Annotated in this window: 112 protein-coding genes and 3 pseudogenes (2 of these 115 cut by a window edge); 73 read left to right on the top strand and 42 right to left on the bottom strand. The window is 67.3% G+C overall.

What is annotated here, in order from left to right:
* Positions 1–64: the 3' portion of an ArsC family reductase gene (locus tag GON01_RS12515; protein ID WP_157027714.1), read on the top strand. 287 nt of this gene lie to the left of the window's left edge; the window shows 64 of its 351 coding nt (coding positions 288–351); the start codon falls outside the window, past its left edge; the stop codon is at positions 62–64.
* Here the strand turns inward: GON01_RS12515 and GON01_RS12510 are convergent.
* From GON01_RS12510 to GON01_RS12505, 3 genes and pseudogenes are all read right to left on the bottom strand, one after another.
* Positions 27–539 carry a YbaK/EbsC family protein gene (locus GON01_RS12510; protein ID WP_157027713.1) on the bottom strand — a complete coding sequence of 171 codons (513 nt, stop codon included), beginning with the start codon at positions 537–539 and terminating at the stop codon, positions 27–29. The genes GON01_RS12515 and GON01_RS12510 overlap by 38 nt on opposite strands.
* 72 nt (positions 540–611) lie before the next feature.
* A pseudogene (locus GON01_RS17440) lies at positions 612–722 on the bottom strand (PEPxxWA-CTERM sorting domain-containing protein); the annotation flags it as partial.
* A 75-nt stretch (positions 723–797) separates the two neighbouring features.
* Positions 798–1,814: pseudogene (locus GON01_RS12505) on the bottom strand (NF038122 family metalloprotease); the annotation flags it as partial.
* Between the two features lie 208 nt (positions 1,815–2,022).
* Here GON01_RS12505 and GON01_RS12500 point away from each other — a divergent pair.
* Positions 2,023–3,471 carry a tetratricopeptide repeat-containing sulfotransferase family protein gene (locus GON01_RS12500; protein WP_157027712.1) on the top strand — a complete coding sequence of 483 codons (1,449 nt, stop codon included), beginning with the start codon at positions 2,023–2,025 and terminating at the stop codon, positions 3,469–3,471.
* On the opposite strand, the gene GON01_RS12495 is transcribed toward GON01_RS12500, so the two are convergent.
* From GON01_RS12495 to GON01_RS12475, 5 genes are all read right to left on the bottom strand, one after another.
* Complete coding sequence (locus GON01_RS12495) at positions 3,459–4,421, bottom strand: PEPxxWA-CTERM sorting domain-containing protein (RefSeq protein WP_157027711.1); 963 nt, start codon at positions 4,419–4,421, stop codon at positions 3,459–3,461. The two genes, GON01_RS12500 and GON01_RS12495, sit on opposite strands and share 13 nt — an antisense overlap.
* Before the next feature lie 177 nt (positions 4,422–4,598).
* Positions 4,599–7,004: a TonB-dependent receptor gene (locus GON01_RS12490; protein ID WP_157027710.1), complete on the bottom strand. Its 2,406-nt coding sequence runs from the start codon at positions 7,002–7,004 to the stop codon at positions 4,599–4,601.
* 185 nt (positions 7,005–7,189) lie between these two features.
* Complete coding sequence (locus GON01_RS12485; RefSeq protein WP_157027709.1) at positions 7,190–7,774, bottom strand: PEPxxWA-CTERM sorting domain-containing protein; 585 nt, start codon at positions 7,772–7,774, stop codon at positions 7,190–7,192.
* Between the two features lie 125 nt (positions 7,775–7,899).
* Complete coding sequence (locus GON01_RS12480) at positions 7,900–8,112, bottom strand: hypothetical protein (RefSeq protein WP_232328844.1); 213 nt, start codon at positions 8,110–8,112, stop codon at positions 7,900–7,902.
* Positions 8,093–8,656 (bottom strand): hypothetical protein, encoded by a 564-nt coding sequence (locus GON01_RS12475; RefSeq protein WP_157027707.1) that lies wholly within the window; start codon positions 8,654–8,656, stop codon positions 8,093–8,095. The genes GON01_RS12480 and GON01_RS12475 overlap by 20 nt, the downstream gene beginning before the upstream one ends.
* 120 nt (positions 8,657–8,776) lie before the next feature.
* Between GON01_RS12475 and GON01_RS12470 the strand changes: the two genes are divergently transcribed.
* A complete protein-coding gene (locus tag GON01_RS12470) occupies positions 8,777–9,121 on the top strand; it encodes a GIY-YIG nuclease family protein (RefSeq protein WP_157027706.1) in 345 nt (114 codons plus the stop codon).
* Positions 9,122–9,427: 306 nt separating this feature from the next.
* Here the strand turns inward: GON01_RS12470 and GON01_RS12465 are convergent, their stop codons facing one another.
* The 5 genes from GON01_RS12465 to uvrA all read right to left on the bottom strand — a co-directional run bounded on the left by GON01_RS12465 (position 9,428) and on the right by uvrA (position 14,643).
* Complete coding sequence (locus tag GON01_RS12465; RefSeq protein ID WP_157027705.1) at positions 9,428–10,072, bottom strand: MAE_28990/MAE_18760 family HEPN-like nuclease; 645 nt, start codon at positions 10,070–10,072, stop codon at positions 9,428–9,430.
* Positions 10,065–11,198, bottom strand: a complete 1,134-nt coding sequence (locus tag GON01_RS12460) for a DUF262 domain-containing protein (protein WP_198159853.1) — start codon at positions 11,196–11,198, stop codon at positions 10,065–10,067. Before GON01_RS12460 ends, GON01_RS12465 begins: the two co-directional genes overlap by 8 nt.
* A 121-nt stretch (positions 11,199–11,319) precedes the next feature.
* Positions 11,320–11,451 (bottom strand): hypothetical protein, encoded by a 132-nt coding sequence (locus tag GON01_RS17220; RefSeq protein WP_258558397.1) that lies wholly within the window; start codon positions 11,449–11,451, stop codon positions 11,320–11,322.
* On the bottom strand, positions 11,442–11,594 hold the full coding sequence (locus GON01_RS12455; RefSeq protein ID WP_157027703.1) for a hypothetical protein: 153 nt from the start codon (positions 11,592–11,594) through the stop codon (positions 11,442–11,444). Before GON01_RS12455 ends, GON01_RS17220 begins: the two co-directional genes overlap by 10 nt.
* A 10-nt stretch (positions 11,595–11,604) precedes the next feature.
* On the bottom strand, positions 11,605–14,643 hold the full coding sequence (gene uvrA / locus GON01_RS12450) for an excinuclease ABC subunit UvrA (RefSeq protein ID WP_157027702.1): 3,039 nt from the start codon (positions 14,641–14,643) through the stop codon (positions 11,605–11,607).
* Positions 14,644–14,819: 176 nt separating this feature from the next.
* On the opposite strand from uvrA, the gene GON01_RS12445 reads away from it, so the two are divergent.
* From GON01_RS12445 to GON01_RS12415, 7 genes are all read left to right on the top strand, one after another.
* Positions 14,820–16,409: an outer membrane protein assembly factor BamB family protein gene (locus GON01_RS12445; protein WP_232328826.1), complete on the top strand. Its 1,590-nt coding sequence runs from the start codon at positions 14,820–14,822 to the stop codon at positions 16,407–16,409.
* Between the two features lie 274 nt (positions 16,410–16,683).
* Positions 16,684–20,064: a class I SAM-dependent DNA methyltransferase gene (locus tag GON01_RS12440; protein ID WP_181599953.1), complete on the top strand. Its 3,381-nt coding sequence runs from the start codon at positions 16,684–16,686 to the stop codon at positions 20,062–20,064.
* 78 nt (positions 20,065–20,142) lie between these two features.
* On the top strand, positions 20,143–21,912 hold the full coding sequence (locus GON01_RS12435; RefSeq protein WP_157027701.1) for a hypothetical protein: 1,770 nt from the start codon (positions 20,143–20,145) through the stop codon (positions 21,910–21,912).
* A 44-nt stretch (positions 21,913–21,956) separates the two neighbouring features.
* Positions 21,957–22,427, top strand: coding sequence for a GFA family protein (locus GON01_RS12430; protein WP_157027700.1), 471 nt, complete (start codon positions 21,957–21,959; stop codon positions 22,425–22,427).
* Entirely contained in the window at positions 22,427–22,741 is a 315-nt protein-coding gene (locus GON01_RS12425; protein ID WP_157027699.1) for an antibiotic biosynthesis monooxygenase family protein, read from the top strand. The genes GON01_RS12430 and GON01_RS12425 overlap by 1 nt, the downstream gene beginning before the upstream one ends.
* Before the next feature lie 229 nt (positions 22,742–22,970).
* Positions 22,971–23,828 (top strand): alpha/beta hydrolase, encoded by an 858-nt coding sequence (locus GON01_RS12420; protein WP_181599952.1) that lies wholly within the window; start codon positions 22,971–22,973, stop codon positions 23,826–23,828.
* A gap of 42 nt (positions 23,829–23,870) precedes the next feature.
* Positions 23,871–24,230 carry a hypothetical protein gene (locus GON01_RS12415; RefSeq protein ID WP_181599951.1) on the top strand — a complete coding sequence of 120 codons (360 nt, stop codon included), beginning with the start codon at positions 23,871–23,873 and terminating at the stop codon, positions 24,228–24,230.
* Here GON01_RS12415 and GON01_RS12410 read toward each other — a convergent pair.
* On the bottom strand, positions 24,227–24,556 hold the full coding sequence (locus tag GON01_RS12410; RefSeq protein ID WP_157027696.1) for an ArsR/SmtB family transcription factor: 330 nt from the start codon (positions 24,554–24,556) through the stop codon (positions 24,227–24,229). The genes GON01_RS12415 and GON01_RS12410 overlap by 4 nt on opposite strands.
* A gap of 47 nt (positions 24,557–24,603) precedes the next feature.
* On the opposite strand from GON01_RS12410, the gene GON01_RS12405 reads away from it, so the two are divergent.
* On the top strand, positions 24,604–25,056 hold the full coding sequence (locus tag GON01_RS12405) for an SRPBCC family protein (protein ID WP_157027695.1): 453 nt from the start codon (positions 24,604–24,606) through the stop codon (positions 25,054–25,056).
* 55 nt (positions 25,057–25,111) lie between these two features.
* On the opposite strand, the gene GON01_RS12400 is transcribed toward GON01_RS12405, so the two are convergent.
* Entirely contained in the window at positions 25,112–26,401 is a 1,290-nt protein-coding gene (locus GON01_RS12400) for a homoserine dehydrogenase (RefSeq protein WP_157027694.1), read from the bottom strand.
* 25 nt (positions 26,402–26,426) lie between these two features.
* Between GON01_RS12400 and GON01_RS12395 the strand changes: the two genes are divergently transcribed.
* The 5 genes from GON01_RS12395 (at position 26,427) to rlmN (ending at position 30,362) form a co-directional block, all read left to right on the top strand.
* Positions 26,427–27,224, top strand: a complete 798-nt coding sequence (locus GON01_RS12395) for a nucleotidyltransferase family protein (protein ID WP_181599950.1) — start codon at positions 26,427–26,429, stop codon at positions 27,222–27,224.
* Positions 27,221–27,859, top strand: a complete 639-nt coding sequence (locus GON01_RS12390; protein WP_232328825.1) for a histidine phosphatase family protein — start codon at positions 27,221–27,223, stop codon at positions 27,857–27,859. The genes GON01_RS12395 and GON01_RS12390 overlap by 4 nt, the downstream gene beginning before the upstream one ends.
* The gene (locus GON01_RS12385; RefSeq protein WP_157027693.1) at positions 27,859–28,323 is read left to right on the top strand and encodes a hypothetical protein; all 465 of its coding nucleotides are present in this window, start codon (positions 27,859–27,861) and stop codon (positions 28,321–28,323) included. The genes GON01_RS12390 and GON01_RS12385 overlap by 1 nt, the downstream gene beginning before the upstream one ends.
* A gap of 130 nt (positions 28,324–28,453) precedes the next feature.
* Positions 28,454–29,170, top strand: coding sequence for an NYN domain-containing protein (locus tag GON01_RS12380; RefSeq protein WP_157027692.1), 717 nt, complete (start codon positions 28,454–28,456; stop codon positions 29,168–29,170).
* 7 nt (positions 29,171–29,177) lie between these two features.
* Entirely contained in the window at positions 29,178–30,362 is a 1,185-nt protein-coding gene (gene rlmN, locus GON01_RS12375) for a 23S rRNA (adenine(2503)-C(2))-methyltransferase RlmN (RefSeq protein WP_157027691.1), read from the top strand.
* Between the two features lie 4 nt (positions 30,363–30,366).
* Here rlmN and GON01_RS17215 read toward each other — a convergent pair whose 3' ends face one another.
* Positions 30,367–30,495 carry a hypothetical protein gene (locus GON01_RS17215; RefSeq protein ID WP_258558396.1) on the bottom strand — a complete coding sequence of 43 codons (129 nt, stop codon included), beginning with the start codon at positions 30,493–30,495 and terminating at the stop codon, positions 30,367–30,369.
* On the bottom strand, positions 30,492–30,707 hold the full coding sequence (locus tag GON01_RS12370) for a hypothetical protein (protein ID WP_157027690.1): 216 nt from the start codon (positions 30,705–30,707) through the stop codon (positions 30,492–30,494). The genes GON01_RS17215 and GON01_RS12370 overlap by 4 nt, the downstream gene beginning before the upstream one ends.
* A 151-nt stretch (positions 30,708–30,858) precedes the next feature.
* Here GON01_RS12370 and mdh point away from each other — a divergent pair, with 151 nt between their 5' ends.
* From mdh to GON01_RS12320, 10 genes are all read left to right on the top strand, one after another.
* Positions 30,859–31,824 (top strand): malate dehydrogenase, encoded by a 966-nt coding sequence (mdh, locus tag GON01_RS12365; RefSeq protein WP_157027689.1) that lies wholly within the window; start codon positions 30,859–30,861, stop codon positions 31,822–31,824.
* The gene (locus GON01_RS12360; RefSeq protein WP_157027688.1) at positions 31,824–32,456 is read left to right on the top strand and encodes a hypothetical protein; all 633 of its coding nucleotides are present in this window, start codon (positions 31,824–31,826) and stop codon (positions 32,454–32,456) included. The genes mdh and GON01_RS12360 overlap by 1 nt, the downstream gene beginning before the upstream one ends.
* Positions 32,456–33,340 (top strand): succinate--CoA ligase subunit alpha, encoded by an 885-nt coding sequence (gene sucD / locus GON01_RS12355; protein WP_157027687.1) that lies wholly within the window; start codon positions 32,456–32,458, stop codon positions 33,338–33,340. Before GON01_RS12360 ends, sucD begins: the two co-directional genes overlap by 1 nt.
* A 177-nt stretch (positions 33,341–33,517) precedes the next feature.
* Complete coding sequence (locus GON01_RS12350; protein WP_157027686.1) at positions 33,518–36,481, top strand: 2-oxoglutarate dehydrogenase E1 component; 2,964 nt, start codon at positions 33,518–33,520, stop codon at positions 36,479–36,481.
* 11 nt (positions 36,482–36,492) lie between these two features.
* Positions 36,493–37,725: a 2-oxoglutarate dehydrogenase complex dihydrolipoyllysine-residue succinyltransferase gene (odhB, locus tag GON01_RS12345; RefSeq protein WP_157027685.1), complete on the top strand. Its 1,233-nt coding sequence runs from the start codon at positions 36,493–36,495 to the stop codon at positions 37,723–37,725.
* Between the two features lie 4 nt (positions 37,726–37,729).
* The gene (locus tag GON01_RS12340; RefSeq protein WP_232328824.1) at positions 37,730–37,969 is read left to right on the top strand and encodes a DUF433 domain-containing protein; all 240 of its coding nucleotides are present in this window, start codon (positions 37,730–37,732) and stop codon (positions 37,967–37,969) included.
* 3 nt (positions 37,970–37,972) lie between these two features.
* Positions 37,973–38,341 (top strand): DUF5615 family PIN-like protein, encoded by a 369-nt coding sequence (locus tag GON01_RS12335; protein ID WP_157027684.1) that lies wholly within the window; start codon positions 37,973–37,975, stop codon positions 38,339–38,341.
* Positions 38,334–39,731: a dihydrolipoyl dehydrogenase gene (lpdA, locus tag GON01_RS12330; protein WP_157027683.1), complete on the top strand. Its 1,398-nt coding sequence runs from the start codon at positions 38,334–38,336 to the stop codon at positions 39,729–39,731. The genes GON01_RS12335 and lpdA overlap by 8 nt, the downstream gene beginning before the upstream one ends.
* A gap of 198 nt (positions 39,732–39,929) precedes the next feature.
* Positions 39,930–40,565 (top strand): hypothetical protein, encoded by a 636-nt coding sequence (locus GON01_RS12325; protein WP_157027682.1) that lies wholly within the window; start codon positions 39,930–39,932, stop codon positions 40,563–40,565.
* Positions 40,566–40,652: 87 nt separating this feature from the next.
* On the top strand, positions 40,653–41,282 hold the full coding sequence (locus GON01_RS12320; protein ID WP_408640923.1) for a trimeric intracellular cation channel family protein: 630 nt from the start codon (positions 40,653–40,655) through the stop codon (positions 41,280–41,282).
* 4 nt (positions 41,283–41,286) lie between these two features.
* Here the strand turns inward: GON01_RS12320 and GON01_RS12315 are convergent, their stop codons facing one another.
* The 3 genes from GON01_RS12315 to sppA form a co-directional block, all read right to left on the bottom strand.
* The gene (locus tag GON01_RS12315) at positions 41,287–41,439 is read right to left on the bottom strand and encodes a hypothetical protein (RefSeq protein ID WP_157027680.1); all 153 of its coding nucleotides are present in this window, start codon (positions 41,437–41,439) and stop codon (positions 41,287–41,289) included.
* Between the two features lie 106 nt (positions 41,440–41,545).
* A complete protein-coding gene (locus GON01_RS12310; protein WP_157027679.1) occupies positions 41,546–42,097 on the bottom strand; it encodes an arsinothricin resistance N-acetyltransferase ArsN1 family B in 552 nt (183 codons plus the stop codon).
* On the bottom strand, positions 42,094–43,941 hold the full coding sequence (gene sppA, locus GON01_RS12305; RefSeq protein ID WP_157027678.1) for a signal peptide peptidase SppA: 1,848 nt from the start codon (positions 43,939–43,941) through the stop codon (positions 42,094–42,096). Before sppA ends, GON01_RS12310 begins: the two co-directional genes overlap by 4 nt.
* Before the next feature lie 198 nt (positions 43,942–44,139).
* Here sppA and groES point away from each other — a divergent pair, with 198 nt between their 5' ends.
* Together groES and groL are read left to right on the top strand one after the other, a co-directional pair.
* Positions 44,140–44,427 (top strand): co-chaperone GroES, encoded by a 288-nt coding sequence (groES, locus tag GON01_RS12300; RefSeq protein WP_157027677.1) that lies wholly within the window; start codon positions 44,140–44,142, stop codon positions 44,425–44,427.
* 95 nt (positions 44,428–44,522) lie between these two features.
* Positions 44,523–46,166, top strand: coding sequence for a chaperonin GroEL (gene groL / locus GON01_RS12295; RefSeq protein WP_157027676.1), 1,644 nt, complete (start codon positions 44,523–44,525; stop codon positions 46,164–46,166).
* A 290-nt stretch (positions 46,167–46,456) separates the two neighbouring features.
* On the opposite strand, the gene GON01_RS12290 is transcribed toward groL, so the two are convergent.
* From GON01_RS12290 to GON01_RS17025, 3 genes are all read right to left on the bottom strand, one after another.
* A complete protein-coding gene (locus GON01_RS12290; RefSeq protein WP_157027675.1) occupies positions 46,457–46,807 on the bottom strand; it encodes an endonuclease domain-containing protein in 351 nt (116 codons plus the stop codon).
* A 321-nt stretch (positions 46,808–47,128) separates the two neighbouring features.
* Positions 47,129–47,893 carry a DNA methyltransferase gene (locus GON01_RS17030; protein WP_309503212.1) on the bottom strand — a complete coding sequence of 255 codons (765 nt, stop codon included), beginning with the start codon at positions 47,891–47,893 and terminating at the stop codon, positions 47,129–47,131.
* A 194-nt stretch (positions 47,894–48,087) separates the two neighbouring features.
* Positions 48,088–48,783 carry a DNA methyltransferase gene (locus tag GON01_RS17025; protein WP_181599948.1) on the bottom strand — a complete coding sequence of 232 codons (696 nt, stop codon included), beginning with the start codon at positions 48,781–48,783 and terminating at the stop codon, positions 48,088–48,090.
* 721 nt (positions 48,784–49,504) lie between these two features.
* Here GON01_RS17025 and der point away from each other — a divergent pair.
* The gene (gene der / locus GON01_RS12275) at positions 49,505–50,863 is read left to right on the top strand and encodes a ribosome biogenesis GTPase Der (RefSeq protein ID WP_157027673.1); all 1,359 of its coding nucleotides are present in this window, start codon (positions 49,505–49,507) and stop codon (positions 50,861–50,863) included.
* A 42-nt stretch (positions 50,864–50,905) separates the two neighbouring features.
* Complete coding sequence (locus GON01_RS12270) at positions 50,906–51,334, top strand: Hpt domain-containing protein (protein ID WP_157027672.1); 429 nt, start codon at positions 50,906–50,908, stop codon at positions 51,332–51,334.
* Positions 51,335–51,337: 3 nt separating this feature from the next.
* Here the strand turns inward: GON01_RS12270 and bfr are convergent, their stop codons facing one another.
* From bfr to GON01_RS12250, 4 genes are read right to left on the bottom strand one after another with little or no spacing between them, the layout of a single operon-like run.
* The gene (gene bfr, locus GON01_RS12265; protein ID WP_157027671.1) at positions 51,338–51,817 is read right to left on the bottom strand and encodes a bacterioferritin; all 480 of its coding nucleotides are present in this window, start codon (positions 51,815–51,817) and stop codon (positions 51,338–51,340) included.
* A 24-nt stretch (positions 51,818–51,841) separates the two neighbouring features.
* Positions 51,842–52,012 (bottom strand): (2Fe-2S)-binding protein, encoded by a 171-nt coding sequence (locus GON01_RS12260; RefSeq protein WP_157027670.1) that lies wholly within the window; start codon positions 52,010–52,012, stop codon positions 51,842–51,844.
* 43 nt (positions 52,013–52,055) lie between these two features.
* Positions 52,056–54,278: a phosphoribosylformylglycinamidine synthase subunit PurL gene (purL, locus tag GON01_RS12255; protein WP_157027669.1), complete on the bottom strand. Its 2,223-nt coding sequence runs from the start codon at positions 54,276–54,278 to the stop codon at positions 52,056–52,058.
* A gap of 45 nt (positions 54,279–54,323) precedes the next feature.
* A complete protein-coding gene (locus GON01_RS12250) occupies positions 54,324–55,982 on the bottom strand; it encodes a serine hydrolase domain-containing protein (protein ID WP_157027668.1) in 1,659 nt (552 codons plus the stop codon).
* Between the two features lie 123 nt (positions 55,983–56,105).
* Here GON01_RS12250 and GON01_RS12245 point away from each other — a divergent pair, with 123 nt between their 5' ends.
* Positions 56,106–56,564 carry a VOC family protein gene (locus tag GON01_RS12245; protein ID WP_157027667.1) on the top strand — a complete coding sequence of 153 codons (459 nt, stop codon included), beginning with the start codon at positions 56,106–56,108 and terminating at the stop codon, positions 56,562–56,564.
* On the opposite strand, the gene GON01_RS12240 is transcribed toward GON01_RS12245, so the two are convergent.
* A complete protein-coding gene (locus GON01_RS12240) occupies positions 56,565–58,688 on the bottom strand; it encodes a putative bifunctional diguanylate cyclase/phosphodiesterase (protein ID WP_157027666.1) in 2,124 nt (707 codons plus the stop codon). It abuts the gene before it with no gap.
* A gap of 104 nt (positions 58,689–58,792) precedes the next feature.
* Here GON01_RS12240 and GON01_RS12235 point away from each other — a divergent pair, with 104 nt between their 5' ends.
* Together GON01_RS12235 and GON01_RS12230 are read left to right on the top strand one after the other, a co-directional pair.
* Entirely contained in the window at positions 58,793–59,449 is a 657-nt protein-coding gene (locus tag GON01_RS12235; protein WP_198159852.1) for a helix-turn-helix transcriptional regulator, read from the top strand.
* A 27-nt stretch (positions 59,450–59,476) separates the two neighbouring features.
* Complete coding sequence (locus tag GON01_RS12230) at positions 59,477–60,295, top strand: acyl-homoserine-lactone synthase (protein ID WP_157027664.1); 819 nt, start codon at positions 59,477–59,479, stop codon at positions 60,293–60,295.
* Positions 60,296–60,351: 56 nt separating this feature from the next.
* On the opposite strand, the gene GON01_RS12225 is transcribed toward GON01_RS12230, so the two are convergent.
* The 5 genes from GON01_RS12225 to GON01_RS12205 all read right to left on the bottom strand — a co-directional run bounded on the left by GON01_RS12225 (position 60,352) and on the right by GON01_RS12205 (position 63,377).
* Positions 60,352–60,732 carry a hypothetical protein gene (locus tag GON01_RS12225; protein WP_157027663.1) on the bottom strand — a complete coding sequence of 127 codons (381 nt, stop codon included), beginning with the start codon at positions 60,730–60,732 and terminating at the stop codon, positions 60,352–60,354.
* An 83-nt stretch (positions 60,733–60,815) separates the two neighbouring features.
* Positions 60,816–62,204 (bottom strand): Y-family DNA polymerase, encoded by a 1,389-nt coding sequence (locus tag GON01_RS12220; RefSeq protein WP_157027662.1) that lies wholly within the window; start codon positions 62,202–62,204, stop codon positions 60,816–60,818.
* Positions 62,205–62,245: 41 nt separating this feature from the next.
* Complete coding sequence (locus GON01_RS12215) at positions 62,246–62,731, bottom strand: DNA-deoxyinosine glycosylase (RefSeq protein ID WP_157027661.1); 486 nt, start codon at positions 62,729–62,731, stop codon at positions 62,246–62,248.
* On the bottom strand, positions 62,728–63,114 hold the full coding sequence (locus GON01_RS12210; protein WP_157027660.1) for a type II toxin-antitoxin system VapC family toxin: 387 nt from the start codon (positions 63,112–63,114) through the stop codon (positions 62,728–62,730). Before GON01_RS12210 ends, GON01_RS12215 begins: the two co-directional genes overlap by 4 nt.
* Positions 63,111–63,377: a type II toxin-antitoxin system VapB family antitoxin gene (locus GON01_RS12205; protein WP_157027659.1), complete on the bottom strand. Its 267-nt coding sequence runs from the start codon at positions 63,375–63,377 to the stop codon at positions 63,111–63,113. The genes GON01_RS12210 and GON01_RS12205 overlap by 4 nt, the downstream gene beginning before the upstream one ends.
* Before the next feature lie 92 nt (positions 63,378–63,469).
* Here GON01_RS12205 and GON01_RS12200 point away from each other — a divergent pair, with 92 nt between their 5' ends.
* A complete protein-coding gene (locus GON01_RS12200; protein WP_157027658.1) occupies positions 63,470–64,507 on the top strand; it encodes a DUF3667 domain-containing protein in 1,038 nt (345 codons plus the stop codon).
* Positions 64,508–64,611: 104 nt separating this feature from the next.
* The gene (locus GON01_RS12195) at positions 64,612–65,676 is read left to right on the top strand and encodes a M23 family metallopeptidase (RefSeq protein ID WP_157027657.1); all 1,065 of its coding nucleotides are present in this window, start codon (positions 64,612–64,614) and stop codon (positions 65,674–65,676) included.
* 35 nt (positions 65,677–65,711) lie between these two features.
* Here GON01_RS12195 and GON01_RS12190 read toward each other — a convergent pair whose 3' ends face one another.
* A complete protein-coding gene (locus GON01_RS12190) occupies positions 65,712–66,026 on the bottom strand; it encodes a hypothetical protein (RefSeq protein WP_157027656.1) in 315 nt (104 codons plus the stop codon).
* A gap of 122 nt (positions 66,027–66,148) precedes the next feature.
* Here GON01_RS12190 and GON01_RS12185 point away from each other — a divergent pair, with 122 nt between their 5' ends.
* From GON01_RS12185 to GON01_RS12015, 35 genes and pseudogenes are all read left to right on the top strand, one after another.
* Entirely contained in the window at positions 66,149–67,129 is a 981-nt protein-coding gene (locus GON01_RS12185) for a cysteine synthase A (RefSeq protein ID WP_157027655.1), read from the top strand.
* A gap of 62 nt (positions 67,130–67,191) precedes the next feature.
* Positions 67,192–67,461, top strand: coding sequence for a hypothetical protein (locus GON01_RS12180; RefSeq protein WP_157027654.1), 270 nt, complete (start codon positions 67,192–67,194; stop codon positions 67,459–67,461).
* 286 nt (positions 67,462–67,747) lie between these two features.
* Positions 67,748–68,218, top strand: coding sequence for a division/cell wall cluster transcriptional repressor MraZ (locus GON01_RS12175; protein ID WP_157027653.1), 471 nt, complete (start codon positions 67,748–67,750; stop codon positions 68,216–68,218).
* The gene (rsmH, locus tag GON01_RS12170; protein WP_157027652.1) at positions 68,215–69,144 is read left to right on the top strand and encodes a 16S rRNA (cytosine(1402)-N(4))-methyltransferase RsmH; all 930 of its coding nucleotides are present in this window, start codon (positions 68,215–68,217) and stop codon (positions 69,142–69,144) included. The genes GON01_RS12175 and rsmH overlap by 4 nt, the downstream gene beginning before the upstream one ends.
* Positions 69,141–69,755, top strand: a complete 615-nt coding sequence (locus GON01_RS12165) for a hypothetical protein (RefSeq protein WP_157027651.1) — start codon at positions 69,141–69,143, stop codon at positions 69,753–69,755. Before rsmH ends, GON01_RS12165 begins: the two co-directional genes overlap by 4 nt.
* Positions 69,755–71,443: a peptidoglycan D,D-transpeptidase FtsI family protein gene (locus GON01_RS12160; RefSeq protein WP_157027650.1), complete on the top strand. Its 1,689-nt coding sequence runs from the start codon at positions 69,755–69,757 to the stop codon at positions 71,441–71,443. The genes GON01_RS12165 and GON01_RS12160 overlap by 1 nt, the downstream gene beginning before the upstream one ends.
* A 3-nt stretch (positions 71,444–71,446) precedes the next feature.
* Positions 71,447–72,865: a UDP-N-acetylmuramoyl-L-alanyl-D-glutamate--2,6-diaminopimelate ligase gene (locus GON01_RS12155; RefSeq protein ID WP_157027649.1), complete on the top strand. Its 1,419-nt coding sequence runs from the start codon at positions 71,447–71,449 to the stop codon at positions 72,863–72,865.
* Positions 72,866–72,965: 100 nt separating this feature from the next.
* Positions 72,966–74,360, top strand: coding sequence for a UDP-N-acetylmuramoyl-tripeptide--D-alanyl-D-alanine ligase (locus GON01_RS12150; protein ID WP_157027648.1), 1,395 nt, complete (start codon positions 72,966–72,968; stop codon positions 74,358–74,360).
* Positions 74,360–75,430, top strand: coding sequence for a phospho-N-acetylmuramoyl-pentapeptide-transferase (mraY, locus tag GON01_RS12145; protein ID WP_157027647.1), 1,071 nt, complete (start codon positions 74,360–74,362; stop codon positions 75,428–75,430). Before GON01_RS12150 ends, mraY begins: the two co-directional genes overlap by 1 nt.
* The gene (gene murD / locus GON01_RS12140) at positions 75,427–76,962 is read left to right on the top strand and encodes a UDP-N-acetylmuramoyl-L-alanine--D-glutamate ligase (protein WP_157027646.1); all 1,536 of its coding nucleotides are present in this window, start codon (positions 75,427–75,429) and stop codon (positions 76,960–76,962) included. The genes mraY and murD overlap by 4 nt, the downstream gene beginning before the upstream one ends.
* Positions 76,959–78,158 carry an FtsW/RodA/SpoVE family cell cycle protein gene (locus GON01_RS12135; RefSeq protein WP_157027645.1) on the top strand — a complete coding sequence of 400 codons (1,200 nt, stop codon included), beginning with the start codon at positions 76,959–76,961 and terminating at the stop codon, positions 78,156–78,158. Before murD ends, GON01_RS12135 begins: the two co-directional genes overlap by 4 nt.
* Positions 78,155–79,240, top strand: coding sequence for an undecaprenyldiphospho-muramoylpentapeptide beta-N-acetylglucosaminyltransferase (gene murG, locus GON01_RS12130; RefSeq protein WP_157027644.1), 1,086 nt, complete (start codon positions 78,155–78,157; stop codon positions 79,238–79,240). The genes GON01_RS12135 and murG overlap by 4 nt, the downstream gene beginning before the upstream one ends.
* Positions 79,241–79,582: 342 nt before the next feature.
* A complete protein-coding gene (gene murC / locus GON01_RS12125; protein ID WP_157027643.1) occupies positions 79,583–80,989 on the top strand; it encodes a UDP-N-acetylmuramate--L-alanine ligase in 1,407 nt (468 codons plus the stop codon).
* Complete coding sequence (gene murB, locus GON01_RS12120; protein ID WP_157027759.1) at positions 80,989–81,900, top strand: UDP-N-acetylmuramate dehydrogenase; 912 nt, start codon at positions 80,989–80,991, stop codon at positions 81,898–81,900. The genes murC and murB overlap by 1 nt, the downstream gene beginning before the upstream one ends.
* Before the next feature lie 184 nt (positions 81,901–82,084).
* Entirely contained in the window at positions 82,085–83,008 is a 924-nt protein-coding gene (locus GON01_RS12115; protein ID WP_309503206.1) for a D-alanine--D-alanine ligase, read from the top strand.
* The gene (locus GON01_RS12110) at positions 83,001–83,960 is read left to right on the top strand and encodes a cell division protein FtsQ/DivIB (RefSeq protein WP_157027642.1); all 960 of its coding nucleotides are present in this window, start codon (positions 83,001–83,003) and stop codon (positions 83,958–83,960) included. The genes GON01_RS12115 and GON01_RS12110 overlap by 8 nt, the downstream gene beginning before the upstream one ends.
* Complete coding sequence (ftsA, locus tag GON01_RS12105) at positions 83,957–85,237, top strand: cell division protein FtsA (protein ID WP_157027641.1); 1,281 nt, start codon at positions 83,957–83,959, stop codon at positions 85,235–85,237. Before GON01_RS12110 ends, ftsA begins: the two co-directional genes overlap by 4 nt.
* A gap of 110 nt (positions 85,238–85,347) precedes the next feature.
* A complete protein-coding gene (ftsZ, locus tag GON01_RS12100; RefSeq protein WP_157027640.1) occupies positions 85,348–86,811 on the top strand; it encodes a cell division protein FtsZ in 1,464 nt (487 codons plus the stop codon).
* A gap of 183 nt (positions 86,812–86,994) precedes the next feature.
* Positions 86,995–88,554, top strand: a complete 1,560-nt coding sequence (locus GON01_RS12095; protein WP_157027639.1) for an SPOR domain-containing protein — start codon at positions 86,995–86,997, stop codon at positions 88,552–88,554.
* Positions 88,551–89,717, top strand: coding sequence for a deoxyguanosinetriphosphate triphosphohydrolase (locus GON01_RS12090; protein WP_157027638.1), 1,167 nt, complete (start codon positions 88,551–88,553; stop codon positions 89,715–89,717). The genes GON01_RS12095 and GON01_RS12090 overlap by 4 nt, the downstream gene beginning before the upstream one ends.
* A 59-nt stretch (positions 89,718–89,776) precedes the next feature.
* On the top strand, positions 89,777–91,507 hold the full coding sequence (gene argS / locus GON01_RS12085; RefSeq protein WP_157027637.1) for an arginine--tRNA ligase: 1,731 nt from the start codon (positions 89,777–89,779) through the stop codon (positions 91,505–91,507).
* Entirely contained in the window at positions 91,507–92,226 is a 720-nt protein-coding gene (locus tag GON01_RS12080) for an SPOR domain-containing protein (protein WP_157027636.1), read from the top strand. The genes argS and GON01_RS12080 overlap by 1 nt, the downstream gene beginning before the upstream one ends.
* A 162-nt stretch (positions 92,227–92,388) precedes the next feature.
* The gene (gene nagZ / locus GON01_RS12075) at positions 92,389–93,393 is read left to right on the top strand and encodes a beta-N-acetylhexosaminidase (protein WP_157027635.1); all 1,005 of its coding nucleotides are present in this window, start codon (positions 92,389–92,391) and stop codon (positions 93,391–93,393) included.
* Positions 93,394–93,552: 159 nt separating this feature from the next.
* Positions 93,553–94,281: a segregation and condensation protein A gene (locus GON01_RS12070; RefSeq protein ID WP_157027634.1), complete on the top strand. Its 729-nt coding sequence runs from the start codon at positions 93,553–93,555 to the stop codon at positions 94,279–94,281.
* A gap of 138 nt (positions 94,282–94,419) precedes the next feature.
* Positions 94,420–95,019, top strand: a complete 600-nt coding sequence (gene scpB / locus GON01_RS12065; protein WP_157027633.1) for an SMC-Scp complex subunit ScpB — start codon at positions 94,420–94,422, stop codon at positions 95,017–95,019.
* Between the two features lie 64 nt (positions 95,020–95,083).
* Positions 95,084–95,320 carry a twin-arginine translocase TatA/TatE family subunit gene (locus GON01_RS12060; protein WP_157027632.1) on the top strand — a complete coding sequence of 79 codons (237 nt, stop codon included), beginning with the start codon at positions 95,084–95,086 and terminating at the stop codon, positions 95,318–95,320.
* Between the two features lie 238 nt (positions 95,321–95,558).
* Positions 95,559–95,900 carry a preprotein translocase subunit YajC gene (yajC, locus tag GON01_RS12055; RefSeq protein WP_157027631.1) on the top strand — a complete coding sequence of 114 codons (342 nt, stop codon included), beginning with the start codon at positions 95,559–95,561 and terminating at the stop codon, positions 95,898–95,900.
* 9 nt (positions 95,901–95,909) lie between these two features.
* Positions 95,910–97,499, top strand: a complete 1,590-nt coding sequence (gene secD / locus GON01_RS12050; protein ID WP_157027630.1) for a protein translocase subunit SecD — start codon at positions 95,910–95,912, stop codon at positions 97,497–97,499.
* The gene (gene secF / locus GON01_RS12045) at positions 97,499–98,458 is read left to right on the top strand and encodes a protein translocase subunit SecF (RefSeq protein ID WP_157027629.1); all 960 of its coding nucleotides are present in this window, start codon (positions 97,499–97,501) and stop codon (positions 98,456–98,458) included. The genes secD and secF overlap by 1 nt, the downstream gene beginning before the upstream one ends.
* Positions 98,455–98,832, top strand: coding sequence for an Mth938-like domain-containing protein (locus GON01_RS12040; protein ID WP_309503200.1), 378 nt, complete (start codon positions 98,455–98,457; stop codon positions 98,830–98,832). Before secF ends, GON01_RS12040 begins: the two co-directional genes overlap by 4 nt.
* Before the next feature lie 12 nt (positions 98,833–98,844).
* Entirely contained in the window at positions 98,845–99,633 is a 789-nt protein-coding gene (locus GON01_RS12035) for an outer membrane protein assembly factor BamD (RefSeq protein ID WP_157027628.1), read from the top strand.
* A gap of 126 nt (positions 99,634–99,759) precedes the next feature.
* A complete protein-coding gene (recN, locus tag GON01_RS12030; RefSeq protein ID WP_157027627.1) occupies positions 99,760–101,415 on the top strand; it encodes a DNA repair protein RecN in 1,656 nt (551 codons plus the stop codon).
* Between the two features lie 123 nt (positions 101,416–101,538).
* A complete protein-coding gene (ligA, locus tag GON01_RS12025) occupies positions 101,539–103,620 on the top strand; it encodes an NAD-dependent DNA ligase LigA (RefSeq protein WP_157027626.1) in 2,082 nt (693 codons plus the stop codon).
* A 307-nt stretch (positions 103,621–103,927) separates the two neighbouring features.
* A pseudogene (locus tag GON01_RS17435) lies at positions 103,928–104,032 on the top strand (PEPxxWA-CTERM sorting domain-containing protein); the annotation flags it as partial.
* A gap of 129 nt (positions 104,033–104,161) precedes the next feature.
* On the top strand, positions 104,162–104,773 hold the full coding sequence (locus GON01_RS12015) for a CHRD domain-containing protein (RefSeq protein WP_309503198.1): 612 nt from the start codon (positions 104,162–104,164) through the stop codon (positions 104,771–104,773).
* Here the strand turns inward: GON01_RS12015 and GON01_RS12010 are convergent.
* From GON01_RS12010 to GON01_RS11995, 4 genes are all read right to left on the bottom strand, one after another.
* Entirely contained in the window at positions 104,745–105,371 is a 627-nt protein-coding gene (locus GON01_RS12010) for a TIGR02117 family protein (RefSeq protein ID WP_232328822.1), read from the bottom strand. The two genes, GON01_RS12015 and GON01_RS12010, sit on opposite strands and share 29 nt — an antisense overlap.
* Before the next feature lie 13 nt (positions 105,372–105,384).
* Positions 105,385–106,317, bottom strand: coding sequence for a 50S ribosomal protein L11 methyltransferase (locus GON01_RS12005; RefSeq protein ID WP_157027624.1), 933 nt, complete (start codon positions 106,315–106,317; stop codon positions 105,385–105,387).
* A complete protein-coding gene (locus GON01_RS12000; RefSeq protein ID WP_157027623.1) occupies positions 106,307–106,987 on the bottom strand; it encodes an SDR family NAD(P)-dependent oxidoreductase in 681 nt (226 codons plus the stop codon). The genes GON01_RS12005 and GON01_RS12000 overlap by 11 nt, the downstream gene beginning before the upstream one ends.
* A gap of 128 nt (positions 106,988–107,115) precedes the next feature.
* Entirely contained in the window at positions 107,116–108,477 is a 1,362-nt protein-coding gene (locus GON01_RS11995; protein ID WP_309503195.1) for a methyl-accepting chemotaxis protein, read from the bottom strand.
* A 153-nt stretch (positions 108,478–108,630) separates the two neighbouring features.
* Between GON01_RS11995 and sdhC the strand changes: the two genes are divergently transcribed.
* The 3 genes from sdhC to sdhA are packed head-to-tail and all read left to right on the top strand — an operon-like array spanning position 108,631 to position 111,223.
* Positions 108,631–109,047 carry a succinate dehydrogenase, cytochrome b556 subunit gene (gene sdhC / locus GON01_RS11990; RefSeq protein WP_157027622.1) on the top strand — a complete coding sequence of 139 codons (417 nt, stop codon included), beginning with the start codon at positions 108,631–108,633 and terminating at the stop codon, positions 109,045–109,047.
* Positions 109,047–109,433, top strand: coding sequence for a succinate dehydrogenase, hydrophobic membrane anchor protein (gene sdhD / locus GON01_RS11985; RefSeq protein WP_157027621.1), 387 nt, complete (start codon positions 109,047–109,049; stop codon positions 109,431–109,433). Before sdhC ends, sdhD begins: the two co-directional genes overlap by 1 nt.
* Entirely contained in the window at positions 109,433–111,223 is a 1,791-nt protein-coding gene (gene sdhA / locus GON01_RS11980; RefSeq protein WP_157027620.1) for a succinate dehydrogenase flavoprotein subunit, read from the top strand. The genes sdhD and sdhA overlap by 1 nt, the downstream gene beginning before the upstream one ends.
* 59 nt (positions 111,224–111,282) lie before the next feature.
* On the opposite strand, the gene GON01_RS11975 is transcribed toward sdhA, so the two are convergent.
* The 4 genes in view from GON01_RS11975 to GON01_RS11960 are tightly spaced (at most 29 nt apart) and all read right to left on the bottom strand, a layout consistent with a single transcriptional unit that may run on beyond the window.
* The gene (locus tag GON01_RS11975; protein ID WP_157027619.1) at positions 111,283–111,576 is read right to left on the bottom strand and encodes a type II toxin-antitoxin system RelE family toxin; all 294 of its coding nucleotides are present in this window, start codon (positions 111,574–111,576) and stop codon (positions 111,283–111,285) included.
* Positions 111,563–111,811 (bottom strand): type II toxin-antitoxin system Phd/YefM family antitoxin, encoded by a 249-nt coding sequence (locus tag GON01_RS11970; protein ID WP_157027618.1) that lies wholly within the window; start codon positions 111,809–111,811, stop codon positions 111,563–111,565. The genes GON01_RS11975 and GON01_RS11970 overlap by 14 nt, the downstream gene beginning before the upstream one ends.
* Positions 111,812–111,840: 29 nt before the next feature.
* A complete protein-coding gene (dcd, locus tag GON01_RS11965; protein ID WP_157027617.1) occupies positions 111,841–112,395 on the bottom strand; it encodes a dCTP deaminase in 555 nt (184 codons plus the stop codon).
* Positions 112,364–112,493, bottom strand: partial view of an AraC family transcriptional regulator gene (locus GON01_RS11960; RefSeq protein ID WP_157027616.1) — the 3' portion only. 812 nt of this gene lie beyond the right edge of the window; only the last 130 of its 942 coding nucleotides appear in the window; its start codon lies off the right edge, out of view; the stop codon is at positions 112,364–112,366. Before GON01_RS11960 ends, dcd begins: the two co-directional genes overlap by 32 nt.

Below are 112,493 nucleotides of genomic sequence, written 5' to 3'. Positions count from 1 at the left end.
TTTGGGCGATCGGCGGCTGGTCGGCTTCAGGGAAGCGGAGTGGGCGGAGGCGCTGCCGGCGTAGCCGCATCGGCGGCGCGCCGGCTGCACACGTCGACCCATTCCGCGCCGATCAGCGTGGCGAGCCGGTCCGGCGCCACCTCGACCGAGCTGGTCAGCGAGCCGGCGGCGGGGAAGACGGCCGGATAGGGCTTGAGCGACAGGTCGCAATAGATCGGCAGCGGGGTGGCGAGGCCGAACGGGCAGACGCCCCCGACCTGGTGGCCGGTCACGGCGAGCGTCTCGTCCGGCGGCAGCATGCGCGGGCGGGCGCCGAACGCCGCCTTGGCCTTGGCATTGTCGAGCCGCACGTCGCCGGCGGCGAGCAACAGCACGATGCGATCGCCGAAGCGGAGCGCCAGCGTCTTGGCGATCCGCGCTTCCTCCACGCCCAGGGCCGCGGCCGCCTCGCGCACCGTCGCGGTGCTGACGCCGTGATCGATCAGGCGGAGATCGGGGGCGTGTTCGGCGAGCCAGGCCTGGGCGGATTCGAAAGACATGCGGTCGCCATACACAAAAAATCGCCGCCGGTCGGGTGACCGGCGGCGACTTTCCTGGTTCTGGACCGACGCTTAGGCGTAGGTGACCGCGGTCGTCCGCGCGCGGCGGCGCATCGCGCCACCGAGCAGGCCGAAGCCCGCGATCATCAGTGCCCAGCTGGTCGGCTCCGGCACGCCCAGCGCCTGCGCGTAGATCTGCGCGGTGGTGCGCTGATAGCCGAGGTTGTTCAGCACGTCGAAGTTCAGGTTCCAGCCCATCGCGTCGTACGCCGCGAGGTCCAGGCCCTTCACCACGCCCATCTCGCCGTAGCAGAAGGTCGGGTCGAGAATGCCGAGCTGGTTGTAGCCGCTGCAGCCGCCCTTGTTGCTCGGCGTGTCCTTGAAGTGCGACGCCTGACGGCCGTCGCCATTATAGGCACCGGTCGAGAACAGCGCGTTGCCATTGACCTGGGTCAGGCCGCCATCGATCGAGAAATAGCTGGCGGTGCCGACGCTCAGGTCGCGGGTCGGGCCGCTGCCCGGCGCGACGTTGTTCGGATCATTGCTGAACCGGAACATGTCCAGTGCCGAGAAGATCGACGTGTCGTTCAGGTCGTAGCCGAGAGTGCCGGCGCCCGGGCCGCTCGGATAACCATAGGCATCCAGCAGGTCGACGCCCGAGACGAAGCCCAGCGCGTGGCCGATTTCATGGATGGCGACGCCGATGAAATCCATGTGGCCCGACTGGATGCCGTCCAGCGGATTGAAGTCGAAGTTGAAATTGGTGCTGAACGTGACGTTGCCGTCGCGCTGGTTCGACGGGCCGGTATAGATGCCGACCGCCTTCTGCACCGACGTGTTCAGGTACAGGACCTTGCTGCTCGTCGTCGCGCCATCGTTATAGAACTGGATCGCGGTGTCGTTGTTGCCGTCAGGACGCGCACCGTTGGTGACGAAGCTGGCGCCGCCATCGGCGTTCAACGTCGGCAGCACCGCCGTCTGGTCCAGCGTGTAGCCGCTGCGGGTCGCGATCACGCCGTTCTTCCAGGCCGCCACGGTCGTGTCCGAACGGGTGCTGCCGGTCGAGCCGATCACGTTCGGCGCCAGCGGAGCGAACCTTACGCCGAGATTGATCGTCGCGTTGTTGCTGAGCACCGAGGCCCAATAGCCGGCCGCGATCTTGAAGCCCTGCTCCGCCGGAGACCCGGTCACCCCACCGAGGTCGATCAGGTTGATCGTGGCGGCACTGGCACCGGACGCAGCCAGCGTGGCTGCGGCGATGCCGCAGAAAAGCATACCCTTTTTCATTGTTAACCCCTTCCCCTACACCCGGAAGAAAGCCCGGGCTGAGCATTGAGGATTGCAGGGGCGCGCGACCAGGGTCAACATGCTTAATCAGATATTTACGGTTAACGCGGCGATTGTTCCGTAATCGGACAGAATCGTGCGGGGCGCCGCGCCGGCGCTGGCCCGATGCGGCCGCAATCCGCTAGTGAAGAGGGCCATGAGCACCCCCTGGACGACCCATATCGAAAGCCTGAGGCAGGCACTCGCGGCCAAGGACCGCGCCGCCGCGAACGCCGCCGTCGCCTCGCTGCTCGACGCGAACGCGCCGCTTGGCCAGCAATGGCGGCAGATCGCCGAGCTTATGCGGGTCAGCGGCGAGCTCACGCTGGCGCTGCGGGCGATCGACGCCTTCGTGGCCGCCGCCAAAGGCGTGCCGGCGGCGCGCTATTCGAAAGTGGTGCTGCTGACCCAGGCCGGGCGGCTGCGGGAAGCGCATGAGCTGGCGGAGACGCTGCCCGCCGACATTCCGGACCCCGCCGGGCGCGCCTATCTGCTCGGCAACACCGCGCTGACGCTGGGGCGGGTCGAGGATGCGCGCGAATATCTGCTGACCGCGGTCAAGCACCGGCCCGGCTGGGGCCCGGCCTGGCTGACGCTGTCGTCAAGCGGGTCGCTGAAGGACAATCCGATCGGCGAGCGGATGCTGGCAGATCGCGCCGCCGCCGAGCGCCAGCCGGAGGGCGACCTTGCCCGCTATTGGTATGCGGTCGGCAAGCTCCACGCCGATCGCGGCGAACATGACGACGCGTTCGGCGCCTTCGCCAGGGGCGCCGGGCTGCTGCGCAGGCTGACGCCCTATAGCCGGCAGGGCAATGAGAGCAACGCGCAGGCGGCGATGACCGGCTTTGCGCCCGGCTTCATCGAGCGGCTGAACGGGCAGCAGCGCATCGGCACCGGCCGTCCGATCTTCGTGACCGGGCTGCCGCGGTCGGGCACGACCCTGGTCGAGCAGATCCTCGCCAGCCACTCGGCGGTCGCCGACGGCGCCGAGCTCAATCTGCTGCAGCACATGGCCGTGGCCGCGGGCGGCATCTCCGGCGAGGCGATCGAGGGGCATCTGGCTGCAGGCGGGTCGGTCGAGAAGCTCGGCAGCCTCTACCTCCACCTGATGGCGGAGCGGTTCGGACGCGACGGGCGGATCGTCGACAAGACGGTCGACGCGAGCCGCTTCCTGGGCCTTGCCGCATCGGTGCTGCCGGACGCGCCGCTGATCTGGATGCGCCGCGACCCGCTCGATTCGGCCTGGTCGTGCTTCCGCACCTTCTTCATCCACGGCGTCGCCTGGAGCTACGACCTGACCGACATCGCCCATCATTTCCGGCTGGAGGACCAGCTGGTCGCCTTCTGGCAGGAGCGACTGGGCGAGCGGCTGCTGGTCGTGTCCTATCCGGCGCTGGTTGACGCGCCGGAGGAGTGGACGAGCCGCATCCTGAGGCATTGCGGGCTGGCGGAAGAGGCGGGCGTCTATGCGCACCACAAGACCGAGCGGGCGGTCGCGACCGCCAGCTCGCTGCAGGTCCGCCGCCCGATCAACCGCGACGGGCTGAACGTCGCGGCGCCCTATGCGAAGCACCTGCAGCCGTTCGTCGACGCCTATTTCGGCTGAGCCGCCAGGCCCGGCTTCGCCGCCCGCTGCTTCCTGATCGCCGCGCCGGCCAGCGCGAAGCCGGTCAGCATCAGCGCCCATTCCGCCGGCTCCGGGATCGGCGGGGGTGGCGGAGGTGGCGGCGGCGGTGGTGGTGGCGGCGGAGGCGGAGGAGGCGGTGGTGGCGGCGGGGCCGCGCCGCCCGGGGTGAACAGGCCGACCGTCAACAGGTTGAAGTTGGACGCGACCGCGACGTTGTTGCCCTTGCCGGTGGTCGCGACATCGGTGTCGAAGACGTCGAACAGCAGCCGGAATTGATAGTCATGGCCGCTCTGCAGCGTGCCGGCGGGCAGGAACACGCTGGTCGCCGACGGGTCGAGGGCGCCGGACGTGAAGTCGAACATATTGTCGGTCAGGTCGAAGATGTTGAAGAAGATCGCTCCTCCCGACGCGGACGGGTCGGGCGTGAAATTGTTGAAGGCGATCGTCACGTCCCGGGACGGGTCGAGCCCCTGCAGCGCGTCGAAGCTGGCGGCGGTTAGCATCGGCGTGGCAGCCGCATAGACATCGTCGGGCCGGACGAAGATGGAGACGGTGTCGAAATCGGCGTTGAAGCCGTTGACCGCCGTCAGCGTGTAGAGATCGCCATTGGGGAAAGCGGCGTCCATCTGCGCCTTGGTGACGGCCGGGCTCTGGTAGATCTGGAACGCGCCCTGCGCCGAGACGCCGGCGCCGTTGAACAGATAGGTGTCGACCGAATTCGACACGTCGCCGCCCTCGAAATCGCCGGGATTGGGATAGAAGGCCCGCGCAAAGAAATAGGCGTTGCTGCCCCCGAACGACGGCACCACCGTCGTGCCGCCGTTCTGGTCGAACTGCAGGTTCTTGGCGAGGTCGGCGGCGGTGATGACCGCGGACATGGCCGGCGTGATCGCCGTGCAGGCGAGGAACGCGGCGAGCAGCGAGCGCATGGTTCAACCCCTTTCGGCCCCGCTTGCGAGCCAGAGCGGCGGATGAACGTGTCGGAGGCCGGTTCCCTTACGCACCGCGTGGCCTGTGGTTCCGCCCCCGGGGCGGACGCGATCAGCCGCGAAAGGAAAGGGCGGCGAGCGCGGGCCGTTCCGCGCTCGCCGCCCCATTGCGCCGCGTCAGAACTTCTGGCGGGCGGTGATGCCGTAGGTGCGCGGCTGGCCGACGTTGAAGCCGAGCCGGGCGCGCCCGCCGCGCTCGCGGTCGAACGACAGCAGCGGGTTCGTGTCGAACAGGTTGTGGACATAGGCGGTGAGCTCGAAGCCGGACTGGGTCCTGACCCCGACGCTTAGATTGACCAGCTGATAATTGGGCAGCTTCAGGTCGACCGTGGTCGCCGCGGTGGCGGGTGCGCCGCCGAACGGCAGGCCGTGCACGAAGGTGCGCGGATTATTTTCCTGGTCGCTCGGCTGGGTGTAGCGGCTGCCGACATGCTGGATGCTGGCGTCGACATAGCCGGTCCAGTCGGTGCGGATCGGGAATTCGTAGTCCGCATTGGCCGAGAACTGGAATTTGGGCACCGTCGGCAGCCGGTTGCCGTCGCGGATACCGGCGATCACGACGCCGTTCGCATCGACGACGCTGCTGTCGAACTTGGATTCGACATAGGTACCGTTGATGCCCAGCGTGAAGCCGGGCGCCGGCCGCGCGGAGAGCTCCATCTCCACGCCGGCCGCGTGCGCCTTGGGCACGTTGAACACGACGCGCGACGAGCAGCTGCCCGCATCGGCGGTGACCTGCAGGTTCTTGATGTCGTTGTAGAAGCCGGCCGCGTTGAAGGTGATGCCGGCGAACTGGCTCTTCACGCCCAGCTCATAGTTCCACAGCGTCTCGTCCTTGTAGGTCGGGCGGTTGCCGTAGGTCGCAGCGTCCGGCCCGGTCGCGCCGCCCGAGCAGAGCGGCAGGTTCAGCGGATCATTGACGCCGCCCAGCCGGAAGCCCTTCGCAGCCTGCAGGTTGACCGAGACGTTCGCGCTCGGCTCGTAGGTGACGATGAAGCGCGGCGTGAAGCCGTCTGACTTGGTCTTGTCGCCGATCCTCCTGTCGCCGTTCGCGAACAGGCCGCCCGAGACGAAATCGCGGGTTTCCTTGAAGTCGTAATAGCGGCCGCCCGCGGTCAGCTTCAGCTGGCCGAAATCGTAGCTCGCTTCTCCGAACACCGCCTTCTGCTTGATCTTGTACGGAATGTCGGAGTTGTAGGGCGAGTTTGCCGGGAAGCCGTTGGCGACCGCCGCCGATGTGCCGGCGCCGAGCGCGGCGTCGGTGAAGGCATCATAGCCCGGGGTCGGCAGGCGCTGCGTGTAGCCGCGGTCGATGTCCGAATAGAAGCCGCCGATCAGCCACTGGAACGGCCCCGACCCGTTGGAGGCGAGCCGCACTTCCTGGGTGAAGGTCTCCAGGTCGGTCGTGTCGCGCAGGTTCGACGGCAACAGCACCGCCGCGGCGGGGAAGCCCAGATCGACCGACACCGATCCGGTCAGCGCGCTGGCATCGCGCGACACCAGGATGTCGCGGTTGATGTAGCTGGTGACGGAGGTCAGCGTGACCGCGCCGATGTCGAAATTGGCGGTCAGGTCGGCCAGGAACGTCTCGTCGCTGAACGCTTCGTCGAGCAGCAGATATTGCTGCCGCTTGCCGAGCGTGATCGCGGGCCGCGTGGTCGTGAACGGATTGGCGAAGAGGTTGTACACCTCCTGCCGGTTGAAGCCGTCGGCGGTGACCTTCTGGTACACGACGCGCGGCGTGATCGAGATGCCATCGGCCGGCTTGAACAGCATAGACAGGCGGCCGCCGTAACGCTCGCCGTCATTGACGTTGCGGTCGATGCCGCCGCCTTCGCGCAGCGCATCGATGAAGCCGCCATAGCGGGTGTAGTAGCCGACCGCGCGCACCGCGACCATCTCGGACAAGGGCAGGTTGACCGCGCCCTTCGCCGAGCCGCCCATCGAGCCGCCGTCGATGACGTTGAGGTTGCCTTCGACCTGGCCCTCGACCCGCTCGGTATTCGGCTGGTTGGTGATGTAGCGGATCGTGCCGCCCACCGATCCCGACCCGAACAAAGTGCCCTGCGGCCCGCGCAGCGTCTCGACGCGGTTCAGGTCGAACAGGTCGAAATCGGGCGTGAACAGCGACAGCGAGACGACGCTTTCGTCGAGATAGACGCCGACCTGTTCTTTCACGCCCGGCTGGTCGCGGACGATCTGGCCGGCCGACACGCCGCGCACCGACACCTGGCTCTGGCCCGGCCCGAGATTCTGCACGGTCAGGCCGGCGACGTTGCGGGACAGGTCCTCCAGCGTCACCGCGCCCGAGCGCTGAATGTCTTCCTGCGTCTGCGCGTTGATCGAGAAGGGCACGTCCTGCACCGTCGTCGCGCGCTTGGTGGCGGTGACGATGATGTCGGTGTTGGCATCGGTGGTGGCGCCCTGCGCGCCGGTCTGGGCAAGCGCGGGGGCGGCGAGCCCCAGCAGCAGCAACGACGCGCCGGCAGACAGGCGCGACTTATGGCGTTCGAAACCCGGCATCCCTTTTCTCCCCAAGCCGTGTATCTGTTCCACAACTGTATCGACATGGGACGACAGGGAGAAGGTGGCGCGGCCACCGATGCGGCTTTTCGCGCACAGGTGTGATGTTTTTGCGACTAGTCTCGGGTGATTGAGGCGAGCGGAAGGGGAAGGGCGGCGCCGGCGGTTCCCGGCGCCGCTGCGGGTCAGGCCGCGACCACGCGCGCCGTGCGGCGGCGTGCTGCGCCGCCGACCACGCCGAAGCCGCCGATCAGCATCGCCCAGGTCGCCGGCTCGGGCACGCCCGGTGCCGCGAGCGTGCCGTTGAACTGCACTTCGCCCAGCCCGTAGAGACTGTCGCCGCCCGAGGCGGTGACCAGCGCATAGGCGGCGCCGCTCACCGGCGCGAAGGCGCGCGTGAAGGTCTCGACGCCATAGCCGACCGAGCCCTCCGGCCCGGTGATCGCGACGCTGGCCAGCAGCGCGCCGGCGCCGTCAAAGAAGCGGAACTGGTAATCGTCGTTGTTGTCGACCGTGGCGAGCAGCGAGTCGATCGTGGCGAGGCCGCCGAAATCGAAGCGGAACACGGCATTGCCGAACGCGGTGAACGCGACCTTGTCGGGCGCGTTGTAGTTGGAGCCGTTTGCTGGCACGACGCCGTCGTTCAGCACCGCAAGATTGCCGGAATAAGTGCCGGTGGCGCTGACCGTGACCGGCACCACCGCCGCCGGCGCCGCGCCCGCCGCCATGACGCCAGCCAAAAAGCTACCCAGAACGAATGATTTACGCATGATATCTCCCTGATTGAGGCGTGCGCCTGAGCACAGGGAGCGGGCGGCGGGCGTCAGCCGTTCGACGAAATACGCAGCAGCCTAGACGAAAGCGCGTCCCGCGGCGGGACGGCCGGCGCTGCGCGCTACCAGCGCCAGCCCTGCTTGTCGGTGATCGCGTTGATTGCGTCGAGCAGCGCCTGTTTGCTTGGCGTGCGGCGAGTGCCGGAATTGCGGGGGACGGGGATGGGGCCGTTCTTGGCTTCGTACTCGGCGCGACGGCGCGCGAGATCGCGGCCGAACTCAGCCAAGTCGATCGGATCGCCCCAATTCTGCTCGTCAGCCAAGCGCTTCGACACCGTATTCGCCCACTGTTTCCGTGCGGATGCGGTGTTCAAGATAGTCGCGGTCAAGGTCCGCGGAAAGGGCGTAGAGCTCGCGGGCCTGAGCCAGCATTTCGCGTGCGGTGCCGCTGGCATATTGGCCCATGCGGTCGGCGATCATGTCTTCGAGCGAAAGCACGCGCAGGCCGGGTTCGGCCGGATCGGGATAGACGAGGCGCAAGCGGACCGGATCGGGCGTGTCGCCCATCGGCGACTCCCCGACCACTTCGAATCCGAGCCCGATATCCGGGTGTATCCAGCCGCGCGTGCTTTTCCCCGGACCGGACGGGCGGATGAAGCCGAGCTTTTGCAGCTCCTCCTCCAGCTCCGGCTGCACGGGCGTGGTGACGTCGATGTCACCAGTCATGATCGCCGAGCCGGTGTAGAACTCGACGGCCCCACCCCCGACCAGCACCGGCCGCGAGTAGCCGCGCTGCGCGAGCCCCTCGCTGGCGCGGGCGAGCATGCGGAGCGCCGCGAGGAATTCGGGGCGCCAGGGGAGGGCGGGGTCGTCGGTCATGCTTCGGCTCCCTCCCTCGTCACCCCGGACTTGATCCGGGGCCCACCTTCTCTTTTACTGACTCAGACAAGAACAAGGTGGATGCCGGATCAAGTCCGGCATGACGAGGGGGGTGGGGCAATGCGGCGCGAGAAATTTCCCGCCGTGTACATCATGGCGAGCGGGTTCCACGGCACGATCTATGTCGGCGTCACCTCCGACCTGATCGGACGCGTGTGGCAGCACCGGAACGGCGCCTTTCGCGGCTTCACCGACCGCTATGGCTGCAAGCGGCTCGTCTGGTTCGAGGCCGGCGGCGACATGGCCGGGGCGATCGCGCGCGAGAAGCAGTTGAAGAACTGGCTGCGCGATTGGAAGCTGGCGCTGATCGAGGCGGAAAACCCGACCTGGCGCGACTTGGCCGAGGATTTCGGCTTCGACCCGCTGCTCAAGACACCGGGCGCGGACGCCGCCGAAGCGGGGTAGTGCCTGACCAACCTCCGCCTCGTCATGCCGGACTTGATCCGGCACCCACCTTCCCTTCTACTGAGCCTGCCAAGAAGAAGGTGGACCCCGGATCAAGTCCGGGGTGACGGCAAAGGAATGCATTTCGGGGGTTTAGTAAACTGTCACCGTAACCCTAGTAAACTGTCACCGTAACCCCCACGCCGGGCGCGTCGACAAGCTGAGGGCGGGTTGATCCGGCATCCGCGACGGCGGTTTCGAGTATTTGGTAAACTGGCACCGTAATCCAACTGGCACCGTAATCCACCGTAATCCGAACTATGTATTTTAGGCGAGGGTCTTATAACCCTCCAAGCTGACCGTCGCATCGAGCTTATCTCTAAAGAGGCGCATTAGAGCTGTGGTTCGATTTACAAGATCGACTGGATCGACGGCTTCGAGAAAGACGTTTTCTCCGTGCGCAATTTCGTTACGCCTCCGCAGCAATATCCGATCAATGAAATCGGACTCTGCTTCAAAATCTGTGTAATCTAGATCGCAGACTAGGCATAACTCCTGCAGTACCATAGAGTTAAGATTTGACCTCGTATTCACCAATTCCTTCGAGAAATTTGAAAACCTATCTTCTTTTGAAGATAGTATCTTTCTGACCAGCTCTGTCCGTCTAGAGTAATCAAGGTCGGAAGCGGCCGCCAGTTCCCTAACAAATCTTACCTCGTAAAATCTCGAGCTAATCTCCGAAAACCGCAACCGACGCCTGGTTAAATACTCTAAATACCGATCAGCACAAAACTTTGCATGCCCTTCCCAATGGGCATAGCACATAACCACCAAGGCTCTAATGAGAGCGTCTCTGTCTGTCCCCGTCGCCTGACTGACCGCGAGCTTGAGAGCTGAGAGCTCTCTAAGGCGCCAATTGAAGTTCTCGATTACTAGTGTAGAGAACTCAGCCGGCGTGCTCGGCTTAGCCATTCGCGAACCACTCGCGACCAAAAGGAACGGTGCGCTGGATGCGTGTCGTGCCACGCATACCTGCTGAGAAGAATTGCTCTATTTCGGGCGCTTGCCAAAGCGCGGCAACTCTGTCGCGAACATATTCGACTGGGTCGGCCCGTTGAAGGATGGCCGCGATATTGGCAGCAACGCCTACGGCTATAACCTCGAAGGCTACCAAGCTGACCTTGCCGCGGGGGACGCCATTTTCTAACCGCCGAAGGGCGTTCACACCATGCGCTTCATTTAAAATGCGAAAGGTCTCTCGGGCGCCTTCTGCCGTAACATTATCCAAGCCCTGCTCAGCCTGAGAGATAATCCCCTCATTGATGTATTCTTCAACATCCAAGCGTCCATCATACGGCACACGTAAATGGACAAGAAGCCTACTAATATACTCCATCGGTCGCTGCTTCTCGATCTGATCGTCAGTCATACCGGCGACCGCAAGGAAATCCGCATTATCCGCGAGCGCTCTTAATCCTTGGAAGAACTCTCTATTTGCCATTATAATGATGCAGTTACGAAGCTCTTGAGCGTTCGCCGGAGTCCCGCCCGCATTCAATCTCTGGAATAAATCATATTTAGTATTATTGTCGCTCGGTCTCTTCAGAATTTCAACGGCGATCCTTGATCTGCGCACGGCCAATTTGAGGTCGCTTGTGAGCTCCATCTGTTGATCTATCGGAACGCCCGAAATCTGATCAGACTTTTCCCAAACCACATTGTAGAGTGAAGGTAAGTACCTAGTGGCCTCTAAGACCGATGGCGCTTTCAGGTCCCCTTCTGGCGAACGGAGTAGACCCATAAATTCAAGAATCGTTGAAGTCCTCTGAAGGCCGTCAATTAATTCCCACTTAGAGTCTTCTCTTTCGAAAACAAAGATCGAAGGCAATGGAATGCCCAGCAAGATTGATTCGAAAAGACGAGATTTTTGGCCAGCATCCCAACGAAAAAGTCGCTGAAACTCGGGGTCTATTATTATCTCTTTGTCCCGGTACATGTTTACAACTTCGCCAATAGACATCTGATAGGCGTCAGTTTTGACAAGTCGCTGCGCGGTAGAGATTTCTTCGTTGAGCATGGTGCCTCCCACGGCCAGCATAGTGCCAGTTGTGATAGCTTCAAGGACCGATCGGCGCGTTGCCGTGACAACCACGCGCATACAGGCGGATAGATCAGGATTGACTAAGGTGTCGTCGGTAGAGCGAATATTCGTCCAGAATTTACTCCGCCGCCACAGCTTCTTTCTCCGCGCCCGCGCCCTGCCGCCCCCGTTCCAGCAGCGGCTTGAGATACGCGCCCGTGTAGCTCCGCGGCTCCTCCGCCACCGTTTCCGGCGTTCCCGTCACCAGCACTTCGCCGCTCCCTCGACAAGCTCGGGACAGGCCTTGACGCCGCCTTCGGGGCCGAGGTCGATGATCCAGTCGGCGGTCTTGATGACGTCGTGCTTCGCATTGCTCGATCGGGCAGTCCCCCCGACCGCCCGACCTTCGGCCACCACCACGGTGTCACTCGGCCGCCTCTCGCTGGCGCATCGAGGTCGCTCGCCGCGCTTTGACCTCCGGTTCGGATGCGGGCTTGGCTTCCTTTCCCTTGAGCAGCGGCGCGAGATACTGGCCTGTGAACGAACGCGGCTCCGCGACGACATCCTCGGGCGTGCCGGTTGCGATGATCTCTCCGCCTTTGACGCCGCCTTCCGGTCCAAGATCGATCACCCAGTCCGCCGTCTTGATGACGTCGAGGTTATGTTCGATCACGACCACGGTGTTGCCTTGCTCGACCAGGGCGTGGAGGACTTCCAGCAGTTTGCGGACGTCTTCGAAGTGGAGGCCGGTGGTGGGTTCGTCGAGGATGTAGAGGGTCTGGCCGGTGCTTCGCCGCGACAACTCCTTGGCGAGCTTGACGCGCTGGGCTTCGCCGCCGCTGAGCGTCGTCGCTTGCTGGCCTACCTTGATATAGCCTAGCCCCACTTCGACCAGCATCGCCATCTTGTCGCGGATGCCGGGCACCGCCTTGAAGAACTCGGCGGCGTCCTCGACCGTCATGTCGAGCACGTCGGCGATCGACTTGCCCTTGAACTTCACTTCCAGCGTTTCGCGATTGTAGCGGGCGCCGTGGCAGACGTCGCACGTCACATAGACGTCCGGCAGGAAGTGCATCTCGATCTTCAGCACGCCATCGCCCTGGCACGCCTCGCACCGGCCGCCCTTCACGTTGAAGCTGAAGCGACCGGGCTTGTAGCCGCGGGCCTGGCTTTCCGGCAGGCCCGCGAACCAGTCGCGGATCTGGGTGAAGGCGCCGGTGTAGGTTGCGGGGTTGGAGCGCGGGGTGCGGCCGATCGGCGACTGATCGATGTCGATCACCTTGTCGAGATGCTCGAGCCCGGTGATCTTCTCGCACGGGCCGCAGACCATCCGCGCATTGTTCAGCGCGCGCGCGGCGCCGGCATAGAGCGTGTCGATGGTGAAGCTCGACTTGCCCGAGCCCGACACGCCGGTGATGCAGGTGAAGGTGCCGAGCGGGATCGAGGCGGTCACGTCGCGCAGGTTATTGGCGCGGGCGCCGTGGACGGTCAGCTTCTTGCCATTGCCCTTGCGGCGCTTTGAGGGGACCGCGATCTCGCGCCGGCCGGCGAGATAGTCGGCGGTGATGCTGTTGTCGTGGGACAGGAGCTCGGCGAGGTCGCCCTGCGCGACGATCTCGCCGCCGTGGACGCCCGCGCCCGGTCCCATGTCGACGATATAGTCCGCGGTGCGGATCGCGTCCTCGTCATGCTCGACGACGATCACGGTGTTGCCGAGGTCGCGGAGCCTTTTCAGGGTGGCGAGCAGCATGTCGTTGTCGCGCTGATGGAGGCCGATCGAGGGCTCGTCGAGCACGTAGAGCACGCCCGACAGGCCGGAGCCGATCTGCGAGGCGAGGCGGATGCGCTGGCTCTCGCCGCCGGAGAGGGTGCCGGAGGTGCGATCGAGGTTCAGATAGTCGAGGCCGACATTGTTGAGGAAGCCCAGCCGCTCGACGATTTCCTTCAGGATGCGTTCGGCGATCGCGCGCTGCTGGTCGGAAAGCTGGGGCGGCAGCGACGTGAACCAGGCAAGGGCGTCGACCACCGACATACGCGTCGCGTGGCTGATGTTCTCGCCGGCGATCTTCACGGCCAGCGCCTCGGGCTTCAGGCGCGCGCCGCCGCAGGTCTCGCAGGGCTGGGCCGACTGGTATTTGCCGAGCTCCTCGCGCATCCAGGCGCTCTCGGTCTGGAGCAGGCGGCGGTTGAGATTGCCGATCACGCCTTCGAACGGCTTCTTCACTTCATAGGATTTGCGGCCGTCGATGAAGCGGAGCGTGACCGGGCGGCCCTCGGTGCCGTGCAGGATCACGCGCTGGACCTCGGGCGACAGCTCGTTCCAGGGGGTCTCCAAACTGAAATCGAACTCGCGGGCGAGGGAGGCGAGCACCTGCATATAATAGGGGCTGGGCGGTTGCGACTTGGCCCAGGGCACGATCGCGCCTTTCTTCAAGGACAGCGTCTCGTTCGGGACGACCAGCATCTCGTCGAAGATCAATTTCTCGCCGAGACCATCGCAGGCGGGGCAGGCGCCCTGCGGCGCGTTGAAGCTGAACAGGCGCGGCTCGATCTCGGGGATGGTGAAGCCGGAGACCGGGCAGGCAAAGCGCTCGGAGAAGGTGATGCGGCCGGGCGGGGCGTAGTCGAGCTTCATGCCGGAACTCCCCTCCCGCTCGCGGGAGGGGTTGGGGGAGGGACTGTCTCCCCCCTCGCCTCTGCCTGACAGGCCCTCCGCTAGCCCCTCCCGCGAGCGGGAGGGGGACGCATCCGCCGGGTCCACATAGGCCAGCCCATCCGCCAGCTTCAGCGCCTGTTCGAAGCTGTCGGCCAGCCGTGTCTCGATGCCTTCGCGCACCACGATGCGGTCGACCACCACCTCGATGTCGTGCTTGTATTTCTTGTCGAGCGCGGGCGCGTCCTCGATGTCGTAGAATTGGCCGTCGATGCGGACGCGGGTGAAGCCGGCTTTCTGCCACTCGGCCAGCTCCTTGCGATACTCGCCCTTGCGGCCGCGCACGACCGGGGCGAGCAGGTAGGCGCGGGTGCCCTCGGGGAGCGCCATGACGCGATCCACCATCTGCGACACCTGCTGCGCCGCGATCGGCTCGCCGGTGACGGGCGAGTAGGGGATGCCGACGCGCGCCCACAGCAGGCGCATGTAATCGTAGATCTCCGTGACGGTCGCGACCGTGGAGCGCGGGTTGCGGCTGGTCGTCTTCTGCTCGATCGAGATGGCGGGGCTGAGGCCCTCGATATGGTCGACGTCCGGCTTCTGCATCAGCTCCAGGAACTGGCGCGCATAGGCGGACAGGCTCTCGACATAGCGCCTTTGCCCCTCGGCATAGATGGTGTCGAAGGCGAGGCTGGACTTGCCGGAGCCCGACAGGCCGGTGATCACGATCAGCTTGTCACGCGGCAGGTCGACGTCGACGCCCTTGAGATTATGCTCGCGCGCGCCGCGGACGCTTATCGTTGTCAGCATACGGTAAACCTAAGCTGATGGATGTGAGTCAGCATGGAGGTCGTTCTACTTCTGTTCTGAAGGGGAATCCAGACCAGTAAATAGGGTGACGACCGGCAATTCGCCAGGCGGGCCGGGGATTTGACGCGGTCCAGCCCCACGTTAAAGTAGCTCCATGAGAGTGGGGGGCGTCGCAAATGACTGGATTGAACAGGTTAATGCTCGCGTCGTGCGTGCTGCTGGCGGCGTGCGGCGGCGGGGGCAGCGGAGGTGGAAACACCGGGGGCACCCCGACACCCACGATCTCGACTTTGAACGTGACGCTCTCGTCGACCTCGACGAGCGCCACCGTGGCCGAAGGCGCCAAAACGAATGTCGGCTTCACAGCAAGCTATACGGGCACTCCCTCCGGTGCTGTCGTACCCGACGTGCAGGTGAACGGTAGCCGCATCGCATTGGCGGGCGCGCCCACAGCGAATGGCGCGAGCGCGTACGACGTGAAGCTCACCAGCGCCGATTTCCTTCCCGGCGGTCAAACGGCCAATCAGGTGACGTTCCGCCTTTGCACCGACAGCAACTGCGGCACCGTCTACCCCGGCTCGACGCAGACCTTCACGGTCAACCTGACCGTCAATCTTAAAGACTGGCAGACCGTCCAACGCGATGCCGCGCACACCGGCTATGTCGCGGTGAAATTTGCGACATCGGCGTTCGGAACGGCTCCGCTGTGGAACGTGCCGAAGGATGCGTTCAGGCCGAGCGCGATCGCCGCGCGAGCCGGCACCGTCTATGCGAACTTCATCCAGCAGGCTGTGAACGGCGGTCGGGTCACGACCCGCGCAATCGCGTCCGACACCGGGGCGGTGCGGTGGAGCTATGATCTGGGCCAGACCGGGTTCAATACCAGCGCGCCGAGTTACGACAACGGGCGCGTCGTTTCCGCTGCGGTCGACCTTTCGTCAGGATCGATTCCGATGCCGGTTCTCGACGCGGCCGACGGCCACCCGCTCAAGGTGTTGAGCTACGCCAGCCAGTTCGCCAAAGGGGGCGCGCCGGTCCCCTTTGCGGACAAGCTCTATCATCAGGCGGGCTATTACGGGAACGTCGTCTATGCGTTCGACCCTGCGGCAGGAACGACCGATTGGGTTTCGGATCAATCGCGTTTGGGCGGAGTCTCGGAAGGCGAAAGCGTCGCGGTCGATGCGCAATATGTTTACTTCTATCGGGCCGATGCGCTTATCGTGCTGAACCGTCTCAGCGGCGCGTTGGTCTCGAAAATTGCCGATCCGTTCTTCTCGCGCGAGGGGCTGAGTTACTTTGGAACCTATTTTGGCGCGCCTGTCTTGGACGGGGCGGGCAGGATTTTCACATTTTCCGACAATCGCAGCCAGAATCAGCCCGCGCCTTTGATCGCGTTCGCGCTCGCACAACCCACTTACCTCTGGCGCACCAACGCCAGTTACATCAATCAGCCTGCGTTGCGCGGCGGCCGCCTCTATGCTCCGCGCGCCGATTCGACCTTCGTCGACGTCATCGACGCCGCGACCGGGTCGGTGGTGACCTCGATCAATGTCGGAACAGGAAAACCTAACCTGACCAGCAACGTCATTGTCACCGAGAGTCACATCTTCGTCGGAAGCGATACCGAAACCTACGCCATCGACCTGAACGCGGCGGGAAATCCGGTGGTGTGGACAGCAGCCCAGGGCGGGGATCTCGCGATCACTCCCGACAACCTGCTCGTCATAGCCGGAGACAACGGCCTCTCCGCCTACAGGCTGAATTAACGGCATGACGATCAGCTTGCCGCGCAACAGATCGACGTCGGCGCGCTTGACATTTCGCTCGCGCGCGCCACGGGCCTGGATGTGGGTCAGCATGGATGCCGTTCTACTTCTGTTCTGACGAGGGGCTAGTCGGGAAAGATAGGAAGCGGATGCGCGGTTCGTCAGCCGAACGCGGTTCACTCCGAAACGGAGGATGAGAACCGTCCGAAATGGCGCAAGTGTTTGTGGATAAGCAGTAAAATCCGCGCCAGCTTCCCCGCCGGGGGGCAGGGGCGTGGCGGACCAGGGGGCGTTCGACCGGTTCATCGACCGGTGGCGGAAGAATGAGGGCGGGGCGGAGCGGGCGAATTTCCCGCTGTTCCTGACCGAGCTGTGCGCGCTGCTGGACCTGCCGCAGCCCGACCCGGCCGACGCGACGCACGAGCATAACGACTATGTGTTCGAGCGCGACGTCACCACGGTCGACGACGACGGCAAGGTCGATCATCGCCGCATCGACCTGTATCGCCGCGGCTGCTTCGTGCTGGAAGCGAAGCAGAGCCGGCAGAAGGGCGGAGCGAAGGAAGTCGCGCTCGCGCCGGAGCTGGATCTGGGGCTGGAAGCCGCGCGCGGGCGGCGGAGCGCGCATCGCGGCTGGGACGTGCTGATGCGCAACGCGCGGACGCAGGCGGAGGAATATGCGCGCGCGCTGCCGGCGTCGCACGGCTGGCCGCCCTTCATCCTGGTCTGCGATGTCGGGCACGTGATCGAGGTGTTCGCGGACTTTTCCGGCCAGGGGAAGAATTACCGCCAATTCCCGGACCGCGAGAGCTTCCGCATCTATCTCGACGACCTGAAGCGGCCCGAGGCGCAGGCGCGGCTGCGGGCGATCTGGCACGAGCCGCATTCACTCGATCCCGCGCGTCATGCGGCGGCGGTGACGCGCGACATCGCCAGGCGGCTCGCCCGGGTCAGCCAGTCGCTGGAGACGCGCGGCCACCCGGCCGAGCGGGTCGCGCACTTCTTGATGCGCTGCCTTTTCACGATGTTCGCGGAGGACGTCGGGCTGATCGACAAGGCCAGCTTCGCCGACGTGCTGAACGACGCGCGCGCCAATCCGGACAGCTTCGGGCCGATGGTGCAGGACTTGTGGGCGACGATGGACAAGGGCGGTTTCTCGCCCGTGCTGCGGCGCAACGTGCGACGCTTCAACGGCGGCCTGTTCGCCGACCGCACCGCGATCCCGCTGGAGAAGGAAGAGATCGGCGAGCTGTATGAGGCAGCGCGGCACGACTGGCGCGACGTCGAGCCGGCGATCTTCGGCACGCTGCTTGAACAGGCGCTGGACCCGGCCGAGCGCAAGCGGCTGGGCGCGCATTACACGCCGCGCCCCTATGTCGAGCGGCTGGTGCTAGCGACGGTGATCGAGCCGCTGCGCGCCGAATGGGACGGGGCCGTGCTGGGCACGGTCGAGCGCGAGCGCGGCGCCGATCCGCAGGCGGCGATCCGCGCGGTGCACGATTTCCATGAGAAGCTGGCGGGCACGCGCGTGCTCGACCCGGCCTGCGGGACCGGCAATTTCCTCTATGTCGCGCTGGAGCTGATGAAGCAGCTGGAAGGCGAGGTGCTGGAAGTGCTCGCCGATCTGGGCGGCCAGGAAGCGCTGCAACTGGAGACGATGAGCGTCCACCCGAAGAACTTCCTGGGGCTGGAGCTCAACCCGCGCGCCGCCGCGATCGCGGAGCTGGTGCTGTGGCTCGGCTATCTCCAGTGGCAGCTGAGGAACGGCGGCGCGATCAGCGACCCGGTGCTGGAGCGGCTGGACAACATCAAGGCGCTGGACGCGGTACTCGCCCATGACCCGGAGCGGCCGAAGTCGGACGGCAGCGGCACCGAGCTCCCCAATCCGCGCCGCCCCGAATGGCCCGAGGCGGACTATATCGTCGGGAATCCGCCGTTCATCGGCGGCAAGGATATTCGTGCGCGGCTGGGCGAGGCCTACGCGACTGCGCTCTGGAAAGCGCATCCGAAGATCAACAGGTCCGCCGATTTCGTCATGTATTGGTGGGACCGCGCTGCCGATCAGCTGGCGCGCAAGGGCACCCGGCTGAAGCGCTTCGGCTTCGTTACGACCAACTCCATCACGCAGGAATTCTCGCGGCGCGTGATCCAGGCGCGAATGGACGGACGACCGCCCGTCAGTCTCATTATGGCAATACCGGATCACCCCTGGACCAAAGCGACCAGGGACACGGCGGCGGTGCGCATCGCGATGACGGTTGCGACTTCAGGACTGACGGAAGGTAGCCTCTATCAAATCATGCGCGAAGCCGGCCTTGACACGGACGCGCCGGATATCGTGCTGGCCAGCCGGACCGGGATGATTGGATCTGGCCTGACGATCGGGACCGACGTGACGCGAACACTGCCATTGCTTGCCAATGACGGGATTTGCGCACGGGGCGTTTCCCTCCATGGTGCCGGGTTCATGGTCCGAAGCTCGGAAGCCGAGCATCTGGGGCTTGGCAGGCGCGCCGGCTTGGACCGCCACATCCGGCCCTACCGCAACGGGCGCGATCTGACCGGGCGCTCACGCGACTTGCTCGTCATCGATCTATTGGGGTTGGATGCGGACCAGGTCCGCCAACGCTTTCCCGAGGTCTATCAGCACCTGCTGACGACAGTGAAGCCGGAGAGAGACGGGAACAACCGCGAGGTTTATCGCGACAATTGGTGGTTGTTCGGCGAACCCCGACGCGAGCTTCGACCGGCTTTGGAACGCCTCTCCCGCTACATCGCGACCGTGGAGACGACGAAACATCGGGTCTTCCAATTCGTCGACGCGACCGTCCTGCCCGACAACAAGCTTATCTGCGTCGCATCGGCCGAAGCATGGCACCTGGCCGTCCTGCAAAGCGCGATGCACGAGAAATGGTATCTGGCGAAAGCCGGTATGTTAGGCGTTTACGACCGCCCCGCGGTTTACGTGAAGTCGTCGACGTTTGATCCCTTTCCCTTCCCCGACATCGGCGATCGGCAGCGCGCGCTTATCGGAGCGCTCGCGGACGAGCTGGACGCGACGCGCAAAGAGGTTCTTGCCGAGCATCCCGACCTGACGCTGACGACGCTCTACAATCTGCGCGAAAAGCTGGAGCGCGGAGGGACGCTCACCTCTGCCGAGCAGGACCAGCGGATGCGCGGGCGGGTTGATATCGTGCGCGAACTGCACGACCGGATCGATGCGGCAGTGGCCGAAGCCTATGGCTGGCCGCTGGACCTGAGCGACGAGGCCATCGTCGCGCGGCTGGTGGCGCTGAACGCGGAGCGGCGCGCCGAGGAGAAGGCCGGGAAAGTCCGCTGGCTGCGGCCCGATTACCAGATCGCACGCGCCGGGATCGCGCGGCTGGCCTCGGGCGGGCGGGAGGAGCAGATCGAGGCGGTGCTGCCGCAGGCGGCCGCGCGAAAGCCGAGCTTCCCGCGCGACCCGATCGGGCAGACGGCGGCGGTGCTCGCCGCGCTCCGCGCCGGCGGCGTGCTCGGGCCCGAGGACATCGCCCGCGGCTATGCCCAGGGCCGCCGGATCGTGCCCAAGGTCACCGCGACGATGCAGGCGCTGGCGCGGCTGGGCTATGTGTCCGCGGCAGCGGGCGGATACCGGCTGCGCAAGGCCGCCTGACGCCCGACGGGCCGCGCGAACCCGCTTGGCAGCCCCGGCCCGAGCGGTTACGCAGCACCTTCAATCCGGGGGGAATCGATGAAATTCGCGTATTATTCGATCGGCTTGTCGGTGGCCGCGCTGGCCGCGTCGCAGGCGTCGGCGCAGCAGCACAGGCCGTCGGTCCACGATCTGCAGCCGGCCCATATTCCGCTGCTGATGGCGCCTCTCGACACCACGCAGCCGAGCGCTCCGATCTGGTTCAAGGGCGATGCGCCCGAAAACCGGCTGCTTGCCAAAGTCGCCTTCCGCCCGCTCGATGCGGTTGCGATCGACAGCGGCGCGCCGGCGCCGCTCAAGACGCCGCTGGTGCTGTGGCGCGCGATCAGCGGCGACAACGCGCGCTTCGCGACGGTGCCGGAAATCCGCCAGGCCAAGGAAGGACGGACCTATTGCGCCCGCCCGGACGCGCTGAAGGGCGCCTTTCTGTGCTTCGTCGACGCGGACGAGAATGGCAGCTTCGAAAAGATCGCGCGCGGCACCGGCGAACGCGCGCCCGGCGTCGCCCGGCTGACGATCGTCGGGCCGGCCGAGGCGTTGCCCAAGCCGGTCGGCTATCGCCCCGCGCGGCCTGACGAGATCGAGGCGATCCCGGCGAGCGTGGTCAATTGCGCGAAGGATCACGACCGCCCGCGCTATGCGGTCCAGCTGGCCCGCCCCGAGCCGAGCGAGGAGCAGATCGCGGCGATCGCCGACCAACTGGGCGGTACCAACCGAGAGGCGGCGATCGCGGCGGCGCGCCGGCTCGCCAGCCGGAGCATGGGGATCGCGGCCTGCCAGGCAAGCGAGCCCATCGGCGCGTCCGACTATGGCTTTCCCGCGACGCCGCTGCGCCCGGATGCTTTTGCCGTGCGAATGGGCGAGCTGGTGGTCGAGGTGGGGGCCAAGAACGAAAGCGCGCCGAGCCGCCTGCTGGGCGTACGCAATGCCGACCGGCTGTACCGGGTGGTCGGCGCCGGCGTCGCCCCGCTGTCGGAGACGCTGACCGATGCCGAGCGCGAGCTGGCGATCCGGCAGAAATTCGACAAGCCGATCCTGATGACCGCGGCCGGCGCGCAGGTGAACGCGGGCGTGCATGGCCCCGGCGACGTGATCGCGACCCTGCCGGTCAGCCATGGCTATATGGGCGTGCTGACCGCCGACACGACGATCCGCACGATCCTGTCGACGCGCTCGGTGCCGGCGGGGACGGTGGTTTACGGCGTGCCGATGTCGTCGCGGCTGACGGTGACCCGCAACGGCATCCCGATGGGGCCGTGGGAGACGCCGAAGCCGACCGCCGAGAATTTCAACCTGGTCTGGTGCCTGCCGGTCGAAGACGAGGGGCGGTGGAGCGCCACCTGCCTGCCGATCGGCGGCGCCGGCTACACGATCCTGAAAGGCCAGCAGCCGGCCTTTCACGTGTCTTCCCTCAGCTATGCGGCCGATACCAGCACCAATGACGGTTTGCCGCCGGTGAAGGAGCAGGCGGGCAATTTTGGCAAGCCGCTGGTCCTCCGCCTGCGCCTGAAGTCGGTGACCCCCACGCAGATCGCCGTCGCCCAGGAAACGGTGTTCGGCGACGCCGTGGTGTCGACTCGCGACTGGATCGTTCCGCGCCTGCCCGGCAAGGGGAGCGGGCTGGTGATCGGCGGCGGCGTGATCGGCCTGTCCCCGGCCCCGGCCGGCAGCGACAAGATCGACGTCGCCGCCGTCAAGCCGATCGAGGCGGGGGAAGACGCGAGCCGGGTCGATTCAGGCCTGCTTCGCGAAAACCTTGCCGCGCCGGCCGAGGAGATCGGCGGCGAAGCGGCGGCTCCTCTGGGATAGACGGCTTGGCCCGAATCTGCTGAACAGTCGCTGTGGAGGAAGGCATGACGGGCATCCTCGAAGGCGGCTGTGCGTGCGGGGCGGTGCGGTACCGCCTGACGTCGGCGCCGATGTTCGTCCATTGCTGCCACTGCACCAGCTGCCAGACCGAGACCGGCAGCGCCTTCGTGATCAACGCGCTGATCGAATCCGATCGGGTCGAGACGGTCGCGGGCGCGGCCGAGCCGCTGATGACGCCGTCGGAAAGCGGGCGCGGGCAGCAGGTCTGGCGCTGTCCCGCCTGTCGTGTCGCGCTGTGGAGCAATTACGGCGGCGCCACCGACGTGCTGCGCTTCGTGCGGGTCGGCACGCTGGACGAGCCGGCGGCGCTTGCCCCCGATATCCATATCTACACCCGCTCGAAGCTGCCCTGGGTTGCGCTGCCGGACGGCGTGCCGGCGGTCGAAGCCTATTACGATAGCTCGAAGCTCTGGCCGGCGGAGAGCCGGGCGCGCCGCAAGGCGCTGTTCGGCTGATGTTCGTCGCCATCTATTGGTGGCGCGTCCATCCCGGCAAGGAACAGCAATTCCGCGCGGCGTGGCGGCGGGGCACGGAGTTGATCACCGCGAAATATGGCAGCCTGGGATCGCGGCTGCACCGCGACGGCGAGGGGCGTTTCATCGGCGTCGCCGAATGGCCGGACGAGGCGACCTGGCGCGCCGCCTTCGACGCGAAGATGGTCTATGACGACCCGGAGACCCGGGCGGCGTTCGTCGACGCGATCGCGGAGGCGCCGCGCGAGCCCCTGCTGCTGATGGAGGTAACGGACGACCTCTATACAAGCCGGTAAAAGGCGCCCGCGCCGGGCACGGGCGCCTTCCCCCTGTAAGCCGCAGATCGCGCGGCAGCGCCTCGCGGGCCCCGCGGCACGATTCGCTTGTACGGCAGATCGGCGCCGCCGGATTGGAAGAATACGACAAGTGGCTGCAAACAGGCGCCTTGTTCCAGAATCATACAGACACGGAGGGGCAGCGCCGCCAGGCCCTGTCCATGTTCGCGCCGCCATGCGAAGGAATGCCATGCCCGTTGCCCTGCATCGCGCCGTGCCGGCGCTCGGCCTGCTGCTCGGCGCCTGCTCGCCGATCTCGATGTTCGACGGGCTGGTCCCGAAGGACGGCGGCGCGCGGCAGGTCGCGAAGGGCGTGTCCTATGGCGAGGGGCCGCGCCAGAAGCTCGATGTCTATGCGCCCACCGGCGTGGCACAGGGGCCGCGGCCGGTGATCGTCTTCTTCTATGGCGGATCGTGGAATTCGGGATCGCGCGGCGGCTATGGCTTTGTCGGGCGGGCGCTGGCGGCGCGCGGCTTCGTGACCGTGATCCCCGATTACCGGCTGGTCCCCGAAGTCGTCTATCCCGGTTTCGTGCTGGACGGGGCGAACGCAGTGCGCTGGGTGCGCGCGCACGCGAAGGATTATGGCGGGGACGGCGATCGCATCGTGCTCGCCGGCCATTCGGCAGGCGCGTACATCGCGGCGATGCTGGCGGTCGACGATCGCTGGCTGGGAAGCGACCGCGAAGCGGTGCGCGGCTTCGCCGGGCTGGCCGGGCCGTACGACTTCGCGCCGTTCACCGTCGGCGCCAGCATCCAGGCGTTCGGCGACTGGCGCGAACCGGCGGAGACGCAGCCGGTCACCTGGGCCGGGGCGGGCGATCCGCCGGCGCTGCTGCTGGCCGGCGCCGAGGACAGCATCGTCCGCCCGCGCAACGGCGACACGCTGGCGGCGAAGCTCCGCGCCGGCGGCGTGCCGGCCGTGGTCAAGCGCTATCCCGGCATCGGCCATATCGGCATCCTCACCGCGATCGCGCGGCCGTTCCGGGGCAAGGCGCCGGTGGTCGACGACGTCGCGGCATTTGCCGATCGGGTGACGCGGGAGTAGCGTGCCGCGCATTCGCCGCAAAGAAGCAGGGAAGCAGGCGCGATGGTGTCCAGACTGGCAGTGCTGATCCCGCTCGGCCTGGCCGCCCCGGCGGCGGCCGCCGACCCGATCGACGCCTATATGGAGCTGACGAGCGTCGCGCCCAAATGCCGGCAGCCGGCGGGTGAGGAGATCATGGTCTGCGGCCGGCGCGACGCGGACCGCTACCGCGTGCCGTTCCTGACAGCGACGCCCGGCGACCCGAAGACGCGCGGCGTGCCCGAGGAACGCGCCTTGCTGATCGCCCAGCAGAGCCCGTGCGACAGCAAGGGCCCGTTCCTGGTCGGCTGCGGCGCGGTCGGGATCACCGTCAGCACCAGGATCGGCAGCGGCAAGGTCGAATACCGCCCACTGGCACCTTAGCCCGCGCGCTCCACATCTTCCTTCAGCCGCGCCAGCATCGCGGCGGCGCGTGCGGCGTGAGGGCCGATCCAGCGCTCGTGAATCTGCTGGATCGGGACGGCGTTCAGGTGGTTCCAGCGCTCGCGGCCGCGCTTGACCGGCACGACCAGCTCGGCATCTTCCAGCACCTTGATGTGCTGCATCACCGTGCAGCGGTCGAGCTCCGGGAAATGCGCGCAGAGCGTGCCGGTAGTGAGCGGCTGGTCCTTAAGGTCGTCGAGGATCTGCCGCCGGACGGGGGACGCCAGCGCCTTGAAGATTCCATCGAAACGGTCGCTGATTGACATGTTGTGAAAATATAACATAATCAACCCGCCGACAAGGAGGCGAGTCGATGGACCTGCAATTCCGCGTGTTCGCGCACATTTCGAAGCCGGTGGACCAGGTGTTCGAGGCGGTCGCCGATCCGGACCAGCTGTCGCGCTATTTCACGACCGGCGGCGCCAAGGGGCGGCTGGAGACGGGCGCGACGGTCACCTGGGACTTCCACGATTTCCCGGGCGCGTTTCCGGTGCATGTGATCGAGGTGGTGCCGAACGCGCGGATCGTGCTGGAATGGAAGGCCAACGACGATTCCGGCGCGCCCTACAACACGCGCGTGACGATGAGCTTCGAGCCTACCGAGGATGGCCGCACCCTGGTCGCGATCGAGGAAGGCGGCTGGCGCGAGACCGAGGCGGGGCTGAAATCCGCCTTCGGCAATTGCATGGGCTGGTCGCAGATGCTGTGCGCGCTGAAGGTCTGGGTCGAGCACGGCTTAAACCTGCGCGAGGGCATGTATCGCTAACCGCAATATTTTTTCGTCATTCCGGCTCAAGGCCGGGATGACGATAGAATTGTCCCTAATCCAGGATGTGCATCAGCATCGGGCGCCCGCGGATGCTCGGCGATCCCTCCAGCCGTTCCAGCGCCTGCATGACGCAGCGTTCGGGGCAATCGTGGGTGACGATCGCGACCAGGACGCTGCCGTCCGGCATCGCGCCGCGCTGGATCAGGCTTTCGATCGACACGTTCGAATCGCGCATCGCCGCCGCGATCTCGGCCAGCACGCCGACCTTGTCCTCGACCGTGAAGCGCAGATAGGCGCGGCCGCGGCCTTCGCCAGGGTCGGCGGCGGGGCGGTCGGCGAGCGCCGCGACCGGCATCGCGAAGGCGGGACCATATTCGCCGCGCGCGATGTCGATCAGGTCGGCAACGACGGCGCTGGCGGTCGGGCCGTCGCCGGCGCCGCGTCCTTCGAACAGCAGCCGGCCGACGAAATTGCCTTCCGCGACCACGGCGTTCAGTGAGCCGGAGACGTGCGCGAGCGGATGGGCGACCGGAACCAAATGCGGATGCACGCGCTGGAACAGGCCGTCGGACCGCGTCTCGGCATAACCCAGCAGCCGCACCTTGAAGCCGAGCGCGGCCGCTTCCGCGATATCGGCGGCGAGCACGTGGCGGATGCCGGTCACGGCGACCGCGTCGAAATCGATCCGCGTGCCGAATGCGAGGCTGGCGAGGATCGACAGCTTGTGCGCGGCGTCAACCCCGTCGATGTCGAAGCTGGGATCGGCCTCGGCAAAGCCCAGCGCCTGCGCCTCGGCCAGCACCTCGGCAAAGTCGCGGCCTTCCGCCTCCATCGTCGAGAGGATGTAATTGCAGGTGCCGTTGAGGATGCCGTAGACATGCGCCAGCTCATTGGCGGCGGCGCCTTCGCGCAGGCCCTTGATGACCGGGATGCCGCCGGCGACCGCCGCTTCGTATTTGAGCGGGACGCCCTTCGCTTCCGCGGCTTCGGCCAGCTCCAGCCCATGATGCGCGATCATCGCCTTGTTCGCGGTGACGAACGCGCAGCCGGCCGCGATGCTGCTTCGGGCCAGCGCCAGCGCCGGGCCGTCGGCGCCGCCAATCAACTCGACCACGACGTCGATGCCGTCGAGTGTCGCAAGCGTCTGGGTGTCATCGACCCAGCGGAAGCAGGACAGGTCGACGCCGCGATCCTTGCTGCGGTCGCGGGCGGAAACGGCGACGATTTCGATCGGCCGCCCGGCGCGACGCGCGATCAGCTCGGCATTGGCGTCCAGCAGCCGGATCACGCCGCCGCCGACGGTGCCGAGCCCGGCGAGTGCGATTTTCAGGGGTTCAGTCATTCCGCAACCGCGCTAAACGGCGCGAGTGCCAAGTCAATCACCGACCATCCTGATCCTCGCCGGCAAGCGCGACGGCAAGCTCGACCCGTTGGCCGAAAAGGCCGGCGTCAGCCACAAGGCCGTGGTGCCGATCCGCGGCAAGCCGCTGATCGTGTGGGTGCTGGAAGCGACCGAAGCCGCCTGGCCCGACGCGCCGATCCTGGTCTCGATCCACGATCCGGCGGTGCTGGCGGAGCTTCCGATCGTGCAGCGTCTGACCGAGGCGGGCCGCTTGCGCTTTCCGCCCGCGCAGCACGGCATCGTCGAAAGCCTCGAGGCCGCCGCGGCTGAGGGCGATCCCTTCCCGCTGCTGATCACCACCGGCGACAATGTGCTGGTCACGCCCGAGGCGCTGCGGCGGCTGCACGATGAGGCGATGGCGTCCGGCGCAGGGGCGGCGCTGTCGATCGCCACGCGCGAGCAGATCTTCGCCGCGCACCCTGAAGGCCAGCGCCGCTTCTATGAATTCAAGGACAAGGCGATCAGCAACTGCAACGCCTATTGGCTGCGCGACCGCCAGGCGCTGAAGGCCGCGGAAAGCTTCCGCGGCGGCGGCCAGTTCAGCAAGACGCCGGGCGCCATCCTGAAGGCATTCGGCCTGTGGAACCTGATCGGCTTCCGCCGCAAATGGTGGACGCTGGACAAGGCGATGCGCAACCTGTCGCGGCGCTTCGGCGTCAGGATCGCGCCGGTCTTCGTCACCGACGGCGCGCTGGCGGTCGATGTCGACAATGAGCGGACCTACAGGATCGCCGAGACCCTGCTCGAAAGCCGCAAGCCTTGAACCTGCGGGGCCGCTTCTTCATCGCGCGGCATGGCGAGACCGTGTTCAACGCGGCCGGGCGCATGCAGGGCTCGGCGATCGACACGCCGCTGACCCGCGCCGGCTTCGCCCAGGCCGATGCGATGGGGGCGGGGCTTGCCGCCTTCCTGGGCGATGGCGGCGTGCCCCACCAGCTCTGGGCGTCACCCTATGGCCGCGCGCTGCAGACGCTGGCGATCGTCTGCGAGCATGTGGGCGCCGATTGGCACCAGGCGCGGCGCGACGACCGGCTGTCGGAGATCAACGTCGGCGGCTGGGACGGCTGTACCTATGCCGAGATCATCGCGCGCCAGGGCGAGATCATCGACCGGTCGTGCGGCCTGTTCTCGGTCCGCCCGCCGCAAGGGGAATGGTATGACGAGATCGCGGCGCGGCTGACCTCGTGGCTCGACGAGCATGGCGGCGCAGACGGCGACAAATTGATCATCATGCACGGCATGTCCAGCCGCGTGCTGCGCGGCCTGCTGACCGGCATCGACGTCGACCCGCGCTGGAGCGCCCCGGTCGCGCCCGGCCTGCCGCAGGGCAGCATGGTGGTGATCGAAAACGGGACGGAGCGGCTCGTGCATCTGGGCGCCGCGAGGGCGCCGGCGTGATGCGCTTCGCTGCCGCGTTCCTCCTCATTGCCACCCCCGCCGCCGCGCGCGACACTCTCGGCATGTTCGAAAGCTGGGGCGCGTTCCGCGACGCCGATCCGCCGCGCTGCTTCGCGATCGCGGAGCCGGTGCGGCCAGCGGCGAAGGACGCGCCATGGCGGCCGTTCGCCAGCGTCGCGGTCTGGCCGGCGCTCCACCAGCGCAACCAGGTCCATATCCGGCTGCGCCAGGCGCGGCCGCAGGGGAGCCGGGTCACGCTGACGATCGGCCGCGGCCGCTTCCCGCTGATCGCCGGCGGTGCCGATGCCTGGTCGCCGGACGCGCGCACCGACGCCGCCATCGTCGCCGCGATGCGCAGCGCCGAGCGGATGGCGGTCCACGCCGGGGGCACCAGCGACACCTACCAGCTTCGCGGCGCCGCCACCGCGATCGACGCGGCCACTTTGGGCTGCGCGCGGCGCTGACATTGACTTTTATGGCCAATTTGGCTATGTGAAATGCATCACGTCCCCGGCATGCCGTCTTGAGGCGCTCGCAAGAGCAGATATCAACTCAAGGCCGCTCCCGGGGACAAAATTTGTTTGGTGACCGCCGATGCCCACCGCTGTCGTGATCGACGGTTCATACTTTCTGCGTCGCTTCTCTCATAGCTTTCCGCTTCTGGATTCCAGCGATGCCCGGCAAGTTTCGATGGGTGTATGCGCGTTAGCGGCGTGGCATGTCGCTGTGCGGCTTCATGCTTCTCCAGCATGGGTCGCTCACCGGGCCGAGAATTTTCGCCCCGAGGAAACCTCTGAACTCTATAGGATCTTCTTCTACGACTGTCCGCCGCTCACGAAGCGATTGCACTATCCAATTTCAAGAAAGTCCCTCAATCTGGGCCAAACAGATGGCGCGCGATTGCGACTTGCCATTCACGAGGAACTGCACGGTACGCGCAAGGTTGCCGTGCGCCTCGGTCGGCTCAATGAGAATTTTGCCATCTGGCGACCCAAGCCTGAGGCCGTAAAGCGATGGTTGAATCCTGCCGAAGGCTTTGCTCCTGTCGACGACGACTTCGAAATCGACGTTGTTCAAAAGGGCGTGGATATGCGCCTCGGCCTGGACGTCGCTTCGATGGCCTTCAAACGACAGGTCGACCAGATCGTGATGGTGGCTGGCGATGCCGACTTCGTGCCCGCGGCGAAATTGGCGCGGCGGGAAGGCATTGATGTCGTTCTTGACCCGATGGGTGGCGTAGCAGCGCCAGACCTATTGCAACACGTCGATGGCGTACGCACGTGTATCATGGCGACATTTAGAAGCGAATAGACCGACGATGCAGATTCCCGGCCATATCGATCCCGTGCCCGTGCCGCGCGCGGCGCCTGCGCGTGCCGATGGCCGCGTCGATCTTGTCGGCCTGTCGAAGGCGGAGATCCGCGCCGCGCTGGCCGGCGCCGGGCTGGACGAGCGGCAGGCGAAGCTGCGCGCCAAGCAGCTGTGGCACTGGATCTACAATCGCGGCGTCACCGACTTTGCGCTGATGACCGACATCGCCAAGGCGCAGCAGCCCTGGCTCGCCGAGCGCTTCGTGATCGGCCGGCCCGACGTCGTCACGGCGCAGGTCTCGACCGACGGCACCCGCAAATGGCTGCTGCGCTCGGACGACGGCCAGGATTACGAGATGGTCTTCATCCCAGACGCGGACCGGGGCACCCTGTGCGTCTCGAGCCAGGTCGGCTGCACCCTCAACTGCCGCTTCTGCCATACCGGGACGATGCGGCTGGTGCGCAACCTCACCGCCGGCGAGATCGTCGGCCAGGTGATGCTGGCGCGCGACGGCCTCGGCGAATGGCCGAGCCAGCCGGACGGACGGCTGCTCACCAACATCGTGATGATGGGGATGGGCGAGCCGCTTTATAATTTCGAGCAGGTTCGCGACGCGCTCCGGATCGTGATGGACGGCGACGGCCTCGCCCTGTCGAAGCGCCGCATCACGCTCTCGACTTCGGGCGTGGTGCCGAAAATGGCGCAGGCGGGCGAGGAGATCGGCGTCAACCTCGCCGTCTCGCTGCACGCGGTGACGAAGGAAATCCGCGACGAGATCGTGCCCCTGAACCGCAAATACGGCATCGAGGAGCTGCTCCAGGCCTGTGCCGACTATCCGGGCGCCAACAATGCCCGCCGCATCACGTTCGAATATGTGATGCTGAAGGACAAGAACGACAGCGACGAGGACGCGCGCGAGCTCGTCCGCCTGCTGCGCAAATACAAGCTGCCGGCGAAGGTGAACCTGATCCCGTTCAATCCTTGGCCCGGCGCCCCCTATGAATGCTCGGACCCGGAGCGGATCAGGGCCTTTTCGAACATCGTCTTCGAAGCCGGCATCTCCGCCCCCATCCGCACGCCCCGTGGCCGCGACATCATGGCCGCCTGCGGGCAGCTGAAGTCGGCGGCAGAGAAGAAGAGCCGCGCGGAGCTCGATCGGCTGGCGGAAGAGAAATTGGCGGCGCTGGGCTGACGTCTTACTCGGCGGGGCGGTGCCGCTTCTCACGCGCGGCGATCAGCTTCCGGCGCTCGTTGAGGATGTAAAGATACATTCCACCTGCGATCAGGAGAGGAACGACTACGCTCGCAATCTCGCCTTGAGTCATAGCTCCTCCTCCGGCTGCAGGAGATCGTTCAGCCTAACCGCTGTCCATATAAACATTGCGCCAAGAATAATCCATGCCGCGGTCGTTGTATCCGCGTCGCGGTCGAGCCATCGAGTGATTGCTGTCAGGATGAATGCCAAGCCCGCTCCGCCAAGGAGAGTCGAGAGCCGCTTCACCTTCTCATTATAGCGGACCGCGTCCATGTCTTTCATGGGCTCGGGATATTGGCTGAGGGTATCGCTCGCAAGCTCCGCCTCTCTTCTTGCAACTCATTCGCATTTGCAAAGATAATCCCGCGGGCGAAGGTTGAACCCTTAACCGTATCGGCCTATCGGGCCCGGACTCATCTTCCGGGAGGACCGCATGGCTCGGCACAAGATCGCTCTTATCGGCGCTGGCAATATCGGGGGCACGCTCGCGCATCTGGCGCTGACGCGGGACCTGGGCGACGTGGTGCTGTTCGACGTGGTCGAGGGCGTGCCGGAGGGCAAGGCGCTGGACCTCAACCAGTGCGGTCCGATCGAGGCCAAGGACGGCAACCTCAAGGGTACCAACGACTACGCCGACATTGCCGGCGCCGATGTCTGCATCGTCACCGCCGGCGTCGCCCGCAAGCCGGGCATGAGCCGCGACGACCTGCTCGGCATCAACCTGAAGGTGATGAAGGCGGTCGGCGAGGGCATCAAGGCGCATGCGCCGAACGCCTTCGTCATCTGCATCACCAATCCGTTGGACGCGATGGTCTGGGCGTTGCGCGAATTCTCCGGCCTCCCGCACCACATGGTGGTCGGCATGGCGGGCGTGCTCGACTCGGCGCGCTTCCGCCACTTCCTCGCCGAGGAATTCGGAGTCTCGAAGCAGGACGTGACCGCGTTTGTGCTCGGCGGGCACGGTGACACGATGGTCCCGGTCATCGAATATTCGACCGTCGCCGGCATCCCGATCCCGGCGCTGATCAAGATGGGCTGGTCCACCCAGGAACGCATCGATGCGATCGTCGATCGCACCCGCAAGGGCGGCGGCGAGATCGTCGCGCTGCTGAAGACCGGCTCCGCCTATTACGCGCCCGCGACCAGCGGCATCGAAATGGCCGAGGCGTATCTGAAGGACAAGAAGCGCCTGCTCCCCTGCGCCGCCTATCTGGACGGCCAGTACGGCCAGAAGGGCCTCTATGTCGGCGTGCCGGTGATCCTGGGCGCCGGCGGCGTCGAGAAGGTCGTCGAGATCGAGTTGAACGACAAGGCAAAGGCGAACTTCCAGACCTCGGTCGAGGCGGTCAGGGAACTGATGGCGGCCTGCCAGGGCATCGACGGAAGCCTGAAATCCTGATGCACAAGCTTCTGCTCTTGAGCGGCGCTCTGGCTGTCGCCGTTTCAGCGACGGCCCAGAACGGAGCGAATTGGTCGACGGGCGCCGGATCGATCACGACGATCCAATTTGCGGGCGGTAGCGGATCGGCGCCGGATGCGGTTGCGCGCACGCCGATCGAGGCCGCGATAGCTTTCAAGAAGTGGTGCCTGGATTCAGGTGGCGACCCGGCATTGGCGGCCGCTGAATTCCAGGACTTCGGCGGAGCCATCCTCCCGGTCAGCGGGGGCAAGGACAAGCCGCCGGCAAAGCTGCACATCTACAACGGTCCCGGTGCCGTGGTGGCGCAGACGGACGGGTTCTTCGCTGTGCCGCAAGCGCAGTGCAATGTCAGCTTCTACGTGCCGGCGCTGCCGGACAAGGCGGAGATGCAGGAGGCCGTTTCTGCGCTGTTTGCCACGCCGCCTACGAACGCAGCCGACGCAGTCAAGAAAAACGGCAAGCCCAACAAGCGCTATGTGCCGACCTGGGAGGTTACTGACGCCAAGGGCAATGTGCGGCTGATCACCTATTCCACTTTGGGGAGCGGCTTCGACGCGGCGGGGAACCGCGTGATGCTTGTTGCCCTCTTCAACCCCGGAGCCACTCGGTAATGAGCATTCTCGTCAACGCGAACACCAAGGTGATCACCCAGGGCTTCACCGGCGCCCAGGGCACGTTCCATTCGGAGCAGGCGATCGCCTATGGCACCAAGGTCGTCGGCGGCGTCACGCCCGGCAAGGGCGGACAGACCCATATCGGCCTGCCGGTGTTCGACACCGTCGAGGAGGCGGTCGCGAAGACGGGGGCGGACGCGTCGGTGATCTACGTGCCGCCGGCCTTTGCCGCGGACTCGATCCTGGAAGCGATCGACGCCGAAGTGCCGCTGATCGTCTGCATCACCGAGGGCATTCCAGTGCTCGACATGGTGAAGGTGAAGCGCGCGCTGTCGGGCTCGAAATCGCGGCTGATCGGGCCGAACTGCCCGGGCGTGCTGACGCCCAATGAGTGCAAGATCGGCATCATGCCGGGCAACATCTTCAAGAAGGGCTCGGTCGGCGTCGTCTCGCGCTCTGGCACGCTGACCTACGAAGCGGTGTTCCAGACCACGAACGCGGGCCTGGGCCAGACCACCGCGGTCGGCATCGGCGGCGATCCGGTCAACGGCACCAACTTCATCGACGTGCTGGAGCTGTTCCTGGCCGACGACGAGACCAAGTCGATCATCATGATCGGTGAGATCGGCGGCGACGCCGAGGAGCAGGCCGCGCAGTTCCTGATCGACGAGGCGAAGAAGGGTCGCAGCAAGCCCACCGTCGGCTTCATTGCCGGCCGCACCGCGCCTCCGGGCCGTCGCATGGGCCATGCCGGCGCGATCGTCTCGGGCGGCAAGGGCGGCGCCGAGGACAAGATCGCGGCAATGGAGGCCGCCGGCATCCGCGTGTCTCCGAGTCCCGCGGAACTGGGCGAGACGCTGATGGCTTTGTTGAAGGGCTGATTAAGTCCTCCCCTGCATTTGCAGGGGAGGGGGACCGCGCACCGGAGGTGCGTGGTGGAGGGGCCGCAGCGAAGCGAGGACCGCCAACCCTCCGCTTCGCTCCGGGCCCCTCCACCACCGGCTTCGCCGGCGGTCCCCCTCCCCTCGCAGGCGAGGGGAGGAGTTGGAGCACACGTAATGGGATACCAGAATCTGAGCTTCGACCAGCTGGAGGGCGTGTCGCCGTCCTTCGTTGAGGCGCTGTACCGCAACTATGCGGCCGACCCGAACTCGGTCGAGCCGAGCTGGCGCGATTTCTTTGCCGGGCTCGAGGGCAGCAGCGAGGGGCCGAGCTGGAAGCGTCCGAACTGGCCGCTTCCCGACACCGACGCGCTGACCGCCGCGCTCGATCCGACCCAGAGCGCGATTCAGCCTAAGCCCGACAGGAAGGCGGCTGCCGCGCCCGCCGCCGTGCCGGATACGGACGCGATCGCCAAGGCCGCGGGCGACTCGATCCGCGCGATGATGCTGATCCGCACCTACCGGGTGCGCGGGCACCTGGCGGCGCAGCTCGACCCGCTCGGCCTTTCCAAGCGCGAGCTGCCGGCGGACCTGACGCCCGAATATCACGGCTTTTCCGGCGCCGACCTTGACCGGCCGGTCTATCTGGGCGGCACGCTCGGCCTGCAGACCGCGACGGTGCGCGAGATCGTCGAGATCCTGCGCCGCAATTATTGCGGGCCCGTCGGCCTTGAGTACATGCACATCGCCGATACCGAGGAACGGCGCTTTCTGCAGGAGCGGTTCGAGGGCCGCGACAAGGCGATCGAGTTCACGCCCGAGGGCAAGACCGCGATCCTGTCGGCAGTGATCCGCGGCGAGCAGTTCGAGAAATTCCTGGGCCGCAAATATGTCGGCACCAAGCGCTTCGGCCTGGATGGCGGCGAGGCGATGATCCCCGCGCTGGAAGCGGTGATCAAATATGGCGGCGCGATGGGCGTGCGCGAGATCGTCTATGGCATGGCGCATCGCGGCCGGCTGAACATCCTCGCCAACGTGATGGCGAAGCCGTTCCGTGTGATCTTCCACGAATTCTCCGGCGGCTCGGCCAACCCGGAGGACGTCGGCGGCTCGGGCGATGTGAAGTATCACCTCGGCACCTCCACCGATCGCGAGTTCGACGGGATCAGCGTCCATATGTCGCTGGTGCCGAACCCCTCGCACCTTGAGGCGGTCGATCCGGTCGTGCTCGGCAAGGTCCGCGCGACGCAGGTGATGCGCGACAATCTTGGCAAGCACGACCAGGTGCTGCCGGTGCTGATCCACGGCGACGCGGCGTTCGCGGGGCAGGGGATTGTCTGGGAATGCCTCGGCTTCTCGGGCGTGCGCGGCTACAATACCGGCGGCTGCGTCCATTTCATCATCAACAACCAGATCGGCTTCACGACCAGCCCGCAATTCGCGCGCTCCTCGCCCTATCCCTCGGACGTGGCGAAGGGCGTGCAGGCGCCGATTTTCCACGTGAACGGCGACGATCCCGAAGCCGTCACCTATGCCTGCAAGATCGCGATCGAGTTCCGCCAGCGCTTCAACCGCGACATCGTGATCGACATGTGGTGCTACCGGCGGTTCGGCCACAACGAGGGCGACGAGCCGAGCTTCACCCAGCCGCTGATGTACGCGGCGATCAAGGGCCATCCGCCGGTCAGCGGCATCTATGGCGCGCGGCTGAAGCAGCAGGGCGTGATCGACGACGCCTTCGCCGACCAGACTGCGCAGGCCTTCACCTCGCATCTGGAGGAGGAGTTCGAGAGCGCCAAATCCTATCTGCCCAACAAGGCGGACTGGTTTGCGGGCCGCTGGTCGGGCCTCAGCAAGCCCGCCGACGCGGAGACCGCGCGGCGCAACGTCGATACCGGCATCGACCGCAAATTGTTCGACAGCCTGGGCCGCACGCTGACGACCGTTCCGGAAGGCGTGAACGTCCACAAGACGCTCGGGCGCATCCTGGATGCGAAACGCGAGATGTTCACGTCCGGCCACGGCTTCGACTGGGCGACCGGCGAGGCGCTCGCTTTCGGCAGCCTCGTCACCGAAGGCTATGGCGTGCGCCTGTCGGGCCAGGATTCGGGTCGCGGCACGTTCAGCCAGCGCCACGCCGTTTGGGTCGACCAGGCGACCGAGGACAAATATGTGCCTTTGTCGACGCTGCCGCACGGCCGCTTCGAGGTGCTGGACTCGCCGCTTTCCGAATATGGCGTGCTCGGCTTCGAATATGGCTATGCCGGCGCTGACCCGAAGACGCTCGTCCTCTGGGAAGCGCAGTTCGGCGACTTCGCGAACGGCGCGCAGATCATGATCGACCAGTTCATCGCCGCCGGCGAGGCCAAGTGGCTGCGCGCCAACGGCCTTGTGATGCTGCTGCCCCATGGCTACGAAGGCCAGGGGCCGGAGCACAGCTCGGCGCGGCTGGAGCGTTATCTCCAGCTCTGCGCGCAGGACAATATGCAGGTCGCTAACTGCACCACGCCCGCGAATTATTTCCACATCCTGCGCCGGCAGATGCTGCGGCCGTTCCGCAAGCCGCTGGTGATCATGACGCCGAAGTCGCTGCTCAGGCACAAGATGGCAGTGTCCTCGACCGACGATTTCCTGGGGGCCAGCCATTTCCGGCGCATCCTTTCCGACCCGTCGGGCCCCGGGGACAAGGACGTGAAGCGGCTGGTGCTGTGCTCCGGCAAGGTCGCCTACGACCTGATCGAGGCGCGCGACGCGGCGGGCGACAAGAACACGTTGATCGTGCGGCTGGAGCAGCTCTATCCGTTCCCGGGCGAGCCGCTGACCGCGCGCCTCCAGCGCATGACCAACCTGGAAGAGGTGGTCTGGGCGCAGGAGGAGCCGCGGAACAACGGCGCCTGGTTCTTCGTCGAGCCGTTCATCGAGGAGTGCCTGCGCGATGCGGGCGTGAAGCCGCAGCGGCCGCGCTACGCCGGGCGCGCGGCGGCGGCGTCGCCGGCGACCGGCCTCGCCAAGCGGCACGTGGCGGAGCAGGGCGCGCTGATCGCCGACGCGCTCGGCCATAATGTCCGCGAGGAAATCCGGCGCACCCGCTCCGGCAAGACGACTGCGACCAAGGGCCCGAAGCAAGGGCCGGCGAGCTAGGGAACGAAAGAATGGCGACCGAAATCAAGGTTCCGACTCTCGGCGAATCGATCACCGAGGCAACGATCGGCGAATGGCTGAAGAAGCCGGGCGAGGCCGTGAAGGCGGACGAGCCCGTCGCCAGCCTGGAGACCGACAAGGTGTCGGTCGAGGTGCCGTCGCCCGTCGCCGGCGTGATGGGGCAATATGCCGCGCAGGTCGGCGATACCGTCCAGGTTGGCGCCGTCATCGGCTCGATCGAGGAAGGCGGGGCGGCTGCCGCCGCTCCGGCCCCGGCGCCTGCCGCTGCACCGGCGCCCGCTCCTGCACCCGCCTCTGCGCCGGCCGAGGAGCCGGCCGGCGACTTGACGCTGTCGCCATCGGTGCGGCGGATGGTGCTGGAGCACGGGCTCGATCCGACCCAGATCAAGGGCACGGGCAAGGACGGGCGTCTCACCAAGGAAGACGTGCAGCAGGCGATCGAAGCCGCCAGGGCGAAGCCGGCGGCCGCTCCCGCACCCGCACCCGCGCCCGCTCCGGCACCGGCCCCCATTCAGGCCGGCGAGCGCCGCGAGGAGCGCGTGCGCATGACGCGCCTCAGGCAGACGATCGCGACGCGCCTCAAGGAAGCGCAGAACACCGCCGCGATGCTGACGACGTTCAACGACGTCGACATGACCGCGGTCATGGAAGCGCGGGCGAAATACAAGGACCTGTTCGAGAAGAAGCACGGCGTCCGCCTCGGCTTCATGGGCTTCTTCGTGAAAGCGGCGGTCCAGGCGCTCCGCGACATTCCCGCCGTCAACGGCTCGATCGAAGGCGACGAGATTGTCTATCGCGACTATGTCGACGTCTCGGTCGCCGTCTCCGCGCCCAACGGCCTGGTCGTGCCGGTGGTCCGCGACGCGCAGGACCTGTCGGTCGCCGGGATCGAGAAGCAGATCGCGGACTTCGGCAAGCGCGCCAAGGATGGCACGCTGAAGATGGAGGAAATGCGCGGCGGCACCTTCACGATCTCGAACGGCGGCGTGTTCGGCTCGCTGCTTTCGACGCCGATCATCAATCCGCCGCAGAGCGCCGTGCTCGGCCTCCACCGGATCGAGGAACGCCCGGTCGTCCGCGACGGCCAGATCGTCATCCGCCCGATGATGTACCTCGCGCTCAGCTACGACCACCGCCTGGTCGACGGCCGCGAGGCAGTCACGTTCCTCGTGGCCCTCAAAGATGCTATCGAGGACCCGACAAGGCTGCTGATTGATTTGTGAGGCAATGATGAACTGGCGTGACCATATCCATTCGGATCCCAGTATTTTGGGCGGCAAGCCGGTTGTAAAGGGCACGCGCATCTCCGTGGAGCTGATTCTCGAATACTTCGCCGACGGCTGCTCGATGCATGACGTGCTTGAGGCCTATCCGCATATCACGGAAGCGCAGGTTCGCGCCGCCTTGGCGTTCGCGCACGATATGGTTGCAGAAGAGCGCACGATAGCCGAGCGCCGCGCGGCCTGACGCGTGTTGTTCGTCGCCGATGAGAATGTATCGTTCCTCCTCGTCGCGCGCCTCCGCGGTGCCGGATATGAAGTCGACTGGATTGCGGAGAGTGCGCCGGGCATTGGCGATACCGATGTGTTGTCGCGCGCGCGAGCGGTGGACGCGGTGCTCGTGACCTTTGACCGGGATTTCGGTGAACTCGTCTTCGTCCGGGGCGAACAGGCGCCGAGAAACATTGTTTATTCGCGGCTCGGGCGCGCCGAACCGGATGTCGCGGCTGATCTGATCCTTTCAACCCTCGCGGCTGGCCTGACACCGGGGCAAATGGTCACCGTCACTCGAGACAATGTTCGCTTTACCGATTTTCCCTCTGGAGCTTTCAATGGCTGACTATGATTTCGACGTTCTCGTGATCGGCGCCGGTCCTGGCGGTTACGTCGCGGCGATCCGCGCGGCGCAGCTGGGGTTGAAGACCGCGTGCGCGGAAAGCCGGGAGACGTTGGGCGGCACCTGCCTCAACGTCGGCTGCATCCCGTCCAAGGCGATGCTGCATGCGTCCGAATATTACGACCAGGCCGCGAACGGCAGCTTCGCGAAGCTGGGCATCAAGGTGAAGCCGGAGCTCGACCTCGATGCGATGCACGGCCAGCGCAAGGACGCGGTCAAGCAGCTGACCGGCGGCATCGAATTCCTGTTCAAGAAGAACAAGGTCGAATGGCTGAAAGGCCGTGCCGCCTTCACGGCCAAAGACACGGTCAAGGTCGGCGAGCGCGAGGTGCGTGCAAAGAACATCGTCATCGCCACCGGCTCCTCGGTGACGCCGCTGCCCGGCGTGGAGGTCGACAACGCCAAGGGCGTGATCGTCGATTCGACCGGCGCGCTGGAGCTGGCCAAGGTGCCCGAGCACCTCGTCGTGATCGGCGCCGGCGTGATCGGGCTGGAGCTCGGCTCCGTCTGGCGCCGCCTGGGCGCCAAGGTCACCTGCGTCGAGTTCCTCGACCAGATTCTGCCCGGCTTCGACGGCGAGGTCCGCAAGGAAGCGAACAAGATCTTCAAGAAGCAGGGCTTCGAGTTCAAGCTCGCCACCAAAGTCACAGGCGCGGCCGTCAAGGGCAAGAAAGCGACGCTGACGGTCGAGCCGGCCGCGGGCGGCGCGTCGGAAACGATCGAAGCCGATGCCGTGCTGGTCTCGATCGGCCGGCGTCCCAACACCGATGGGCTGAACCTTGAAGCCGCTGGCCTCAAGACCAATCAGCGCGGCCAGATCGAGACGGACCATGATTTCCGCACTTCGGTGCCCGGCATCTGGGCGATCGGCGACGTGATCCCCGGTCCGATGCTCGCCCACAAGGCCGAGGACGAAGGCATTGCGGTCGCCGAGAACATCGCCGGCCAGACCGGAATCGTGAATCACGACGTGATCCCGTCGGTCGTCTACACCTGGCCGGAGATCGCCGGCGTCGGCCTGACCGAGGAGCAGGCGAAGGAGCGGGGCCCGGTCAAGACCGGCAAATTCCCGATGCTCGCCAACAGCCGCGCCAAGACCAATCACGAGCCGGACGGCTTCGTGAAGGTCGTGGCCGACGCGAACACCGATCGCGTATTGGGCGTTTGGATGATCGCCAGCGTCGCCGGCACGATGATCGCCCAGGCCGCGCAGGCGATGGAGTTCGGCGCGACCAGCGAGGACATCGCCTATACCTGCCACGCCCACCCGACGCATTCGGAAGCGCTGAAGGAAGCGGCGATGGCGGTGACGGGGAAGCCTATACACATTTAGTCCTCTCCAAGCTTTGCTTGGGGAGGGGGACCATGCGGAGCATGGTGGAGGGGCGGCGCGCAGCGCCGAGCCAAACCTCCGCTTCGCTCCGGCCCCTCCACCGCGCTTCGCGCGGTCCCCCTCCCCGAGCAAGCTCGGGGAGGATTTGGGAACCCTCCGCCCCCTCATCCGTCTCCCCCTCGTTACGGAGGAGAGACGATGCGCGCGGCCTGGATCATGCTGGTTTTGGCTCTCGCCGCGTGCGGCAAGAAGGAAGCCGGCTTGCCCGACGATCCGATCAGGCGCGCGGCGACCTGCGGCGTGGTCGCGGCGGCGGATGCGCGGCGGTCGCTCGGCAGCGTCGATGCGAAGCTGACGATCGAGCAGCAGGGGCACATTCTGCATTACGCGCTGATCGAGGGCGCGGCAGGCGGCAGCTTCGACCGCACGCGCTCGGCGGCGGTGGTCAACGCAATGCCGCAACTCGGCGACAAGGTGACCGGCGATGACTGGCAGTCGCTGATTGGCGAGTGCGCGAACGCCTATCCGGCGACAAAACCGGTCGAGCGCGTCACGCTCCCGTCCGACGCGCTGACGGCGCAGGCCGGCTGCCACGACCTGTCCGACTTCATCACCACGGCGCTGCGCAGCCAGGAGAATAATTTCATCGATCGCATCCGCGCCTATGACGCGATGGAGCGCACGCTCGACAACAAGATGGGTGCGACGCTGAAGGCGCGGGGGCTGAACCAGGCCCGGGCGAACGAGGCCCGGGCAAAGGCGCTCGCCAAAGTCGCGACGCTCGGCCCGCCGATCGCCGTGCTGGACCAGTGCGTAAAGAAATTCGGGTCCTGATCGTCGTCATCCCGGGCTTGACCCAGGACCCACCTTCCTTTCTGGCGCGCGCACCGACATGACAGGGAGGTTCCGGGTCGAGACCGGATGACGGCCAACAGACAGATGGACCCCCTCACGCCTTTCCTCCCCTGGTTCGACCTGTTCGGCATCGCGGTGTTCGCCGCCTCCGGCGCGCTCGCCGCGGCGCGGCACCGGCAGACGCTGGTCACCTTCGCCTTTTTCGCGCTGGTCACCGGCGTCGGCGGCGGCACGGTGCGCGACTTGCTGATCGACGCGCCGGTCTTCTGGGTCCGCGACTGGCGCGTGGCCGCCGTGTGCCTGGCGATGGCGGCGCTGATCTGGCTGACGCCGCAGCGCTGGTGGCACGGCCGCGCACTCGACTGGTTCGACGCGGTCGGGCTTGCCGCCTATGCCGTGTTCGGCGCCGCCAAGTCACTGGCCTTCGGCGTGCCGCCGGTCGTCGCGGTGCTGATGGGCGTGATCACCGCCAGCGTCGGCGGCATCATCCGCGACGTGCTGGCCGGCGAGCCCTCGATCTTGCTCCGTCCGGAACTCTACGTCACCGCCGCCGCACTCGCCGCCGCCCTGTTCGTGCTGCTCAGCTGGGCCGGCATCGCGATCGGCATCGCCGCGCCGATCGCTGCGCTCACCGGCTTCGCGCTCCGGGCCCTCGCGATCTGGCGCGGCCTGAAACTGCCGGCGTATCAGCGCTAGCACGTCAGTGGACCGTCGGCGGGAGTCCATCGGTCACGACGGCGACCACGGCCCAAAATTCGCGCGGAATGGCCTCGATCGCGCTTACGGTCTGCTCCTGCCGCACCTGCGCTTTGGTGAAATAGAATGCGACTTCCCGCTCATCCAAAGTCTCCACGAAGGAAGGCTCCACGCCGTATGAATGGAAGAGCGAGGCTACTTCTTCTGCGTGCGCATGCTTGATACGGATCCGCGCGCCTATGGAGCGTCGGCCTGGCCGGCGCTTAGCCATTGGCGGAATTGACCTCACCAAACGCCTTCGGCTCCGCGGGCGGGTGCTCCGGCTCCCGCAGCTGCGCCTGCCACAGGCCGACATCGATCCACCGTCCCAGCTTCCATCCGACCTGCCGGTACACGCCGGCGCGGCGGAAGCCGGCCAGTTCGTGCAGCTTCACCGACGCGTCGTTCGGCAGCGAGATCGCGGCGATCGCCTGGGTGAAGCCTTGGGCGCGCAGGATGTCGAGCAGCCGCGCATAGAGCAGCCGCCCGACACCGCGCCGCTGCGCCCCTTCGGCGATATAGACGGTGGTCTCCACCGCCCAGCGATAGGCGGTGCGGTCGCGGAACCGGTCGGCGTAAGCATAGCCGAGAACTGTCCCATCCGCCTCGGCGACCAGCCACGGAAAACGGCCATCCAGCTTCGCGATTCGCGCGCGCATCTCGTCCGGCGTCGGCGCCTGTTCCTCGAACGAGGCGATGCCGCGCGTCACGTGGGGCGCGTAGATGGCGGCGAACGCCGCCGCGTCCTCGCCGCGGGCGCGGCGGATGCGGATCATCGCGCGATCAGGCTCAGCAGCCAGCGGCCGAGCCCCGCATCCGGCGTGCGCGGGGGCAGGGCGGCGGCGCATTCGAGGCAGCGGGCCTGGATCGAGGCGCCGGTCGCGAGGCTCTGCGCGTCCGCGACCGCACTCCAGGCGAGCGCCTTCTGCCGGGCCGCCAGCCGCGACAGCATATCGGTCCCGTCCCGCTCGCCCTCGTCATCCGGGCGCGACCAGTCGCTCGCCCATTGCTCCCACCAGCTCGGCCGCTTCTCCAGATAGACGAGCGCCGGCTTGTCGATCTTCGCCCGCCGCGCGGCTTCGGCGACCGCGTCGCTCAGGCCGCCGAACGCGTCGACCAGCCCCAGCTGCCGGGCGCTGCCGCCGTCCCACACCCGGCCTTGGCCGATCTCGTTGACGCGCGCCGTCGCCAGCTTGCGCGACTGGGCGACCAGCGCGACGAAGCGGCCGTAAATGTCCTCGACGCCGGTCTGGGCGAGCCGGTCGAACTCGGGGCTGGTGCCGCCGAACAGGTCCGGCTGGCCGGACAGCGGCGTCGTCTTCACGCCGTCGGTGGTCACGCCGATCTTGGCGAGCGTCGCCTCGAATGTCGGCAGTACGCCGAACACGCCGATCGATCCGGTGATCGTGCTCGGCTCGGCGAAGATGCGGTCGCCCGCCGTCGCGACCCAATAGCCGCCGGATGCTGCGACCGACCCCATCGACACGACCACCGGCAGCCCCTTGGCCTTGGCTTCAAGGAGGGCCGAGCGGATGCGCTCCGACGCCAGCGCCGATCCGCCAGGCGAATCGATCCGCACCACAAGCGCCTTCACGTCGCCGTCCGCGACTGCCTTGCGGATCGCACGCGCGATCGTGTCGCCGCCGGCCGTTCCGGGCCCGGCAAAGCCGTCCTGGATCGTGCCCGCCACGGTCACGATGCCGATGTCGCCATTCTCGTATTTGAGCGGATTGGCCGCGACCCAATCCTCCAGCCGCACGGTCTTGAAGCTGCCGTTCTTGTCGTCCTTGCCGGCAACCGCGGCGACCCGGTCGGAGAAAGCGGCCCGCTCGCCCAGCCTGTCGACCAGGCCATAGGCCAGCGCCGCCTGCGACAGGTTGCCCGCGCCCGCCGGGTTCGCGATCGCCTCGGCCAGCTTCGCCCGCGGCCGCGCGCGCGACACGTCGGTCTTCCACCCTTCCCACAGCGCGGACGCCAGCGCCTCGTTCGCCTGCCGCGCCTCGGGCGACTGGTCGGCGCGGATATACGGTTCGACCGCCGACTTGAACGCGCCGACCCGATAGACGTGCGCGGTCACGCCCAGCTTGTCGAGCAGCCCCTTGTAGTAGAGCCGCGATCCGCCCGGCCCGGCAAAGGCGGCGCCGCCCATCGGGCTCATCCACACTTCGGACGCGTGCGCGGCGAGCTGGTAGCTGTCGTCGGTATAGCCGGTCGCATAGGCAAACACCGGCTTGCCCGACCGCTTCACCCGATCGATCGCTTCGCCGACCGTTTCCAGCGCGACCTGGCCCGCGCCCAGGAAGCGGTCGAGGTCGAGCACGACGGCCTTGATGCTCCCGTCGGTCCGCGCCGCGTCGAGCGCGCGGACGACGTCGCGCAAACGGTGCTCGCGCGCGACGGCGGCACCGCCCGCGGTCAGCGAATCGAACGGACCGCGCTCGGCCGGCTGCTCGACGATCGTGCCGTTCAGGTCCAGCAGCAGCGCGCCCGATCCGACCGGCCGGTTGGGATTGTAGGTGAGCACGGCGTGCAGCGCGCCGAAGAACAGCAGCATCAGGATCAGGACCAGCGCGTCCTTGATGCCGACGAGCAGCCGCCAGAAACCGGCCAGGAATCGCATGAAACACCGCCTCGCTGTTGCCGTCCGACAATCCAGCGTGGCGCTGCGCTTTTCAAGCCGGCCGTGCAAGGCCCGCGGCATGCCCCGAATTTGCCGGCCGCCGCGCCTTGACGACCCATGAACGCGGTCACATATGGCCCTCGCTGGCACTCGCCGCGGCTGAGTGCCAACAGTCCTAGTTTTGGAGGGAAAACCCAGATGAACTTTCGTCCGCTGCACGATCGCGTGCTCGTTCGCCGTGTCGAGGCCGAGGAGAAGACGGCCGGCGGCATCATCATCCCCGACACCGCCAAGGAAAAGCCGCAGGAAGGCGAAGTGGTCGCCGTCGGCGGCGGCGCCAAGAATGAGGACGGCAAGGTCACCCCGCTGGACGTGAAGGCCGGCGACCGCATCCTGTTCGGCAAATGGTCGGGCACCGAGGTCAAGGTCAACGGCGAAGACCTGATCATCATGAAGGAATCCGACATCCTCGGGATCGTCGGCTGATTTCAACCCGCGCGCCGTGCTCCGGCGAAGGCCGGAGCCCTGCTCGCAACGCTCCGGGCTGCGCCGGAGCACAGGAATAGAAGGAAACAACGAACATGGCAGCCAAAGACGTCCGTTTTGCCCGCGACGCGCGCGAGCGCATCCTGCGCGGCGTGGACATTCTCGCCGACGCGGTGAAGGTCACCCTCGGCCCCAAGGGCCGCAACGTCGTCATCGACAAGTCGTTCGGCGCCCCGCGCATCACCAAGGATGGCGTGACGGTCGCTAAAGAGATCGAACTGAAGGACAAGTTCGAGAATATGGGCGCGCAGATGCTGCGCGAGGTCGCGTCGAAGACCAACGACCTGGCCGGCGATGGCACCACCACCGCCACCGTGCTTGCCCAGGCGATCGTGCGCGAGGGCATGAAGTCGGTCTCCGCCGGCATGAACCCGATGGACCTGAAGCGCGGCATCGACTTCGCCGTCGCCAAGGTCGTCGACGACCTGAAGCAGCGCTCGAAGCCGGTCGCCGGCAGCCAGGAAATCGCCCAGGTCGGCATCATCTCGGCCAATGGCGACACCGAAGTCGGCCAGAAGATCGCCGAGGCGATGGAGAAGGTCGGCAAGGAAGGCGTGATCACCGTCGAAGAGGCGAAGGGTCTCGAATTCGAGCTCGACGTCGTCGAGGGCATGCAGTTCGACCGCGGCTATCTGAGCCCGTACTTCATCACCAATCCGGAAAAGATGCAGGTCGAGCTCAACGACCCGTACATCCTGATCCACGAAAAGAAGCTCTCCAACCTGCAGGCGATGCTGCCGATCCTCGAAGCGGTCGTGCAGAGTGGCCGTCCGCTGCTGATCATCGCCGAGGACATCGAGGGCGAGGCGCTGGCGACGCTCGTCGTCAACAAGCTGCGCGGCGGCCTGAAGGTCGCGGCGGTCAAGGCGCCGGGCTTCGGCGATCGCCGCAAGGCGATGCTGGAAGACATCGCGATCCTGACCAAGGGCGAGATGATTTCGGAGGATCTGGGCATCAAGCTGGAGAACGTCACGCTCGGCATGCTCGGCCAGGCCAAGCGCGTCACCATCGACAAGGACAACACCACGATCGTCGACGGCGCCGGCGAGGCGGATGCCATCAAGGGCCGCACCGAGGCGATCCGCCAGCAGATCGAGGTGACCACGTCCGACTATGACCGCGAGAAGCTGCAGGAGCGGCTGGCGAAGCTCGCCGGCGGCGTCGCAGTGATCAAGGTCGGCGGCGCGTCCGAAGTCGAGGTGAAGGAGCGCAAGGACCGCGTCGACGACGCTCTCCACGCGACCCGTGCGGCCGTGGAAGAGGGCATCGTCCCCGGCGGCGGCACCGCGCTCCTCTACGCGACCAAGGCGCTCGATGGCCTGAAGGGTCAGAACGACGACCAGACCCGCGGCATCGACATCATCCGCAAGGCGATCACCGCGCCGGTCAAGCAGATCGCGCAGAACGCCGGTGTCGACGGCGCCGTCGTCTCGGGCAACCTGCTGCGCGAGGGCGACGAGACCCAGGGCTTCAACGCCCAGACCGAAGCCTATGAGAACCTGGTCCAGGCCGGCGTGATCGACCCGACCAAGGTCGTCCGCACCGCCCTGCAGGACGCGGCCTCGGTCGCCGGCCTGCTGATCACCACCGAAGCCACCATCGCGGAACTGCCGGAAGACAAGCCGGCAATGCCGATGGGCGGCGCCGGCATGGGCGGCATGGGCGGCATGGACTTCTGACCGAGTTCGGCCCGCGCTAGCGTGCAGCTAGCGCGGGACTCGAACCGGTCCGGCCGGCGCCCCTCCGGGGCGACCGACGGCGCGGGATTAACTCCCGCGCCCCGTCCCGAAGCAAAAAACGAAGGGCCGGAGAGCACCAAGCTCCCCGGCCCTTTCTCTTTTCCCTCTCCCATAGGGAGAGGGCGACTCGCGAAGCGAGCGGGGTGAGGGGCCCGCAACCTTCCGTATAGCGCCAAACCCCTCACCCGGACGCGCTCCCGCGCGTCTCGACCTCTCCCATGGGAGAGGTGTCATCGCCCCCGCGCGATCAGCACCGTGCGCCTGATCTCCTCCAGCACCCCGTCCAGATTCTCCGTCACATCCGAATTCCAGAACCGCAGCACCACATAGCCCGCCTGCTCCAGCGAGAGCGTTCGCGCCCGATCCGCTTCCACCTGACCGGCATGCTGCCCGCCGTCGAGCTCCACGATCAGCTTCACCTCATCGCAGCCAAAGTCCGCGACCGATCCCGAAACCGGCCGCTGAAACCGAAACTTTGCCCCCTCGACCTGCCGATTCCGCAGCCGCTGCCACAACCGGTCCTCCACCTCCGTCCGCCCCCGCCGCAACTTCCGGGCAACAGGCGTCAAGCGCTTGGCCATGTGATTCCCCTCGTTCCCTCTTCCATAGGAAGAGGGCGACTCGCGCGCCAGCGCGAGCGGGGTGAGGGGGTGCGGAGCTCGACGTCACGCCCCCAACCCCTCACCCGGTCAGGCTGGCGCCTGACTCGACCTCTCCCGATGGGAGAGGTGCGCAACCCTCTCCCAAAGGGAGAGGGCGACTCGCGCGCCAGCGCGAGCGGGGTGAGGGGGTGCGGAGCTCGACGTCACGCCCCCAACCCCTCACCCGGACGCGCTATCGCGCGTCTCGACCTCTCCCCATGGGAGAGGTAACGCACGCCCTCTCCCCATGGGAGAGGCGGCTCACAACAAGCTGCCCTGCACCCCGCTTTCCTCGCGCTTCGCTTTCCGGAAGCCGGCCTGGCGGTCGAGCAGCGGCACCTTGGGCAGATGGCCCTGGAACAGCTCGGCCAGCGTGAAGATCTGCAGGCGGGGATAGGTCCGCCCGTCGGCGGCTTCGTACATGCCGGCGGCGGCGGCTTCGCGCTCCATTTCGCGGCTGGGGTTCACGACGCAGACGAAGATGCCGATCGGCGCCTTTTCCCGCTCGATCACGCCTTTCAGATCGCGCACCATCGCCACGCCCACATTGCGCCCAGCCTTCACGGACACGATCGCCGCCTCGGTCTTGCGGTCGTGGCCGGTGAAATAGACATAGCCGTCGATGCCGCGGTCGGCGCCCTTGCGCCCGCCCTGATAGGGCTGGCCCCCGATCTTCTGCGTGATCCAGTATTGGAATTGGTGCGGCTCGGTCTCGGCCAGATGCTCGGCATCCATCAGCCCCTTGGGCTCGCCGACAACCTCGAACGCGATGCCGGGAAAGGCCTCCTTCAGCCGCCGCTCGATCAGGCCGATCGCGAGATAGGTCACGTCGATCCCGATCCACTGCCGCCCGAGCTTCTGCGCCGCATGCACCGCCGTGCCGCAGCCGCAGAACGGGTCGAGCACCACGTCGCCGGGGTTGGACGAGGCGGAGATGATGCGTTCGAGAAGGGCGAGCGGCTTTTGGGTGGGGTAGCCGAGGCGCTCTTTCGCTTGGGCCGATATGGGCGGAATATCAGTCCACACGTCTCCAATCCGAGTCCCGTCCAAATCCGAAACGAACCATTTCAGTCTCGGAGTTCCTCCGTCGATCGCAGGCCATGCGATCCGCCCAACTTGGTCTAGCGCGTCCAGATTCTCCTGCGGCGATCCACTCTCGATTCCCTCTCTCTCCAAAATTGCCTTTGGGATGGCCCAGTGACGTCCGACGCCGGTCGGGTTTACGCCGCGCCACTCCTTTCCGCTGTCCCATTACGGACACCGGCCCCGGTTAGAGAAATCGCTTGAAACCGATCCTGCTTCGCCTCGTCGAACGATCGAAAGTGCTTTTCAATATATCCCTCGTCATGGCCGACCTTGATATCATTCCAGAGGTATTGGTCTGACTTGCTGTAGAACAGAAGCGTATCGTGGACGGGACCGAACGGCTTCGCAGAGCCGTGAGCAAAGGTGCGCTTCCACGTCACCTCATTGCGAAACTTGTCCGCCCCAAACACCCCATCGAGCAACAGCTTCAGGTAGTGCGACGCGGTCGGGTCGCAGTGCAGATACAGGCTGCCGGTCGGCTTCAGCACGCGGTGGAGCTCGATCAGCCGCACCGCCATCATCGCCAGATAGGCCATCATGTCGTTCTGGCCCAGAAACTCCTGCATCGCGCGGAGCAGGTTGGCGACATCGGTGTTGCCGCTGGTCATCACTTCGTGGAACGCCTGCGCGGCTTCGGGGCCGTAATGCCAGGTGTCCTCGAACGCCTCGATCTGGCTGTCGGCGGCGGCGCCCTTCGGCGACTTGAACAGGATGTTGTAGTTGGCGTTCGAGTTGAATGGCGGGTCCAGATAGACGAGATCGACGCTCTCGTCCGCGATATGCTCGCGCAGCACGCCGAGATTGTCGCCGTAGAACAGCTTGTTGGTCACGCAGGCCCTCCCGGCCGCCACCTAAGCACAGAACGCGTCCCTCTCCCATAGGGAGAGGCGGCTCCCCTCTCCCAAAGGGAGAGGGCGACTCGCGCGCCAGCGCGAGCGGGGTGAGGGGTTCGGACCTGTCCGTATAGCGCCAACCCCTCACCCGGTCAGGCTGGCGCCTGACTCGACCTCTCCCGATGGGAGAGGTGCGCAACCCTCTCCCAAAGGGAGAGGGCGACTCGCGCGCCAGCGCGAGCGGGGTGAGGGGTTCGGACCTATCCGTATAGCGCCCAGCCCCTCACCCGGTCAGGCTGGCGCCTGACTCGACCTCTCCCGATGGGAGAGGTGCGCAACCCTCTCCCAAAGGGAGAGGGCGACTCGCGCAAAGCGCGAGCGGGGTGAGGGGGTCGGACCTCTCCGTATAGCGCCAGGCCCCTCACCCGGACGCGCTCACGCGCGTCTCGACCTCTCCCTATGGGAGAGGTGCGTGTCACTCTCCTTCGGAGAGAGAAAAAATCCTGTCCTACACGCCCGCCGCCGTGCCACAGTCCGTGTCGGCTCTTTCGAATTGTTCGGATCACCGCAGGCCGGCGCGCGGCACGCCGCCCGGCGCCCCGGGGAGTGAATTTCCCCCGCGGAAGGTAACGCTTTCGCCGTGGACGTGGCGTGACTTTCGTTACCTTTCGCCGCCGCATTTCCCTTCGCCGCCCTCACGCGCTAACGGGGGCGCCCCATGCCTCGTCCCCTTCCCACCGTCGCGATCGTCGGCCGGCCCAATGTCGGCAAGTCGACGCTGTTCAACCGGCTTGTCGGCAAGAAGCTGGCGCTGGTCGACGACCGGCCCGGCGTCACGCGCGACCGGCGCGAGGGGGAAGCGCATCTGATCGGCCTCGACTTCCGCGTCATCGACACGGCCGGGTTCGAGGACGAGGACCCGCAGTCGCTGCCCGGCCGGATGCGCGTGCAGACGGAGGCTGCCGTGCGCGAGGCCGACGTCGCGCTGTTCCTGGTCGATGCCCGAGCGGGCGTCGTGCCGCTGGACGAGGAGATCGCCCGCTGGCTCCGCGCCGCCGACCGGCCGGTGGTGCTTGCCGTCAACAAGGCCGAAGGGCGCGCGGGCGAGCAGGGCGCGCTGGAGGCGCTGGCGCTGGGGCTCGGCGAGCCGGTCCAGATCTCGGCCGAGCATGGCGAAGGCGTCGCCGACCTGTTCGAGGCTTTGCTCCCCTATCTGGAGCGCGACGGGGACGAGCCGGAGGAGGCGTTTGACGAGGACGATCCGTCCGCGCCGCTGAAGCTCGCGATCGTCGGGCGGCCGAACGCGGGCAAGTCGACGCTCGTCAACCGCATCCTGGGCGAGGAGCGGATGATCACCGGGCCCGAGGCCGGGATCACGCGCGATTCGATCGCGATCGACATGGAATGGGAGGGGCGGCCGATCCGGCTGATCGACACTGCCGGCATGCGCAAGCGCGCGAACGTGGTCGACAAGCTGGAAAAGCTCTCGGTCGCGGACGGGCTGCGTGCGGTCGATTTCGCCGAGGTCGTGGTGCTGCTGCTCGACGCCACCCGCGGCCTCGAGGCGCAGGACCTGCGGATCGCCGATTCGGTGCTGCAGGAAGGGCGCGCGCTCGTCATCGCGCTCAACAAATGGGACGTGGCGGAGAATCCGAGCGCGCTGTTCAACGGGGTCAAGGCGGCGCTGGAGGAAGGGCTGGCGCAGGTGAAGGGCCTGCCGGTGCTGACCGTCTCGGCGGCGACGGGGAAGGGCCTCGACACGCTGCTGAAGGTCGCGTTCGAGACGCGCGACGCCTGGTCGCGGCGGGTGCCGACCGGCGAGCTCAACCGCTGGTTCGAGGCGGCGATCGAGAAGAACCCGCCGCCCGCGCCCGGCGGCAAGCGGATCAAGCCGCGCTATATCACCCAGGCGAAGACGCGGCCGCCCGGCTTCGTGCTGTTCGGCACCCGCGTCGACCTGCTGCCCGAAAGCTATCGCCGCTACCTGGTCAACGGCATCCGGCGGGACCTCGGCTTCGGCGCGGTGCCGGTGCGGCTGACGATGCGGGCGCCGAAGAACCCGTTCGATCGCGGCTGAACCGCAACCGACTGTTTACCTGAACGGCCTAAAGCTCGTCCCATGGCCGGGAACACTGCTTCGCTGATCGACTGGAACGCCTTCAACCAGGCGCGCGCCGAGCTGGGCTCGGGCTTCGTCCGCATCCTCGGCTATTTCAAGGAAGACGGCGTCAAGTCGCTGGACGTGATCGAGGAAGCGATGCGCAACAAGAGCGCGGCCGCTTTGGTCCGCCCGGCGCACACGCTGAAGGGTGAGGCGCGGCAGTTCGGCGCCGAGCCGTTGGCCGCGATCGCCGAGCGGATCGAGATGGTCGCGCGGCGCTGCGTCGAGCTCCACACCACGCCGGACGAGCTGATCCCCGACGTGGTGCAGCTCCGCCCGATGTTCGAGCAGACGATGCAGATGTTCGATCGGGAGACCAACCCGCTGATGGAACGCCGCCCCGGCGCCGGCTTCGGCCGCAAGGCGGTGTTCGGCCGCGCGGGCTGAGCGCTATTCCTCCGCCGGCTTCGACTGGAGCTGGATGAAGTTCTCGATGCCCATCAGCTTGATCTGGTCGAACAGCCGCTCGAGCGTGTCGACATGCTCTTCCTCATTCTCGAGGATGCGCTTCAGCAGGTCGCGGGTGACATAATCGCGGACCGATTCGCAGTGCTGGATGGCGTCGCGGAGCAGCGGGATCGCTTCCTGCTCCAGCTGCAGGTCCGAGCGCAGCACTTCCTCCACCGTCTCGCCGATCCTGAGCCGGCCGAGCATCTGGAAATTGGGATGGCCTTCCAGGAACAGGATGCGCTCCGCCAGCCAGTCGGCGTGCTTCATCTCGTCGATCGATTCGCCGTATTCGAACTTGGCGAGTCGCTGCACGCCCCAATGATCGAGCATGCGGTAGTGCAGGAAATACTGGTTGATCGCCGTCAGCTCGTTCTTGAGCGCGTCGTTCAGATATTCGATGACCTTCGGATCGCCCTGCATGCCGGTCCTCCTGTTCGGGAGACCCTAGGCCGCGTCGCGTTCCTCTTCAATGATCTGCCGGGCATAGGGCACGCACTGCCCGCACCGAAGGCGGCGGCCGAGCGAGGCATAGGCGGACAGCGGATCGGCACAGCCGGAGCGGGCAGCTTCCCGCACCTGGCGCTCGCGAATCGCATTGCAGTTGCAGACGATCATGAGTGCGCAGGTACAGCTATTGCGACTTAGTCGCAAGTCTTCTCTATGCCAGCGCGGCGTCCGCGCCCATCAGCTTGGGGAAGAATCCTTCATGCGAAGCGCGCAGCTCGTCGAGGGTGACGACGCAGTCGCGGTCCGGGCGCTCGAAGATCAGGCGGTTCTTGATCGTGCGGCCGAGCGGCTCGACGGTGACGCCCGCCACCAGAGCGGTGTCGAGGAACGGCACCAGCGCATGATCGGGCACGGTCACGATATAGACGCCCTGGTCTTCGCCGAAGAAGGATTGGGCGCAAGGGTAGGGCTGGGGCTTGTCGACCATCGCGCCGATGCCGCTCGCCAGCGCCATCTCGGCCAGCGCGACGGCGATGCCGCCGTCCGACACGTCGTGGCATGCGGAGACATGGCGGTGCTCGATCGCGGCGCGGATGAAATCGCCGGTGCGGCGCTCCGCCTCCAGGTCGACCGGCGGCGGGGGACCGTCCTCGCGGCCGTGCAGCTCGCGCAGCCATAACGACTGGCCGAGATGGCCGGTGCGGTCGCCGACGACGAGGATGATGTCGCCGATGTCCTTGAAGCCGATCGTCATCGACCGGGTCCAGTCGTCGATCAAGCCGACCGCGCCGATTGCCGGCGTCGGCAGGATCGCGGAGCCGCCTCCGGTCGCCTTGCTTTCGTTGTAGAGCGAGACGTTGCCGGACACGATCGGCATGTCGAGCTTCGTGCAGGCCTCCGCCATGCCCTCTATGCAGCCGACGAACTGTCCCATGATCTCGGGCCGCTGCGGGTTGCCGAAATTCATGCAGTCGGTCGCCGCCAGCGGCCGCGCGCCGACCGCGGTCAGGTTGCGCCAAGCTTCCGCGATCGCCTGCTTGCCGCCCTCGACCGGGTCCGCGAAGCAGTAACGCGGCGTGCAGTCGGTCGTGATCGCCAGCGCCTTGTCGGTGCCGTGGACACGCACGACAGCGGCGTCGCCGCCTGGGCGCTGCACCGTGTCGGCGCCGACCATATGGTCGTACTGCTCCCAGACCCAGCGGCGCGAGGCGAGGTCGGGCGAGCCGATCAGCACCTTCAGGTCGGCGGCGATGTCGATATGCTGGTCGGGAAGGTCGGCCAGCGGGGCGGGTTTCGGCGTCGCGACCCAGGGGCGATCGTAGCAGGGCGCGTCGTCGCCCAAAGGACCCAGCGGGATATCGGCGACGGTGTCGCCTTTCCAGGTCAGCACCATCCGCCCAGTATCGGTGACGCGGCCGATCACCGCGAAATCCAGCTCCCATTTGCGGAAGATCGCCTCCGCCTCGGCCTCGCGGCCGGGCTTCAGCACCATCAGCATGCGCTCCTGCGATTCGGAGAGCATCATCTCGTAGGGCGTCATGCCCTCTTCGCGGCACGGCACCGCGTCCATGTCGAGTTCGATGCCGACGCCGCCCTTCGACGCCATCTCAACCGAGGAGGACGTGAGGCCGGCCGCGCCCATGTCCTGGATCGCGACGATCGCGTCCGACGCCATCAGCTCCAGGCAGGCTTCGATCAGCAGCTTTTCGGTGAACGGGTCGCCGACCTGCACGGTCGGGCGCTTTTCCTCCGAATCCTCGGAGAAGTCGGCCGACGCCATGGTCGCGCCATGGATGCCGTCGCGGCCGGTCTTGGACCCGACATAGACGACCGGGTTCCCGACGCCAGCGGCGGCCGAATAGAAGATCTTGTCGGTTTTCGCGATGCCGACCGTCATCGCATTGACCAGGATGTTGCCGTCATAGGCGGAGTGAAAATTCACTTCGCCGCCGACGGTCGGCACGCCGACGCAATTGCCGTAGCCGCCGATGCCGTGGACGACGCCGGCGATCAGGTGGCGCATCTTCGGATGGTCCGGCTGGCCGAAGCGGAGCGCATTCATGCTCGCGACGGGGCGCGCGCCCATCGTGAACACGTCGCGCAATATGCCGCCGACGCCGGTCGCCGCGCCTTGGTAAGGTTCGATATAGCTCGGGTGGTTGTGGCTCTCCATCTTGAAGATGGCGGCCAGGCCGTCGCCAATATCGATCACGCCGGCATTCTCGCCCGGCCCCTGGATGACCCATGGTGCCTTGGTCGGCAGCTTCTTCAGATGCACGCGCGAGGATTTGTACGAGCAATGCTCGGACCACATGACGGAGAAGATGCCGAGCTCGGTCAGGTTCGGCGCGCGGCCCAGCGCGTGCAGGACGCGCTCATATTCCTCGGGAGAGAGGCTGTGCTCGGCGACGATTTCGGGCGTGATCTCGGACATGCGGGGCCCTTAGCCGGGCGCGCCGCCGAAGCCTAGGGTGTGCGCTCAGATGTCGCGGCGCTCGAAGCGATGGCCGGAGAAGATCATCGTGTGCGGATGCCCGCCGAGCATGTTCGCGAACGAGACGCGCTCGGGCGACCATTCCTCCTTGCCGAATCGCCACACGCCGTCGGCGATCGGCGTCATCGGCACGAACCCGCCGCCCCAGAGCCGGCCGCCGCGCTCGACGATGCGCGCGACGCCGAGCCAGGGACTGTCGTTCACATATTTGCCGGCGTGGCGGGCGAGCGCCGGATCGGATGCCGCGATCTTCGCTCCAGCGCCATCGCGGGTGAATCCCTCAGCTCCCCACCCAGCGCCGGTGACGCTTGGCCCGGTGCGGTCGAATTGAAGCGGCCAGTCGGCAAAAGCGGGGTGGCCGCATACGAACACGTCTTCGTCGATCGGGATCAGCGACGCCTCGGTGCCGCCGGCGACGAGCGTCAGCCGGGGGGCGGCGCGAACCTCGAAGGTTCGGCGGCCGCCGGAATAGCGGCCCGCATAATCCTGCGCGTTCGGGAGCGGCTTTTCGAAGGGCGGCGGCGCCGGGATCGCCGCGCCGGCGAGCGCCGCCCGCAGCGCCTTGATTGCGTAGAGCGTCAGCGCGCGCGGGCGGTATTCGGGCATGTAGCTGATCGACGCGGACGCGAAGGCGCCGATTCCGTCCGCCGGGTCCAGATGGAAGGAGGAGGAGAAACTGACCATGCCGCCGGTGTGATGAAGATAGGCGCGCCCTTCGTCCGCCACGTGCATCAACCCGTTGCCGTAGCTCATGCCCGGCGGCGCCGACGCCACGGCGTGGCTGGCAAAGGCGCGGCCGCGCGCGGGATCGAGGCCGAGGCCGCCCTTGCCCGTCGCCGCAACCCCAAGCTCCCGCAGGAACAGGACCATGTCGGCCGCGGTCGAGGCGACGCAACCCGCGCCCGAGCTTTCGTCGATCCAAGCGGCGGGCGCGAGCGGGGCGCCGCGCAGGAACGGCCGGTCGAGCACCGCAGGCTCATAGCCCTGCGCGTAGAGCATGCGGTCGGCGGAAGCGATCGCGCCCCTCGTGCGGCGCATGCCGAGCGGGGCGAACAGCCGCTTCTCGAAGATGCGGTCGAGGGTCGTGCCGTCGATCCGCTCGGCGAGCATGCCAAGGCAGGCATAGCCGAGGTTGGAATAGGACCAGTGGCTGCCGGGCGCGAAGCCGAGCCACAGGCCTTCGGCAACAAAGGGCGGCGCTTCGCTGGGCAGCCCGGCGACGTGGTCGAGCACTTGCTGGACGGCGAGCGGCGCCTCCGCCGGCCAGGCGACCTCCGGAAGCAACGGGCGGATGTCCGCGTCGAGCCTGAGCTTTCCGTCGGCCGCCTGCTGGTGGATCACGGCCGCGGTCATGCATTTGCTGATCGAGCCGATCTGGAACAGCGTTTCTCCCGTGACAGGCGCCTGCGCGTCGGGACGGGCGAGGCCGAAATGCATAGCGGTCGAGAAGCCGCCGGGCGTGAACACCGACAGCGTCAACGCCGGCAGCCCCATCCATTGCCGGTGCGCCTCGCCATAGGCGCGGATCGCCTCGAGCGCGGCCCGGAGCGGCGGCGGGACAGCGGTCCCGATCTCTGCCATGGCCGGTGATGCGAGCGCCAGTCCGGCGGCTCCCCCGATGAACGCGCGCCGGCTTGCTTTCATGATCGGCCTCCCCTCGGCCGAGCTTCGCGCCCGCGCGGCCGTGGGTCAAGACATGGTCGACTGGGCCTTGCAGCGCGACCGCGGCCGGGAGATCATTCCGCCTTCGAGTCGAAGGAGGGTGAGATGGCGGTCAATGCGATTCCCGAAGGCTATCGCAGCGTGACCCCGTATCTGGTCGTCGACGGCGCGGCGGCGGCGATCGACTGGTATGCGCGCGCGTTCGGCGCGACCGAGCTGCTGCGCATGCCGATGGGCGAAAGGATCGCGCACGCGGAGATCCGGATCGGCGATTCGGTCGTGATGCTGTCCGACGAATGGCCGGACGTGAATCTGCGCGGGCCGAAAAACCGCGGCGGCGTCACGGCCAGCCTGATGGTCTATCTGCCCGACGTCGACGCCGCCTTCGCGCGGGCGATCGAGGCTGGCGCCACGGAGGAGCGGCCGGTTGCAAATCAGTTCTATGGCGATCGCTCCGGCACGCTGATCGATCCGTTCGGCCACCGCTGGATGATCTCGACGCACGTCGAGGACGTATCGCCGGAGGAAATGGAGCGGCGGATGGCGGCGATGGAGCCTGCCTGATCAGGCGATCCGGCGCTTGCCGGCCAGCAGCTCGTCAATCGCGGTCTTCGGCGCCGGGCGGCCGAACAGATAGCCCTGGCCGGCCGAGCAGCCATGCTCGCGCAGGAACTCGGCCTGGCGCTCGGTCTCGATTCCTTCGGCGACGACGGTCTTGCCGAGGCCCTGGCCGAGCTTGATGATCGCGGACACGATCGCCGCGCTGTCGTTGCCGGTATTGCCGAACAGGTCCTGGATGAAGCTCCGATCGATCTTGAGCGCATCGACCGGAATCTCGCGCAAGTGGGTCAGCGACGCGTAGCCGGTGCCGAAATCGTCAAGCGAGATGCCGAACCCCGCCTGCTTCAGCTCGGTGATCATGTCGCTCGCCATCGGCGCGGAGCGGCCGACGAACACGCCTTCGGTCACTTCGATGATCAGCCGGTCGCGCGGGATGCCGGCGCGGTCGGTATGGTCGATCAGCCGGTGGATGAAGTCGCGGTTGCGGAACTCCGCCGCCGACGCGTTGATCGAGACCTTGCCCCAGTCGAGCCCGCGGCTGCGCCAGTCGATCATGTCGGCGATCACCATGTCGAGCATGTTGATGCCGATCGCCTCGGCCACTTCATAGTCGTTGAACGCTTCGGCGATCGTGCCCGGCAGGCAGATCTGGCCGGAGCGGTCGCGGCGGCGCAGCAGCGCCTCGAACCCCATGACCTCGCCCGTCTGCATCGAGATCTGCGGCTGGTAATAGGGCAGCAGCCGCTTGTTCTCGACCGCCTCGCGGCCGATGTTGATCATCGCCACGCGGCGCTGCATCTTGCTGCGCATCGAAGGTTCGAAGCTCAGATAGCGGCCGCGCCCGGCGTTCTTCGCTTCGTAAAGCGCGATGTCGGCGTGCTTGAACAGCTCCGACGCGTTGGTCGCGTGGATCGGGAAGATCGCGGAGCCGGCGCTGGCGCGGCAGTCGAATTCGCGGCCGTTGAGGCGCAGCGGCTTCTTGAGATTGGTGAACAGGTCCTCGATCAGGGCCTCGATCGCCTCGCTGCTCTCGACGTTCGGCAGCAGGATCGCGAACTCGTCGCCGCCCAGCCGCGCCACCGTCGCTTCGCAGATGATCGTCTCGCGCAGCACCTTGGCGAACTCGGTCAGCAGCCGGTCGCCGGCATGGTGGCCGAGAATGTCGTTGACGTCCTTGAAATGATCGAGGTCGAGCATGACGAGGCCGAGCCGCCCCAGCCCCTCCGCCGCACGTGAGGTCAGCTCGTCCAGCCGCTGGTTGAACAGCGCTCTGTTCGGCAAGCCGGTGAGGGGGTCGTGCTCGGCGGCCCAGCGCGTCTCGATCTCGTTCAGGACGAGCTCGTGAATATCTTCCGTGTATCCGTACCAGCGGACGATATTGCCTTCGTCGTCGTGGCGCGGAAAGGCGCGGGAGCGCATCCAGCGATAGCTGCCGTCGGCGACCTTGAAGCGGCAGCGGACGTCATGCGGGCCGCCGGCCAGCATCGCCGCGCCGACCGTGGACTGCATCCGCGGCAGGTCCTCCGGATGGAGGACGTTCATCCAGCCTAGGAAGCCGAGCGCCTGATCTTCCTCCAGACCGACCATCTGCAGATAGCGCTCGGTCACCCGGGTGACGCCGTGCTCGTTGTCGGCGACCCAGGGCAGCTGCGGGTTGAGCTCGACCGTGTACCAGAGGTGCTCCACGGTGCGGTTGAGGTGCGCGATTTCCTCGCGCTCCTCCGTGCGGTCGATCAGCGTGACGAACAACGCGCGGCGTCCGCCTTCGGTCGATAGGCTGAGGCCGGCATCGACGTGCAGCACGGCGCCGTTGGCCGCCTTGCCCGATACCGCGATCGTCACCGGCATCCCGGTCAGCGCCTGGCGAATGGCGCGGATCACCACCGGCGCGAGCGTGGCGGACACCAGGCGCAGCAGGGCGCGTCCGCTCAGCGTGCGGCGAGTGCCGAGCAGCGTGGCAGCGCGCGCGTCCGCATGGATTTTTGCGTCGAGCGAGGAAATGACCACAGTGCCCAGGCCCGCCAGGTCGAGAACCTTGGCGGCCATGTTCGCGTCGCGCGACGACAGGGCCGGCGAGCCGCCGCCTTCCCCCATCGCTTCGCCGTCCGGATTCCGGGCTTCCCTCACGCGGTTCGGGATATCGGGGAAGGGTTAACGTGTTCTTACCCTTTGCCTCGCGAGAAGGCGGAAACCAATCGTTAACCTTACCGGCGCATGAGGATCGCCACGCCATGTCACACGTTCTTTCGACCGCTGCCCGCCCGCGCATGCACCTTCCGGCAACGACCCGGCTCCGCGCCGAAATCCTGATCGCGCCGGATGCGGAGCGGCTCGTCACCCTGTTCGCGGATTCGCTGGCGGAGCACGGAATCTCGGGGCATTTCTGCCTGCGCAAAACGGGCTCGGCGCTCACTCCGCTGGTTGGCGACGCGCCGGAACTGATTGCTCGCTCCCACAGCTTCTTCGTCGATAGCGACGACATGTATTTCGCCGGCGCGCGGGTGCTGCTGGCGGAGCCCGATCGCGCGCTGAACAACGAGGAAATGGCCCGGGTGCGCGGCTATGCCCAATTGTTCGCGGCGCGCGCGCTGGCCCTGCAGGAACTGGCCGACGATATCGAGACCGACTGCGGCCTGTCGCTGCGCGAGCGCTATGTGCTCGGACGGCGGCTCGCGGGTCTCGCCCCTATCGATATCGCGCTGGAAGCGAAGTTGACGGTGCAGAGCGTCACCGCGGCCATCGACAATGCGGTTGCGCGGCTGGGCGCCGAAACTCAGGCGGAAGCGATTTCGGTCGCCGCGCGGCGGGGGTGGCTGGCTGTCACCAGTCTTGAAAACTGTTCTTCAAGTTGCCAGAATTTAACGTATAAGGCGGCCCAGAACGGCTGAGGCCGTCCGGGGTGGGGTCGTCGCCAGATGTTGCATGTTGTCGCGAAGGACAATCGCGCGCTCTACGAGCGTGAGATTGAGGAATTCCATCGATTGCGCAAGGCCGTGTTCGTCGACGAACTCGGCTGGGACATTCCGGTCAGCGAAGGCGGCCTGGAAATCGACCAGTATGACGACGACGAGGCGGTGTACGGCCTGTCGTTCGATGCCGAGCAGCAACTGACGATGGCGTGCCGCTACCGGCCGACCCATGATCGCTCGCTGCTGACCGACATCTTCGCGCACGCGATCGCGCCCGGCACGCCGGACCCGACCGGCCCCGGCGTGTGGGAGATCACGCGCGGCATCTGCCTGGAATCGGGTGGGGCCCGGCATAACCAGCGCCGGCGCGCCTGCAACATGATCACGCCGCTGGAGCTGACCCGCGCCGCCGGCGGCACCAAGTGCATCGCCTTTGCCGAGGTGCGGCTGCTGCCGCTGTTCATGCAGATGGGCTGGCGCGTCACGCTGCTCGGCGACCCGACCGACTTCGGCCAGGGCACCGGAATCGCGTTCGAGATCGACGCGAGCGACGTCGCGATCGCCAAGATTCGCCGCGACTTCGACCTGCCGGACCAGGGCTATATCAAGCTGATGCCGGACCCGGCCGATCGGCGCTCGATCCACGAACGCGCGGCCGAACTGGCGCTGCAGTCCGCGCTGACCGCGTCGCTGCAGCCGCAGCCGGAGGACCTGCGCGAAGTGGCGCAGAACGCGATGCGGACCATCGCCAACACCAAGCTCAACCAGCGCGCGTTCGATTTCGTGCGCCGCAACCAGGCGACGCCGCTCAGCGCGACCGCCTGACGCGAAAAGGGCCGGCGCGGTTGCCCGCGCGGCCCCTTCACGCCATCGATGGGCGCTTAGCGATTGCAGGTCTGGGCAGCGCCGCCGTTGACGGCGATCTGCACCGTCTTGCCGCTGCCGGAAACGGAGAAGCCGTTGCCGCCGGTGAGCGGCTTGCCTTCGCCTTCGGCCTGGACATGGACCGGCGTGCCGCCCTTCTTGGTGCGGACGTTCGCCTGCGTCTTGTCGCCCAGGAAGTCGACATAGACGATCGAGTTGTCCTTGCAGCGATAGATGCCGCTGTCGGTGACGGCCGGCGGCAGCTCGACCGGCGCGGCATTGGCGATCTGGTTGGCCATCGGATCCGGATTGGTGTCGATCACCTCCGGCTCCTTGTTGTTGCACGCGGCCAGCACCAGCATGGCCGCAACGGCGGTAAGGGGAGCGATTCGGGTCATAAGGTTTTCGGCTTTCGCGGGTGAGGCCTTTGCGGTCAAGCCCGCGTGCGACAATGTATCATGACGCTCGTCGATTGTCCCTGTCATTCATGGAATTCCGCGAGCTCCGGAATCCGGCCGAACGCGATCTGCCTGCCGACCCGATCCGCTCGGCCGCCGGCGAGCGGGCCTAGCGTCACCGCATTCCGCCCGAAGCGCGCGTTCAGACGGTCGATCGCGCGGCTGAGCGCCAGGTTACGCGTTTCGCGGGCCAGCGCGCTGTCAGGATCGAGATGGGCGAACAGCGATTCCTGCTCGCCCCGGACGGGCTCGATTCCGGCGAGAGTGACGCCGACCATGCGCAGCCGGAAGCCGCCCGGCCGCGCCCGCCCCGCCGCCTCCAGCCGCGGCCAGAGCGCGTCAAGGGCAGCCAGGATCGCGAAACTGTCCTGCGTCGCCGCGAGCCGCCGGGCGGTGCGCCAGCCCGACTTGTCGTCCTCGAACCTGCCGTGAAGCACCAGCGTGCGCGCGATATAGCCCTTGCGGCGCAGCCGGCTGGCGGCCTTCAGCGCAAGCCGCCGCGCCACCAGCCGGGTCGGCGCCAGCCCGCGCGAACGAGGCGCGAGCACATGGCTGTGGCCGATCGTCCGGCTTTGCGTCGGCTTTTCCGGCAGGTCGACACCGTGCAGCAGATACCAGAGCCGGTCGCCATTGGTGCCGCCCCAGGCCGTTCCCGCGTCGCGCGGCCGCCTGGCGCAGAGCCCGGCAATGTCGTTGATCCCGGCGCGCGCCAGCTGCCGCTCCATCCTGGCGCCGATGCCGGCAATGTCGCGCAGGTGCAGCGCGAACAGCCGATGCGGCAGCTGATCGGCCGTCAGGACAACGAGCCCGTCAGGCTTCTGCATGTCGGACGCGAGCTTCGCCAGCAGCCGGTTCGGGGCGATGCCGACCGAGGACGTCAGGCAGTCGCCGATATTGGCCCGGATGCCCGCCTTGATCCGGAGCGCCAGCGCACGGGCGGCTGCGGGGCCGTTCTCATTGTCGAGCAGGCGGCACGCGACCTCGTCGATCGAGCAGACCCGTTCCACCGGCACGTGCCTCCAGATTTCGGCGACGATCGCGTCGTGGAACTCGACATAGCGCTCGTGCCGCGCGGGCGTGATCAGCAGGTCGGGGCATTTCTGCTTCGCTTCCCAGACCGGCGTGCCGGTGTTGATGCCGTAGCGCCTGGCTTCGTAGGAGGCGGCGATCGCGACCGTGGTGTCGCTGCCGACCGGAGCGACGATCACCGGCCTGCCGCGCAGTTCCGGCTGAAGCTGCTGCTCGACGCTCGCGAAATAGCTGTTCAGGTCGAGAAACAGCCAGCGCAGCGGCCGGGGCGGAAGGTCGAGCGAAAGGTAACGAAGGTCATGGCACGTCTGCGGAGAAATGCGTGAACTTTGCCGGACCGGCGGCTCAGGTGGAGGGGGAGAGGGGTTTGCTGGCCGACTCATTGGAGTGGAACATTAGCAGAACATCGGCGTGTAGGACAGGATCAGACGAGCTGACGCCATATCGCCAGCTTGCCCTCGAACGAGCGGGCGGCATGGGCCGGGCTGCTGGAGGGGAGGGTGACGAGACGATAGCGTTCCGCCAGCGGACCGAACTGCGCGCGTCCGATCTTTGACGCAGTGCCGCCGTTGAAGCCGATCGTGCGGAGCGCGGGCAGGCGCGCGACGAGCTTCTGCAAATCATTGGCCGCGTGATTGCGGATGGCCGCGTCGAGGCTGCCGGCGCGCTCGGCATCGGCGATCACGTCCCACAGGCCGATCCGGTGATGGAGCAGCATCGTCAGGCGCTCGTCATAGGGCAGGCCGGCGAGGTCCGCGCCGATCACGGCGCCGATCAACCGCCAGAACTGGTTCCGCGGATGCGCGTAGTAGCGCCCGGCCGCCAGCGACGCGGCCCCGGGCAGGCTGCCGAGGATCAGGGTTTCGGTGTCGCTATCGACGACAGGCGCGAAGGAGGTGTGGCGGGTCAAAGCGCCGGAGCGATATCAGTCAGGACGAAATCATTCCCTTTGAAAAGGAGCGGGCGTCCTGTCGCCTTGGCCAAGGCATAGGAGAAGCAATCGCCAAAGTTCAGGCGCGCTTCGTGACGGCCGCGGCCGAATTCCAGATAGGCCCTGTGTCCTATGCGCGCCTGCTCTGTCGTCACTTCGGCGATCGACAGGCCGAGCTTGTCCAGTAGAGATTCTGCCTCCTCGGCAAGTTCGGGCTTGCGGCGGCCCAGGACGGCGCCAAGCTCCACCCAGGATCCCGCCGAGATCGAGCATTCCGAACTTGAAAGGATTGCGGCGATGAACGCCGGTTGCTCGGGCTCCTGCTGAATGATGGCCATCAAGGCCGACGTGTCGACGATCATATTGGCAGGCCGTCTTCGTCGTAGATTTCGTCCATCCACTCCTTGCTGCTCTTGGCGCGGTCCTCGGGCGACATCAGTGCGCGCATTCTCTCGACAATCTCCAGAACGGCCTTCGTCTTGGCCTCGGCCGCTTCCTCGCGCGCCCGCTCTTCGCGTTCGAGCAGGTCGCGCAGCACCTGGGTAACGGACTTGTGTTCCGCCTTGGCGAGCTTGCGTGCCAGGCGAACGACATTTTCGTCCTTGATGTTCAGCTGGACGCCCATTTCTACCTCCGAAGTGCATATATCTACCCCGGAAGTCTGGTATGCAAGGCGACCGCCTAGCTTGGCGGAAGTCCGGCTGCTACCAAGCGCCCATGTCGGGGCTTTCTGATGCAGGCGATGTGGTGACCGGCGGGCTGTGGGCGGCCGCGGTCGAGCCGGGGCATGGGCGCGCGGTCGAGGGCACGCATGGCGGCGTTTGCCTCAACTGCGGCGAAGCGCTGACCGGGCCCTATTGCGCGCAATGCGGCCAGACGGCGCATGTGCACCGGACGCTCGGTGCGATGTGGCACGACCTGTCGCACAGCGTGCTGCATTTCGACGGCAAGATCTGGCGGACGCTGCCGGAGCTGGCGGTGAGGCCGGGAGAACTGACCCGGCGCTACATCCACGGCGAGCGGGCGAAGTTCGTCTCGCCCTTCGCGCTGTTCCTGTTCAGCGCGCTCTTGATGTACGCGGTCTATTCGATCTTCGGCCACCACGACAGCTCGCCCCAGGCCAATGCGCAGGAAAGCGCCCGCACGCTGCAGCGGCAGGTGGAGAAGCTCGACGACCGGATCGCGGCGACGGAAGCCGATCTGAAGCAGCCGGACCTGAGCGCGGCCCGGCGCGCCAAGCTGCAGCAGCGGCTGACCGAGGTGCGCGACGACCGGCAGGAACTGGCCGCGGCGAGCGCGATCACCGCCGATGTCGGCAGCAAGGCGAAGGACGATCTCGCCGGCCGCTCGGTGGCCGAGCAGATCCGGACGAACAAGGAGTTCGTCGCCTATCGGCTGAAGGCGAACGCCTATAAATTCTCCTGGGCGCTGATCCTGATCAGCACGCCGATGATGTGGCTGCTGTTCGCGTGGCGGCGGGACTATGGTCTGTACGATCACGCGACCTTCGTGACCTATTCGATCTCGTTCATGTCGCTGCTGTTCTCGCTGTGGATGGTCGCAAGCTCGCTCGGCCTGGCGAGCGGCGTCGTCATGCTGGCGCTGATGCTCTACGCACTGTGGCACATGTACGTGGACATGCGCGGCGCCTACCAGCTCTCCCGCAGCGGCGCGCTGCTGCGCCTGCCGCTGCTGTACGGCATAGCGGCCGTTTCGGGCGGCATGTTCTACGCGCTCGTGACCGCGATGAGCTGAGCAAGCCGAGCCGTTCCGTTCGAAACCGATGTCGCCAGTCGAGCGGCATGCGCATCCTGTCGAAACCTGTCGCGGCCGTCTTCGGTGGACGGTAACCCAAGCCAATGTCTATCGATGTCTCACGCCGCTCCGCATTGATGGGAGCCGCGGCACTTGCCGTCACCGGCCCCGCGGCGGCGAAATCGGCCGAATCCCGGTTTCGGCTTCGGACCGTGCCGACGAAGATTTATCGGTCCACCTTCAATCCGCGTGAGAAGCTGGATGGATGGGTGTTCTTTCTCATGCTGGAGACGGAGCAAAGCCAGACGCTCGCGCCGCTTTCGCTTCGCATCACCTACAGGGCGGCCGGCGCGTCTGTCCGGGAGGAACGGATCGAAGGGGCCGCGCTCACCAGCATCGCGCGGCAGGACCTCTCTCCGAGCCGGCTGACCGGGCAGGCGCCCGACCCGCCATTCTATTGGCCGCAGGCATTCCGGCTGCATTGCTATGTTCCGCAAACGCCCGCGATCGACGAACTCGTGCTGGAACTTCGCGTCGCCGATGATCGGGGCCGCGGCCACGTGGTGTCGGCGCGCGTTCCAATCCTCGATTTTCGGCAGCGGACATCGTTGATTTTTCCGTTTCGCGGTCCCGCCATCATCTCGCAGGGAGGCGTGCTGAGCGGGGGGCACCGAAACCGCAGCGGCGGATTCGCCATCGATGCTCTCGGTCTGGACGCCAACTACGCTCCGATGAGGAAGGTCGGTTCCGATCGGCCCGAGGACTATGCCGGATGGGGCCGCCCCATCATCGCGCCGGCGGGCGGGATCGTGGTGCAAGCGCGGAACGACAGGCCGGACCAGCCAAAGGACGGAGAGAGCAACCCGGCCTATTTCGCGCCGGAATATCCGGATGGCGGCGACGTCGGGAACAATGTCGTCATCGACCATCGCAACGGTGAGTTCAGCTTGATCGCCCATATGAGAATGGGCTCGGTGCGTGTGCGTGCGGGCGACGAGATTGCTCAAGGGCATCAGATCGGCGAGCTCGGGAACTCGGGCGACACGAGCGGCCCCCATATGCATTATCAGTTGCAGGACGGGCCGCGCTGGGAATTCGCCGATGGCCTGCCGATGCACTTTACGAACGTTTCATCGCTGACGCGCGGAAGCTACTTCAGCGCGACGTAGGGGCCAATCGGGCCGAGGCGATCGCGCTGGCTCGTTCAGTTTTTCCGCTGCGAGCATTTGAGGCTGAGGACGGCTTCCTCCAGCGGCGTCGGATGCGCAGTCGCGTTGCGCTCGCGGCAGCGGGCTTCGGTGTCGGGAAGCTGGATCGGACCCAGGTCTGCGCCGGCGCGGACGGCGGCGTCGAGGCGGCGGATTTCCTCCAGCTCCAGCGGCGTCAGCTCCTGCGGCTGCTTCCGGCCGGCCTGAAGGTCGCGATAATTCTGCAGGGCGCGGTCATAGTCATATTGCGCCGCGGCCGGCGCCGGCAGGAGGAGCGCGGCCAACAGCGCCGCGGCTGCCAGGCTTTTCATTCTTCTTCCCCTTGTCAGCCTGCGATGTCGTACCGGGGGCGGGTGAACGGGGATTGAATGGCTTGGGCGGCCCCAAGTTTCGGCTGCTTGCCCGGCGGGCGGCGGCGGCTTACGTCAACGTCATGAGTCTTCCCGATACGCTGGCGCTGATCGGCCATACGCCTTTGGTGCGCCTGAAAGGGCCCAGCGAAGCGACCGGCTGCGATATCTTCGGCAAGTGCGAATTCCTGAACCCCGGCGCGTCGGTCAAGGACCGGGCGGCGCTGGGCATCGTCGAGGATGCCGAGGAGCAGGGGCTGATCGGGCCGGGCGCGACGATCGTCGAAGGGACGGCGGGCAATACCGGCATCGGCCTGGCGCTGGTCGGCAATGCCAAGGGCTATCGCACGATCATCGTGATGCCCGAGACGCAGAGCCGCGAGAAAATGGACACGCTACGCGCGCTGGGCGCCGAGCTGGTGCTGGTCGCGGCCGCGCCCTATTCGAGCCCGTGCCACTTCGTCCATGTCTCGCGCCGCATCGCCGAGGAGACGCCGAACGCGCTCTGGGCCAACCAGTTCGACAACATCGCGAACCGCCGCGCACACATCCGCTGGACCGCCGAGGAAATCTGGGAACAGATGGACGGGCGAATCGACGGCTTCACCTGCGCGGTGGGGACGGGGGGGACGCTGGCGGGCGTCGGCCTGGGCCTGAAGGCCAAGGACCCGAACGTGACGATCGCGCTGACCGACCCGCACGGCGCCGCGCTGTACAGCTATTACCGCGACGGCGAGCTGAAGTCGGAAGGCAGCTCGGTCGCCGAAGGAATCGGGCAGGGGCGGATCACCGCCAACCTGGAAGGCGCGCCGATCGACACGCAATTCCGCATTTCCGACGCGGAAGGGCTGGCGCAGGTCGAGGCGCTGCTGATGGACGAAGGCCTGTGCCTGGGCCTCTCCTCCGGCATCAACGTCGCCGGCGCGATGGCGCTGGCGCGCGCGCTCGGGCCGGGCAAGCGGATTGTGACGATCCTGGCCGATACCGGCTTCCGCTATCTCTCGACGCTGTACAATCCGGAGTGGCTGGCTGCGAAGGGGCTGAAATCGCAGGCAAAGGCCTGATTTTGCTTTCGCGGGCGAACGCGCTACACTCCCGGCCGATGTCGGAAGACAAACGCGCTGGAATGCAACGTGTGCGCGTCGGGCTGACGGGGCTGGGCGCCGTCTTGCTGGTCGTCGCCGTGTCTGCCGCGATCTTCGAATCCGCACGCAAGCAGCCGGGCGACAATGTCGTCGCGATGAATGCCTCGCAGGCGCAAGTCGCGAACATGGTCGGAAACACGGCGGATCAGGCGCCGAACGATCCGCTGACCGAGATCGGCGTTACCCCGGCCGGCCCGCCGACCACCAATGCCGCTGCCGCCGCGCCTGCGCCGCCTGCACCGAACCAATAACCCGCGCTTTCCCGTGCGCTCCCTGGAACAGAGCTGGAACATAGATAGCGTGCGAGGCGGCGCGCCCCGTCGGCGCGTCAAGATGTGAGGATTTCCCGCAAAATCCCGCAAAATCCCGTTGTATCCCGTGACTGCCCGCGATATGTCAGTGTCACAGGCGGGGCTAATCCCTTGAGTCGAGTCGACACCGGACGGCGCGCGATACGTGCTTTCCGGAACGAGGAGTGTTGCGCCCCGGCCTGAGAGGGTGTGCGTGGGCGAACGGGAGGCCTTTAACGGATTTGCGATGACCGCGGTCGACGGCAAGGGCCGCGTCGCGATCCCCGCATCCATGCGCGCCGTCATCGAGCGGAACGTCGAGGCCGGCGGCGGCGATCCCCGCACCGTCGTCATCGCGCTGCACCCCCAGGACCCGTGCCTGATCGCTTACGACCCCGCCTGGTTGAAGCGCAGCCACGACCGGCTTGAGCGGCGCGAGGAAATGCTGGAAGCGGACGGCGCCGCGCTCGACTACAACGCCAAGCGCCGGACGCTGGCGATGACCGAATCGGCCGGCTTCGACGCGAGCGGCCGGTTCGTGCTGCCCGACTTCTACGCGATGAAGGCGAAGCTGACGCCCGGCACCGACGCGGTGTTCACCGGCGCCGGCAATTTCTTCGAGATCTGGAACCCCGACGTGCTGCTCTCGGCCGAGGGTGTCGACCCGAACCTGAAGGAGCTGGTCGAGTTCACCCGCGCCAAGCGAGGCGCGAAATGAGCGCGCACATCCCCGTCCTGCTCGACGAAGTGATCGCGGCGCTGGCGATTGAGCCGGGCGAGCGGCATGTCGACGGCACATTCGGCGCCGGCGGCTACACGCGGGCGATGCTGGCGAAGGGCGCGCGCGTCTATGCGTTCGATCGGGACCCGGACGCGATCGCGGCCGGCCGCGCGATCGACGACCCGAAGCTGACGCTGATCGAACGGCGCTTCTCGGAAATGGCTGCCGCCCTGGCGGACGCGGAGGCGCTGCCGGTCGACGGCGTGACGCTGGATATTGGCGTGTCGTCGATGCAGTTCGACCAGCCCGAGCGCGGCTTTTCGGTGCAGGCGGACGGGCCGCTCGACATGCGGATGGAGCAGGCCGGTCAGACCGCGGCCGAGTGGCTGAACACGGCCGACGAGGCGGAGATCGCGGACGTGATCTACCGCTACGGCGAGGAACGGCGGTCGCGCCGGATCGCGCGGGCGATCGTCGCCGCGCGGCCGCTGGCGCGCACGCTCGAGCTGGCCGCGGCGGTGCGCAAGAGCGTCGGCTATATCGCGGGCAAGGACAAGGACCCGGCAGTCCAGGTGTTCCAGGCGATCCGGATTCACCTCAATCGCGAGCTGGACGAGCTGACCGGCGGGCTGGAAGCCGCTGAGCGCGCGCTCGCGCCGGGTGGCCGGCTGGCGGTCGTCACCTTCCACAGCCTGGAAGACCGGATCGTGAAGCAGTTCCTGCGCGACCGCAGCGGCCATGCGCCTGCCGCGTCGCGCCATCTGCCGGCGGCGAAGACGCGCCGGCCCAGTTTCGAGGCGGTGGGCAAGGCGGTGCGGCCGGGCGCGCGCGAGACGGCGACGAATCCGCGGGCGCGCTCGGCCACGCTGCGCATCGCCCGGCGCACATCGGCGGAGCCTTGGAGCAAGGGAGAGGCGGCATGATCACCAGGCGGCTGCGGCCGATCGGCTGGGTGGCGGGCGTCGCGGGCGCCGCGCTGTCCTTCTATCTCGTCTCGCTGCAGGTCGCGGCCGAGCGCGCCGCGCTGGAAAGCGTCGAGCACCGGATCGCGGTCACGCAGCGCGATATCCGCCGGCTGGAGACGGAGTTCAGCGCGCGCGCTAGCCTGCGCCAGCTGGAGGAATACAACAACGAGGTGCTGGCGCTCGCCGCGCCCAAGGTCGGCCAATATGTCCCGAGCGGCGTGCAGCTCGCCGCCTATGCGCCGGACGCCGGCGGCGATATCGGCCAGCCGGTCGCGAGCACAGCGCTGGCCAGTGCCGAGGCCGCGCCGCCGCCCGCGAACCGCCCGACCTTCCGCCCTGCCGTGGTGCAGGACGCGCGGACCGACGGCGCGCCGGTGATCCCGGCCGTCAAGGCGCCGCCGCTGATCCAGACCGTCGCCATGATCGAGCCGGCCCCGGCGCCGATGGCCAAGCCGAAGGCGCAGGCGAAGCCGGCCCGAACCCCGGTGGTGCAGAAGGTCGCCCTGCTCGACGACGCGTCAATCGGCGAGATCGCCCGCGCCGCCGCCAAGGAAGCGAAAGGCCGCTGATGGCCACCGCCGCGCCCAGCCCGATCCAGCTCCGCGCGCTTCCGGAGCGCCGGCCCGAGCTCGCGTTGGCGCATGTCCGGCTGATGCTGCTGATGCTGCTGTTCGTCGGCGCGACCGCGATGATCGGGCTGCGGATCGCGTATCTGGCGGTATTTGCGGACAACAGCACCAACCGCGCCCATATCTCGGCGATCGCGCGCGGCGACATCCTCGACCGCAACGGGATCCCGCTCGCGCAGACCATCGAGGCCTGGTCGATCGGCGTGCATCCGGAAAAGGTGATCGGCGACAAGCGCGCGCTTGCGATCTCGCTCGCTCAGCTAATGCCGGAGCGGAGCGCGGCCGAATATCTGAAGATCCTGAATTCGAAGCTGACCTTCACTTATCTGCGCCGCCGCGCCACGCCGGAGCTGGTCGCGGCGGTCAACCGGCTGGGCGAGCCGGGCATCGACCTCGGCCGCGAGCCGGAGCGCATCTACCCGCAGGGCATGCTCGCCGCGCACGTGCTCGGCTTCACCAATTTCGACGGCCAGGGCGTCTCCGGCATGGAAAAGGTGCTGGAGAGCGAGCTGACCGGCTCCGCGCGCGGCACCGGCGTGATGCTGTCGATCGACAGCCGGGTCCAGCAGGCGCTGGAGGCGGAGCTGGGCGCGGCGATGGCGAAGTTCAGCGCGATCGGCGCAGCCGGGGTCGTGATGGACATCCAGACCGGCGAGGTCGTCGCGCTGACGTCGATGCCCGAGCTGAACCCCAACAAGCCGGCGCAGCAGGGGCCGGATGCGGCGTTCAACCGCGCGACGCTGGGCGTGTACGAGCTCGGATCGACCTTCAAGCCGTTCACCGTCGCAATGGCCATGGACGACGGCATCATCACCAGCTTCGGCCAGACCTATAATTGCCCGCGCGTGCTGCAGGCCGGCCGCTTCTCGATCACCGACACCCATCCGTTCGGCGGCTCCTGCACGGTCGCGCAGATCATGCAGGAATCGTCGAACATCGGCACTGCGCAGATCGCGGCGCAGGTCGGCGCGGCGCGGCAGCGCGAATGGCTGCGGCGGATGCATTTCCTTGAAAAGGTTTCGATCGAGCTGCCCGAGCGTGGCCGGCCGCTCACGCCCGGCGCCAATTGGGGAGACATTGCGACGATGACGGTCGGCTACGGCCACGGCATTGCCGTTTCGCCGCTCCACCTCGCGACCGGCTATGCCACCTTGTTCAACGGCGGCTTTTGGCGGCCGGCGACGCTGCTGAAGCATGATGCCGGCCGGCCGGTGCCGAAGGGCGAGCGCGTCTTTTCCGCCGAGACCTCGTACAAGATGCGCGCGCTGCTGCGCCTGGTCGTAATGAAAGGCACCGGCCGCAAGGCGGACGCGCCCGGCTACCGCGTCGGCGGCAAGACCGGCACGGCAGAGAAGATTGTCGGCGGCCGCTACACCAGTGGTTCGGTGGTCACGACCTTTGCCGGTGTGTTCCCGATGGAGGCGCCGCGCTATGTGGTGGTGGCGATGCTGGACGATCCCAAGGCCACCAAGGATACCTACGGCTTCCACACGGCCGGCTGGAACGTCGCGCCTGTCATCTCGGGCGTGATCAGCCGGATCGGACCGATGCTGGGCGTGATGCCGGACCCGAACCGGGAGGCGAACATGGCCGAGGTGCTGCCCTATATCCATGAGAAGGAAGAATGATCGATGCGGCTCAGCGACCTGGCCGGCATCGATTCCCCGATTGAGGTAACCGGCTTCGCGATCGACCACCGCAAGGTGGCCCCGGGCACGATTTTCGGCGCCTTCAAGGGCGCGCGCTTCAACGGCGAGGACTTCATCCCCCAGGCGATCGCGTCGGGCGCCGCCGCGATCGTCGCGCGGCCGGAAGCGCGCGTCGAAGGCGCGCCGCACATCGCCGCTTCGGAGCCGCGCCGCGCCTTCGCGCTGCTCGCCGCCCGGTTCTTCGCGCCTTATCCGGACGTGACGGTCGCCGTCACCGGCACCAACGGCAAGACGTCGAGCGTCGAGCTGACGCGGCAGCTCTGGCGGCTGGCCGGGCACAATGCCGCGTCGATCGGCACGCTGGGCGTCACCACCGCCCACGACCAGGTGCTGACGGGGCTGACCACGCCCGACATCGTCACCTTCCTGTCGAACGTCGCCGGGCTGAAGCGCGAGGGCGTGACCCATCTCTCCTTCGAAGCATCGAGCCACGGGCTCGACCAGAAGCGGACCGAGGGTCTGCCGGTGCGCGCCGCCGGCTTCACCAACCTCAGCCGCGATCATCTCGACTATCACGGCGACATGGACAGCTATTTCGCCGCCAAGCTGCGCCTGTTCGAAGAAGTTGTGGATGAGGACGGGGCGGCGGTTGTCTGGGCCGACGATGGCGCGCATTCGCAAAAGGTGATCGAGGTCGCCCGGGCCAGGGGATTGCGTGTGCTGACGGTCGGTGAGCGAGGTGAGGCGTTGCGGCTGGTGTCGCGCACGCCCTCGCGGCTGGGCCAGCAGCTGATGATCGAGGCGGACGGCAGGAGCTACAAGGTCATGCTGCCGCTGATCGGCGCCTATCAGGCGGCGAACGCGTGCGTGGCGGCGGGCCTGGCGATCGCGACCGGGGGGCAGCTGGGCCGGACGCTCGATCACCTCGCGCGCGTGACCCCGGTGCGCGGCCGGCTGGAGCGGGCGGCGATCACGCGCGCCGGCGCGCCGGTCTATGTCGATTACGCGCACACGCCCGACGCGATCGAGGCGGCGGCGGCGGCGCTGCGGCCCCACACCAAGGGTCGGCTGATCATCGTGTTCGGAGCGGGCGGCGACCGCGACCAGGGCAAAAGGCCGGACATGGGGCGCGTGGCGACGCAGGCGGGGGATGTCGTCATCGTCACCGACGACAATCCGCGGAGCGAGGACCCGGCCGCGATCCGCCGCGACATCCTCGCCGGCGCGCCCGACGCGCGCGAAGTCCCGGGCCGCCGCGAAGCGATCGCCGAAGCGGTGGCGATGGCGACCGGCGACGACGTCGTGCTGCTGGCCGGCAAGGGCCACGAACAGGGCCAGATCGTCGGCGACCGCGTGCTGCCGTTCGACGACGTCACCGTCGCGCGGGAGTGCGCGGCATGAGGGGGATCGTCCTGGCCTTAATCGCCAGCGCACTCGGGTCCGCACCGAAGGGTTGTGGTCCGCTTCACCCCAACCCCTCCCCTGAAGGGGAGGGGCTTAGATGACCGCGCTGTGGACCTCCGCCGAGGTCGCGGCTGCCGTTTCGGGCGTTGCCTCGGCCGATTTCATCACGGCCGGCGTCGCGTTCGATTCGCGCGAGGTGGGGGCGGGCGATCTGTTCATCGCATTGCCTGGCGAGACGACGGACGGGCATCGCTTCGTCGATCAGGCTTTCGCGCAAGGGGCGGCAGGGGCGATCGTCGCCCGGCCGGTGCCTTATCCCCATATTCTGGTCGCCGACACGCGCGCGGCGCTGGATGCCCTCGGGATCGCAGGGAGGGCGCGCACGGCGGCGAAGATCGTCGGCGTCACGGGGTCGGTGGGCAAGACGGGCACGAAGGAAGCGTTGTTCGCGGCGTTCGACCGCATCGCGCCCGGCCGTGCCCACCGATCGCTGAAAAGCTACAACAACCATACCGGCGTGCCGCTGAGCCTTGCCCGGATGCCGGAGGGGACGCGCTTCGGCGTGTTCGAGATGGGCATGAACCATGAAGGCGAGATCGCGGCGCTGACCCGGTTGGTGCGGCCGCACATCGCCGTCGTCACCACGATCGCACCCGCGCATATCGAGATGCTGGGATCGATCGAGGCGATCGCGCGCGCGAAGGCGGAGATTTTCGAGGGGCTGGAGCCGGGCGGCACCGCGATCATCCCCTATGACTCGCCGCAATGCGCGATCCTGGCCGAGGCGGCGAACGCGCACGGCGCGCGGGTGCTGACCTTCGGGCTGGGCGAGGGCGCGGACGTGCGGGCGCAGGAGCGCGTGCCGGCAAAGGCCGGCGGCACGCTGGTTTCCGTGCAATTGCCCGAAGCGAGCCTGACGATGACGATCGGCCAGCCGGGCGAGCATTGGGTATCGAACGCGCTGGCGGTGATCGCCGCGGTCGAGGCAGCGGGCGCGGACCTGGCCGTTGCGGGCCTTGCCATCGCCGAGCTTCCGGGAATGGCCGGGCGAGGCGCGCGGGTGCCGGTGGAAGTGCCGGGCGGCACCGCGCTGGTGATCGACGAAAGCTACAACGCTAACCCGGCCTCGATGCGCGCGACGCTGAAAATGCTGGGCGACGGCGAGGCCCGGCGCCGCATCGCCGTTCTGGGCGCGATGCGCGAGCTGGGCGAGCATGGGCCCCGCTTCCACGCCGAGCTGGCCGAGCCGATCCGGGCAGCCAACGTCGATTTTGCACTGCTCGTCGGGGACGAGATGGCGCCGCTGGCGAAAGAACTTGAGGGGACGATCGAGTTCGCGCATGTGCCCGCCGCCGCAGCTGCGCTCGACGCTCTCAAGGGGCATGTCGGCGCGGGCGACGCGGTTCTCATCAAGGCGTCGAACTCCGTGGGGCTGGGCCGGCTGGTTGCCGAGCTTGGCGCCGGGGCACTGGCGGAGGCAGACAGAGGCTAATGCTTTACCTGATCGCGGAGCAGCTCGGCTTTCCCGGCGTCCTGAACCTGATCCGCTATTTGAGCTTTCGCGCGGGCGGGGCGGTCGCGACAGCGCTGTTCCTGGGCCTGATCATCGGGCCGAAGTTCATCGGTTGGTTGCGGCTGCGTCAGGGCAAGGGCCAGCCGATCCGCACCGACGGGCCGCAGACGCATCTCGCCAAACGCGGCACGCCGACGATGGGCGGGCTGATGATCCTGACTGCGCTGACCGTCTCGCTGCTGCTGTGGATGGACCCGCGCAATCCCTATGTCTGGGCGTGTCTGGCAGTGACGCTCGGCTTCGGCGCGATCGGGTTCCTCGACGATTGGGACAAGGTGCGCAAGGCGACCACCGCCGGCGTGTCCGGCCGGGTGCGGCTGCTGCTCGAATTCCTGATCGCCGGCATCGCCGCCTGGCTGATCGTGCGGCACAACGGCACGCACCTGTGGCTGCCTTTCATCGCGCAGCCGGTCGCGGACATCGGCTGGTTCTATATCGTCTTTGCGGCCTTCACGATCGTCGCGTTCGGCAATGCCGTGAACCTGACCGACGGGCTCGACGGGCTGGCGACCATGCCGGTGATCATCGCCTCCGTCGCGTTCATGGTGATCACCTACCTGGTCGGCAACGCGAAGTTCGCCGCCTATCTGGGCATTCCGCACGTGCCGGGCGCGGGCGACCTGGCGCTGTTCTGCGGCGCGATTGCGGGGGCGGGGCTTGCCTTTCTCTGGTTCAACGCGCCGCCGGCCGCCGTCTTCATGGGCGATACCGGCAGCCTGGCGCTGGGCGGCGCGCTCGGCACAATCGCGGTCGTCGCGCACCATGAGATCGTGCTGGGGATCATAGGCGGACTGTTCGTGGTGGAAGCGCTGTCGGTCATCATCCAGGTCTTCTTCTACAAACGCACCGGCAAGCGCGTGTTCAAGATGGCGCCGATCCACCACCATTTCGAGCAGCTCGGCTGGAGCGAGCCGACCGTCGTGATCCGCTTCTGGATCATCGCCCTGGTGCTGGCGCTGGCCGGCCTGTCGACGCTGAAGGTCAGATGATCACGTCGCGCGCCTGGGCCGGGAAGCGGTATGCGGTGCTGGGGCTGGCGCGCTCCGGGCTGGCGACGGTCGACGCGTTGCTGGCGAGCGGCGCGAGCGTGTGGGCGTGGGATGAGAAGGAAGAGGCGCGGTCTAAGCTCCTCCCCTGCTCTGCAGGGGAGGGGGACCATGCGAAGCATGGTGGAGGGGCCGACCGCGAAGCGGGCGGAGACACCCTCCGCTACGCTGCGGGCCCCTCCACCACCGGCTCCGCCGGCGGTCCCCCTCCCCTCGCGCCGCGAGGGGAGGAGCTTTACGTCGCCGACCCCCTCAGCCTCGACCTCACCGGCTTTGCCGGCGTGGTCGTTTCCCCCGGCGTGCCGATCAACCGCCACCCGATCGCGGCGCATGCGGCGAAGTTCGGCGTCCCGCTGATCGGCGACATCGAGTTGTTCGCCCAGGCGCGGAGCGGGATGCCGGCGCACAAGGTGGTCGGCATCACCGGCACCAACGGCAAGTCGACCACGACCGCGCTCGTCACCCATATCCTGAAGACGGCGGGCGTGCCGGCGCTGATGGGCGGCAATATCGGCCTGCCGATCCTCGCGCAGGACGCGCTACCGGAAGGCGGCGTCTATGTGCTGGAGCTCTCCAGCTACCAGATCGACCTGACCTACAGCCTCGACTGCGACGTCGCGGTGCTCCTCAACATCACGCCGGATCATCTCGACCGGTATGGGAGCTTCGAAGCCTATGCGGCCTCGAAGGCGCGGCTGTTCGAGATGCAGTCGGTTGGTGGGTCTGCTGTCATCGTCGGCGACGATCCACCTTCCCGCGCCCTAGCTGCTCGATTTGTGTCGCGAGTTGTGGAGACCGGGTTTGGCGTTTGGGTCGGTGACGGCGTCAGCCTGTGCGACAGTACGAAGAAGCGTCTCTTGCGTGCAGATGAAACCACCGTGAATACCTTGCTCGTCGGAGACGATATCTACGGCTCGCAATCTGATTTCCCAACTTTGCAAGGCCCCCATAACGCGATGAACTTGGTGGCTGCGGTTGCTGCTTGCTATGCGCTTCTGAGCCGTCACGGCGTTCCTCAGTCTGATGAGGCGTGGGCCACGGCCCTCCGCACATATCCCGGCCTTCCCCACCGCATGGAGCGCGTCGCCGAGCACTCCGGCGTGCTGTTCGTGAACGACAGCAAGGCGACCAACCCGACTTCGACCGCGCCGGCGCTGGCGGCGTTTCCGAAGGTGCGGTGGATTTTGGGCGGGCTCGCCAAGACCGACGATCTCGACGCCTGCGCGCCGCATTTCGGGCATGTCCGCTCGGCCTATACGATCGGCGAGGCGGGGGCGATGTTCGCGCGGCTGCTTGAGCCGCACATGCCGGTGGCCGAATGCGGCATGCTCGATGAGGCGGTGCGGCGCGCCGCCGACGACGCGGAGCCGGGGGACACGGTGCTGCTGTCGCCGGCCTGCGCGTCGTTCGATCAGTTCAGGGACTATGAAGCGCGCGGGGAGGCTTTCCGCGCGGCCGTGGGGGCATTGCAATGACCGACACCGCAGCGATCCGGCGCAAGAAACAGGTCACGCGCCTCGGCCGTGCCGACCGGAGCCCGCTGGGCCTCTGGTTCTGGGAAATCGACCGCGTGCTGCTGATCCTGATCACGGTGCTGATCTCGATCGGCCTCGTCGCGGTGGCCGCCGCCAGCCCGTCCGCCGCGCATCGCTATTCGGGCGCGGGCGTGAGCTTCGCGCCGCTCCATTATTTCTGGCGCCAGCTGTTCTGGGTCGTGCTGAGCGTGCCGGTGATGCTCGGCATCTCGATGCTGCCCAAGGCGACCGCCCGGCGCTTCGCGCTGGCCGGCGCCGCGTTCATGACGGTGATGCTTGCCGCCGTTCCGCTGATCGGCTTCGAGAAGAACGGCGCGACGCGCTGGATCGGCGTCGGCTTCACGCAATTCCAGCCGTCGGAATTCCTGAAGCCGCTGTTCGTCGTCAGCTTGGCCTGGCTGCTGTCGCTGCGCCAGCAGGACAAGAGCCTGCCGGTCGTGCCGCTGACCGGCGCGCTGCTGGGCGTGATCGCGATCCTGCTGATGAAGCAGCCCGATTTCGGCCAGACGATCGTGTTCGGCACGATGTGGATGGCGCTGCTGCTGCTGTCGGGCGTGTCGGCGCGCGTGATCGGCGGGCTGGTCGGCGCCGGCTTCGGGGGGATCGTCTGCGCCTATCTGTTCTACCCGGTCGCGACGAGCCGGATCGACAATTTCATCTATGGCGAGGGCGATACCTACCAGGTCGACAAGGCGCATGCGACGATCACCGGCGGCGGACTGTTCGGCACCGGCCCTGGTGGCGGCGTCGCCAAGTTCCAGCTGCCCGAAGCGCATACCGACTATATCTATTCGGTGATCGGCGAGGAATTCGGGCTGATTGCCTGCCTGGCGGTGGCCCTGATTTACCTTGCCGTGGTCGTGCGCGTGTTCCTGAAGCTGCTGGACGAGGAAGACTCGTTCACGATGCTGGCGGCGGCCGGCCTGACCACGCAGATCGGCGTGCAGGCGACGATCAACATGGCGGTGAACCTGCAGCTCGCGCCGTCCAAGGGGATGACCCTGCCGCTGATCAGCTATGGCGGATCGTCGATGATCGCGCTGGCGATCGGCCTCGGCCTGCTGCTCGCCTTCACCAGGCGGAACCCGTACCTGCACCGCTCCCCCTATGTCGTGAAATGGGGCGGGCAGCGATGAGTCAATTCATCCTCGCAGCAGGCGGCACCGGCGGGCACATGGTGCCCGCGCACGCATTGGCGGAAGAGCTGATGCGGCGCGGCCATGATGTCGCGCTGGTGACGGACGAGCGCGGCACGCGCTTTCCCGGCCTGTTCGAGAATGTCGACACGCATGTGCTGCCGGCTGGACGGCTGGGCGGCGGACCGGTCGGCTGGCTGCGCGCCGGGCGCGCCATCCTGGCCGGGCGCCGACAGGCGCTGCGGCTGTTCCGGGAATTCCAGCCCGCGGCGGTGATGGGCTTTGGCGGCTATCCGGCGCTGCCCGCCCTGCTCGCCGCGTTCGAGGCGAAGATCCCGACCGCGGTGCACGAGCAGAACGCGGTGCTGGGCCGCGTCAATCGGCTGGTCGCGGGCAAGGTGGACGCCGTCGCGACCGCCTATCCGGACATCCAGCGGCTCCCTTCCAAGGCCGCGATGAAGGTGCGGCTGGTCGGCAATCCGGTGCGCCGCGAAGTGCTGGAGCTGCGCGACAAGCCCTATCCTGCGCTCGACCATGACGGCGTGTTCCGGGTGCTGGTGACCGGCGGCAGCCAGGGCGCGACGATCCTGTCCGACGTGGTGCCGGAAGGGCTGGGGCTGCTGCCGCCGGTGTTCCGCGCGCGGCTGCAGGTGACGCACCAAGCGCGCGCCGAGGATATCGATCGGGTCCGTGCCCGCTATGCCGATCAGGGAATTCCGGCCGAGCTCGCCACCTACCTGCCCGACCTGCCCGAGCGACTGGGACGCGCGCATCTCGTCATCGCCCGATCGGGCGCCTCGACGGTGGCGGAGCTGGCGGCGGCGGGACGGCCCGCGATCCTGGTGCCGTTCGCGGCGGCGACCGACGATCACCAGACCTACAATGCGAAGGAATTGGTCGAAGCCGGCGGCGCCCGCTCGATCCCGCAATCGCGGTTCACGCCGGTCGAGCTCGCGAAGCAGATGCAGAAACTGGGACTGGAGCCCGAAGCCCTCGCCAACGCCGCCCGCCGCGCGAAAGGCTGCGGCCGCCCCGACGCGGTCAAGGCCCTTGCCGACCTGATCGAGGAGATCGGGGGGTGAGGGGCGTTGGCATCCAGTTCCTCCCCTGCGCAGCAGGGGAGGGGGGCCGCTCGCCGCAGGCGAGTGGTGGAGGGGCCGGCCGCAAAGCGGGCGGAAACACCCTTCCCCCGGCCCGAGCCCGGGGGAAGGGCCCCTCCACCGCCTTCGGCGGTCCCCCTCCCCAAGCGNCATCCAGTTCCTCCCCTGCGCAGCAGGGGAGGGGGGCCGCTCGCCGCAGGCGAGTGGTGGAGGGGCCGGCCGCAAAGCGGGCGGAAACACCCTTCCCCCGGCCCGAGCCCGGGGGAAGGGCCCCTCCACCGCCTTTGGCGGTCCCCCTCCCCAAGCAAGCTTGGGGAGGATTTGATGAAAGGCGTCGGGACCGATATCGGCACGATCCATTTCGTGGGGATCGGGGGCATCGGCATGTCCGGGATCGCCGAGGTGATGCACAATCTCGGCTATTCGGTGCAGGGCTCGGATGTGGCCGAAGGCTATGCGATCGAAGGCCTGCGCCGCCGCGGCATCAAGGTGATGATCGGGCATGAAGCGGCCAACGTCGAAGGGGCGGCGGTGGTCGTCGTCTCGACCGCGATCAAGCGCGACAATCCCGAGGTCGCCTATGCGTACGAGCGCCGCATCCCCGTCGTGCGGCGCGCGGAGATGCTGGCCGAGCTGATGCGGCTGAAATCGACGATCGCGGTCGCCGGTACGCACGGCAAGACCACGACCACGTCGATGGCGGCGGCGTTGCTCGACGCGGGCGGGATCGACGCGACCGTGATCAACGGCGGCATCATCAACAGCTATGGCTCCAACGCCCGGCTCGGCGCGTCGGACTGGATGGTGGTCGAGGCCGACGAAAGCGACGGCAGCTTCCTGCGGCTGGACGGCACGATCGCCGTCGTGACCAACATCGACCCCGAGCATCTCGACCATTATGGCGACTTCGACCGCGCCAAGGCCGCCTATCTGGAGTTCGTGCACAACGTGCCTTTCTATGGTGCGGCGGTGATGTGCCTCGACCATCCCGAAGTGCAGAACATCCTGCCGCTGATCCGCGACCGGCGGGTCGTGACCTACGGCTTTTCGGCGCAGGCGGACGTGCGCGCGACGTTCGTGGCGCCTGAAAGCGGCGGCAATTGCTTCCATGTCGCGATCCGCGGCCGCGACGGCGAGGTCCGCGCCATCGAGGACGTGCGGCTGCCGATGCCGGGCAAGCACAATGTCCAGAACGCGCTGGCGGCGATCGCGGTCGCGGTGGAACTGGGCGTCCCCGACGAGATGATCCGCGGCGGCTTTGCCAAGTTCGGCGGCGTCAAGCGGCGCTTCACCAAGGTCGGCGAGGTGGGCGGCGTCACGATCATCGACGACTACGGCCACCATCCGGTCGAGATCCGTGCGGTGCTGGCGGCGGCGCGCGAAGCGACGCAGGGGCGGGTGATCGCGGTCTGCCAGCCGCACCGCTATTCGCGCCTGTCCAACCTGCTCAGCGAGTTCGAGACCGCATTCAACGACGCCGATATGGTCTATGTGGCGCCGGTCTATGCCGCGGGCGAGGCGCCGATCGACGGCGTGAACGCGGCGGCGCTGGTGGCGGGGCTGAAAGCGAGCGGCCATCGCGCGGCGGCCGAGATTGCGGATGCCGCGTCGCTGGCACGCGAGCTGGCCGGCATCGCGCAGCCGGGCGACCTGGTCGTCTGCCTGGGCGCCGGCGACATCACCAAATGGGCGGCGGGGCTAGCGGATGCGATGCGGAGGGAGGCGGCATGATGGTCGCCAACCTCCGGCACCCGCCCGTGCTGAGCGAGACGCGGGGCAAGCTTACGCCTCACGCCCCGCTGGCCCCCCTTGTCTGGTTCAAGTCGGGCGGCGCGGCCGAGTGGTTGTTCGAGCCGAAGGACGTGGACGACCTGTCGGCGTTCCTTGCCGTTCTCGACCCGTCGGTGCCGGTGATGGCGCTGGGGCTCGGCTCCAACATGATCGTGCGCGACGGCGGCGTACCGGGCGTGGTCGTGCGGCTGGGCAAGGCGTTCGCCAAGGTTGACGTGTTGGACGCGACGACCCTGCGCTGCGGCGGCGGAGCCAGCGGTATTCTCGTTTCCTCGACCGCGCGCGATGCCGGCATCGGAGGCGTCGAGTTCCTGCGCTCGATCCCGGGCACTGTCGGCGGCTTCGTGCGGATGAACGGCGGCGCCTATGGCCGAGAGGTGAAGGACATTCTCGTCGAATGCGACGTCGTGCTCCGTTCCGGCGAGCGGCGGACGCTGCCGCTCGATGCGCTTGGCTATACCTATCGTCATTCGGAGCTGCCCGAAGGCGCGGTGGTGGTCGGCGCCACCTTCCGCGGTCATCCCGCTGAGCCTGCTGCGATCCAGGCGGAGATGGACCGCATCGCCGCATCGCGCGAAGCGACGCAGCCGCTCCGCTCCAAGACCGGCGGGTCCACCTTCAAGAACCCGCCCGGCACCAGGGCGTGGAAGGAAATCGACGAGGCGGGCTGCCGCGGCCTTCGGCTCGGCGACGCTCAAGTCTCTGAAAAGCATTGCAACTTCCTGCTCAATCTGGGCAAGGCCAGCAGCGCCGAGATCGAGGCGCTGGGCGAGGAAGTCCGCGCGCGCGTGAAGGCGCATTCGGGGATCGAGCTGGAATGGGAGATTCAGCGCGTGGGGGTGGCGAGGTGACGGCAGCTGTTCAAATCCTCCCCGAGCTCTGCTCGGGGAGGGGGACCGCGCGAAGCGCGGTGGAGGGGCCCGGAGCGAAGCGGAGGGTCAGCATCCTCCCCCGGCTCGCGGCCGAGGTGCGGCCCCTCCACCACGCGCTGGCGCGCGCGGTCCCCCTCCCCTCATTTCATGAGGGGAGGATTTAGTGTCCCTCCACATCCTCGTCCTGATGGGCGGCTGGTCGGCCGAACGTGAGGTTTCGCTGATGTCGGGCGCGGGCGTGGCCGATGCGCTGGAGAGCCTTGGCTACAAGGTGACGCGGCTCGACATGGGCCGCGACGTCGCCGAGCGGATCGCGGAGGCCAAGCCCGACCTCGTCTTCAACGCGCTGCACGGCACGCCGGGCGAGGACGGGTCGGTGCAGGGCATGCTCGACCTGATGGGCGTCAGATACACCCATTCGGGCATGGTCACCTCGGTGATCGCTGTCGACAAGCAGCTGACCAAGCAGGCGCTTGTTCCCCACGGCATCCGCATGCCCGGCGGGCATGTGGTGAAGTCAGAAAGCCTGTATTTCGGCGATCCGCTCGCACGGCCCTATGTGCTGAAGCCGGTCAACGAAGGCTCGTCGGTCGGCGTCGCGATCGTGACGGCCGAGGGCAATTACGGCGAACCGATCGGCCGCCACGTGGCTGGGCCCTGGCAGGATTTCGACGAACTGCTTGCCGAGCCGTTCATCCGCGGGCGCGAGCTGACGACGGCGGTGCTGGGCGGCCGCGCGCTGGGCGTCACGGAGCTGAGGCCCAAGAGCGGCTTCTACGACTATGACGCCAAATATACCGAGGGGCTGACCGAGCATGTCTGCCCGGCGAACATTCCGCCGAACATCGCCGAAGCGTGCCTGGAGATAGCGCTGAAGGCGCACAAATTGCTCGGCTGCAAAGGCGCATCGCGCTCGGACTTCCGCTGGGACGACGAGAGGGGCGCGGAGGGCCTCTATCTGCTCGAAGTGAACACCCAGCCGGGCATGACGCCGCTGAGCCTGGTGCCCGAACAAGGGCGGCTGGTCGGGCTGAGCTACGCCGAGCTGGTCGATGCGATCGTGAAGGAGGCGCTTGGCGATGGCTAGCGCATCCGCGAAGATCCGGCGCGGCACCCCCGCGCGCGCGCCGGCGCGGCGGAAGCCGGCGGCGAAGAAGCCGGGGCTGTTCGCGCGGATGTTCGGCGCGATCCCGGTCAGCCACGAGACGGTGCAGCGGGCCGTCACCTGGGGCACGCTGGGGCTGGGCGCGGCGCTTGGCCTTGCGGTGCTGCAGGCGTTCGGCGTGCCGGCGATGGCGGGCACCGAGGTCGCGAACGCGTTCGGGCGCGCCGGCTTCGAGGTGAAGCGCGTCGACCTGCGCGGCATCCGGAACATGGACCGGCTGACCGTCTATGCGATCGCGTTCGACCAGCATTCGATGGCAATGCCGCTGGTCGACCTCGACGGGGTGCGGGAGAAGCTGCTGCGCTATGGCTGGGTGCAGGACGCGCGGGTCTCGCGGCGGCTGCCCGACACGCTGGTGGTGGACATCGTCGAGCGCACGCCGGCCGCGGTCTGGCAATATCAGGGCCGGCTGCGGCTGATCGACGCGAGCGGTGTCGTGCTGCAGGACGTGACCGCCGCCCCGAGCGGGGACCTGCCGCTGCTGATCGGCGCCGACGCCAATCTTCATGCCGGCGAGCTCGCCGGGCTGCTCGCCAAGGCGCCGGCGCTGAAGCCGGTGATCGCCGGCGCGACCTGGATCGGGGAGCGGCGCTGGGACCTGCGCTTCCAGTCCGGCGAGACGCTGTCGCTGCCGGAGGGACGGGATGAATCGGAACGCGCGCTGGTGCGTTTCGCGCGCATGGATTCCTCGCAAAACCTTCTCGGACGGGGCTTTTTGAAGTTCGACATGCGCGACCCGACCCGGTTCGTCGCGCGGATCGACCGGCAGGTGCGCGCGATCGACGGCAGCGCGCTTTCGCCCGAGCCGACCCCTGCCGCTCCCGCCGCGACCCAGCAGCATCCCGGCCTCGAAAAGGTGAACGACACATTATGAGCAGGCGTGAATCCCGTGCCGCCGCCGCGCGCGGTGATAAGCTGATCACCGCGCTGGATATCGGCTCCTGGAAGGTGTCCGCCCTGATCGTCGAGCGCGGAGAGGATGGGGGTCTGAACGTGCTCGGCACCGGCCAGCGCGAAAGCCGGGGCGTGCGGCGCGGCTATGTCGCCGACATGAGCGCGACCGAGCTTGCGGTGCGCGAGGCGGTCGAGCAGGCGGAGCGGATCGCCGGCGTCAACATCGAGGATGTGTGGGTCGGCTTCTCGGCCGGCGGGCTGGCGAGCAACGTCGCCTCGGTCGAGGTCGAGCTTGGCGGCCACCGGATCGAGCAGGAGGATATCGATCATCTGCTCGCCGCCGGGCGGGATTCGGTCGATCCGGGCGGCCGGATGGTGCTGCACGCGCAGCCGACGCTCTACACGCTGGACGGGCTCAACGACGTCAAGGACCCGCGCGGTATGCATGCCGACAGACTTGGCGTCGGCATCCATGTCGTCGCGGCCGAGCCGTCGCCGGTCCGCAACCTCGACCTGTGCGTGCGCAGCGCGCATCTGGAAGTGAAGTCGATCGTCGCTTCCCCGTTCGCGACCGGCATGGCGTGCCTGTCGGACGAGGAGCGTGAGCTCGGCATCGCGCTGGTCGAGCTGGGCGCGGGCGTCACCAACGTGTCGCTGTTCATCGGCGGGATGCTGGTGGACCTGGCGTCGATCCCGCTGGGCGCGGCCGACATCACCGACGACATCGCGTCCGCGTTCGGCACGCGCCGGGCGCAGGCGGAGCGGATGAAATGCTTCTACGGCTCCGCGACGGCGACCCCGCGCGACAATCACGACATGATCGAGGTCGCGCCGATTTCGGCCGAGGAGGGGCAGGGCGAGCCGGCGCGGATCACCCGGGCGCAGCTGATCAGCGTGATCCGGCCCCGCCTGGACCAGATTTTCGGCGAGGTCGCGAAGGCGCTGACGGAGCTCGGCTTCAGCCGCGGGCGGCAGGTGGTGCTGACCGGCGGCGGTGCGGAGCTGAAGGGCGTGGCGGATTACGCCCAGGGCCTGCTCGGCCGATCGGTCCGGGTCGGGCGTCCGCGCGGACTGACCGGCCTGCCCGACGCGCACAGCGGCCCGGCCTTCGCGACGCTGGCGGGCCTGACCCGCTACGCCGCGTCGGACCCGATCGACCTGCGGCTGCTGACGGCGGGGCGCGACCAGACCGTGGTCAAGCCGTCGGCGCCGGCGCTGATCCAGCGGCTGGTGACAGCCTTCCGGACAAACCTGTGAATAAAATTGTGGGCCGTTAACTTTGGTGTCGATTTGGCGAATCCGTTGATTCATAAGCCCGTGTTGGGGGCGAGCGCTTCGCCGGCGATTTGCGACGAGGAGTCAATCACATGAGCATCGAATTCATCCCGCCCGAGGTGGATGAGCTGAAGCCGAGGATCAGCGTGATCGGCGTCGGTGGCGCGGGCGGCAACGCGATTGCGAACATGATCGCGTCGGACGTGCAGGGGGTCGATTTCATCGTCGCCAACACCGACGCGCAGGCGCTGAACGCGTCGCCGGCCGAAAGCCGCATCCAGCTTGGCCTCAAGATCACGCAGGGCCTGGGCGCCGGCTCGCGGCCCGAGATCGGCCGCGCCGCCGCCGAAGAGACGATCGACCAGGTCGAGCGCTCGCTGGACGGCGCGCACATGTGCTTCATCGCCGCCGGCATGGGCGGCGGCACCGGCACCGGCGCCGCTCCCGTGATCGCCAAGGCGGCGCGCGAGCGCGGCATCCTCACTGTCGGGGTGGTGACCAAGCCGTTCAGCTTCGAAGGCTCGCGCCGGATGAAGTCGGCCGAAGCCGGCATCGCCGAGCTGCAGAAGCATGTCGACACGCTGATCGTGATCCCGAACCAGAACCTGTTCCTGATCGCCAACCCGAACACGACCTTCAAGGAAGCGTTCCAGATGGCCGACCAGGTGCTGCAGCAGGGCGTGCGCGGCATCACCGACCTGATGGTCATGCCCGGCCTGATCAACCTCGACTTCGCGGACGTCCGCTCGGTGATGGGCGAGATGGGCAAGGCGATGATGGGCACCGGCGAGGCGTCCGGCGACAATCGCGCGATCGAGGCGGCCGAAAAGGCGATCGCCAATCCGCTGCTGGACGGCGTCAGCATGAAGGGCGCCAAGGGCGTGATCATCTCGATCACCGGCGGCGAGGACATGCGCCTGATGGAGGTGGACGAGGCCGCCAACCACATCAAGGAGCTGGTCGACCCGGACGCCAATATCATCTGGGGTTCGGCCTTCAACAACGATCTGGAAGGCAAGATCCGGGTGTCGGTCGTCGCCACCGGCATCGAGGCGGAAGTGAGCGAAAAGCCGGAGCCGGCGCGCGTCTTCTCCTTCCCCGGCACCAAGAAGGCCGACGCCGAGCCGCGGCCGTTCGTAATGCCGGCGGCAGCCAAGCCGGTCGAGCCGGCCCCGGTCGCCGCGCCGGAACCGGCCGCGGAAATGGCGCCCGAGCCCGAGCTGAAAGTGGAAGCACCAACGGCCGAGGACGAGCCGCTGACGCTCGACGCGCCGATCGAGGAAACCGCGTCGGACGAGCTGCTGCTGGACGCGCCGGAGCCGGAGCCCGAGCCGCTGATCGACGAAGACCTGACCGGCGGCCGCCGCTGGTTCGGCGGCACCAAGGCCGAAGCCAAGCCGGAGCCGGCCCCCGCGCCGCGCCAGGGTGGCGGCACGCTGTTCGAGCGCATGTCCTCGATCGCCCGCGGCAATGCCAAGGCGCCGAGCGCCGACGACGATGCCGACAGCGATCCGCTGGATATTCCGCGGTTTCTGAATCGCCAGAATAATCAGTAACATGGCCGCCATCCCGGGCTTGACCGGGGACCCACCTTCCTGTGGCCGGAAGCAGACGGCCGGTGGGTCCCGGATCAAGTCCGGGATGGCGCGTGTGTTTCGTCGCCGCTCCGCCACGCTTCGGCGCGAGCGTGGCCGCGTTCACATTGCCCTAAGCCTTTGCGCCCCATCTAGTCGCGCATAGTGATCCGTTCGATTTTCCATTCGACCGCCATGGGGCTGGCCGCGGTGCTGCTTGCGTCCGCTGCGGCCGCGCCCGCTCAGGTGCCCGAGCGGCCTGCCGACCGGCTGTCGCGCTATCTCCGCGAACTTGCCGCCGATCCGACCAGCCTGTCGGCGCTGATCGGCGCCGGCCAGGCGGCGCTCGACGTCGGCGACGGCAATGCCGCGCTCGGCTTCTTCGCGCGTGCGGACGAACGTTCCCCGCGCAATGGCCAGATCAAGGCCGGTCTCGCCCGAGCGCTGCTGATGGTCGACAATCCGCGCGAGGCGCTGAAGATGTTCGACGCCGCGCGCTCGCTGGGCGTGCCGGAGATCGAGATCGCGGGGGATCGCGGCCTTGCCTATGACCTGCGCGGCGATACCCGGAAGGCGCAGCACGACTATGCGCTGGCGCTGACGCGGGGGGCCAATGACGAGGTCACCAAACGCTATGCGCTGTCGCTCGGCATCAGCGGCGAGCGGGAGCAGGCGCTGAAGCTGATCGATCCCTTGCTCTACAAGCGGGACCAGGGCGCCTGGCGCGCACGCGCCTTCGTACTGGCGATGACCGGCGACCTGCCCGGCGCGAGCCGGATCGTCCACAAGGTCATGCCGGAGCGCATGGCCCAGACGATGGACCCGTTCCTGGCCAAGCTGTCGGCGCTGAACCCGGCGCAGAAAGCGGCGGCGGTGCATCTGGGCGAAATGCCGGCCAATGTCCGCGTCGCATCGGCCGAGCCGATCCCGCAGCCGACCGCGCCCCCGACCTATTATGCGCCGACGCCTGCCCCGACCCAGGCCGCACGGACCCAGGCGCAGCCGACGCGCCGCGGCGCACGGGCAAGCGCGCTGCTCGCCTCGCCCCCGCCTGAAAAGGTCCGGGCGAAGCCCGTTCCCACGCCGACGCCCACGCCGACGCCAGCACCCTCGCCCGCGCGCCTCGCTGCGACCGAACCGGCCACGCTGCCGCCGGCCGAGCGCGGCGATCTCGACGCGATCATGCGCGATATCCGCTCGGCGGCCGCGCAGGACGCGCCGGTGCGCAGCCCGGTCCGCGTCGCGCAGGCCGCGCCCCGCCCGACGCCGACGCCCACGCCGCGTGCTGCTGCCAGGAAGGAAGAGGCGGCCGCGAAGGCTAAGACGACCCAGGCTGACGAGGATTGCAAGCCGGCGCCGCGCAAGGTGAAGGGCAGGGCGGTCAAGACGACCTGCGCGCCGGCCGCCAAGGCGACGAAGGAAGCCGCGGCCAAGAAGAAGGGCGAGCCGAAGAATCCTGCGCGCATCTGGGTGCAGGTCGCGGGCGGCGCCAACGACGACGCCTTGCCCAAGGAGTGGGCCCGCGTGACCGCAAAGGACGCGACCCTGAAGGCGAAGGGCCCCTGGACCGCCAAGAACCGGGCGACCAATCGCCTGCTCGCCGGCCCATACAAGACCGACGATGAAGCGCAGGCCGTCGTCCGCAAGCTGCGCAAGGCGGGGATCGGCGCGTTCCAATGGCACAGCGACGCAGGCGAGGCGGTCGAGAAGATCGGGGGCAAATGAGGGGCCTGAGCTCCTGGGCCTGCGATCCCGCCCGGAGCCGCGGCCGCCTGCATCCGGAAGAACGCACCGCCCTGCGCGGGCCGCGGGATGAATATCAGCGCGACCGGGACCGGGTGATCCATTCGATCCCCTTCCGTCGGCTGCGGCACAAGACGCAGGTGTTCGTCGCGCCCGACGGCGACCATTTCCGCGTGCGGCTGACCCACAGCCTGGAAGTCGCGCAGATCGGCCGCACGATCGCCCGCGCGCTGGGGCTGAACGAGGACCTGACCGAAGCCCTGTGCCTGGCACACGACATCGGCCATCCGCCGTTCGGCCATGCGGGGGAGGATGCGCTGAAGGCCGCCACGGCGCATGCCGGCGGCTTCGATCACAACGCCCACACGCTGCGCGTGCTGATGCGGATCGAGAAACCCTATCCGCGCTTCGATGGGCTTAACCTGACCTGGGAAACGCTGGAGGGCCTGGCCAAGCACAACGGCCCGATCGAGCACCCGAGCTGGGCGATGGCGGAAGCGAATGCCGCGTTTCCGCTGGAGCTGGGCAGCTGGCCATCCCTGGAAGCGCAGGTCGCCGCAGTGGCGGACGACATCGCCTACGACAATCACGACATCGACGACGGCCTGCGCGCCGGCCTGCTCGGCCGCGAGCAGATCCTGGCGGTGCCGCTGGTCGCGCGCGGCTGGCGGGCGGCGCAGGAACGCTATCCCGACATTTCCGAGCGGCGGCTACTGTCGGAGCTGGTGCGCTCGCAGATCGGCCTGATGGTCAACGACCTGATCGCCGAGACGCGGCGCCGCATCCGCGAGACTGGCGTTGAGACCGTAGAGGACGTGCGCGCCGCCGGGCAGGCGCTGGTCGGCTTCAGCCACGCGATGCGTGCCGAGGAGCGCGAGCTGAAGCGCTTCATGTATCGCGAGCTCTACCACCATGAGCGGCAGCTGGAGGCAGCGCGGATCGCGGCTGTGATCGTCGGCGGGCTGTTCGGCGCCTATGCCGGCGATCCGTCGCGGCTTCCGGACGGCTGGCGCGAAACCCTGCCGCCCGCGGATCCCGAGCGCAGCCGGCACATCGCCGACTTCATCGCCGGCATGACCGATCGCTACGCCATCGCCCGCTATCGCGAGTTGGTCGGGCCACTTGACCTGCCCGAGGGGTTCTAGGGTTCACGCTCGCGCCGATCTCCGTTACACGCGCGGCTTTCCAGACCGTTCGGATCCGAATGACTCTCCACGCCCGCTTCACTGCCGCCATCGACGCGGTGCTCGATGACCTCACGACCGACGGCACGCTGCCGGCCGGATTGCCGCGCGCCGCGGTGACGGTCGAGCCGCCGCGCGATCCGTCGCATGGCGATCTCGCGACCAATGCGGCGATGGTACTGGCCAAACCGGCGGGCACCAATCCGCGCGCGCTGGCGGAGAGGATCGTCGCGAAGCTGACGGCGCTGCCCGAGGTGGCGGGCGCGGAGATTGCCGGCCCGGGGTTCATAAACCTGCGCCTGACGGACGGGACCTGGCGCGAGGAGCTGCGCGCGATCCACGCGGACGGCGGCGACTATGGCCGCTCGTCGGTGGGCGCGGGCAGGAAAGTGAATGTCGAGTACGTGTCCGCCAACCCGACGGGGCCGATGCACATGGGCCATTGCCGGGGCGCGGTGGTCGGCGACGCGCTTGCCGCGCTGCTCGAATATGCGGGGCATGAGGTTGTCCGCGAATATTATGTCAATGATGCCGGGGGGCAGGTCGACGTGCTCGCCCGCTCCGCCCACCTCCGCTACCGCGAGGCGCTCGGCGAGGACATCGGCGAGATTCCCGAAGGCCTTTATCCGGGCGACTATCTGAAGCCGGTGGGGGAGGCGCTCGCGGCCGAGTTCGGCAGGCGCTTCGTCGACGCGCCGGAAGCCGAATGGCTGAAGCTGTTCCGCGAGCGCGCGGTCGCGGCGATGCTGGTGATGATCAAGGCGGACCTCGCCCTGCTCGGCATCCATCACGACTTGTTCGCGTCCGAGGCCGAGGTGCAGGCGGCGGGCAAGCCGGAGGCCGCCGAGCAATGGCTGCGCGCCCACGACCTCGTCTATGACGGCTTCCTAGAAGCGCCGAAGGGCGAGACGCCGGAAGATTGGGAGCCGGTCGAGCTGCCGTTGTTCCGCTCGACGAAGTTCGGCGACGATCAGGACCGGCCGATCAAGAAGTCCGACGGCAGCTGGACCTATTTCGGCGCCGACATGGCCTATCATTTCCAGAAGGCCCAGGACGTCGACGCGATGATCGACATCTGGGGCGCCGACCATGCCGGCACCGTCAAGCGGATCAAGGCAGCGGTCGCGGCGCTGACCGAGAACAAGGTCCAGTTCGACGTCAAGCTGATCCAAATGGTGCGGCTGCTGCGCGCCGGCGAGCCGGTCAAGATGTCGAAACGCGCCGGCAATTTCGTCACGCTGGCAGATGTGGTGCGCGAGGTAGGCAAGGACGTCGTCCGCTTCACGATGCTGACGCGCAAGGCCGACGCGCAGATGGACTTCGACTTCGCCAAGGTCGTCGAGGCGTCGAAGGACAACCCGGTCTTTTACGTGCAATACGCCCATGCCCGCATCCGCTCGATCGCGCGACGGATCAGGGAGGCGGGGATCGACTGCACCGGCACCCCCGATCTCGACCGGCTGGACGTGGAGGAGCTGGCGCTGGTGAAGCTCGCCGCGCAATTCCCGCGCGTGGTCGAAGGGGCGGCGGCGGCGCGGGAGCCGCACCGGATCGCTTTCTACCTCTACGATCTGGCGGCGGCGTTCCACGCCTTCTTCAACATGGGCAACGACCGGCCGGACCGACGCGTGCTGGTGGCGGACGATCCCGCGACGACCTGCGCGCGGCTTTATCTGGTCGACGGGATCGGGCAGATCATCCGCAACGGCCTCGGCATCATGGGGGTGACCGCGGTCGAGGAGATGCATTGATGGCGCATGACCCGTACGCGCTGTCCGACGAGGATCGGCTGCCCTGGCTGGAGCCGGTCGACGAGGTCGACGAGACTCCGCGCGGGCCGTCGCTGGGCTGGGTCATGCCGCTGCTCGGCTTGCTGCTGCTCGCTGTAATCGCGGTCGGCGCAGTCTGGTGGTGGCAGAACCGTGAAGTGACGCCGTCGGGATCGGGGGCGCTGATCCAGGCGCCGAAGGAGCCGTACAAGGTCCGCCCCGCCGAGGAAGGCGGCACCAGGTTCGAAGGCCAGGGCGACGTGGTGTACAAGACCAGCCAGGGCCAGCAGGTGGAAGGCAGCCTCGACCTGAGCGCGGTTCCCGAGGCGCCGGTGACGCGCGCGCCGCCGGCGCCCCGGGTCGAGCCCAAGCCTGCGCGCAGCGCGACGGCCGAGGTTGAGGACGGCGACGCAAAGCCGCTCGCAAAGGCGCCCCCGCCGGCCGCGGCGGAGCCGGAAGGCCCCGCCGGCGCGACGATCCAGCTCGGCGCCTTCCCGAGCGAGGCGAGCGCGAAGAAGAGCTGGGACACCAAGTCCAAGCGCTTCGCCTATCTTGCGGACCTGGGCCATAGCGTCCTGAAGGCGGACGTGAACGGCCGCACCTATTACCGGCTCCGCGTCACTGCCGGCTCCGCCGCGCAGGCGAAGGACATCTGCGCGCGGCTGAAAGTGGCGGGGGAGAGCTGTCTTGTCGTGCAGTGACGTGGTCCTCCCCTCGCTAAGCGAGGGGAGGGGGACCATGCGGAGCATGGTGGAGGGGCCGTCGGCGCAGCCGACGGTGCTCACCCTCCGCTTCGCTGCGGGCCCCTCCACCACGACGCTGCGCGTCGCGGTCCCCCTCCCCTGCGGAGCAGGGGAGGATTTATGAAGTCGGTCATATTCGGCCTGTCCGGGCTCGAGCTCACCGTTGACGAGCGCGGCTTCTTCCGGGATGCGGACCCGGCCGGCTATATCCTGTTCAAGCGCAATTGCGGCGACCGGGTGCAGCTTCGGGCGCTGACCGACTCGCTGCGCGACCTGCACGGGCGCAGCGACCTGCTGATCATGATCGACCAGGAAGGCGGGCGCGTCGCGCGGATGCAGCCGCCCGAATGGCCGGCCTTCCCCCCCGGCGCCGCGTTTGACGCGCTCTACGAGAAGGCACCGATCTCCGCGATCGAGGCGGCGCGGGCGAATGCCGAGGCGATCGGGCTGACCTTGAGCGAGGCCGGCATCACCGTCGATGCACTGCCCCTGCTCGACGTGCGGCAGGAAGGCGCGAACGACGTGATCGGCGACCGCGCCTATGGCCATGAGCCGATGCGCGTCGCCGCGATCGGACGCGCGGTGATCGAGGGGCTGCAGGCAGGCGGCGTCACCGGAATCGTCAAGCACATGCCGGGGCACGGCCGGGTGCTGGTCGACAGCCACAAGGCGCTGCCGATCGTCGAGGCGAGCGAGGACGAGCTGGAGAGCGACCTGCGGCCGTTCCGGCAGCTGAACTGGGCGCCGATCGGCATGACCGCGCACATCGTCTATTCCGCCTGGGACGACGCCCGGCCGGGCACGCTGTCCGCCTATGTGATCGAGACGATCATCCGCGAGCGGATCGGCTTCAACGGCCTGCTGATAACCGATGATATCGACATGAAGGCGCTGTCCGGCACCCCGGCCGAGAAAGCGTGCGGCGCGATCGAGGCAGGCGTGGACCTGGTGCTCGATTGCTGGGCGCGGATGGATGAGATGGTCGCGATCGCCGACGCGCTGCCGGACGCGGGCGCGAAGACGCTGGAGCGGCTGGAGCGGGCGCTCGCGTTCCGCAAGGCGCCAGAGCCGGCGCGGTTGGCGGAGCTGGTGAAGAAAAGGGACGAGCTGCTGGGGCTGGTTTGAGTCCTCCCCAAGCTTGCTTGGGGAAGGGGACCAAGGCGCGAAGCGGCTTGGTGGAGGGGCGGAGCGCAGCGACGTGCAGAACCTCCGCTTCGCTCCGGCCCCTCCACCGCCTGCGGCGGTGCCCCTCCCCATCTTCGATGGGGAGGAATAAGAAGGGCCATGTCCACCGAATCGGACGCCCTCACGATCGATATTGACGGCTGGGAAGGGCCGCTCGACCTGCTGCTGGCGCTTGCCCGCGCGCAGAAGGTGGATTTGCGCGAAATCTCGATCCTGGCGCTGGTCGAGCAGTATCTGGCCTTCATCGCCGATGCGAAGGCGCTGAAGCTGGAGATCGCCGCCGATTACCTGGTGATGGCGGCGTGGCTCGCTTACCTCAAGTCCGCGCTGCTGCTGCCGAAGGACCCGACGATCGATCCGAGCCCGGAGGAACTGGCGCTGAGGCTCCAGATCCGGCTGCAGCGCTTGCAGGCGATGCGCGAGGCGGGCGCGCGGCTGATCGCGCGGGACCGGATCGGCCGCGACGTGTTCCTGCGCGGGCACCCCGAGGGCCTGCGCGTGGTGCGCAGGAGCGACTGGCAGGCCGACCTGTACGAGCTGATCGCTGCCTATGGCGCAGTGATGGCGCGGACGCGGCCGGTGGTGCACCAGGTGATGCGCCGACCGGTCATGTCGCTCGAGGAAGCGCTGCAGCGCGTCGAGGCGATGCTGGGCCAGAAGGTCGACTGGACTCGGATCGAGGCGTTCCTGCCCGGCATTTCCGACCCGCAGCTGCGCCGCTCCGCGCTTGCGTCCAGCTTCGTTGCCGCGCTGGAACTGGCGAAGCAGGGCAAGGCCGAGCTGAAGCAGGACGAGGCGTTCGCGCCGCTGTTCGTGAGGGCCGCTTGATCCCTCGATACGCTGTCTCGATACGCTGCGGTGCAGCTACTCGACAGCTACTCGGGACGAGCGGATTTTGCGTTCCGTTCGTCCCGAGTAGAGACCGAGTAGCGCCGCCAGGCGCGTATCGAGGGCTCATATCGAGGGATGCTACGATGGGAGCACCCGGTGGCTGAACTTGATCCCGCCGTTCGGGCGGTGGAGGCGGTGCTGTTCGCGGCCGAGGCGCCGCTGACGCCGGACGAGATCGCCGCCTATGTCGGGCCAGATGTCGAGTTGAAGCAGGCGCTGCGGCTGCTCCGGGAGGATTATGCCGGGCGCGGCGTCGAGCTGGTCGAGCGGGGCGGGCGCTGGCATTTCCAGACCGCGGCGGACATGGCGCATTTCCTGCGGCGCGAGCGCGAGGAGCCCAAGCGGCTGAGCCGCGCCGCCGTCGAGACGCTGGCGATCATCGCCTATCAGGAGCCGGTCAGCCGCGCCGAGATCGAGGCGATCCGCGGCGTGCAGATTTCCAAGGGCACGCTCGACGTGCTGATGGAGGCGGGCTGGGTGCGGCCGGCCGGGCGCCGTGAAGGGCCGGGGCGGCCGCTCCTCTACGCGACTACGCAGGGCTTCCTCACCCATTTCGGGCTGAAGACCCGGCGCGACCTGCCGGGGATCGACGACCTGAAGGCGGCGGGCCTGCTCGACCCGGTCGAGGCGACATTGGGCGACGTCGAACTGGAAAGCGTCGACGAGAGCGATTAGATAGGGCGTGTGATGGCGCCCTCCCGGCGCGCGGCGGCGGCTGCCGCCCTCAGGAGAGATCGATATGGGCGGTTTGAGTATCTGGCATTGGCTGATCGTCGGCATCGTGGTGATGCTGCTGTTCGGCAAGGGCCGCTTTTCCGACCTGATGGGCGACGTCGCCAAGGGCATCAAGAGCTTCAAGAAAGGCATGGCCGAAGAGGACGAGCCGGTGCGGGAGCGCCGGGTCGAAGCGCTCGACAAGCCGCGCCCGGCCGCGACGGTGGAGAAGGAACCGGTCGAGGAGCAGCGGCCGCTGTAGGCTGCCGGTGCAGCCAAAAATCCGACTTGCCTGAGCTTGTCGAAGGCCTTCTCTTCTTTCTTCGGCTTCTGCGCAAAGAAGAAGGAAAGGGCTTCGACAAGCTCAGCCAAGCCGGTGTTTGGTTGTGACACACTTGTTCCACCTCTGACAGTTGCGCCGATCCCTTTCCGCGTGATACGCGCGCCGCTTTGAAGCCGGCCGGTGCCGGCTCGACCTTTATCAGGCGTCCGACCACACGATGTTCGAATCTCCCGCTTACGCCCAGGCCGCCGGTCAAGCCGGTGCGAGCTCCGGCGCCGCTTTCTTCGTCCAGATGATCCCGCTGCTGGCGATCTTCGTGATCTTCTGGTTCCTGCTCATCCGCCCGCAGCAGCGCCGGATGAAGCAGCACCAGGCGCTGATCGCCGCCGTCAAGAAGGGCGACACCGTCGTCACCGGCGGCGGCCTGGTCGGCAAGGTGACCAAGGTCGAGGACCAGCATGTCGAGGTCGAGCTGGCGCCGCAGCTGCGCGTGCGCGCCGTCAAGTCGACGCTCAGCGACGTGACGCCGCTCGGCGGTTCGAAGCCCGCGAACGACTAGGCCGGCCTGATGCTCGAATTCCCTCGCTGGAAACGGCTCTACATCGTCGGATTGCTGCTGATCGGCATCCTGCTGTCGGTGCCGAGCTTCGTTCCGCAGCACCTGATGCCGTTCAAGGCGCCGCGCATCAACCTGGGTCTCGACCTGTCGGGCGGCTCGCACCTGCTGCTGGAGGCCGACGCGACCAGCCTGCTGAAGCAGCGGCTCGAGCAGATGAGCGAGACGATCCGCACCGAGATGCGGCGCGGCGATCCCCGGATCGAGATCGGCGACATCTCCACCGCCGGCGGCCGGCTGACGTTCTTCGTCCGCGACGTGACCAAGATCGACCAGGCGGTCGAGCGCGCTCGCGCCCAGACCACCGGGATCGGCGTCACCGGCCAGCGCGACTGGGACGTGCGGGTGGTGGATAGCAACCGCATCGTCATGACGCCGACCGCGGCCGGCCAGAAGGACGCGGTCGACAAGGCGATGGAAGTGGCGACCGAAGTCGTCCGCAAGCGCATCGACGAGCTGGGCACCCGCGAGCCGACGATCATCCGCCAAGGCTCGACCCGGATCGTCGTCCAGGTGCCGGGCCTGCAGAATCCGGCCGCGCTGAAGGCGCTGCTCGGCAAGACCGCGAAGCTGGAATTCAAGCTGGTCGACGTCACCGCGTCGCCCACCGACGTCGCCGCCGGCCGCGCGCCGGTCGGCAGCCAGATCCTGCCCTATCCGGACAATCCGCTCGGCGTGCCGCGCATCGCGGTTCACCGTGGCGTGCTGATTTCGGGCGACCAGCTGATCAACGCCACCCAGGCCTTCGATCAGCGCACCAACGCACCGGTCGTGAACATCACGTTCAACGGCCAGGGTGGCCGCCGCTTCGCCAAGGTGACGCAGGAGAACGTCAACAAGCCGTTCGCGATCATCCTCGACAACCAGGTGATTTCGGCCCCGAACATCAACGAGCCGATCCTGGGCGGCACGGCGCAGATTTCCGGCAACTTCACCGTCGAGAGCGCGAACGAGCTGGCGATCGCGCTGCGATCGGGCAAGCTGCCGGTCGATCTGAAGGTGATCGAGGAGCGCACCGTCGGGCCGCAGCTCGGCGCCGATTCGATCAAAGCCGGCGTGACCGCATCGATTCTGTCGGTTGCGCTGGTGGTCGCCTTCATGCTGGTGACCTATGGCCGGTTCGGAATCTACGCCAACGCGGCCGTCATCATCAACGTCTTCGTGATCCTGGGCGTGATGTCGCTGCTGAACGCGACGCTGACCTTGCCCGGCATTGCCGGCTTCGTGCTGACGATCGGCACCGCGGTCGACGCGAACGTGCTGATCAATGAGCGTATCCGGGAGGAGAAAAGGCGCGGGCGCGGCGTCGTCCAGGCGGTCGAGCTCGGCTACAAGGAAGCCAGCCGCACGATCTTCGAGGCGAACACGGTCCACACCATTTCCGGCCTGATCATGCTCGTGCTGGGCTCCGGCCCGGTCAAGGGCTTCGCGGTCGTGCTGCTGATCGGCATCGTCACGTCGGTGTTCACCGCCGTCACCTTCACGCGCATGCTGGTCGCCGGATGGATCCGCCGCAACCGGCCGACGGAGATCCATATCTGATGCGCCTGCTGAAACTCGTTCCCGACAACACGAACCTTCCGTTCGTCAGCCTGCGCCACTGGGCGTTCGGCATCACGGCGGTGCTGACGCTCGCGGCGATCGCGCTGGTCGGCGTGCGCGGCCTGAACCTGGGCGTCGATTTCGTCGGCGGCCTGATGATCGAGGCGAAATTCGACCAGCCGCCGCAGCTGGACAAAGTCCGCGCGACGATCGACCGGCTTGGCGTGGGCGAGGGCTCGTTACAGACCTTTGGCGATCCCAAGACGGTATCGATCCGTCTGCCGGTCCCGGAGAATGCCGACGAAGGCGCGACGAACCGGGTCGTCCAGCGCGTGCAGACCGCGCTGAAGCAGGTTTATCCGACGATCCAGTTCAGCCGCTACGATACCGTGTCCGGCAAGGTGTCGGGCGAGCTGATTCGCAACGGCCTGCTCGCGGTGGTGCTGGCGGTGCTCGGCATCGCGATCTTTTCCTGGCTGCGTTACGAATGGCAGTTCGGCGTCTCGACGTTCGTCGCGATCATGCACGACGTGCTGATGACGATGGGCTTCTTCGCGCTGACGCGGCTCGAGTTCGACCTGAACATAGTCGCGGCGGTGCTGACCATCATCGGCTATTCGATCAATGACAAGATCGTCATCGACGACCGGATTCGCGAGAATATGCGCAAATACCGGCAGATGGACATGCGGTCGCTGATCGACCTGTCGGTCAACGAGACGCTGCCGCGCACGGTGATGACCTCGGTGACGATCCTGCTCGCGCTCGGCGCGCTGCTGATCTTCGGCGGCCATGTGCTGCGCGGCTTCACCGCGGCGATGATCCTCGGCATCGTGATCGGCACCTATTCGTCGATCTACGTCTCCTCCTCGCTGCTGATCACGCTCGGCCTGCGCCCGGGCGTGCCGCTGGGCGGGCAGAGCGACGAGAAGCCGAGCGTGAACGTCGGCAAAAGGTGAAGATCGACCGGAACCCGCGCGCGGCGGGGCCGGTGGTGACCGGCTTCGCCGGCAGCGGTTTCAAGGTCGACGGCGAGGCGACGCCCGGCGGGGTGCTGCTGACGCCGGAATGGTGGCAGCCGTGGGATGGCGCGCTGACTCTCGACGCGCTGGAGCCGCTCGCCGCGATCGGACCGGAATTCATCGTGATCGGCACCGGGCCGACGCTGGTGCGGCCGGCGCGCGAACTGGTCGCGGCGCTCGACGCGCGCGGCATCGGGGTCGAGCCGATGGACAGCCGCGCTGCCGCGCGCGCCTGGGGGATGCTGCGCGGCGAGGACCGCTGGATCGCCGCCGCGCTGATGCCGCTTTCCCTTCCTGCCGCCGCTCGCTAGAACCCGCCTCCGATGCGTAACTCCGTGCTGAAGCCGTTTGCCGCCCTGATCGGCCTGTCCCTTCTCACCACTGCCTGCGCCACCGGCCGCGGCGGCAAGAAGGAACTCGCCTACGTCGCGCGCGACGTGAACTCGCTCTACACCGCGGCGAAGACGCGGCTGGACCAGCACCGCTACAAGGAAGCGGCGCTGCTGTTCGACGAAGTCGAGCGGCAGCATCCCTATTCGGTGTGGGCGCGGCGCGCGCAGCTGATGAGCGCGTTCAGCTATTACCTGGCCGGCAATTACGTCGAATCGATCGGTTCGGCGCAGCGCTTCCTGGCGGTGCATCCGGGCAACAAGGACGCGCCCTACGCCTATTACCTGATCGCGCTCGATTATTACGAGCAGATCAGCGACGTGACCCGCGACCAGAAGATCACCCAGCAAGCGCTGGACGCGCTGGGCGAGCTGATCCGCCGCTACCCGAACACCGACTATGCGGCCGACGCGCGGCTGAAGGTCGACCTGGTTCGCGATCACCTCGCCGGCAAGGAAATGGAGATCGGCCGCTTCTACCAGCGACGCGGCCAGTGGCTGGCGGCGACGATCCGCTTCCGCCACGTGATCGACGAGTATCAGACCACGACCCACACGCCCGAGGCGCTGGAGCGGCTCACCGAAAGCTATCTCGCGCTCGGCATCCCCGAGGAAGCGAAGAAGGCGGCGGCAGTGCTGGGCGCGAACTATCCCGGCAGCATCTGGTACCAGCGCGCGTACAAGCTGATGCAGGAACATCCGGTTCCAGGCTCGGCGTCGTAAGCCCGGCCTCGTGATGGCGGACTTGATCCGGCATCCGCCTGCCTATTCCGACGTCTGATAAGAAAAGGTGGGCCCCGGATCATGTCCGGGGTGACGAGAACCGATGTGTCACGCTAATCACGGCCCATGCTGACCGGCCTCTCGATCCGCGACGTGGTGCTCATCGAGGCGCTGGAGCTGAGCTTCGGACAGGGCCTCGGCGTGCTGACCGGCGAGACAGGCGCGGGCAAGTCGATCCTGTTGGACGCGCTGGGGCTGGCGCTCGGCGCGCGCGCGGACAGTTCGCTGGTGCGCCAGGGCGCTGCGCAGGCGTCGGTGACGGCGACGTTCGAGCCGGTGTTCGATGTCGCGGCGCTTCTGGCGGGAAGCGGCATCGAGGCCGAGCCCGGCGAAGCCCTGATCGTGCGCCGTACGGTACGCGCCGACGGCGGCAGCCGTGCTTTCGTCAACGACCAGCCGGTCTCCGCCGCGCTGCTGCGGGAGCTTGGCGGCGCGCTCGTCGAGATTCACGGCCAGCATGACGATCGCGGGCTGCTGAACGCACGCGGCCACCGCGCGCTGCTCGACGCGTTCGGCAGCCTCGACACGGCGGGCGTCGCGGCGGCGCACCGGCTGTGGCGGGCCGCCGCCGAAACCTTGGCCCATGCTCGCGAGGAACTGGACAATGCGGCGCGGGACCGGGAATGGCTGGAACATGCGGTCGCCGAATTGCGGGCGGCGGCGCCGGAGCCGGGCGAGGAGGAAATGCTCGCCGAGGCCCGCGCCAACATGCAGCGCGGAGCGCGGCTGACCGACGATCTGGCAGCGCTCGACCAGCATCTGCAAGGCTCGGCCGGCGCTCTGTCCAATCTGCGCCAGGCGGCGCGGCGGCTGGACCGGATGGGATCGGAGCATCCGATGCTGGCCGAAGCCCTGTCCGCGCTCGACCGCGCGGTGATCGAGGCGGCCGAGGCGGAAGACCGGATCCAGCGGGCGAAGGAAGCGCTGGCGCACGATCCGGCCCGGCTGGAGCAGATCGAGGCGCGGCTGTTCGACCTGCGCGGGCTCGCCCGGAAATACCGGGTCGAGGTCGACGGCCTGCCTGCCCTCGCCGAGGAGCTTGCCGGGCGGCTTCAGACGATCGAGGCGGGCGGCGAGGGGCTCGCGCGGCTCGAGCGCGAGGCGGCGAAGCGGCGCGCGGATTACGAAGCGCTGGCGGCCGCGCTCAGCGCGGCGCGCGAGGCGGCTGCAGGCCGGCTCGATGCGGCGGTGACGGCGGAGCTGGCGCCGTTGAAGCTGGACGCGGCGCGCTTCCGGACGACAGTCGAGACGCTGCCGGAAGAGCAATGGAGCGCTGCCGGGCGCGACCGCGTCGAATTCCTGATCTCGACCAACCCAGGCGCGCCGTTCGGGCCGCTGGCCAAAATCGCGAGCGGCGGCGAGTTGTCGCGCTTCATCCTGGCGCTGAAGGTCGCGCTGGCCGAGGAAGGCGGTGCGGCGACGATGATCTTCGACGAGATCGATCGCGGCGTCGGCGGCGCTGTCGCCAGCGCGATCGGCGAACGCCTCGCCCGGCTGGCGGAGCGCGCGCAACTGCTGGTGGTGACCCACAGCCCGCAAGTCGCCGCCCGCGGCGCCAGCCAGTGGCTGATCGCCAAAAGCCATGACGGTCTCGTCACCCGCACCGGCGTCCGCGCGCTGGACGAGGACGAACGCCGCGAGGAAATCGCCCGAATGCTGTCGGGCGCGACAGTGACGGACGAGGCGCGAGCGCAGGCGGTGCGCCTGCTGGAGGCGGCTTAGCCTTCTTTCGTCACCCCGGGCTTGACCCTGGGTCCCGCTTCCTTTTGTCAGTCCGACGAAAAGCGGGACCCCGGCTCGGAGGCCGGGGTGACGGAGAGAAGCGCAAATGGCAGATCAACGGACATGACCGAAACGGAAGCCGCCGAGCGCCTTGCCTTTCTCGCCGCCGAGATTGCGCGGCATAGTCGGCTTTATCACACCGACGACGCGCCCGAGATTTCGGACTCCGAGTATGACGCGCTGGTGCGGGAAAATGCCGCGCTGGAGGCGGAGTATCCGCAGCTGGTGCGCGCCGATAGTCCGGCGAAGCTGGTCGGGGCGGCGCCGGCGGCGCATCTGGCGAAGGTTGCTCATGCCAGGCCGATGCTCAGCCTCGACAACGCCTTTTCCGACGAGGATGTGCGCGAATTCGTCGGGCGGGTGCGGCGGTTCCTGAACCTGGCCGAGGGGGAGCCGATTGCGCTGACCGCAGAGCCGAAGATCGACGGGCTGTCCTGCTCGCTCCGCTACGAGCGCGGGCGGCTGGTGCTGGCGGCGACGCGCGGGGACGGGACGGTCGGGGAGGATGTGACCGCGAACGTTCGGACGATCGGGGACGTGCCGCACCAGCTGTGCTCCGGCGAAGGCCAGTGCTCTGCGCTCGCACCGCTCCGGCCTTCGCCGGAGCACGCGGTGCCGGAGACATTCGAAATCCGCGGCGAAGTTTACATGTCCAAGGCCGACTTCGCCCAGCTGAACGAGCGGCTGGCGGGGGAGCGGGTGTTCGCCAATCCGCGCAATGCCGCCGCCGGATCGCTGCGGCAGAAGGACCCGTCGGTCACTGCGTCGCGGCCGCTGTGCTTTCTCGCGCACGGCTGGGGCGAGGCGTCGGCGCTGCCCGCCGATACACAGGCCGGCATGATGCGCGCGATCGAAAGCTGGGGACTGCCGGTGACCGATCTGCTGGTGCGGGTCGAGAATGTCGACGAGGCGCTGGCCCATTACCGCAAGATCGAAGCAATGCGCGCCGACCTGCCGTTCGACATCGACGGCGTGGTCTACAAGGTCGACCGGCTCGACTGGCAGGCGCGGCTGGGGCAGGTCGCGAAAGCGCCGCGCTGGGCGATCGCACATAAATTCCCGGCCGAGCGCGCGCAGACCACGTTGCTGAGCATCGACATCCAGGTCGGCCGCACCGGCAAGCTGACGCCGGTTGCGCGGCTGGAGCCGGTGACGGTCGGCGGCGTCGTCGTCACCAACGCGACGCTGCACAATGCGGACGAGATCGCGCGACTGGGCGTCCGCCCCGGCGACCGGGTGACGCTGCAGCGCGCGGGCGACGTGATCCCGCAAATCCTGGAGAATCTGACGCCCGACGAAATGCGCCCGGATTATGTTTTCCCCACCACCTGCCCCGAATGCGGTTCGGACGCGGTGCGCGAGGAAGGCGAGGTCGATATCCGCTGCACCGGCGGGCTGATCTGCCCCGCGCAGCGGGTCGAGCGGCTGCGCCATTTCGTCAGCCGCGGCGCGATGGACATTGAGGGGTTGGGCGGCAAGCAGATCGAGGACTTCTTCCGCGACGGTCTGATCCACAGCCCGGCCGACATCTTCAGGCTGAGCGAGGAGCAATTGGTCGCGCGCAAGAAGGACGGGCGCGTCTGGGCAGGCAATCTGCTCCGCGCGATCGCGGACAAGACCGCGCCCGATCCGGTGCGTTTCCTGTTCGGCATCGGCATCCGCCATGTCGGCACCGTCACCGCGCGCGACCTGATGCGGCATTTCGGCACGGTCGAGGAGTTGGCGCAGATTGCGACAGCGGCGGCGACCGAGCCGGCGGAGTTCGAGCGGCTGACTCATGTCGAGGGCGTCGGGCCCGTGGTCGCCCAGTCGCTCGCCGACTTCTTTGCCGAGGAGCATAACCGTGCCGCGTGGGATGACCTGCTCAGCGTCGTCAGCCCAAGACCATTCGAGGCGAACGAGCGCGCGTCGCAAGTGACCGGCAAGACGGTCGTGTTCACCGGCACGCTGGAGACCATGTCGCGCGACGAGGCCAAGGCGCAGGCATTGTCGCTGGGCGCGAAAGTGGCCGGATCGGTATCGGCCAAGACCGACCTGGTGGTGGCGGGGCCGGGCGCGGGATCGAAGCTGAAGAAGGCCGAAGAGCTCGGCATCCGCGTGATCGACGAAGCGGCGTGGGCGGATATCGTCGCTTCTGCTAGATAACGAGGCGGAACGGGCCACGGCCCGGCTCGTTCCTCAGAGCGGGTCCAGCCAATGCAGGGGTCCTGTCATGGTTCGTGCGGCGGTCTTTCTTTCGGTCGCGATGCTGACGACCTCACCGGCTTGGGCTGCGGTGCTGATGGACTCCGCTCCGTCCGCGCCGGCGGACCGGCCAGTCCTGCCGCCAAGCGCCAACGGCCTTCCGCGCGGTCATGTCGTGATCGACAATTTCGAGAACACGTTGAAGGACGACGCGATCTTCGCGAGCTACGATGCGGCACCCGCCGCCGTGCCCGCCGCGCCGAACGTCTCCGCCGCGCCGGAGCCGGCGACCTGGGCGATGATGCTGGGCGGCTTCGTCCTGGCCGGTGCAGCGATCCGCCGCCGCGCGGCGCGGGCGTTGCCATCGCGCTGACCGCGCGCCCATGGAACCGGAACGCCTGATTCCGGTTGTGCAACGAGCCCCGGCGCGGTCGGACACATCGCCACTGCTGCCGGAGCACGTGAGTCGCTTTGCGGTTTTCTCGACAAGGGGAGAGCTGCCGTGATTCGTCCTTCATTGATTCTGCTGGCCGCCGGTACCGCCCTGGCTTCATCGCCGGCCGCTGCGGCGGTGCTGGTCTATACTGCCTCGCTGATCGGCGCGCACGAGGTGCCGCCGGCCGCGACGCCCGGTTCGGGGTTCGCGGTCGTCACGGTCGACGACGTCGCGAACACGATGCGGGTGCAGGTCGACTTTTCGGGTCTGGTCGGCAACACCGTGGCGTCGCACATCCATTGCTGCCAGCCGGCCGGCACTAACGCCCAGGTCGCGACGACCACCCCGACATTCCCGGGCTTCCCGCTCGGCGTGACGGCGGGCACTTACGATCAAACCTTCGATATGACGCTCGCCAGCTCGTATAATCCGGCGTTCGTGACCGCTCATGGCGCCAACGTGACCCAGGCCCGCACCGATTTCTTCGCGGGACTGGCAGCGCGACAGGCCTATCTGAACGTCCATTCGAGCGTGTTCCCGGGCGGCGAGATCCGCGGCCAGCTGTTCGCGCGGGTCCCCGAGCCGGCGTCGTGGGCGCTGATGCTCGCCGGCTTCGGCCTGTTGGGCGGCGCGGTGCGGGTGTCCCGGTTCAGAACCACTGCATCACTGTCGCGCTGAACGGAGTCCAGGCGCCAACGCGAACACCCGCGCGGGCAAGCATGCGGCTGGTCCACCAGTTGCAGGTGCGGATCGCGTCATAGTGGCCACGTGCCGGGTAGAAGACGTCGGCGACATCATAGCCGCGGATGGGGCGGCGATCGGCCGGATCGAAGCTGGCGCGGATCGCCGCCGCCAGCCGGTGGTACTGTTCCGGGCTCAGCCGGATCGGACGCGCGTCGCCCCAGGGCGCGAGCAGATGGTCGACATGCATCAGCGTGCGGTCGCTGCCGGCCAGCGCATGGAGGGCAGTGCGGGGCGACAGCTCGCGCCAGGTCGGCGTGTTCAGGTAGAAATCGCGCTCGCCCCAGCCGAACCACAGCCAGCGCCCGGCATAGCGCGGGTCGGCGATGTCCTGCGGCCGGGCGATCGTGGACCAGTCTATGCCCCCTGCGCGCGCGGGCAGCACGAGGCCGGTGTGGATGCCGTTTGTCGCGACATAGATGGTGACGCCGTCCCCGGCCTCCCGCCAGCCGGCATTGCGCGGGACCGCCCCGCCGATCGCGCCGGCTGCGAGGTAGAGCAGCGGAAGCATCAGCAGCCAGCCGAGCAGCCTCAAGCGAGCGTCCTCCCTAGATATCGCGGGCCCAATTTTCCCGGCCGGTGACATCGGGAATCGGCCCGGCGAAGGCCTGCTCGGCGGCGGTCAGGCGCAGGATCGTCCAGTCGCCGCGCGTCTCCGCCTCCGCGACCGTGCAGCCGGTCGCGCGATAGGCCGCCTGCACTGCCTCCGCCTGCGTGGCGAGCAGGCCGGCGAGCACGATCGTCGCATGGGGCGCGGCGATGGCCGCGATTTCAGGCGCCATCGCGATCAGCGGCCCGGCCAGGATGTTCGCGAGGATCAGGTCATAGGGACCCGCCGCGGTGATGACCGGATCGCGCGCGCCATCCGCGACGACCAGCTCGATCCCGTCGACGCGATTCAGTGCGGCGTTCTCGCGCGTGACGTCGATCGCGACCGGGTCAATGTCGGTCGCCGTCACCCGCGCGCCGGGCCAGAGATGGCGCGCCGCGAATGCGAGCAGGCCGGTGCCGGTGCCGAGATCGATGGCGTTTGTGAAGCCGCGCCCGGCGAGCCGGTCGAGCATCGCGAGGCAGCCCGAGGTCGTTGCATGATGGCCGGTGCCGAACGCCTGGCCGGCGTTGATCAGGAAAGCGCGTTCGCCAGGCAGAGCCGCGACCGGGTGAGCGTCGGTATGCACGAGGAAGCGCCCTTCGCGGATGGGCTCCAGCCCCTGCTGGCTCATCGCCACCCAATCGGCATCGGTGAGCGGCTCGATCCGGGGCGCGATGCCGGCGGCACTGGGCACCAGTGCGCGGATGGCGGCGATCATCGCCGCGTCGGGCTTGGCCTCGCTATAGGCGTCGAGGCGCCATTTCTCGACATCGTCCTCGACCGTCTCGGTCGTCATCAGCACCGCGTCGATCGCGATCGCGCCCGCATCGATCGCCTCCGCCTCCGCGCGGGTGCACGGGAGCGTCAGCTTCCAGCTGTCAGCGGACATAGCTCGCGCCGTTGATGTCGATGACGGCACCGGTCATCGACGGCGGCGCCTCCAGCGCGAGGTAGCGGACGGCGCTGGCGACTTCGTCGGGCGTCGCGACCCGGCCGAGCGGGATGTCGGCCAGCAATTTGTCGCCGCCGCGGCTCGCCAGATAGTCGTCGGCCATGCCGGTCATCGTGAAGCCGGGACAGACCGCAAAGGCGAGGATGTTTTCCCGCGCAAAGCCGCGGGCGATCGACTTGGTCATGCCGACCATTCCGGCTTTGGACGCGGCATAATGCCAGTGCGCCGGCGAGTCGCCGCGGTAGGCGGCGCGGCTGGCGACGTTGACGATCCGGCCGCCGCCATGCTCGCGGAAGTGGAGCACGGCGAGGCGGCAGAGCTCGGCCGAGGCGGTCAGGTTGATCCGAATCGTCCGTTCCCATTGGCCGACCCATTCATCATGGGCGAGGTCGATCGGCGCCGCTTCGAACACGCCGGCGTTGTTGACCAGCACGTCGATCCGTCCGCCCAGCCGCTCCAGCGCACGGTCCCACAGCCTGCGGGGCGTGGCCGGATCGGCGAGGTCGCCGTCGGCGCTGCTAGTGCCGACAAGATTCTGGGACTGAAGCGCCTCGGCGCAGGCCGCGCCGATCCCGCGCGATGCGCCGGTGAGGAGGACGTTGGTCATGATGGCGGCGGTTACCCGCAGTTGCTCAACACGCCAACCCGTCATGCCAGGCTTGATCCGGCATCCACGTCTTTCTTTCGAATGACGGCTAAGAAGGTGGGCCCCGGATCAAGTCCGGGGTGACGGAATCAAGCCACCAGCTTCACATAATCCTGCGCGGCGTGCTTCAGCTGGCCGAGCTGGGTGTCGACCTTGCGGAAGCCGGTCTCGAGCTGATCGATCTCGCTGGCGACGGTCTCGGTATCCTCGCGGATCGAGGCGATCGTGGAGGACATGGAGTCGGCCGCGAGCGCGGTTTCGTCGACCGCGGCGGTGATCATCGTCACCGTCTGCGCCTGCGTCTCCATCGCCGAGCGGATGCGGTCGGCGGACTGCTGGACTTCGCCGACCGTCGCGCGGATCGACCCGTTCGCTTCCACCGTGGTGCGGGTGGCGGCCTGGATGGCGGCGATCTTGGCGGCGATGTCGTCGGTGGCGCGCGCGGTCTGGTTGGCGAGGCTCTTCACTTCCTGCGCCACCACCGCGAAGCCGCGGCCGGCATCGCCGGCGCGCGCCGCCTCGATCGTGGCGTTCAGAGCAAGGAGATTGGTCTGGCCCGCAATGTCGCGGATCAGGCCCAGGATCGATTCGATCGACTCGGCGTGGTTGGACAAGGCCTCCGACACGCTGACCGCGTCCGACGCCTGCGATGCGGCGCGGGTGGCGATGTTGGCCGCGATTTCGACTTCGTTGCGCGCGTCCTCGATCGCGCGGATCAAGCCGGCTGCGGTGTGCGCCGCCTCGCGCATCGCGACCGCCGACTGCTCGGCGGCGGCGGCGACTTCGGACGACTTTCCGAGCATGCCGCGCGCGGCCACCGAAGCCTCGGCCGCCTGGGTGCGCAGCGACTCGCCGAGCGACACGGCGGAGGTCACTTCCGACGCGATACGGTCCTGGAACTTGTCGGCCTGGTCGGAGCGAGTCGCGGCAGCTTCGCGGGCGCGATATTCACTGACGAAAGCGGCCATGATCTCCGCTTCCATCATCCCCATCTGGCGAAGCGCGCGACCGAGCCGCGCAAGCTTCTCAGTGTCGCCGTCGCAGCCGCGGAACACGATACGGACGACCACGTCATAAGCCGCGGCGAACGCCGCCATCGTCGCGAACAGCGGCACGCCCGCCCGCTCGGCCCATGCCGCATTGGTGAGCGCCATGTCCGCCCAGCGCTGGCCGGTGACGTTGGTAAATTTCTCGCGGCTGTAGTCGATGCTGGCCTTGATCCGGCTATCGAGCGTGTCGGCCGTGTTCTTCGGCTGCACATAGGGCGATTCGTCGAACGCGGACCAGAAGGCGCGGGCGACATCTTCCTCGTGCGGGCGCATCAGCTCATAGGCCTCGCGAAGATTCGCGGCGAGCGTTCCGTCGCGGTCGAACTCCTGCAGCCGTTCGCGGATGGAAATCGTGATCTGCGCCTGCGGGTCGGGTCTTTTGGAGGCCTTGGGGGAGCTCACGTCACGTCTTTCCTTCGATACGCCAGGTAGCGCGTGACTAGCCGCACGCTGGTAAAGCTCCGGTTAAACACGCGTCGCGCCCAGTCCTGCCCGTTGCATGCCGCGCGGCAATGATTAAGACGGGCGCCGCAACCATCCTAGACAGGGGCCCAGATGAGCAGCAGCAACCGCCAGCGGCCGCTTTCGCCGCATCTCAGCATCTGGCGCTGGGGGCCGGGCATGGCGACGTCGATCCTGCACCGCGCGACCGGCACCGGCATGGCGACGGTCGGCGCCGTGCTGCTGGTCTGGTGGCTGGCGGCAGCGGCCAGCGGGGAGGCCGCCTATGGCGAGTTCCTCGACATCTTCACCTACAAGTCCGGCGCGCTGAATATCGTCGGCTATATCTTCGGCATCGGCCTGACGCTCACCTTCTTCCAGCATATGAGCTCGGGCATCAGGCATTTCTTCCTGGACGCCGGCGCCAATTACGAGCTGAAAGGCAACAAGATGTCCGCCCAGGCAACCTGGGTGGCCGCGATCGTGCTGACCATCCTGTTCTGGGGTTATCTGATCGGAGTGAAGGGCTGATGGGCACCGGCACCGAAATCGGCCGCGTGCGCGGTCTCGGCTCCGCCAAGGAAGGCGCGCATCACTGGTGGATCCAGCGACTGACAGCGGGCTCCAACCTGCTGCTGATGCTGTGGTTCCTGTTCTCGCTGCTGCGGCTGCCGCATTATGATCACGCGACGATCATGGCGTGGCTTTCGGAGCCGCTGGCCGCGATCCCGATGATCCTGCTGGTGCTGAGCGTCTTCTGGCATTTCCGATTGGGGCTGCAGGTCGTCATCGAGGATTACCAGCATGGCGAGTCGCGGGTGGTGATGCTCGTGCTGCTGAATTTCTACACCATCGCGATGGCCGCCTTCGCGATCTTCGCGATCCTCAAGATCGCCTTCACCGGGGGTGCGGTCTGATGGCCGACGCATATAAGATCATCGACCATACCTATGACGCGGTCGTCGTCGGCGCGGGCGGCGCCGGCCTGCGCGCGACGATGGGTATCGCCAATTCCGGCCTGAAGACCGCCTGCATCACCAAGGTGTTCCCGACGCGCAGCCACACGGTCGCCGCGCAGGGCGGCATCGCCGCGTCGCTCGGCAACATGGGGCCGGACCACTGGACCTGGCACATGTACGATACCGTCAAGGGATCGGACTGGCTGGGCGATCAGGACGCGATCGAATATCTGGTCCGCGAGGCGCCGGCCGCGGTCTATGAGCTCGAACATGCCGGCATGCCGTTCAGCCGGACGACCGAGGGCAAGATCTACCAGCGGCCGTTCGGCGGCATGATGCAGAATATGGGCGAAGGCCCGCCCGCCCAGCGTACCTGCGCGGCGGCGGACCGGACCGGGCACGCGATGCTCCACACGCTCTATCAGCAGAGCCTGAAATACGACGCCGACTTCTTCATCGAATATTTCGCGCTCGACCTGATCATGGAGAATGGCGAGTGCCGGGGCGTGATCGCGCTCTGCATGGAAGACGGCACGATCCACCGCTTCCGCGCGCACAACACGGTGCTGGCGACCGGCGGCTATGGTCGCTGCTATTTCTCGGCAACCTCCGCGCATACCTGCACCGGCGATGGCAACGCGATGGTGCTGCGTGCCGGCCTGCCGCTCCAGGACATGGAGTTCGTGCAGTTCCACCCGACCGGCATCTACGGCGCCGGCGTGCTGATCACCGAAGGCGCGCGCGGCGAGGGCGGATATCTCACCAACTCTGAAGGCGAGCGCTTCATGGAGCGCTACGCGCCGTCCGCGAAGGACCTCGCCTCGCGCGACGTGGTCTCGCGCTCTATGGCGATGGAGATCCGAGAAGGGCGCGGCGTCGGCAAGGAGAAGGACCACATCTTCCTTCACCTCGACCATATCGATCCGAAAATCCTGCACGAGCGGCTGCCCGGCATTACGGAGACCGGCAAGATTTTCGCCGGCGTCGATCTGACCCGCCAGCCGCTGCCGGTGGTGCCGACCGTCCACTATAATATGGGCGGCATTCCGACCAATTATCACGGCGAGGTCGTGACGGTGAAGGACGGCAATCCGGACCATGTTGTGCCCGGCCTGTTCGCGGTCGGCGAGGCGGCGTGCGTGTCGGTGCACGGCGCCAATCGTCTCGGCTCCAATTCGTTGATCGACTTGGTCGTGTTCGGCCGTGCGACAGGGCTCCGGGTCGCCGAAATCCTGAAGCCGAATACGCCGCACAATCCGCTGCCCAAGGGCTCGGAGGAGCAGGCGCTGACCCGGCTCGACAAATTCCGCTATGCGAACGGCGGCTCGCCGACCGCCCAACTCCGCCGCGACATGCAGCGGACGATGCAGGCGCATTGCGCGGTGTTCCGCAACAACGAACTGCTCGCCGAAGGCCAGACGAAGATCGACGCGATCGCCAAGGGCATTGCCGACGTGAAGGTCAGCGACCGCTCGCTGATCTGGAACACCGACCTGGTTGAGACGCTGGAGCTCGACAACTTGCTCGACCAGGCTGTCGTGACGATGCACTCCGCCGCGAACCGCCACGAAAGCCGCGGCGCGCACGTGAACGAGGATTACCCGGACCGCGACGACGCCAATTGGATGAAGCACACGGTCGCATGGCTGGGCGCGGGCGAGGCGGTGGCGATCGACTACCGCCCGGTCCACAACTACACGCTCACCGACGACGTCGAATACATCAAGCCGAAGAAGCGGGTGTATTGAGGCTTTAGTGCCGTGCGGGACGTCGCGAATAACCTGCACGGTGGTCCCAGTGCGGCGCGCTAGTTGTCGAGCCGTCCGGCCGCGATATTATATGCCTCGTTGCGGTCGCGGCGACCAATCGCGATTACGATAACGACTAGCTGATCATCCTCCACCTGATAGACTAGTCGATAGCCCACACGTCGTAGCTTGATTTTATAGCAATTGGGGAGGCCGGAAAGCCGTGCAGACGGAACGTGCGGGTTTCGGACCCGCTCCGACAGCTTCTTTCTGAATTGCGCGCGAACGCTATCGTCGAGTTTACGCCATTCCTTCAGCGCGGCCTCGACGAAATCGAGTTCATAAGTCTTCAAGCCGCACCCTGACGCGCTTTTCACCCTGACGCTCGCGAACGATCTCAGCGAGTTCAATGTCCTCGAGGCGATCGATCAGCTCTTCCCATGCCTTGGCGGGGATCAGGTAAGCCGTAGGCGTATTGTGATTGAGCACGGCAACCGGAAAACCTTCCGCTGCCTCGATCACTGCTGACGGATTCTTCTTAAGCTGGCTGATGCTTACGCTGGTTGCGGCAAGAATGGGATCGAGCATGACTAATATATAATACGAAAATCCGGTCTTCACAACCGCGGCAGCGTCACGCCCTGTTGGCCCATATATTTGCCCGCGCGGTCCGCGTAGCTGACCTCGCACGGCTCGTTCCCCTGGAGGAACAGGAACTGGCAGGCGCCTTCGTTGGCGTAGATTTTGGCAGGGAGCGGCGTGGTATTGGAGAATTCCAGCGTCACATGGCCTTCCCAGCCGGGTTCCAGCGGAGTTACATTCACGATGATGCCGCAGCGCGCATAGGTGGACTTGCCGAGGCAGATGACGAGCACGTCGCGGGGCACGCGGAAATATTCGACCGTGCGGGCGAGTGCGAAGCTGTTCGGCGGGATGATGCAGACGTCAGTCTTGCGATCGACGAAGCTGTTGCCCGCGAAATCCTTCGGGTCGACGACCGCATTGTCGACATTGGTGAAGATCTTGAACTCGTCCGCAACCCGCGCGTCATAGCCATAGCTGGATAGGCCGTAGCTGATGCAGCCCTCGCGCCGCTGGCTTTCGACGAACGGCTCGATCATGCCGTTCGCCAGTGCCTGTTCACGAATCCAGCGGTCGGACAGAATCGCCATCGGTATGCCTCCCCGCTGATCCTTTCGAGGCTCGCGCCGGTTCGGTCAATCGCGGATGGAGCAGCGCCTGGGCCGGAGCACCCAGGATTTGCATGCGC

The organism is Sphingomonas horti, from assembly GCF_009753715.1.
Taxonomy (GTDB): Bacteria; Pseudomonadota; Alphaproteobacteria; order Sphingomonadales; family Sphingomonadaceae; genus Sphingomonas_B; species Sphingomonas_B horti.
This window is presented reverse-complemented; position numbering and strand designations above follow the sequence as displayed.

Coding starts and splice junctions, on each gene's coding strand:
- GON01_RS12510 (WP_157027713.1), bottom strand. CDS start 539: ATGTCTTTCGAATCCGCCCAGGCCTGGCTCGCCGAACACGCCCCCGAT.
- GON01_RS12500 (WP_157027712.1), top strand. CDS start 2,023: ATGAGCACCCCCTGGACGACCCATATCGAAAGCCTGAGGCAGGCACTC.
- GON01_RS12495 (WP_157027711.1), bottom strand. CDS start 4,421: ATGCGCTCGCTGCTCGCCGCGTTCCTCGCCTGCACGGCGATCACGCCG.
- GON01_RS12490 (WP_157027710.1), bottom strand. CDS start 7,004: ATGCCGGGTTTCGAACGCCATAAGTCGCGCCTGTCTGCCGGCGCGTCG.
- GON01_RS12485 (WP_157027709.1), bottom strand. CDS start 7,774: ATGCGTAAATCATTCGTTCTGGGTAGCTTTTTGGCTGGCGTCATGGCG.
- GON01_RS12475 (WP_157027707.1), bottom strand. CDS start 8,656: ATGACCGACGACCCCGCCCTCCCCTGGCGCCCCGAATTCCTCGCGGCG.
- GON01_RS12470 (WP_157027706.1), top strand. CDS start 8,777: ATGCGGCGCGAGAAATTTCCCGCCGTGTACATCATGGCGAGCGGGTTC.
- GON01_RS12465 (WP_157027705.1), bottom strand. CDS start 10,072: ATGGCTAAGCCGAGCACGCCGGCTGAGTTCTCTACACTAGTAATCGAG.
- GON01_RS12460 (WP_198159853.1), bottom strand. CDS start 11,198: ATGCTGGCCGTGGGAGGCACCATGCTCAACGAAGAAATCTCTACCGCG.
- uvrA (WP_157027702.1), bottom strand. CDS start 14,643: ATGCTGACAACGATAAGCGTCCGCGGCGCGCGCGAGCATAATCTCAAG.
- GON01_RS12445 (WP_232328826.1), top strand. CDS start 14,820: ATGACTGGATTGAACAGGTTAATGCTCGCGTCGTGCGTGCTGCTGGCG.
- GON01_RS12435 (WP_157027701.1), top strand. CDS start 20,143: ATGAAATTCGCGTATTATTCGATCGGCTTGTCGGTGGCCGCGCTGGCC.
- GON01_RS12430 (WP_157027700.1), top strand. CDS start 21,957: ATGACGGGCATCCTCGAAGGCGGCTGTGCGTGCGGGGCGGTGCGGTAC.
- GON01_RS12425 (WP_157027699.1), top strand. CDS start 22,427: ATGTTCGTCGCCATCTATTGGTGGCGCGTCCATCCCGGCAAGGAACAG.
- GON01_RS12420 (WP_181599952.1), top strand. CDS start 22,971: ATGCCCGTTGCCCTGCATCGCGCCGTGCCGGCGCTCGGCCTGCTGCTC.
- GON01_RS12415 (WP_181599951.1), top strand. CDS start 23,871: ATGGTGTCCAGACTGGCAGTGCTGATCCCGCTCGGCCTGGCCGCCCCG.
- GON01_RS12410 (WP_157027696.1), bottom strand. CDS start 24,556: ATGTCAATCAGCGACCGTTTCGATGGAATCTTCAAGGCGCTGGCGTCC.
- GON01_RS12405 (WP_157027695.1), top strand. CDS start 24,604: ATGGACCTGCAATTCCGCGTGTTCGCGCACATTTCGAAGCCGGTGGAC.
- GON01_RS12400 (WP_157027694.1), bottom strand. CDS start 26,401: ATGACTGAACCCCTGAAAATCGCACTCGCCGGGCTCGGCACCGTCGGC.
- GON01_RS12385 (WP_157027693.1), top strand. CDS start 27,859: ATGCGCTTCGCTGCCGCGTTCCTCCTCATTGCCACCCCCGCCGCCGCG.
- GON01_RS12380 (WP_157027692.1), top strand. CDS start 28,454: ATGCCCACCGCTGTCGTGATCGACGGTTCATACTTTCTGCGTCGCTTC.
- rlmN (WP_157027691.1), top strand. CDS start 29,178: ATGCAGATTCCCGGCCATATCGATCCCGTGCCCGTGCCGCGCGCGGCG.
- GON01_RS17215 (WP_258558396.1), bottom strand. CDS start 30,495: ATGACTCAAGGCGAGATTGCGAGCGTAGTCGTTCCTCTCCTGATCGCA.
- GON01_RS12370 (WP_157027690.1), bottom strand. CDS start 30,707: ATGAAAGACATGGACGCGGTCCGCTATAATGAGAAGGTGAAGCGGCTC.
- mdh (WP_157027689.1), top strand. CDS start 30,859: ATGGCTCGGCACAAGATCGCTCTTATCGGCGCTGGCAATATCGGGGGC.
- GON01_RS12360 (WP_157027688.1), top strand. CDS start 31,824: ATGCACAAGCTTCTGCTCTTGAGCGGCGCTCTGGCTGTCGCCGTTTCA.
- sucD (WP_157027687.1), top strand. CDS start 32,456: ATGAGCATTCTCGTCAACGCGAACACCAAGGTGATCACCCAGGGCTTC.
- GON01_RS12350 (WP_157027686.1), top strand. CDS start 33,518: ATGGGATACCAGAATCTGAGCTTCGACCAGCTGGAGGGCGTGTCGCCG.
- odhB (WP_157027685.1), top strand. CDS start 36,493: ATGGCGACCGAAATCAAGGTTCCGACTCTCGGCGAATCGATCACCGAG.
- GON01_RS12340 (WP_232328824.1), top strand. CDS start 37,730: ATGATGAACTGGCGTGACCATATCCATTCGGATCCCAGTATTTTGGGC.
- lpdA (WP_157027683.1), top strand. CDS start 38,334: ATGGCTGACTATGATTTCGACGTTCTCGTGATCGGCGCCGGTCCTGGC.
- GON01_RS12325 (WP_157027682.1), top strand. CDS start 39,930: ATGCGCGCGGCCTGGATCATGCTGGTTTTGGCTCTCGCCGCGTGCGGC.
- GON01_RS12320 (WP_408640923.1), top strand. CDS start 40,653: ATGACGGCCAACAGACAGATGGACCCCCTCACGCCTTTCCTCCCCTGG.
- GON01_RS12310 (WP_157027679.1), bottom strand. CDS start 42,097: ATGATCCGCATCCGCCGCGCCCGCGGCGAGGACGCGGCGGCGTTCGCC.
- sppA (WP_157027678.1), bottom strand. CDS start 43,941: ATGCGATTCCTGGCCGGTTTCTGGCGGCTGCTCGTCGGCATCAAGGAC.
- groES (WP_157027677.1), top strand. CDS start 44,140: ATGAACTTTCGTCCGCTGCACGATCGCGTGCTCGTTCGCCGTGTCGAG.
- groL (WP_157027676.1), top strand. CDS start 44,523: ATGGCAGCCAAAGACGTCCGTTTTGCCCGCGACGCGCGCGAGCGCATC.
- GON01_RS12290 (WP_157027675.1), bottom strand. CDS start 46,807: ATGGCCAAGCGCTTGACGCCTGTTGCCCGGAAGTTGCGGCGGGGGCGG.
- der (WP_157027673.1), top strand. CDS start 49,505: ATGCCTCGTCCCCTTCCCACCGTCGCGATCGTCGGCCGGCCCAATGTC.
- GON01_RS12270 (WP_157027672.1), top strand. CDS start 50,906: ATGGCCGGGAACACTGCTTCGCTGATCGACTGGAACGCCTTCAACCAG.
- bfr (WP_157027671.1), bottom strand. CDS start 51,817: ATGCAGGGCGATCCGAAGGTCATCGAATATCTGAACGACGCGCTCAAG.
- GON01_RS12260 (WP_157027670.1), bottom strand. CDS start 52,012: ATGATCGTCTGCAACTGCAATGCGATTCGCGAGCGCCAGGTGCGGGAA.
- purL (WP_157027669.1), bottom strand. CDS start 54,278: ATGTCCGAGATCACGCCCGAAATCGTCGCCGAGCACAGCCTCTCTCCC.
- GON01_RS12250 (WP_157027668.1), bottom strand. CDS start 55,982: ATGAAAGCAAGCCGGCGCGCGTTCATCGGGGGAGCCGCCGGACTGGCG.
- GON01_RS12245 (WP_157027667.1), top strand. CDS start 56,106: ATGGCGGTCAATGCGATTCCCGAAGGCTATCGCAGCGTGACCCCGTAT.
- GON01_RS12235 (WP_198159852.1), top strand. CDS start 58,793: ATGTCACACGTTCTTTCGACCGCTGCCCGCCCGCGCATGCACCTTCCG.
- GON01_RS12230 (WP_157027664.1), top strand. CDS start 59,477: ATGTTGCATGTTGTCGCGAAGGACAATCGCGCGCTCTACGAGCGTGAG.
- GON01_RS12225 (WP_157027663.1), bottom strand. CDS start 60,732: ATGACCCGAATCGCTCCCCTTACCGCCGTTGCGGCCATGCTGGTGCTG.
- GON01_RS12220 (WP_157027662.1), bottom strand. CDS start 62,204: ATGAGTCGGCCAGCAAACCCCTCTCCCCCTCCACCTGAGCCGCCGGTC.
- GON01_RS12210 (WP_157027660.1), bottom strand. CDS start 63,114: ATGATCGTCGACACGTCGGCCTTGATGGCCATCATTCAGCAGGAGCCC.
- GON01_RS12205 (WP_157027659.1), bottom strand. CDS start 63,377: ATGGGCGTCCAGCTGAACATCAAGGACGAAAATGTCGTTCGCCTGGCA.
- GON01_RS12200 (WP_157027658.1), top strand. CDS start 63,470: ATGTCGGGGCTTTCTGATGCAGGCGATGTGGTGACCGGCGGGCTGTGG.
- GON01_RS12195 (WP_157027657.1), top strand. CDS start 64,612: ATGTCTATCGATGTCTCACGCCGCTCCGCATTGATGGGAGCCGCGGCA.
- GON01_RS12190 (WP_157027656.1), bottom strand. CDS start 66,026: ATGAAAAGCCTGGCAGCCGCGGCGCTGTTGGCCGCGCTCCTCCTGCCG.
- GON01_RS12185 (WP_157027655.1), top strand. CDS start 66,149: ATGAGTCTTCCCGATACGCTGGCGCTGATCGGCCATACGCCTTTGGTG.
- GON01_RS12180 (WP_157027654.1), top strand. CDS start 67,192: ATGCAACGTGTGCGCGTCGGGCTGACGGGGCTGGGCGCCGTCTTGCTG.
- GON01_RS12175 (WP_157027653.1), top strand. CDS start 67,748: ATGACCGCGGTCGACGGCAAGGGCCGCGTCGCGATCCCCGCATCCATG.
- rsmH (WP_157027652.1), top strand. CDS start 68,215: ATGAGCGCGCACATCCCCGTCCTGCTCGACGAAGTGATCGCGGCGCTG.
- GON01_RS12165 (WP_157027651.1), top strand. CDS start 69,141: ATGATCACCAGGCGGCTGCGGCCGATCGGCTGGGTGGCGGGCGTCGCG.
- GON01_RS12160 (WP_157027650.1), top strand. CDS start 69,755: ATGGCCACCGCCGCGCCCAGCCCGATCCAGCTCCGCGCGCTTCCGGAG.
- GON01_RS12155 (WP_157027649.1), top strand. CDS start 71,447: ATGCGGCTCAGCGACCTGGCCGGCATCGATTCCCCGATTGAGGTAACC.
- GON01_RS12150 (WP_157027648.1), top strand. CDS start 72,966: ATGACCGCGCTGTGGACCTCCGCCGAGGTCGCGGCTGCCGTTTCGGGC.
- mraY (WP_157027647.1), top strand. CDS start 74,360: ATGCTTTACCTGATCGCGGAGCAGCTCGGCTTTCCCGGCGTCCTGAAC.
- murD (WP_157027646.1), top strand. CDS start 75,427: ATGATCACGTCGCGCGCCTGGGCCGGGAAGCGGTATGCGGTGCTGGGG.
- GON01_RS12135 (WP_157027645.1), top strand. CDS start 76,959: ATGACCGACACCGCAGCGATCCGGCGCAAGAAACAGGTCACGCGCCTC.
- murG (WP_157027644.1), top strand. CDS start 78,155: ATGAGTCAATTCATCCTCGCAGCAGGCGGCACCGGCGGGCACATGGTG.
- murC (WP_157027643.1), top strand. CDS start 79,583: ATGAAAGGCGTCGGGACCGATATCGGCACGATCCATTTCGTGGGGATC.
- murB (WP_157027759.1), top strand. CDS start 80,989: ATGGTCGCCAACCTCCGGCACCCGCCCGTGCTGAGCGAGACGCGGGGC.
- GON01_RS12110 (WP_157027642.1), top strand. CDS start 83,001: ATGGCTAGCGCATCCGCGAAGATCCGGCGCGGCACCCCCGCGCGCGCG.
- ftsA (WP_157027641.1), top strand. CDS start 83,957: ATGAGCAGGCGTGAATCCCGTGCCGCCGCCGCGCGCGGTGATAAGCTG.
- ftsZ (WP_157027640.1), top strand. CDS start 85,348: ATGAGCATCGAATTCATCCCGCCCGAGGTGGATGAGCTGAAGCCGAGG.
- GON01_RS12090 (WP_157027638.1), top strand. CDS start 88,551: ATGAGGGGCCTGAGCTCCTGGGCCTGCGATCCCGCCCGGAGCCGCGGC.
- argS (WP_157027637.1), top strand. CDS start 89,777: ATGACTCTCCACGCCCGCTTCACTGCCGCCATCGACGCGGTGCTCGAT.
- GON01_RS12080 (WP_157027636.1), top strand. CDS start 91,507: ATGGCGCATGACCCGTACGCGCTGTCCGACGAGGATCGGCTGCCCTGG.
- nagZ (WP_157027635.1), top strand. CDS start 92,389: ATGAAGTCGGTCATATTCGGCCTGTCCGGGCTCGAGCTCACCGTTGAC.
- GON01_RS12070 (WP_157027634.1), top strand. CDS start 93,553: ATGTCCACCGAATCGGACGCCCTCACGATCGATATTGACGGCTGGGAA.
- scpB (WP_157027633.1), top strand. CDS start 94,420: ATGCTACGATGGGAGCACCCGGTGGCTGAACTTGATCCCGCCGTTCGG.
- GON01_RS12060 (WP_157027632.1), top strand. CDS start 95,084: ATGGGCGGTTTGAGTATCTGGCATTGGCTGATCGTCGGCATCGTGGTG.
- yajC (WP_157027631.1), top strand. CDS start 95,559: ATGTTCGAATCTCCCGCTTACGCCCAGGCCGCCGGTCAAGCCGGTGCG.
- secD (WP_157027630.1), top strand. CDS start 95,910: ATGCTCGAATTCCCTCGCTGGAAACGGCTCTACATCGTCGGATTGCTG.
- secF (WP_157027629.1), top strand. CDS start 97,499: ATGCGCCTGCTGAAACTCGTTCCCGACAACACGAACCTTCCGTTCGTC.
- GON01_RS12035 (WP_157027628.1), top strand. CDS start 98,845: ATGCGTAACTCCGTGCTGAAGCCGTTTGCCGCCCTGATCGGCCTGTCC.
- recN (WP_157027627.1), top strand. CDS start 99,760: ATGCTGACCGGCCTCTCGATCCGCGACGTGGTGCTCATCGAGGCGCTG.
- ligA (WP_157027626.1), top strand. CDS start 101,539: ATGACCGAAACGGAAGCCGCCGAGCGCCTTGCCTTTCTCGCCGCCGAG.
- GON01_RS12005 (WP_157027624.1), bottom strand. CDS start 106,317: ATGTCCGCTGACAGCTGGAAGCTGACGCTCCCGTGCACCCGCGCGGAG.
- GON01_RS12000 (WP_157027623.1), bottom strand. CDS start 106,987: ATGACCAACGTCCTCCTCACCGGCGCATCGCGCGGGATCGGCGCGGCC.
- sdhC (WP_157027622.1), top strand. CDS start 108,631: ATGAGCAGCAGCAACCGCCAGCGGCCGCTTTCGCCGCATCTCAGCATC.
- sdhD (WP_157027621.1), top strand. CDS start 109,047: ATGGGCACCGGCACCGAAATCGGCCGCGTGCGCGGTCTCGGCTCCGCC.
- sdhA (WP_157027620.1), top strand. CDS start 109,433: ATGGCCGACGCATATAAGATCATCGACCATACCTATGACGCGGTCGTC.
- GON01_RS11970 (WP_157027618.1), bottom strand. CDS start 111,811: ATGCTCGATCCCATTCTTGCCGCAACCAGCGTAAGCATCAGCCAGCTT.
- dcd (WP_157027617.1), bottom strand. CDS start 112,395: ATGGCGATTCTGTCCGACCGCTGGATTCGTGAACAGGCACTGGCGAAC.